Source organism: Pseudomonas gingeri (assembly GCF_013386115.1).
In the GTDB taxonomy this organism is placed as follows: Bacteria; Pseudomonadota; Gammaproteobacteria; order Pseudomonadales; family Pseudomonadaceae; genus Aquipseudomonas; species Aquipseudomonas gingeri.
The window spans coordinates 541,341-656,683 of sequence record NZ_JACAOR010000001.1 but is presented as its reverse complement, the minus strand read 5'-3'; the positions used below and the strand labels follow the sequence as shown (position 1 = coordinate 656,683).

At 65.4% G+C, this 115,343-nt stretch carries 77 protein-coding genes, 1 pseudogene and 1 riboswitch (2 of these 79 cut by a window edge); of the genes and pseudogenes, 52 read left to right on the top strand and 26 right to left on the bottom strand.

Features of this window, described 5'->3' with window-relative positions; translation table 11 throughout:
* On the top strand, positions 1 to 333 hold the final stretch of the coding sequence (cobF, locus tag HX881_RS02750; protein WP_177082633.1) for a precorrin-6A synthase (deacetylating). 426 nt of this gene lie to the left of the window's left edge; the window shows 333 of its 759 coding nt (coding positions 427-759); its start codon lies off the left edge, out of view; its stop codon occupies positions 331 to 333.
* Between the two features lie 127 nt (positions 334 to 460).
* Positions 461 to 2,776: a glycoside hydrolase gene (locus HX881_RS02745; RefSeq protein WP_177082631.1), complete on the top strand. Its 2,316-nt coding sequence runs from the start codon at positions 461 to 463 to the stop codon at positions 2,774 to 2,776.
* Positions 2,777 to 2,791: 15 nt separating this feature from the next.
* On the opposite strand, the gene HX881_RS02740 is transcribed toward HX881_RS02745, so the two are convergent.
* Positions 2,792 to 4,081 carry a glycosyltransferase gene (locus tag HX881_RS02740; RefSeq protein WP_177082629.1) on the bottom strand — a complete coding sequence of 430 codons (1,290 nt, stop codon included), beginning with the start codon at positions 4,079 to 4,081 and terminating at the stop codon, positions 2,792 to 2,794.
* Positions 4,082 to 4,171: 90 nt separating this feature from the next.
* Positions 4,172 to 4,377: riboswitch (cobalamin riboswitch) on the top strand.
* A 237-nt stretch (positions 4,378 to 4,614) separates the two neighbouring features.
* On the opposite strand from HX881_RS02740, the gene cobW reads away from it, so the two are divergent.
* The 4 genes from cobW to HX881_RS02720 are packed head-to-tail and all read left to right on the top strand — an operon-like array spanning position 4,615 to position 11,148.
* Positions 4,615 to 5,682, top strand: a complete 1,068-nt coding sequence (gene cobW / locus HX881_RS02735) for a cobalamin biosynthesis protein CobW (protein ID WP_017128449.1) — start codon at positions 4,615 to 4,617, stop codon at positions 5,680 to 5,682.
* A gap of 4 nt (positions 5,683 to 5,686) precedes the next feature.
* Positions 5,687 to 9,460: a cobaltochelatase subunit CobN gene (cobN, locus tag HX881_RS02730; protein ID WP_177082627.1), complete on the top strand. Its 3,774-nt coding sequence runs from the start codon at positions 5,687 to 5,689 to the stop codon at positions 9,458 to 9,460.
* Between the two features lie 12 nt (positions 9,461 to 9,472).
* The gene (locus tag HX881_RS02725) at positions 9,473 to 10,474 is read left to right on the top strand and encodes a magnesium chelatase ATPase subunit I (RefSeq protein ID WP_177082624.1); all 1,002 of its coding nucleotides are present in this window, start codon (positions 9,473 to 9,475) and stop codon (positions 10,472 to 10,474) included.
* Complete coding sequence (locus tag HX881_RS02720) at positions 10,399 to 11,148, top strand: vWA domain-containing protein (RefSeq protein ID WP_177082622.1); 750 nt, start codon at positions 10,399 to 10,401, stop codon at positions 11,146 to 11,148. The genes HX881_RS02725 and HX881_RS02720 overlap by 76 nt, the downstream gene beginning before the upstream one ends.
* Positions 11,149 to 11,182: 34 nt before the next feature.
* Here the strand turns inward: HX881_RS02720 and nirD are convergent, their stop codons facing one another.
* The 12 genes from nirD to argH all read right to left on the bottom strand — a co-directional run bounded on the left by nirD (position 11,183) and on the right by argH (position 28,357).
* Positions 11,183 to 11,557 (bottom strand): nitrite reductase small subunit NirD, encoded by a 375-nt coding sequence (gene nirD, locus HX881_RS02715; RefSeq protein ID WP_017128445.1) that lies wholly within the window; start codon positions 11,555 to 11,557, stop codon positions 11,183 to 11,185.
* Positions 11,557 to 14,115, bottom strand: coding sequence for a nitrite reductase large subunit NirB (nirB, locus tag HX881_RS02710; protein WP_177082619.1), 2,559 nt, complete (start codon positions 14,113 to 14,115; stop codon positions 11,557 to 11,559). Before nirB ends, nirD begins: the two co-directional genes overlap by 1 nt.
* A 378-nt stretch (positions 14,116 to 14,493) precedes the next feature.
* Complete coding sequence (locus HX881_RS02705) at positions 14,494 to 18,546, bottom strand: bifunctional nitrate reductase/sulfite reductase flavoprotein subunit alpha (RefSeq protein WP_177082617.1); 4,053 nt, start codon at positions 18,544 to 18,546, stop codon at positions 14,494 to 14,496.
* A 370-nt stretch (positions 18,547 to 18,916) separates the two neighbouring features.
* Entirely contained in the window at positions 18,917 to 19,636 is a 720-nt protein-coding gene (locus HX881_RS02700) for an HPP family protein (protein ID WP_177082615.1), read from the bottom strand.
* 157 nt (positions 19,637 to 19,793) lie between these two features.
* On the bottom strand, positions 19,794 to 20,966 hold the full coding sequence (locus tag HX881_RS02695) for an MFS transporter (RefSeq protein ID WP_177082613.1): 1,173 nt from the start codon (positions 20,964 to 20,966) through the stop codon (positions 19,794 to 19,796).
* A 143-nt stretch (positions 20,967 to 21,109) separates the two neighbouring features.
* Entirely contained in the window at positions 21,110 to 22,465 is a 1,356-nt protein-coding gene (locus HX881_RS02690; protein WP_177082611.1) for an MmgE/PrpD family protein, read from the bottom strand.
* Positions 22,458 to 23,396, bottom strand: coding sequence for a polysaccharide deacetylase family protein (locus HX881_RS02685; RefSeq protein ID WP_218171541.1), 939 nt, complete (start codon positions 23,394 to 23,396; stop codon positions 22,458 to 22,460). The genes HX881_RS02690 and HX881_RS02685 overlap by 8 nt, the downstream gene beginning before the upstream one ends.
* Entirely contained in the window at positions 23,389 to 24,231 is an 843-nt protein-coding gene (locus tag HX881_RS02680; RefSeq protein WP_017128439.1) for a polysaccharide deacetylase family protein, read from the bottom strand. Before HX881_RS02680 ends, HX881_RS02685 begins: the two co-directional genes overlap by 8 nt.
* Before the next feature lie 29 nt (positions 24,232 to 24,260).
* A complete protein-coding gene (locus tag HX881_RS02675; protein ID WP_042936456.1) occupies positions 24,261 to 25,079 on the bottom strand; it encodes an ABC transporter substrate-binding protein in 819 nt (272 codons plus the stop codon).
* 38 nt (positions 25,080 to 25,117) lie between these two features.
* Complete coding sequence (locus HX881_RS02670; RefSeq protein ID WP_017128437.1) at positions 25,118 to 25,882, bottom strand: amino acid ABC transporter ATP-binding protein; 765 nt, start codon at positions 25,880 to 25,882, stop codon at positions 25,118 to 25,120.
* Positions 25,883 to 25,902: 20 nt separating this feature from the next.
* Positions 25,903 to 26,781: an amino acid ABC transporter permease gene (locus HX881_RS02665; RefSeq protein WP_017128436.1), complete on the bottom strand. Its 879-nt coding sequence runs from the start codon at positions 26,779 to 26,781 to the stop codon at positions 25,903 to 25,905.
* A gap of 148 nt (positions 26,782 to 26,929) precedes the next feature.
* Complete coding sequence (gene argH, locus HX881_RS02660; RefSeq protein ID WP_177082609.1) at positions 26,930 to 28,357, bottom strand: argininosuccinate lyase; 1,428 nt, start codon at positions 28,355 to 28,357, stop codon at positions 26,930 to 26,932.
* A gap of 295 nt (positions 28,358 to 28,652) precedes the next feature.
* Between argH and HX881_RS02655 the strand changes: the two genes are divergently transcribed.
* Positions 28,653 to 29,618: a LysR family transcriptional regulator gene (locus HX881_RS02655; protein WP_042936453.1), complete on the top strand. Its 966-nt coding sequence runs from the start codon at positions 28,653 to 28,655 to the stop codon at positions 29,616 to 29,618.
* On the opposite strand, the gene HX881_RS02650 is transcribed toward HX881_RS02655, so the two are convergent.
* Together HX881_RS02650 and HX881_RS02645 are read right to left on the bottom strand one after the other, a co-directional pair.
* On the bottom strand, positions 29,523 to 29,897 hold the full coding sequence (locus HX881_RS02650) for a hypothetical protein (protein ID WP_177082086.1): 375 nt from the start codon (positions 29,895 to 29,897) through the stop codon (positions 29,523 to 29,525). The genes HX881_RS02655 and HX881_RS02650 overlap by 96 nt on opposite strands.
* A 425-nt stretch (positions 29,898 to 30,322) precedes the next feature.
* Complete coding sequence (locus tag HX881_RS02645; protein WP_017128432.1) at positions 30,323 to 31,237, bottom strand: MurR/RpiR family transcriptional regulator; 915 nt, start codon at positions 31,235 to 31,237, stop codon at positions 30,323 to 30,325.
* A 312-nt stretch (positions 31,238 to 31,549) separates the two neighbouring features.
* Here HX881_RS02645 and HX881_RS02640 point away from each other — a divergent pair, with 312 nt between their 5' ends.
* From HX881_RS02640 to HX881_RS02610, 7 genes are all read left to right on the top strand, one after another.
* Positions 31,550 to 33,490 carry a bifunctional 5-dehydro-2-deoxygluconokinase/5-dehydro-2-deoxyphosphogluconate aldolase gene (locus tag HX881_RS02640; protein ID WP_177082607.1) on the top strand — a complete coding sequence of 647 codons (1,941 nt, stop codon included), beginning with the start codon at positions 31,550 to 31,552 and terminating at the stop codon, positions 33,488 to 33,490.
* Between the two features lie 193 nt (positions 33,491 to 33,683).
* The gene (gene iolE / locus HX881_RS02635; RefSeq protein WP_177082605.1) at positions 33,684 to 34,577 is read left to right on the top strand and encodes a myo-inosose-2 dehydratase; all 894 of its coding nucleotides are present in this window, start codon (positions 33,684 to 33,686) and stop codon (positions 34,575 to 34,577) included.
* Positions 34,574 to 35,383, top strand: coding sequence for a 5-deoxy-glucuronate isomerase (gene iolB, locus HX881_RS02630; RefSeq protein WP_177082603.1), 810 nt, complete (start codon positions 34,574 to 34,576; stop codon positions 35,381 to 35,383). Before iolE ends, iolB begins: the two co-directional genes overlap by 4 nt.
* A 35-nt stretch (positions 35,384 to 35,418) precedes the next feature.
* A complete protein-coding gene (locus tag HX881_RS02625; RefSeq protein WP_177082601.1) occupies positions 35,419 to 36,243 on the top strand; it encodes a TIM barrel protein in 825 nt (274 codons plus the stop codon).
* Positions 36,240 to 38,177 (top strand): 3D-(3,5/4)-trihydroxycyclohexane-1,2-dione acylhydrolase (decyclizing), encoded by a 1,938-nt coding sequence (gene iolD / locus HX881_RS02620; protein WP_017128427.1) that lies wholly within the window; start codon positions 36,240 to 36,242, stop codon positions 38,175 to 38,177. The genes HX881_RS02625 and iolD overlap by 4 nt, the downstream gene beginning before the upstream one ends.
* Positions 38,178 to 38,216: 39 nt before the next feature.
* Positions 38,217 to 39,230 carry a bifunctional inositol 2-dehydrogenase/D-chiro-inositol 1-dehydrogenase gene (gene iolG, locus HX881_RS02615; protein ID WP_177082599.1) on the top strand — a complete coding sequence of 338 codons (1,014 nt, stop codon included), beginning with the start codon at positions 38,217 to 38,219 and terminating at the stop codon, positions 39,228 to 39,230.
* Between the two features lie 163 nt (positions 39,231 to 39,393).
* Positions 39,394 to 40,416: a Gfo/Idh/MocA family protein gene (locus HX881_RS02610; protein WP_177082597.1), complete on the top strand. Its 1,023-nt coding sequence runs from the start codon at positions 39,394 to 39,396 to the stop codon at positions 40,414 to 40,416.
* 130 nt (positions 40,417 to 40,546) lie between these two features.
* On the opposite strand, the gene HX881_RS02605 is transcribed toward HX881_RS02610, so the two are convergent.
* Genes HX881_RS02605 through HX881_RS02590 form a run of 4 tightly spaced genes read right to left on the bottom strand, consistent with a single transcriptional unit; the run spans position 40,547 to position 45,200 of the window.
* Positions 40,547 to 41,827, bottom strand: a complete 1,281-nt coding sequence (locus HX881_RS02605) for an efflux RND transporter periplasmic adaptor subunit (RefSeq protein WP_177082595.1) — start codon at positions 41,825 to 41,827, stop codon at positions 40,547 to 40,549.
* A complete protein-coding gene (locus tag HX881_RS02600; RefSeq protein WP_177082593.1) occupies positions 41,817 to 43,307 on the bottom strand; it encodes a TolC family protein in 1,491 nt (496 codons plus the stop codon). The genes HX881_RS02605 and HX881_RS02600 overlap by 11 nt, the downstream gene beginning before the upstream one ends.
* On the bottom strand, positions 43,300 to 44,499 hold the full coding sequence (locus tag HX881_RS02595) for an ABC transporter permease (RefSeq protein WP_177082591.1): 1,200 nt from the start codon (positions 44,497 to 44,499) through the stop codon (positions 43,300 to 43,302). The genes HX881_RS02600 and HX881_RS02595 overlap by 8 nt, the downstream gene beginning before the upstream one ends.
* Positions 44,496 to 45,200 (bottom strand): ABC transporter ATP-binding protein, encoded by a 705-nt coding sequence (locus HX881_RS02590; protein WP_103032893.1) that lies wholly within the window; start codon positions 45,198 to 45,200, stop codon positions 44,496 to 44,498. The genes HX881_RS02595 and HX881_RS02590 overlap by 4 nt, the downstream gene beginning before the upstream one ends.
* Positions 45,201 to 45,584: 384 nt before the next feature.
* On the opposite strand from HX881_RS02590, the gene HX881_RS02585 reads away from it, so the two are divergent.
* The 8 genes from HX881_RS02585 to HX881_RS02550 all read left to right on the top strand — a co-directional run bounded on the left by HX881_RS02585 (position 45,585) and on the right by HX881_RS02550 (position 52,667).
* The gene (locus HX881_RS02585; protein ID WP_017128420.1) at positions 45,585 to 46,337 is read left to right on the top strand and encodes a TetR/AcrR family transcriptional regulator; all 753 of its coding nucleotides are present in this window, start codon (positions 45,585 to 45,587) and stop codon (positions 46,335 to 46,337) included.
* Between the two features lie 427 nt (positions 46,338 to 46,764).
* Positions 46,765 to 46,926 (top strand): hypothetical protein, encoded by a 162-nt coding sequence (locus HX881_RS02580; protein ID WP_017128419.1) that lies wholly within the window; start codon positions 46,765 to 46,767, stop codon positions 46,924 to 46,926.
* Between the two features lie 198 nt (positions 46,927 to 47,124).
* Entirely contained in the window at positions 47,125 to 48,075 is a 951-nt protein-coding gene (locus HX881_RS02575) for a SctD/MshK family protein (RefSeq protein WP_177082589.1), read from the top strand.
* A gap of 28 nt (positions 48,076 to 48,103) precedes the next feature.
* Entirely contained in the window at positions 48,104 to 48,463 is a 360-nt protein-coding gene (locus HX881_RS02570) for a hypothetical protein (protein WP_177082587.1), read from the top strand.
* Positions 48,460 to 48,795, top strand: coding sequence for a tetratricopeptide repeat protein (locus HX881_RS02565; protein WP_017128417.1), 336 nt, complete (start codon positions 48,460 to 48,462; stop codon positions 48,793 to 48,795). Before HX881_RS02570 ends, HX881_RS02565 begins: the two co-directional genes overlap by 4 nt.
* Positions 48,792 to 50,933, top strand: a complete 2,142-nt coding sequence (sctV, locus tag HX881_RS02560) for a type III secretion system export apparatus subunit SctV (RefSeq protein ID WP_177082585.1) — start codon at positions 48,792 to 48,794, stop codon at positions 50,931 to 50,933. The genes HX881_RS02565 and sctV overlap by 4 nt, the downstream gene beginning before the upstream one ends.
* Entirely contained in the window at positions 50,930 to 52,237 is a 1,308-nt protein-coding gene (locus tag HX881_RS02555; protein WP_177082583.1) for a type II and III secretion system protein family protein, read from the top strand. Before sctV ends, HX881_RS02555 begins: the two co-directional genes overlap by 4 nt.
* Positions 52,238 to 52,253: 16 nt before the next feature.
* Positions 52,254 to 52,667 (top strand): hypothetical protein, encoded by a 414-nt coding sequence (locus HX881_RS02550; RefSeq protein ID WP_177082581.1) that lies wholly within the window; start codon positions 52,254 to 52,256, stop codon positions 52,665 to 52,667.
* Positions 52,668 to 52,693: 26 nt separating this feature from the next.
* Here the strand turns inward: HX881_RS02550 and HX881_RS02545 are convergent, their stop codons facing one another.
* Complete coding sequence (locus HX881_RS02545; RefSeq protein WP_177082579.1) at positions 52,694 to 53,491, bottom strand: tetratricopeptide repeat protein; 798 nt, start codon at positions 53,489 to 53,491, stop codon at positions 52,694 to 52,696.
* A 142-nt stretch (positions 53,492 to 53,633) separates the two neighbouring features.
* Between HX881_RS02545 and HX881_RS02540 the strand changes: the two genes are divergently transcribed.
* Genes HX881_RS02540 through HX881_RS02480 form a run of 13 tightly spaced genes read left to right on the top strand, consistent with a single transcriptional unit; the run spans position 53,634 to position 62,642 of the window.
* On the top strand, positions 53,634 to 54,215 hold the full coding sequence (locus tag HX881_RS02540; RefSeq protein ID WP_425503435.1) for a type III secretion protein: 582 nt from the start codon (positions 53,634 to 53,636) through the stop codon (positions 54,213 to 54,215).
* Between the two features lie 49 nt (positions 54,216 to 54,264).
* Positions 54,265 to 54,486: a hypothetical protein gene (locus HX881_RS02535; RefSeq protein ID WP_017128413.1), complete on the top strand. Its 222-nt coding sequence runs from the start codon at positions 54,265 to 54,267 to the stop codon at positions 54,484 to 54,486.
* A 37-nt stretch (positions 54,487 to 54,523) separates the two neighbouring features.
* The gene (locus tag HX881_RS02530) at positions 54,524 to 54,988 is read left to right on the top strand and encodes a hypothetical protein (RefSeq protein WP_177082577.1); all 465 of its coding nucleotides are present in this window, start codon (positions 54,524 to 54,526) and stop codon (positions 54,986 to 54,988) included.
* A 4-nt stretch (positions 54,989 to 54,992) separates the two neighbouring features.
* Positions 54,993 to 55,775: a type III secretion system inner membrane ring lipoprotein SctJ gene (gene sctJ / locus HX881_RS02525; RefSeq protein WP_177082575.1), complete on the top strand. Its 783-nt coding sequence runs from the start codon at positions 54,993 to 54,995 to the stop codon at positions 55,773 to 55,775.
* Positions 55,772 to 56,416 (top strand): type III secretion protein, encoded by a 645-nt coding sequence (locus tag HX881_RS02520; RefSeq protein ID WP_177082573.1) that lies wholly within the window; start codon positions 55,772 to 55,774, stop codon positions 56,414 to 56,416. Before sctJ ends, HX881_RS02520 begins: the two co-directional genes overlap by 4 nt.
* A complete protein-coding gene (locus tag HX881_RS02515) occupies positions 56,409 to 57,002 on the top strand; it encodes a FliH/SctL family protein (protein WP_177082571.1) in 594 nt (197 codons plus the stop codon). Before HX881_RS02520 ends, HX881_RS02515 begins: the two co-directional genes overlap by 8 nt.
* Positions 56,999 to 58,336 (top strand): FliI/YscN family ATPase, encoded by a 1,338-nt coding sequence (locus HX881_RS02510; RefSeq protein ID WP_177082569.1) that lies wholly within the window; start codon positions 56,999 to 57,001, stop codon positions 58,334 to 58,336. The genes HX881_RS02515 and HX881_RS02510 overlap by 4 nt, the downstream gene beginning before the upstream one ends.
* Positions 58,333 to 58,803: a type III secretion system stalk subunit SctO gene (gene sctO, locus HX881_RS02505; RefSeq protein ID WP_177082567.1), complete on the top strand. Its 471-nt coding sequence runs from the start codon at positions 58,333 to 58,335 to the stop codon at positions 58,801 to 58,803. Before HX881_RS02510 ends, sctO begins: the two co-directional genes overlap by 4 nt.
* A complete protein-coding gene (gene sctQ, locus HX881_RS02500) occupies positions 58,800 to 59,852 on the top strand; it encodes a type III secretion system cytoplasmic ring protein SctQ (protein ID WP_177082565.1) in 1,053 nt (350 codons plus the stop codon). Before sctO ends, sctQ begins: the two co-directional genes overlap by 4 nt.
* Complete coding sequence (sctR, locus tag HX881_RS02495) at positions 59,849 to 60,505, top strand: type III secretion system export apparatus subunit SctR (RefSeq protein WP_017128407.1); 657 nt, start codon at positions 59,849 to 59,851, stop codon at positions 60,503 to 60,505. The genes sctQ and sctR overlap by 4 nt, the downstream gene beginning before the upstream one ends.
* Positions 60,506 to 60,508: 3 nt before the next feature.
* Positions 60,509 to 60,778 carry a type III secretion system export apparatus subunit SctS gene (sctS, locus tag HX881_RS02490; RefSeq protein ID WP_017128406.1) on the top strand — a complete coding sequence of 90 codons (270 nt, stop codon included), beginning with the start codon at positions 60,509 to 60,511 and terminating at the stop codon, positions 60,776 to 60,778.
* A gap of 5 nt (positions 60,779 to 60,783) precedes the next feature.
* Positions 60,784 to 61,599 (top strand): type III secretion system export apparatus subunit SctT, encoded by an 816-nt coding sequence (gene sctT / locus HX881_RS02485; protein WP_017128405.1) that lies wholly within the window; start codon positions 60,784 to 60,786, stop codon positions 61,597 to 61,599.
* Positions 61,596 to 62,642 (top strand): EscU/YscU/HrcU family type III secretion system export apparatus switch protein, encoded by a 1,047-nt coding sequence (locus HX881_RS02480; RefSeq protein ID WP_017128404.1) that lies wholly within the window; start codon positions 61,596 to 61,598, stop codon positions 62,640 to 62,642. Before sctT ends, HX881_RS02480 begins: the two co-directional genes overlap by 4 nt.
* A gap of 165 nt (positions 62,643 to 62,807) precedes the next feature.
* Here the strand turns inward: HX881_RS02480 and HX881_RS02475 are convergent, their stop codons facing one another.
* Together HX881_RS02475 and HX881_RS02470 are read right to left on the bottom strand one after the other, a co-directional pair.
* On the bottom strand, positions 62,808 to 66,374 hold the full coding sequence (locus HX881_RS02475) for a hypothetical protein (RefSeq protein ID WP_177082563.1): 3,567 nt from the start codon (positions 66,372 to 66,374) through the stop codon (positions 62,808 to 62,810).
* 299 nt (positions 66,375 to 66,673) lie between these two features.
* Positions 66,674 to 69,466, bottom strand: a complete 2,793-nt coding sequence (locus HX881_RS02470) for an ATP-binding protein (RefSeq protein ID WP_177082561.1) — start codon at positions 69,464 to 69,466, stop codon at positions 66,674 to 66,676.
* Between HX881_RS02470 and HX881_RS02465 the strand changes: the two genes are divergently transcribed.
* Positions 69,465 to 69,614 carry a hypothetical protein gene (locus tag HX881_RS02465; protein ID WP_158683262.1) on the top strand — a complete coding sequence of 50 codons (150 nt, stop codon included), beginning with the start codon at positions 69,465 to 69,467 and terminating at the stop codon, positions 69,612 to 69,614. The genes HX881_RS02470 and HX881_RS02465 overlap by 2 nt on opposite strands.
* A 702-nt stretch (positions 69,615 to 70,316) precedes the next feature.
* Here the strand turns inward: HX881_RS02465 and HX881_RS02460 are convergent.
* Both HX881_RS02460 and HX881_RS02455 read right to left on the bottom strand, forming a co-directional pair.
* The gene (locus HX881_RS02460) at positions 70,317 to 71,288 is read right to left on the bottom strand and encodes an alpha/beta hydrolase (RefSeq protein ID WP_017128402.1); all 972 of its coding nucleotides are present in this window, start codon (positions 71,286 to 71,288) and stop codon (positions 70,317 to 70,319) included.
* A gap of 325 nt (positions 71,289 to 71,613) precedes the next feature.
* Positions 71,614 to 73,398 carry an NAD(P)H dependent flavin oxidoreductase family protein gene (locus HX881_RS02455; protein WP_177083194.1) on the bottom strand — a complete coding sequence of 595 codons (1,785 nt, stop codon included), beginning with the start codon at positions 73,396 to 73,398 and terminating at the stop codon, positions 71,614 to 71,616.
* Between HX881_RS02455 and pdxR the strand changes: the two genes are divergently transcribed.
* Positions 73,399 to 74,886 (top strand): MocR-like pyridoxine biosynthesis transcription factor PdxR, encoded by a 1,488-nt coding sequence (gene pdxR / locus HX881_RS02450; RefSeq protein WP_177082559.1) that lies wholly within the window; start codon positions 73,399 to 73,401, stop codon positions 74,884 to 74,886. It abuts the gene before it with no gap.
* Between the two features lie 61 nt (positions 74,887 to 74,947).
* On the opposite strand, the gene HX881_RS02445 is transcribed toward pdxR, so the two are convergent.
* Positions 74,948 to 75,250 (bottom strand): DUF2388 domain-containing protein, encoded by a 303-nt coding sequence (locus HX881_RS02445; protein ID WP_103032922.1) that lies wholly within the window; start codon positions 75,248 to 75,250, stop codon positions 74,948 to 74,950.
* A gap of 92 nt (positions 75,251 to 75,342) precedes the next feature.
* Positions 75,343 to 75,957, bottom strand: a complete 615-nt coding sequence (locus tag HX881_RS02440; RefSeq protein WP_017128398.1) for a TetR/AcrR family transcriptional regulator — start codon at positions 75,955 to 75,957, stop codon at positions 75,343 to 75,345.
* 143 nt (positions 75,958 to 76,100) lie between these two features.
* Here HX881_RS02440 and HX881_RS02435 point away from each other — a divergent pair, with 143 nt between their 5' ends.
* From HX881_RS02435 to HX881_RS02365, 15 genes and pseudogenes are all read left to right on the top strand, one after another.
* On the top strand, positions 76,101 to 76,541 hold the full coding sequence (locus HX881_RS02435; protein ID WP_017128397.1) for a hotdog fold domain-containing protein: 441 nt from the start codon (positions 76,101 to 76,103) through the stop codon (positions 76,539 to 76,541).
* Between the two features lie 103 nt (positions 76,542 to 76,644).
* Positions 76,645 to 77,064, top strand: coding sequence for a DUF2946 domain-containing protein (locus HX881_RS02430; RefSeq protein WP_177082557.1), 420 nt, complete (start codon positions 76,645 to 76,647; stop codon positions 77,062 to 77,064).
* A 119-nt stretch (positions 77,065 to 77,183) separates the two neighbouring features.
* Positions 77,184 to 77,789 (top strand): SCO family protein, encoded by a 606-nt coding sequence (locus HX881_RS02425; RefSeq protein WP_042936414.1) that lies wholly within the window; start codon positions 77,184 to 77,186, stop codon positions 77,787 to 77,789.
* A 29-nt stretch (positions 77,790 to 77,818) separates the two neighbouring features.
* The gene (locus tag HX881_RS02420; protein WP_042936412.1) at positions 77,819 to 78,283 is read left to right on the top strand and encodes a copper chaperone PCu(A)C; all 465 of its coding nucleotides are present in this window, start codon (positions 77,819 to 77,821) and stop codon (positions 78,281 to 78,283) included.
* Between the two features lie 273 nt (positions 78,284 to 78,556).
* On the top strand, positions 78,557 to 78,757 hold the full coding sequence (locus HX881_RS02415) for a YbdD/YjiX family protein (protein ID WP_017128393.1): 201 nt from the start codon (positions 78,557 to 78,559) through the stop codon (positions 78,755 to 78,757).
* A gap of 42 nt (positions 78,758 to 78,799) precedes the next feature.
* Positions 78,800 to 79,318, top strand: coding sequence for a cytochrome P460 family protein (locus tag HX881_RS02410; protein WP_177082555.1), 519 nt, complete (start codon positions 78,800 to 78,802; stop codon positions 79,316 to 79,318).
* 500 nt (positions 79,319 to 79,818) lie between these two features.
* Positions 79,819 to 81,363 (top strand): sugar ABC transporter ATP-binding protein, encoded by a 1,545-nt coding sequence (locus HX881_RS02405; protein WP_246356430.1) that lies wholly within the window; start codon positions 79,819 to 79,821, stop codon positions 81,361 to 81,363.
* Between the two features lie 55 nt (positions 81,364 to 81,418).
* Entirely contained in the window at positions 81,419 to 82,405 is a 987-nt protein-coding gene (locus tag HX881_RS02400) for an ABC transporter permease subunit (RefSeq protein ID WP_017128390.1), read from the top strand.
* A 57-nt stretch (positions 82,406 to 82,462) separates the two neighbouring features.
* Positions 82,463 to 83,404, top strand: a complete 942-nt coding sequence (locus HX881_RS02395) for an ABC transporter substrate-binding protein (RefSeq protein WP_177082553.1) — start codon at positions 82,463 to 82,465, stop codon at positions 83,402 to 83,404.
* 26 nt (positions 83,405 to 83,430) lie between these two features.
* Complete coding sequence (locus HX881_RS02390; protein WP_177082551.1) at positions 83,431 to 84,429, top strand: substrate-binding domain-containing protein; 999 nt, start codon at positions 83,431 to 83,433, stop codon at positions 84,427 to 84,429.
* A 28-nt stretch (positions 84,430 to 84,457) separates the two neighbouring features.
* The gene (xylB, locus tag HX881_RS02385; RefSeq protein ID WP_177082549.1) at positions 84,458 to 85,948 is read left to right on the top strand and encodes a xylulokinase; all 1,491 of its coding nucleotides are present in this window, start codon (positions 84,458 to 84,460) and stop codon (positions 85,946 to 85,948) included.
* A 231-nt stretch (positions 85,949 to 86,179) separates the two neighbouring features.
* Positions 86,180 to 94,477 (top strand): annotated as a pseudogene (locus HX881_RS02380) (non-ribosomal peptide synthetase); the annotation flags it as partial.
* Positions 94,478 to 94,577: 100 nt separating this feature from the next.
* The gene (locus HX881_RS02375; protein ID WP_177082545.1) at positions 94,578 to 105,038 is read left to right on the top strand and encodes a non-ribosomal peptide synthetase; all 10,461 of its coding nucleotides are present in this window, start codon (positions 94,578 to 94,580) and stop codon (positions 105,036 to 105,038) included.
* Entirely contained in the window at positions 105,035 to 109,195 is a 4,161-nt protein-coding gene (locus HX881_RS02370; RefSeq protein WP_177082543.1) for a non-ribosomal peptide synthetase, read from the top strand. The genes HX881_RS02375 and HX881_RS02370 overlap by 4 nt, the downstream gene beginning before the upstream one ends.
* Positions 109,195 to 115,343, top strand: partial view of a hybrid non-ribosomal peptide synthetase/type I polyketide synthase gene (locus tag HX881_RS02365; RefSeq protein WP_177082541.1) — the 5' portion only. Its footprint extends 3,010 nt past the window's final position; 6,149 of the gene's 9,159 nt are visible here — the first part of the coding sequence; the start codon lies at positions 109,195 to 109,197; the stop codon falls past the right edge of the window. The genes HX881_RS02370 and HX881_RS02365 overlap by 1 nt, the downstream gene beginning before the upstream one ends.

The window sequence follows — 115,343 nt, the reverse complement described above, 5'->3', positions numbered from 1 at the left end:
ATCAGCAGCGTCCAGGCCCTGGCGGCGCGCCATCGGATTCCCCTGAACCGCATCGGCGAACCGATCCGCATCACCACGGGACGACGCCTGGAAGCCGCCGACCTGGACAACGTGGTGGTGATGCTCGATGCGCATTGCGCTTTCGCTCAGTTCGCCGACCAGGCGCTGGAGATCTATTGGGGGGCGTACCTGGGGACCGAGGATGAACTGCTGGTAAGCGGCAAGCTGCATGAGGTGCAGGGGCGGATTCGCGAACTGCGCGAGGCCGCCCGGCTGCGCAAGGGCTGGATCATGGACACTTATCTGCTGCGACGGCCCCTGAATCCGGGCTAGTAAGTACTCCGGCATTGATCGGGCGGTTTTCCTGTATCTCTACGAGACGGTTCTTACAGAGGAAGGCAAGCGGTGTCGTTTAGTGTCCGCTGCATTCGAAAATCGCCCGTGAGACCCCTATAACGCCATGAGCACCGTACTCGGTATTGAACGATTTCAATGGCTGCCCCTGATGCTTGTCCTGGGGTTGGTCAGCTTGCCTGCGCTCGGGCAACCGCAGGTTGCGTTGTCCTACAGCGGCGGGGTGTTCAACATCGACCCGGCCACCCTGGAAACGACCTTGCTCCGGGACAATGGCGAAGTCTCGACCCTCAGTGCCCCGGCATTCCCCGAAACCGCCAGGGCCAGCGACCTGGCGGGCCGGCGCTGGCGTATTCGCAACGGCCGCGAGCGGTTCCAGGTCGAGGTCGGGATCGAGCAGGACGCCCTGCGCCTGTCGATACGTGCCGAGCAGCCGGGCCGGCTGGATTGGCCCAGACCCATGGAAGCGAGGGCCATCGAAGCCCATGCCATACCGTTCGGCGAAGGCAGCTATATTCCTGGCGACGACCGGCAATGGCTGGACTGGCTGGTACGGCGCTATGAGCCCGATGCGCTGAACGGGCGGCTGTCGATGCCGTTCTGGACCGAACTGCGCGCGGATCATTCGGTGACCTGGCTGGTGCAAACCCCGTTCGATACCCGCTTCAGCGTGATCGAGCAGGATGAACGGCCGCTGCCCCGACTCAGCCATCAGTTCAACCGGCTGGCCGAGGGCGCGGCGTATACCGTCAACGTGGCGATCGGTCCACGGGATCCGCTGTACGGTGCGCGTTTCTATCGCCAGTGGCTGCTGGAGCACGACCGCTTCGTTTCGTTGAAACGGAAAATCGAGCGCCAGCCCCAGGTCGCCAGGCTGGGCGGCGCCCCGCATATCTACCTGTGGGGCGCCGGCCCCTTGAAAGCCGGAGATATCGCCGACTGGCCGGCGTTCCTCAAGTTCTTTGCCGCGCGCCGGGCCGATCCCCGGCATCTGGCCTCGCGGTTGTGGGAAGCCTTCGATCCGCAGGCGCGGGAAAGTTTTGTCGCGGCGCTGCTGGAGGCCGAGGCGGGGGACGCCGGCGTGTCGACCTTCGGCAGGATCGAGGTGACCCGGGCACTGAACAGCGCGTTGCAGCATGCGCTGCCGTCGGTACCGATCGAGCCGCTGCCGGGCAACCACGATCCGGCGGCCAGCGTCGCCTGGGGCCATACGGTCCGCGAGCAACTGGTCGAAGCCTTCGGCCCGTGGCTGGTGGCGCCGCGCCGCTGGGGTGGCGGGCTGTCGCTCGACACCGTGGCCGCGCTGCAGCAAGCCGGCCTGACCAAGGCCTGGCTCGGCGCGGATGACTGGCGTGACGCCATGTGGCATCCCGAAGCGGTGGAAGCGGCGAAGGCCTCGGGTTATCTGGTGGCCGTCTACGACAGCTATGGCAGCGCGCACCCTTCGAACCTACGGGCGACCTGGGCCACGGCACAAATGGGCGATGAGCTGGCGGCAGCTGGTTATCGCGACAGCAAGGGCGACAAGGTGCGCGGCTTCAGTGGCCGGGGCGTCTATGTCAACGCCAGGCTGGTCGAACCCTACGCACAACGGCGGATCTCCGCGGTGGCGCGGGCGGCACGTCTCAACAGCTATTTCCTCGATGTCGATGCGGCCGGCCCCGAACTCAAGGACTACACCCCCGGTCGGGAAACCAGTGAACGCGAAGACGCCGAAGCCCGGACCCGCCGGCTGTTGTATCCAGCCCGGGCGCTGGACCTGGTCACGGGTAGCGAAGGCGGGCTGGCATCCTACGCGGCAAATATTGCCTACAGCCATGGCATCGCGACCCAGCCGTTTGCCTGGATGGACCCGGATATCGGCAAGAACAAGCAGTCGGCCTATTACCGCGGCGGCTACTGGCCGCCGGAAACGCCGGCCCTCTACTTCAAGCCCGTGCCCCTCAAGCCCTCGCTTGCCCGTTTCGTGACTTCCGCGCAGTTCCGGCTGCCGCTGTATCAGCTGGTGCTCCACGACAGCCTGGTCAGCACGCACCATTGGGAATACAGCTCGTTGAAGTTTTCCAGCGAGCGCGAGCACACGGCATTGCTGCAACTGCTGTACATGGTGCCGCCGCTGTATCACCTCAATGATCGGGTGCTGGCGCGCGACTTGCCGTTCATCAGCGCCTATGATCGGGTATTCCGGCCCTTGCACGAACGCCTGTTCGTCGAACGCATGAGCGATTTCCAGGTGTTGTCGGCCGATCGCCAGTTGCAACGTTCGGTGTTCGCCGACGGCACCCTGATCACTGTGAACTTCAGCCAGAAAAGCCTGCGTTCGCCGGAAGGACGGCGACTGCCGCCACGTTCGGCGCTGATCCTGGTGCCGGACCAGGAACCGCAATTGATCGAGATCGCCCGGCTCTTCGCCGAGACGTGATGACGGATATGGCCTTCAGATCGTGCGGTTTTTCGCTTCGATCCACTGGGCCATGTACTGGGTGCTCTTGTGGTGATGATGACGCAGCATCGCGCCGGTGAAATTATCGCGGCGATGCCGGACCAGTTGTTGCCGGCACTGTTCGATACGCGCCACCAGGGCCGGACCGTGGACGCGCCGGTCGTAACGGGCGGCCAGCAGGGCCTTGCCGTCGGCCTGGGCCTGCTGCCATGAAGACGGATCCTGGTACAACCGGACCGCTGCCTGTGCCAGGGCCTCGGCGCTGGTCGCGACAGCGCCGGGCCAGGGCAGGTCACCGTGCATCGCCTCGGCGCCAATCGGCGTGGTGACGTTCGGCGTGCCGCAGAGCATGGCATCGGCGAGCTTGCCCTTGATGCCGGCGCCAAAGCGCAACGGCGCCAGGCAGATGCGCGCGGCACTCATCACCTGCAGGGCATCCTCGGCCCAGTTCATCACATGAAAGCCTTGGGCGGGGTTGTGCAGCGCCGTTGCCTTGGGCGGCGTGTAGGCACCGTAGACATGCAACTGCGCGCCGGGCAATTGCTGGCGGATCAACGGCCAGAGGGTGGTTTTCATCCAGAGCACCGCGTCCCAGTTCGGCGCATGGCGGAAGTTGCCGATGCTGAGAAAATGCGCTCGATCCTCGAAGGGGGTGAACGCCACGGGTTGCTCGACCATCAGCGGGCACCAGTGCAGCAGGGCCGCTGGCAACCTGAACTGCTCGGTCAGCAGCCTGATCTCGACATCGGAAATCATCAGGCTCAGGTCCGAGCGGTAGATCGCGGCGATCTCCCGTTGGGCCAGGTCGGTATCGCTCATCTGCCGGAACACTTCGTCCAGGTCGGGGGCGAACAGCGCCGTGAAATCGTTCGGGTCCGGATCGGCCTTCAGGCGTTCCCTGAGCTGCTGCTGGCGGGCATCGCGCAGGCTTTGCAGGTCCGAAGTCTCCAGCACGCGCAGGGCGCCGGGGCAATGTTTCTCGACCCGCCAGCCGAACTGCTCTTCCATCATGAAGCGGTCGAACAGCACCACATCCGGCTGCAACTCGCGGATAAAACCGTCGAAACTGCTGTTGTTGAGTTCGATGGCCTGTTCGGCGATGCCCAGGCCTTGCAGGTCGGCCTTGTGTTCGCCGACGCTGGCGGGGCTGGCGAAGGTGATACGCCAGCCGGCTTCGAGGAAGCTTTCGAGGATCTGCATCATGTGCCCACCGGCGGCCGAGGAACGGGGTTCGGGCCAGACATAACCGATAACCAGGACGTGGGTGGTGTCGGTGGCACTCATGGGCAGCAATTCCTTGAAGCGGGCAGGGCAGGAGAAGGGGCGCAATTAAACCACAGCGGCTGCCGAGATTGACCTGTTCCCATGCACTGCGTAGCCTTGCACGTTCGAGGTTCTTCGGCATCCGGCCGAAGCTAAGAAGGGAACGCGGTATGCCGCGGCTGCCCCCGCAACTGTGAACGGCTCGATAATCCTGCAAAGCCACTGCCTAGGGCGGGAAGGCGCGGGAATCGGCGTATCGGATTCATTCCGCCCGCCCGGCCGTAAGCCAGGAGACCTGCCTCGTGACAGATTCTGACAGGGACTATACGAAACTGGCCGAGCGGCGATCAGGCAAGGCAGAAACAGGCGAGCAAGCGGAGTGTAGGGGCCTACATGAGCATTGCGAGCCTGTTTTTAACGCAGCATGATCGTCGCGCAGGCAGTTGCAGATAGTCCCGTAACCGGGCGGGGTGATCCGGAGACGAACTTTCCCGTGCCCTTCAGGGCGGCGGCTTTCGTCCCGTATGCCCGCTACTTTTGCCAAAGGGCATCCGATGAAAACACTGGCCAAACTTCCCGTCACCATCGTTACCGGCTTTCTCGGCTCGGGCAAGACCACCTTGCTGCGCCATATGCTGGACAACGCCCAGGGTCGCCGTATCGCGGTGATCGTCAACGAGTTCGGCGAACTCGGTATCGATGGTGAGATCCTCAAGCAGTGCTCCATCGGCTGCACCGAGGAGGAAGCCAACGGCCGTGTCTATGAACTGGCCAACGGCTGCCTGTGCTGCACCGTGCAGGAAGAGTTCTTCCCGGTGATGCGCGAGTTGGTGGCACGTCGCGGCGACCTCGACCATATCCTCATCGAAACCTCCGGCCTGGCACTGCCCAAGCCGCTGGTCCAGGCGTTCCAGTGGCCGGAAATCCGCAGTGCCTGCACCGTCGACGCGGTGATCACCGTGGTCGACAGCCCGGCCGTGGCCGCCGGTACCTTTGCCGCGTTCCCGGACCAGGTGGATGCCCAGCGCAAGCTTGACCCGAACCTGGACCATGAGTCGCCGCTGCACGAACTGTTCGCCGACCAACTGTCCAGCGCCGACCTGGTGATCCTCAACAAGGCCGACCTGATCAGCCCCGAAGACCTGGCCAAGGTCCGCCTGGAAGTGGCCGAAGAGCTGCCGCCGGCGGTGAAGGTCATCGAAGCCAGCAGCGGTCGCCTGCCACTGGACGTGTTGCTGGGGCTGGGCGCCGGCTCCGAGGAACATATCGACGGCCGCCACAGTCACCACGATCATCACCACGACGGTGACGACCACGATGACCACGACCACGATGCCTTTGACTCGATCTCCATCGAGCTGCCGCAAGCCGACGAAAGCCTGCTGCTCGATGCCCTGACCCAGTTGGTGGTGCAACATGGCATCCTGCGCATCAAGGGCTTCGCCGCGATCCCGAACAAGCCGATGCGCCTGTTGATCCAGGGCGTGGGCACGCGCTTCGACAAACACTTCGATCGCGCCTGGGGCGCCGACGAGCCGCGGGTCACCCGCCTGGTGCTGATCGGCCAGGAACTGGATGCCGCGCTGCTCGAATCGACCCTGCGCGCCGCACTGACGGCCTGACCCCATGCATCTGCTCAGGACCCAGCCCGGCGGCTTCGTGTCGGACGACAATATCGCCGACCTTGGACAAACCCCCGCCGAGCTGGTGATCCTGTGCAGCGGCGATTCCAGCCTGGCGTTGCTCGCCGAAGCGGCGCGGCAATTGCCGGACGACTACCCCAGCCTGCGTCTGGCCAACCCGATGCAGGTACAGAATCATGCCTCGGTCGACCTCTATGTCGACCAGGTCTTGCAGCACGCCAGGGTCATCCTGCTGTCACTGCACGGCGGCATCGGCTATTGGCGTTATGGCATCGAGCGCCTGGTGCAACTGGCCGAGCGCGGCGTGACGCTGATCCTGGTACCGGGCGACGACCGCCCCGACCCGGAACTGAGCGACCTGAGCAACGTCCCGGCGGTACAGGGTGAACGCCTCTGGCACTTCCTGCGCCAGGGCGGCCTGGGCAACGCCTTGCAGTTGTACCGTTGCCTGGCCAGCACCTGGCTGGGGCGCGACTACCCCTGGCAGGAACCGCGGACATTGCCGCGCACGGCGATCTACCACCCGCGGGTGGGCGACGCGCAACTGGCGGACTGGCGCGCCGATTGGCAGGCCGGTCTGCCGGTGGCGGCAGTGTTGTTCTATCGCTCGCATCTGCAGGCGGCCAACACCGCCTTTATCGATGTGTTCTGCCAGCGCTTGCAGAACGCCGGCCTGAACCCGTTGCCGATTGCCGTGGCGAGTCTCAAGGAGCCCGCTTGCCTGGCCGTGGTCGAGGACTGGCTGGACGAGGTCGCGGCGGCGGTGATCCTCAATACCACCGGATTCGCCCAGTCGAGCCCCGAAGCTCCGCACCTGCGTCCGTTTCGCCGCGATATCCCGGTGATCCAGGCGATCTGCGCCCAGGACAACGAGCCCGGCTGGCAGGCCAGCGAGCAAGGGCTGGGACCACGGGACCTGGCGATGCATATCGCCTTGCCGGAGCTGGACGGACGGATCATCAGCCGGCCCATCAGCTTCAAGGACCTGGCCTGGCGCAGCGAGCGCAGCCAGAGCGATGTGGTCTGCTACCGGCCGCAGCCCGAACGCATGGACTTTGTCGCCGAACTGGCGCGCCGCTGGGTCGAACTGGCGCAAGTCGCCAATGGCGACAAGCGCATCGCGCTGATCCTGGCCAACTATCCGACCCGCGACGGGCGCATCGGTAACGGCGTCGGTCTCGATACGCCGGCGGCGGCGCTGAATATCCTGCGGGCGTTGCAGACCCAGGGCTATCCGTTGAGCGATGAGTTGCCCGCCAGCGGCACCGGGCTGATCCAGGCCTTGCTCGGCGGGGTCAGCAACGACCTCGATAGCCTCGACCTGCGGCCCTGTCACCAGAGCCTGGCGCTGGCGGACTACCAGGCGCTGTTCGAGCGCCTGCCCGAAGCCAATCGCCAGGCCGTGCTGGACCGCTGGGGGGACGCGCAAAGCGATCCGATGTTTCGCGGCGGGCGGATGATGGTGGCCGGGCTGCGTTTCGGCCTGACCTTTGTCGGCATCCAGCCGGCCCGGGGTTACCAGGTCGATGCCAGTGCGGTGTACCACGACCCCGACCTGGTGCCGCCCCACGGTTACCTGGCGTTCTATTTCTGGTTGCGTCACGTCTACGGTGCCCATGGCGTGATCCATGTCGGCAAGCACGGCAACCTGGAATGGTTGCCGGGCAAGGGCGTCGGCCTGTCGGAAAACTGCTGGCCGGATGCGCTGCTGGGGCCGTTGCCGAATATCTACCCGTTTATCGTCAACGATCCGGGCGAGGGCGCCCAGGCCAAGCGTCGCACCCAGGCAGTGATCATCGACCACCTGATGCCGCCGTTGACCCGGGCCGAAACCTACGGGCCGTTGCGTGACCTGGAACTGCTGGCCGACGAGTACTACGAAGCGCAGTTGCTCGATCCACGCCGCGCCCGGGAGTTGCAGCGGGATATTCTCAGACTGGTCCGCGAGACCCGCATCGACCGCGAACTGCAACTGGATGCCGGGCTCGACAGCGAAGCCGACGCGGCGATCTGGCTGCCGCGCCTGGACACCTACCTCTGCGACTTGAAGGAGTCGCAGATTCGCGATGGCCTGCACGTCTTCGGCGAATCGCCGGACGGGCGCCTGCGCATCGATACCCTGCTGGCGCTGCTGCGGATTCCCCGTGGCGATGGCCGGGGCGCCCAATCGAGCCTGCTGCGGGCCCTGGCCAAGGCCTTCGAGCTGGGCTTTGACCCGCTTGATTGTGCCCTGGCCGAGCCCTGGACCGGCAGCCGTCCCCAGGCCTTGCAGGCGCTCAGCGAGCAAGCCTGGCGTACGGCCGGCGACAGCCGCGAGCGCCTGGAGCTGTATGCCGCGCAACTGATCGAGCAGTCCCTGGAAGGATCGGCCGCCGTGCCGGATACGCCACCCTGGGCCGATGTACGCAGCATTATCGAGGGCTTGTCGAGCACCGTCGCGCCGCGCCTGGATGCTTGCGGTCCGGCCGAGATGCAAGGACTGCTGGCGGCCCTGCAGGGGCGCTTCGTGCCGGCCGGGCCCAGCGGCGCGCCGAGTCGCGGGCGCCTCGACGTACTGCCCACCGGGCGTAATTTCTTTTCCGTGGATGTGCGCAACCTGCCGACCACCACGGCCTGGCGGATCGGCTTCCAATCGGCCAACCTGATTCTCGAACGGCACCTGCAGGACCACGGCGATCACCTGCGCCAGCTCGGCCTGTCGGTCTGGGGCACGGCGACCATGCGCACCGGTGGCGACGATATCGCCCAGGCAATGGCGTTGATGGGCGTGCGTCCGGTCTGGGCCACGGGCAGCCAGCGGGTCGATGACTTCGAGATCCTGCCGCTGAGCCTGCTGGACCGCCCGCGGGTGGACGTCACCCTGCGGGTCTCGGGGTTCTTCCGCGATGCCTTCGCCAACCTGATCCGCCTGTTCGACGCGGCGGTACAGGCCGTGGCGGCACTGGACGAGCCCGCGGGCATGAACCCGCTGGCGGCCAAGGTGCGCCACGAACGCGAGCAACTGCAGGCCGAGGGGCTCGATGCGCAGCAGGCTGCGCGCCAGGCCGGCTGGCGGATCTTCGGCGCCAAGCCGGGGGCCTATGGCGCCGGTGTGCAGAACGCCATCGATGGGCGCTTGTGGCAAAGCCGCGACGACCTCGCCGAGGTCTACCTGAACTGGGGGGGCTACGCCTACGGCGGCACCGACGAAGGCACGGCCGCCAGGGACCTGTTTGCCCGCCGCCTGAGCCAGGTGCAGGCGGTGCTGCAGAATCAGGACAACCGCGAGCACGACCTGCTCGATTCCAACGATTACTACCAGTTCCAGGGTGGCATGCTGGCGGCCGTGGAAAGCCTCAGTGGCGAAAGCGCGGCCAGTTACCATGGCGACCACAGCCAGCCGGACCTGCCGAAGGTGCGCACCCTCAAGGAAGAGCTGAACCGGGTGATCCGTTCCCGGGCAGCCAATCCGAAGTGGATTGACGGGGTCAAGCGCCACGGTTACAAGGGCGCCTTCGAGCTGGCGGCGACGGTCGACAACCTGTTTGCCTTCGATGCCACGACGCATTTGATCGACGACCACCAGTACGCCTTGCTGGCCGATGCCTATCTGCTCGACGCCGATACCCGCGAGTTTGTCCGTGAGCACAATCCCCATGCCTTGCGGGATATGACCGAGCGCATGCTGGAGGCCCAGCAGCGTGGCTTGTGGAGTGAGCCGGGGGACTATCGCGAGGCCCTGGAAAACCTGCTGCTGGATATAGAAGAAGATTCCTGAGGTATATGGACAATGAGTGACTCCCCGCATTTCCCGCTGTCGGCGGTGGTCGGTGCCGATGCGCTGAAACTGGCGCTGTGCCTGACCGCCATCGATCCGAAGATCGGTGGCGTGCTGATCGAGGGCCCGCGCGGCATGGCCAAGTCGACCCTGGCCCGGGGGCTGGCGGATCTGCTCGCCAGCGGGCAGTTCGTCACCCTGCCGCTCGGCGCCACCGAGGAGCGCCTGGTCGGCACCCTTGACCTGGATGCGGCCCTGGGCGAAGGCCGGGCGCAGTTTTCCCCGGGCGTGCTGGCCAAGGCCGATGGCGGTGTGTTGTACGTCGACGAGGTCAACCTGCTGGCCGACCACCTGGTGGACCTGCTGCTCGATGTGGCGGCCAGCGGTACCAACCTGGTCGAGCGCGACGGTATTTCCCATAGGCACGCGGCGCGTTTCGTGCTGATCGGCACCATGAACCCGGAAGAAGGCGAGTTGCGTCCACAACTGCTCGATCGCTTCGGCCTGAACGTGGCGCTGAGCGGCCAGCCGCTGCCCGGCGAGCGCGGGCAGATCATTCGGCGCCGGCTGGACTTCGACAACGATCCCCAGGCGTTCTGCGAGCAGTGGGAACAACAGCAGCAAGTGCTGCGCCAGCGTTGCGAACAGGCGCGGGCCTTGTTGCCGGCCATTGCCCTGGATGACCAGGCCCTGGCCGAGATCACCGAGCGCTGTTTTGCCGCCGGGGTCGATGGCCTGCGGGCCGATCTGGTCTGGCTGCGGGCGGCGCGCGCCCACGCCGCCTGGCGCGGTGGGCAACGGATTGCCGAAGAGGATATCGAAGCGGTCGCCGAGTTTGCCCTGCGTCATCGGCGCCGGGAAAGCCCACCGTCGGCACCGGCATCGAACCCCGCCGGCGCTGCGCAAGGCGAATCGAGCCCGGCCAAGGGCCAGGGTCAATGGGGCGAGTTGCCCGCCCAGGTATTGCCGGTGGGGGCTCGTCGGGAAATCCCGAGCTGGCCAAAAAAGCCTTAGGCATTCGCCCTCGACCGACGCCGGGGGCGAATGCCAGGGCTGGTGCGGGCCGGGTGCCGAAAGGACGCCAGGGCGCGGCAAGGGCCGGGGAAGACGGGGCGATCAGTTGGGTCGAGACCTTGCTGGGCGGCCGGCCGCGAGTGCGACGTGACTTGCGTTTCCGTCCGCGCAGCAGTTCGCCCCATGAATTGTGGCTGGTGATTGTCGATGCCTCGGCGTCCATCCGCCGACATCAGGCCCTGAGCGATGCCAAGGGCCTGCTGGCGCAACTGTTCGACGATGCCTATCGCCAGCGCGCGCGCCTGGCGTTATTGACCGCCAGCGGTCAGCGACCGCACTGGCAGATCCAGGGCCTGAAGGCGTCCAGTGGCTTGCGCGGCTGGCTGGAGGCCCTGGGAGCGGGTGGCGGCACACCCTTGCTGGCGGCCTTGCAGGAGGCGGGCGAGTGGTTGGCACTGCGGCAAAAGCGCTTTGCCCTGGAGCAGCAACGGGTGCTGGTGCTGACCGACGGCCGCCTCAAGGCCTGGACGGCCCCGGCGCCGTTCAACTGCCCGACCCTGCTGATCGACCTGGAAAAAGCACCGATCCGCCTGGGCCGGGCGCGGCAGCTGGCCAGTGAACTCGCGGCCGAGTACCGGCATATCGAGTCCCTGGGCCTGCCATCGAACAGCTGAAACGCCACTTCAGGATGCCCGTCGCCGGGGACGATCAGACTACCGCGATCTCCACCGCATCGCCGACCCAGCGCACCGGCCACACCCGTAGCTGCTGCTCCGGGTACTCCAGGCACATGCCATCCTCGAGATTGAAATGCTGCTTGTACAACGGCGAGGCGATCACCGGCTGGCCCTTGATATTGCCGACGATGCCGCGACCGATCACATTCGCCCCGGACAGCGGGTCGCGGTTGTCGATGGCATACAGGGTGCGGCCCTGCGCCTCGTCGGGCAGGTAGAACAGGGCCACCTGGGCGCAATGGAACCAGACCACCACGCCGGAGTTTTCCACCAGGTCCTCGCGGCGGCAGACCGCCTGCCACTGGAAGTCGTTGGCAAAGCTGTGTTGTGCTGTCGGCTGGCCCATCAGACCACCTCCTCATGAGCGGGAATCAGGTTGAGTTCGTGTGCGCGCACCGGCCGGCGCTGCTCGCGTTCCTTGACAAAGTGGATGTCCGGATCGCCGCGCTGGTCGTTGACGAAGGTGCGGAAGCGCTTGAGTTTTTCCGGGTCGCTGACCGCGTTGGCCCACTCGCATTCGTAGCGGTCGACCACCAGTTGCAGCTGGCTTTCCAGCTCGGCGGCCAGTCCCAGGCTGTCGTCGATGATCACCGCCTTGAGGAAATCGAGGCCGCCTTCCAGGTTTTCGCGCCAGACCGAGGTCCGTTGCAGGCGGTCGGCAGTGCGGATGTAGAACATCAGGAAACGGTCGACGTAGCGGATCAGGGTCTCGTCATCGAGGTCGGTGGCGAACAGTTCGGCGTGGCGCGGGCGCATGCCGCCGTTTCCGCAGACGTACAGGTTCCAGCCTTTCTCGGTGGCGATCACGCCGATGTCCTTGCTCTGGGCCTCGGCGCATTCGCGGGTGCAGCCGGACACCGCCAGTTTGAACTTGTGCGGCGCGCGCAGGCCCTTGTAGCGATTTTCCAGGAGCAGGGCCATGGCCACGCTGTCCTGCACGCCATAGCGGCACCAGGTGCTGCCGACACAGGATTTCACCGTGCGCAGGGATTTGCCGTAACCGTGGCCGGTTTCGAAGCCGGCGTCGATCAGTTCGCCCCAGATCTGCGGCAGCTCATGCAACTGGGCGCCGAACAGGTCGATGCGCTGGCCGCCGGTAATCTTGGTGTAGAGGTCGTATTTTTTCGCCACGGCGCCGAGGGCGATCAGTTTGTCCGGGGTGATTTCGCCGGCGGCGATGCGCGGGATGATCGAATAGGTGCCGTTCTTCTGCATGTTGGCCATGAAGGTGTCGTTGGTGTCCTGCAGCGGCACCAGCGCCTTGTCCATGATCGGCCGGTTCCAGCACGACGCGAGGATCGAGCCCACCGCCGGCTTGCAGATATCGCAACCGGTGTGGCCCTTGCCATGCTGGGCGAGCAGTGCTTCGAAGGTTTCGATCCGGCCCACCCGCACCAGGGCATAGAGTTCCTGGCGGGTGTAGGCGAAGTGTTCGCAGAGGCTCTTGTCCACCGCCACGCCACGGGCGATCAGCTCATGCTCGAAGACCTGCTTGAGCAAGGCGCTGCAACCGCCGCAGCCGGTGGCCGCCCGGGTCTGCGCCTTGAGGGCCGACAGATCGCTGCAACCGGCGTCCACCGCGCAGCAGATCGCACCCTTGGTGACGTTGTGGCAGGAACAGATGGTCGCGGTCTCGGGCAGTGCGTCGGCACCCAGGGCCGGCGCGCCTTCGCCCACGGGCAGGATCAGGCCGGCGGGGTCCTGGGGCAGGGCAATGGCGTTCTGCACGTACTGCAACAGGGTGTCGTAGTAACTGTTGTCACCCACCAGTACCGCACCGATGACTTTCTTGCCCTCGGCATCGACCACCAGGCGCCGGTAACTGGCATTGGCCTCGTCGATAAAGCGATAGCTGCGTGCACCGGGCGTCGCACCGTGGGCATCGCCGATGGAGCCGACATCGACACCGAGCAGCTTGAGCTTGGTCGACATGTCGGCACCGGTGAAGGTGTCGAAAGCTTCTCCGGCCAGGCGTGCGGCGACATTGCGCGCCATGCTGTAGCCCGGCGCCACGAGGCCGAAAACGCTGCCGTTCCACGAGGCGCATTCACCGATGGCAGAGATGGCCGGATCGCTGGTCTGGCAGTGCGAGTCGACGACGATGCCGCCCCGCGGGGCGATCTCCAGGCCGCTGTTGCGTCCCAGCAGGTCCTGCGGGCGAATCCCCGCGGAGAACACGATCAGATCGGTTTCGAGAAATTCACCACCGTCGAAATTCATCCGATAGCGATAGTCCTCGCCAGCCACGATTTCCTGGGTCGCGCGGGATAGATGGACGCCGACGCCCAGGCCTTCGATCCGGGCCTTGAGCGCGGCGCCGCCGTCATGGTCCAGTTGCACCGGCATCAGCCGGGTGGCGAACTCCACCACATGGGCTTCGAGGCCGAGGGACTTGAGGGCGTTGGCCGCCTCCAGTCCCAGCAGGCCGCCGCCGACCACCACGCCACGACGGGCATCGCTGGCCGCGGCACGGATCGCATCGAGATCGTCGAGGGTCCGGTAGACCAGGCGGGCCGCACCTTCGGAGCCGGGAATCGGCGGCACGAAGGGGTAGGAACCGGTGGCGAGAATCAGTTGGTCGTAGGCCTGGCGTCCGGAGCGGGTGACGATCTCCTGGTGCTCCCGGTCGATTTCGAGGACTTCGGCTCCCAGGTGCAGGTTGACCCCGTGGCGCTCGTACAACCCCGGTTCGCCCAGGGCGAGGGCATGGGCATCCTTGCCGGCAAAATACTCGGAGAGGTGCACGCGGTCATAGGCCGCTTGCCATTCCTCGCCATAGACATGCAGCTCGAAGTGCATCAGGGCACCGCGTTCGATCAGTTGTTCGACGCAGTGATGCCCGACCATGCCATTGCCAACGATCACCAGTTTCTTGCGGCGTTCGACATTCACGATAGCGTTCATGGAAGTTCCTCGGATCACGGCCAATCACGGCTGGCCCAGCAGAAAAAATGCAAAAAAAAACGCCTGGAGCCGAAGCTCCAGGCGCCTTTGCCTGGTGTTTGTTCCTGTTCTGTGAGTGATCGCCGTTGACCACCTGAACGGTCTGCCTGGTCATTCATGGCAGAGAGTAACGGGATAAAAGCAGGGAGCGTGCCAAGTGCCGGTTTGCCGGGTTATTTCAGTACTGGCGCCGGGCTCGGGTTGAAAAGTGAACCTTGTTGGTGCGTATTTCGCTCGGGTCGCCAGTTATGGGGCGCCCTTGCGGCCGTTTTCGCGGGCAAGCCCGCTCCCACAGGGTTGGCGTCGTACACAACATTCAGTTTCAACGCGAGCAAGCATTCAATACACATCCCGCACATAACGCTTGTCCGCCGCCAGGGCGCTGACATAGGCCACCGCCTCGTCGGCATCCAAACCGCCATGAGTGCGCACCACCTGCTTGAGTGCCGCGTCGACATCCCGCGCCATGCGGCTGGCATCGCCGCAGACATAAAAGCCCGCGCCTTCCTCCAGCCAGGCCCAGAGCTGCGCGCCTTGCTCGATCATGCGTTGCTGCACGTAGATCTTCTGCGCCTGGTCCCGGGAGAACGCGGTATCGAGCCGTTGCAGATGGCCTTGCTCAAGCCATGCTTCCAGTTCCTCGCGGTAATAGAAGTCGCTGGCGGCATGCTGTTCGCCGAATAACAGCCAGTTCTTGCCCGTGGCACCGATGGCCTGGCGCTCCTGCAGAAAGGCGCGGAACGGTGCCACGCCAGTGCCCGGACCGACCATGATCATCGGTGCCCGGGGATCGGCGGGCGTGCGGAAGTTGGCCGACTTCTGGACGAAGATCGGCACCTCCAGGCCTTCGGCGCGGTCGGCGAGAAACCCCGAGCAACTGCCGGAGCGCGACTGTCCGGCATGTTCGTAGCGTACGGTGGAAACCGTGAGATGGACTTCGCCGGGATGCACCTTGGGGCTCGATGAAATGGAGTACAGCCTGGGTTGCAGCGGTTTCAGGCAATCCACCAGTTCCTGCGGGCCGAGGCCGACCTGCAACTCGCGCAACAGGTCCGCCGGTTGCCGGCCCCAGAGCCAGTCCTTGAGTTCGGTCTTGTGTTCGTCGGCCAGCAGGCGCTTGAGTTGCGCACTGCCGGAACGCTGAAACACCAGTTGCAGCAACGCCGGGCTGATCCGGCCGATTTCCAGATGACGACTCAGGGCCTCTTCCAGTGGCATCGGGGTCTGGTCCTTGATGGTCACCACGGCGTCGACCCGGGCCGCCAGGCAGGTCATCAGCTGTTCCACCTGTCTCGGGCAATGGCTGGGCCAGACGCCCAGGGCATCGCCGGCCTGGTAGTCGAGGCCGCTGTCGCCAAGGTCGAAGATGAACTGGCGGGTCTCCTTGCCGGCCTCGGGGCCGCTGAGCAGGCGGTTGTGCTTCAAACGTGCGGCCAGGGGTTGCTGGCGACTGTAGCGAGTCGGGGCGGGAGCCGCCGCGGGTTTTTCGGACAGCGCCGAGTCGAGCTTCTCCAGCCAGGCGCCGGCCGGCTCCTGGTAGTCAGGCTCGCAATCGACCCGAGGGGCCAGGCGCTGCGCCCCGAGGCTGTGCAGACGTTCATCGAGCTTGCGACCGAAACCGCAGAACTGGTCATAACTGGAGTCACCGAAGGCCAGCACGGCAAAACGCAGGTTCGCCAGGCTCGGGGCGTTGTCCGCCGCCAGGGCCTGCCAGAAGGCATGGGCATTGTCCGGCGGATCGCCGTCGCCAAAGGTGCTGGTCAGCAGCAACGCACGACCGGTCTGGCTCAGCTCCTGGGCCTGGATACTGTCCATCGATGCCAGCCGGACCCGATGACCTTTCTGTTGCAGGCGCTCGGCGGCTGACTTGGCGAAGGCCTCGACCGTGCCGGTCTGGGATGACCAGAGCAACAGCAAGGGTGGCTCTTCGGCTGCTGGAGAACTCGCCGTGACCTGTTCCTGGGGCGGCTCATGACGGGCGAACAGGCCGGCGAGGATGCCTTCGAGGATCAGCCGATTGCCCGGCTGCAACGGCGCATTGGCCGGCAGCGCCGGCACGCCGGCGACGGCCTGACTGCTGCGCAGTCCCAACAGGAAGCCTTGCAGGTAGAGATTCTCGCTGGGAGCCAGTTGAATACTGGGCGGCGTGTCGAGCCCGAGGATCCGGGCCAGGGCTTGGGTCTGCATCGTGTGCGGGGCCTCCGTGCGCGAGGGCAAGGGCAGGGGATCAGGCTGGGGTGCCTCGACCCGGCTCAGGGTCACGGCGCTGAACTTGAATTCCGGTTGCAGGGAAATCGGGTCCACGGCATCGCTGGTGACGGCATTGATCGCCAGGTCCTCGCCGTAGACATCGTTCCAGTGGAAAGGCGCGAAGCAGTTGCCGGGCAACACCCGTTCGCTGACCTGTGCCGGCAATACCGCGCGGCCACGGGCCGAACGGATTTCGACAGCGTCCTTTGCCGCGATCCCCAGGCGTGCCGCATCGAGCGGGTTGAGCTCGACAAAGGGGCCGGGGTTGAGTTTGTTCAGGGTCGCGACCTTGCCGGTCTTGGTCAGGGTGTGCCATTGATGCTGCAAGCGCCCGGTGTTGAGGACCATCGGGAAGCGGTCGCCGGGCTGATCGGCCGCCGGCTGCCAGGGGCGGGCGAAAAACATCGCCTTGCCGCTCGCGGTGGGGAACAGCAGGCGCGGGAAACTGCCATCGGCGGCCGGCTGGCGGGCTTTGCCGAGGCCGTCGTTCAGATAGCGGATAGGGTTGCGGTCGTGTAGCTGATCCGGTCCGCAGGGCCACTGCAACGGGGTCTGCTCCAGTCGTTCGTAACTGACGCCCCGCAGGTCGTAGCCGGTCTTCGGGTTCCAGGCCCGCTTGATCTCCTCGAACACCTCGGCGGCGCTGGCGTAGCTGAACGCTTCGGCATAACCCATTTCACAGGCCACCCTGGCGATGATCTGCCAATCGGGCAGGGCCTGGCCCGGGGCGTCCACGGCCTTGCGCATCAGGGTCAGGTTGCGCTCGGAATTGATCATCACCCCCTGGGCCTCGGCCCATAAGGCCGCCGGCAACAGGATGTCGGCGTAGCCATTGGTCTCGGTATCGAGAAAGGCATCCTGGGCAATCACCAGCTCGGCGGCCTGGAGTCCGGCGATCACTTTCTGCCGATTGGGCAGCGAGGCCACCGGATTGGTGCAGATGATCCAGCAGGCCTTGACCTTGCCGGCCTGCATGTCCTCGAACAGCGCGACGCTGCCGCCGCCCACCGTCTGGCTCAGGCTGCCACGGGGGATCTGCCAGAGGTCTTCGATGAAATCGCGGTCGGCGGCCACCAGCGCCGAACGCTGGCCGGGCAAGCCAGGGCCCATGTAGCCCATTTCCCGGCCGCCCATGGCGTTCGGCTGGCCGGTCAGTGAGAACGGACCGCTGCCCGGGCGGCAGATCGCCCCGGTGGCCAGGTGCAGGTTGCACAGCGCATTGGTGTGCCAGGTGCCATGGGTGCTCTGGTTCAGGCCCATGGTCCAGCAACTCATCCACTCGGCGGCTTCGCCGATCCACTGCGCGGCCTGGCGGATCTGCGCCTCGGGCAGGCCGGTCAGCGTCGCGACCCGTGCCGGGCCGTAGTCCTCGAGAAAGTCCGGGAGGGCTTCCCAGCCCTCGGTAAAGGCCTCGATAAACGCCGGGTCGGTGTGGCCGTTTTTCAGCAGCAGGTGCAACAGGCCGTTGAGCAATGCCAGGTCGCTGCCCGGCCTGATCTGCAGGAACAGGTCGGCCTTGTCGGCGGTGGCGTTGCGCCGCGGGTCGACGACGATCAGGCGTGCCCCTGACTTGAGGCGATCCATCAGGCGCAGGAACAGGATCGGATGACAATCGGCCATGTTCGCGCCGATGACGAAGAACAGATTGGCCTTGTCGAAATCCTGGTAGGAGCCCGGTGGGCCATCGGCTCCCAGCGACAGTTTGTAGCCGGCCCCGGCGCTGGCCATGCACAGGCGCGAGTTGGACTCGATCATATTGGTCCGGACAAACCCCTTGGCCAGTTTGTTGGCCAGGTACTGGGCTTCCAGGGACATCTGCCCGGAGACGTAGAAGGACAACGCGTCGGGGCCGTGTTCCTCGAGGATGGCCTTGAGCCGGCGAGCGGTTTCGCTGATGGCCTGGTCCATGCCCACCTGGCCCGGGTCGCGCTTGCGTTCGTGGCGGACAAAGGCCTGCTCCATCCGCCCGGAATGGTTCAGCGGCTGGGCGCAGGTGCTGCCCTTGGTGCAAAGACGCCCGAAGTTGGTCGGATGTTGCTTGTCGCCGCTGACCTTGATCACCTGATTGTCGCGGACCTCCATGACGATGCCGCAGCCGACACCGCAATAAGGACACACGCTGCGCACGGTGGTATGGGTCATGGTTTCCCCCAGCAGTTCCCGGAAATGAAAAAGGCGCTGTGTCGCACTCCGTCGAAACGGGGCAACACGGCGCCTTTGTCGTGAAATCAGCCGTCAGCGTTGACGGTGGTTGTTCCGATGACTGCAAGGCTCGCGCCAAGTATTCTTCTGATCGTTCCCACGCTCTGCGTGGGACATGCAGCCCGTGACGCTCTGCGTCACAGAAGCGCACGCAGAGCGTCCAGGGAGGCGTGCCCACGCGGAGCATGGGCACGATCGGCGCAAGGGGTGGGAGCGGGCTTGCCCGCGAATGGCCGCCGCGCCGTCCGGCTCAAGTTGCACCGTGGACGACTGCGCAACTTGGTATTCGCCCCAGCTTGGGGCAGAAAACTCAGCGCCGGGCGGAAAACACCTCGCCGATGCTGCGGCGTTTCGCCTGGGCTTCACAGGTGATGATCAACTGCTCCAGGTCCTCGGGGGTGACATCGATGAACTCTTGCATCTGCGCCAGGGCGTGTTCCAGGTCGGCGCGGGTGATGCCCGGTGGCTCGCCCGGTACATGGCTGGCGATAAAGGTGCCCGGCGGCTCGACATGCACCTTGGGGTAACGCACCCGGGTCAGGTTGTTGTAGCCGATGGCAATCAGCAACAGGCACAGCGCCGAGAGCATCACCGGTTCCAGGACCTGCCAGCCCAGCGCCACGGTGTCCGGGTCGGCGATCACCATCAGCAGGGCCAAAGCCCCGGCCGGCGGATGCAGGCAACGCAGCAGGCACATCGCGAGCAAGGCGAGGCCCACCGCCAGGCTGGCGCTGCCCAGGCCGCGATCGAGGAAATGCACCACCAGTAGCGACACCAGCGTGGCGCAGCCGTAGCTGCCGATGATCGACCAGGGCTGGGCGAGGGCGCCCGAGGACACGGCGAACAACAACACTGCCGAGGCGCCCAGCGGGCCGATCAGGTGCAGGGCCACCGGCAGGCCGAACAGCTGGGCACAGGCCCAGACACTGAACAGCGTGCCGAGGGAGACGCCGATGGCGGCACGGCTCCATTCGCTGGGGCGGGTGTTGAGGGCGGCGGGCAACAGGCGGCGTGACCAGCGGGCAAACATGGCGAGAACGGTCCACTTCAGGTTCGACGGAAAAAAAGAAGGGCTTGTGCGCCTGGCGCAAAGCCCTTTCAAAGTTCCAACATTTGGGGGAGGAACCAGCACAGTGTGCCGCGCCGGCGAACCGCTGGCTAATTCATAATAATGCGCCTTAAGTGCATTATTTTTGCAGTAAAGGGATGCCGCGACCGGCGAGGAAGCACAGGCAGCCGCCCAGTGCCGTGAGGCCGCTGAGCACATAGAACATGGTGGTGGCCGGCGTGTTGATCAGCAGATAGCCGCAGATCACCGGGCTCAGGGCGCCGCCCAGGGCCGCCAGGTTCTGCGCGCCGAGGTAGCTGCCGCGCAGGTTTTCCGGGGCGATGGTATCGATGAACAGATACTCCGCCGGGTAGATGATCATTTCGCCGAGGGTGAAGATGAACATCGCGATGCACCAGGACACCAGGTTGGTGGCGTAGCTGAAACCGATCAGACCGACGATGAAGAAGGTGGTGCCGACGCCGATCCAGTAGCGCAATTGCTCGCGCTTGAGAAAGCGGCCGATCTGGTATTGCAGCAGGATCACGCTGATGGCGTTGCAGGCGAGGATCGCCGACATGGTGGTCAGGGCATCCTGGTTGCTGTGGGTCACCAGCAGGAACTGCGACAGGTACAGGGTGTAGCGCCCGTGGACGATAGTGTTGAGCAGGCTGCCACAGGTGAACATGATCAGCGTGCGGTCGCCGCGCAGGGTCGACAGGGTGCCGAGAAAGCTCGCCGGCTTGCCGATCAGGGCCTGGGCGTGGGGGGCGATGCCGAACATCAGGAACATGCTGGAGAAGGCGATCCCGGCGGCGATCAGGAACGGTGCCTGCGGCTGGACCCCGGCGATGACCACGCCGAGCATGGGGCCGGTGGCGTAGCCGACATTGGTCAGGGTGTAGCGCAACGAGAACACCTTGGCCCGCTGCCCCATGGGCAGGTTTTCGCTGATGATCGCCTTGGAACCGATCAGGAACAGCGCCGAGGCGGTTTCGGTGATGATCAGGGTCAGGGTGGTCAGGTACAGGTCCTGGGCAAAGGTCAGCAGGGTGAAGCCGATGGCGCTGGAGAGCATGGCCAGGATCAGCAGCCGGCGCTTCTCCAGGCGGTCGATGACATAACCGCCGTAGAGCGACATCAAGGTCGCGATAAAGACCGCGATGCCCAGCAGCAGGCCGACATCCTGCTGGTTCAGGCCCAGCTTGCGGCTGAGGAACAGGGTCAGCAGCGGGCTGGTGATCGCGCGGCTGACGACGATGGTCACGGAGCAGATCATCAGCCGGCGGATAACGAGGGAGTAGGTGGCCACGGTGGTGCTTATGTCCTTGTTTGATTGTGTCGTCTTGCACGGCCCTTGCAGGAGCCGGCGTGCCGGCGATGGCGACCGATCAGGCCATGCAAGGCTCACGGACCCATCGCCGGCACGCCGGCTCCCACAATGTCCGCGTTTCCTCAGGCCGCATCGTGCTCCATCAGGAGGCTGACCGACTCCAGTTCTTCCAGTCGCCCCACCTGTTCCAGCAGGGCTTCGGCCCGTGCCCTGGGCATCGTCCGGGTTGCCAGGCTGAAAAACTTGTCCTGCAAGCCGGCGTCGCTCAGCGGATTGCCCGGCGCGCCCAGGGGCACCTCGACACAGATCCGCGCTTCGCGCCCGTCGGTGGTGCGCAGCCGCACCCAGGGTTCGCCGGCGTCGGACAGTTGCGGGTCGACTTCCAGGTGGATCCGCGACATCCAGCGGGCGATGTCCGGCGAGCGGCGGTTTTCCTCGCTATAGGCTTCCAGGCGCACATGCCCGAATGCCAGGCGCGCCGCCAGGGCGTAGGGCAGGCTCATCTGCGCACCGGCCAGCGAACGGGCGTCGCGTGCGCCGCACATATTCTCCAGGAAGCCGCACAGCGACACCTCGACGCTCTCGACTTGCCGGACCTCGACCTGCAATTGATCCAGCAGCCGCCCGACCGCATCGATGGCCGAATGGGTACCCCGGCAGGAGGCATAAGGCTTGATCGAACAGCGCGCGAGTTTCCAGACCTGGCCCAGGCCGTCCTCCAGCGCCGCGGGCCGCGCCTGTTCCCCGGCCAGGGTCTGCAGGAAACCACCCCAGACATCGTCGAACACCTGGCCGGGTCCGCTGATGCCCTCGCGGGCGAAACGCGCCGCCAGCAACCCGCCTTCGGCGGCGCGTCCGCTGTGCAGGCGCTTGCTTTGCGAGCCGTCGTGGATAAACGCCCAGAGTCCGCCGCTGAAACTGGCGGCGATGCCCAGCGCCGACGTCATCTGTGCGGCGTCCAGGCCGAAGAGCCGACCACAGGCCGCGGCCGCGCCGAACACCCCGCAGGTCGCGGTGGAGTGCCAGCCGGCACCGTTGTGCTGCTCGTAGCCGCCGCAGGCTTCCAGTACCCGGCGGCCGACTTCGTAGCCGATCACCACGGCACAGAGCAGTTCCTTGCCGCTGACGGGCTCGCTACAGCCACTGACGGCTGCCATCACCGCCGGCAACACCACGGCGCCGGAATGGTCGCAGCCACCGGTATCGTCCAGTTCCAGGGCATGGGCGGCGATGCCGTTGAGCAGCGCGGCCTGGCTGGCCTGGGTACGCAAGCCGGTGCCCCAGATTGGCGCGGGGCCATCAGGCGCCAGGTCCAGGGCGCGCCGGACGCCGAGCGCGACTTCGCTGTCGGCCCCGGCGAGGGCCGCGCCGAAGGTGTCGAGGATATGCCGTTTGGCTTGTTCGACCAGGGCGGCGGGCAGGTCTTCGAAACGGCTTTCAACACAAAAGCGCACCAGGCGCTGCAAGCGTTCACTCATGGTGGGAGGTCCTGGGCGGGTAGGTTCGGTAGTGCCGCTCGTAGACCGCGGCCGGGTGGTCCTCTGTCATCGGTGCGGCGCTCCCGGCCCACCATTGGGCGACCTCTTCGGCACTGGCAATCCACACATCTTCGTGCCGTTGGATGCTCTGGAGCAGTTCGCGCAGCACCCCGATACGACCCGGGGTGGCGATGATTTCCGGGTGCAGGCGCAGCACGTAGCACAGGCCGAAACGGTGGAAACCGGCAAAGTCCATCTGCATGTTGCCCAGGGTATGGCTGTAGGAGGCGATCCGTGATTGCGCTGGCGGCACGGCGGGACTGAGGTTGAAGGCGAAGTAGGGTTCGTCTTCCAGCTCATAGTGCAACGGCAGTTCGATCAACCGGGGGGCGGTGGGGTGGGCGAACGGCAGATCGTCGCCGCGCCATGACGACGACCAGCGGATCCCCTGTTCCTGCAGGGCCTCGGTAAAACCCGGGAGCCAGTTGCCGGCGGGAATCCGGAAGCCTCGCGGCCGTTGGCCGGTCAATGTCGCCAGGGTCTCGCAACCCCGGACCAGCGCCGCCTTCTGCTGGTCCAGGCTGAGCAGGTCGTAGTTCTGGTGGCGATAGCCGGCGCAGGCGATCTCATGGCCGCCGGCGAGGATCGCCTGAATATGCGCCGGGTTTTCCTCGGCAACGATACCGGGAATGCACCAGCTGCTGCGTACCTGCAACTCGTCGAACAGCCCGAGCAGACGCTCGACCCCGCGCTGGCTGCCATAGCGCCAGACCGACAGGGTCTTGTCGCGCCCGGCCACCTGCGGGGCCTGGGTGAGGATGCCGTGGATATCGTTGTAGTCGACGGTGATCACCACCGCACTGCGATACGGCGCGGGCCAGGGGCTCTTGAACGCGGGCCCTGGCACTGGCGTGCGTTGGAACTCAGCCATGATGATGCTCCTTGAGCCACCACTGGGCGACCTCGCGGCAGGTGGCGAACCAGACGTCATCGCGCTGGCGCATATGTTCGAACAGCCGCTCGAGCAACAACAGGCGCCCCGGCTTGCCGGTGATCTTGGGGTGGAACAGGGTGGTCAGGCACAGGCCCTCGTCCGCGGCGCCGTCGAACTCGCGGCACCAGTTGTCGAGGGTCAGCTCGTAGCTGGCGGTGCGATCCAGCCCGGACGGGAAGTCCGGCCCGCGGGTGTAGGCGATGGAGGCGTAGTCATCCATCTCCCAGCGACCGGGGATCTCCACCAGCGGCTGGCGGTGGCCGGGGACATTGACCAGGTACGGCCGATCATCCCCACGCATGCTGCTGGAGTAGGTCACGCCGGCTTCCACCAGCATCGCCGGGGTTTCGGCATGCCAGTCGCCGGACGGCGTGCGAAAGCCCTCGGCGCGGATATTCAGGTGTTGCCAGAACACCTCGCGGCATTTCTTCATCACGTCCTTCTGCTGGTCCAGCGAAAGGGCGTAAAAGGATTCGTGTTTGTAGCCGTGGTAGGCCACCTCATGTCCGCGCTCGATGATCGCCTGGCACTGGCGCGGCCAGTTTTCCACGACCCAGGCCGGGACGAAGAAAGTGGTCGGCAGGCGAAACTCTTCCAGCAGGTCCAGCAGCCGCGGCAGGGCCCGGTACGGGCCGTAGCCGCCAAAGCCGAAGTACTCGGGCTTGTGCCAGATCGAGTCGTCGAGCATGGCATCGCCGGTGGGCCCGTCGAGGTCGAAGGCCAGGGCCAGGCAGGCTTTATGCCCGCCCGGCCAGGTCGGTGTCGGGGACATGGGTGGCTATTCCTTCTCTACACCAGCGGTTACTGGCCTTTGTTGATGGAAACGGTGTCGATCGCGCCCACCGTCAGTTCCCATTTCTTCAGGATGGCCTGGTAGCTGCCGTCGGCGATCATGCTCTGCAGGGCGGCCTGGATGGCGTCACGCAGTTCCTGGTTTTCCTTGCTCACGCCGATTCCGGTGAATTGCACGGTCATCGGTGTGCCGATGATCTTGAAGGTGTTCTTTTCCTGGGTGGCCAGGTACGGCAGGGTCTCGCTGCCTTGCACGGCGGCGTTGATGCGGCTCTGGCGCAGTTGCGCGCGGGCGTCGGCCGAACCTTCGGTGCCGATGACCTTGATCTGCTTGTCAGCCGGGCAGTGGGCGCTGCTCCAGGCGGCGATTTCCGCCGGGAAGGTGGTACGCCGACTGGTACCGACGGTCTTGCCGCAGATATCGGTCATCTGGTTGATGTCCTTGTTCTTCTCCAGGGTGTAGAACTGCGAACCGCTGGTGAAGTAGTCGACGAAATCCACGGCCTTCTGGCGCTCGGCGGTGTCGGTCATGCCCGACAGCACGATGTCCACGCGCTTGGTGGTCAGGGCGTTGACCATCTGCTCGAAGGAGGTTTCCTGCCATTGCATCTTCACGCCCAGGCGCTCGGCCAGGGCGTTGCCCAGTTCGTAGTCGACGCCGGTGAGTTCGTTGGTGGCCGGGTCCTTGAAGTCCATCGGCGGATAGTTGGGCATGATCGCCGCGGTGATAAAGCCCTTGGCCTTGATGCTGGCGGGCAACTCGGCGGCCCAGGTGAAGCTGGAAGCCATCAGGCCGGCGAGTACTGCTGGGATTACGTAATTCTTCATGGTCGTTCTCTTATGAGTGTTGTGAGGTCCAGGTGAACCTAGGTTCGAACGGCAGAAATGAAGCTTTGGGTGCGAGGGTTCTGTGGGTTTATTAGTATTTCTTCGGGGCTTCCTTCCTCCACGATCTGCCCGCCGTCCATGAACACCATGCGGTTCGAGACTTCGCGTGCGAAGCCCAGCTCATGGGTGACGACGATCATGGTCATGCCGGTGCGCGCCAGATCGCGCATCACCGACAGCACCTCACCGACCAGTTCCGGGTCGAGTGCCGAAGTGGGTTCATCGAACAGCATCAGCTTGGGCCGCATCGCCAGGGCCCGGGCGATAGCCACCCGTTGCTGCTGGCCGCCGGACAGCTCGATGGGGTAGCTGTTGCGCTTGTCGGCCAGGCCGACCCGGGCCAGCAGCTCCAGGGCTTCCTCGACGGACTCCTTGGGCGAACGCTTGAGGACCTGGACCGGGCCTTCGATGATGTTTTCCAGCACAGTCATGTGCGGGAACAGGTTGAAGCGCTGGAACACCATGCCGGTGGCCAGGCGCTGGCGGGCGATCTGCGCTTCGTTGAGCTCGTGCAGCTTGTTGCCGGCAATGCGGTAGCCGACCAGCTCGCCGTCGACCCAGAGGCCACCCTTGTCGATCTTCTCCAACTGGTTGACGCAGCGCAGCAGGGTGCTCTTGCCGGAGCCGGACGGGCCGATGATGCACAGCACTTCGCCTTGTTCGACTTCGATGCTGACGTCCTTGAGGGCGTGGAACGAGTCGTAGTATTTGTTCAGGCTCACGGCCTTGACGATGCTTCTCATGTTCGAATTCTCCAGGACGCTTACGAACGCTTGCCGGCGCCGCGGGCGAATCGGCGTTCCAGACGGCTTTGACCAAAGGACAGGACGGTGATGGCGAGCAGGTACCAGATACCGGCGACCATCAGCAGCTCCATCACGCGGGCGTTGGCGTAGTAGATGTTCTGGGCGTTGTAGAGCAGTTCCGAATACTGGATCACGCTCGCCAGGCTGGTCGCCTTGACCATGCTGATGAATTCGTTGCCCACCGGCGGGATGATGATGCGCATGGCCTGGGGCAGGATGATCCGGCGCAGGGCCTGCAGGCGTGGCATGCCGATGGACTTGGCCGCTTCATACTGGCCGGTGTCCACCGACAGCAGGCCGGCACGCACCACTTCGGCGGTATAGGCGCCCTGGTTGATGCTCAGGCCCAGGAGCGCCGCGACGAACGGGGTCATCAGGCTCACGGTGTCGAGCTGGAACAGTCCGGGAATCCCGACGGTGGGGAAGATCAGCGCCAGGTTGAACCACAGCAGCAACTGGAGGATCAGCGGGGTGCCGCGGAACAGCCAGGTGTAGGTGATCGCCACGTAGCGCAGGATCGGGTTGCTCGACATGCGCATGATCGCGGTGATCACGCCGAAGACAATGCCCAGGATCATCGCGAGGACGGCCATGATCAGCGTATTCAGCAGGCCGGTCAGGATTGACTTGGCAGTGAAGAACTGACCGATATAGGCCCATTCGATCTGGCCATTGGCAAAGGCGCGGGCCAGTCCGACGAGGGCGATGACGATCACCGTGGCGAAGAATATCCGCCCGTAGTAACGCCGGGGCACGTGCTCGTACTGGGTAATGTCGAACTGGTTCTCGGCCTGCTTGCGCTCGGCGAGGAGGCGTTCTGCCTGGGTCTGGCTCATGGTGTTTCTCCATGTGGGAGCGGGCTTGCCCGTGAAGGCGATCTCGGGATCGCCAGAAGCTTCGCGGGCAAGCCCGCCCCCACAGTGTCATGTGTTTCTACAGTGTTGTCTGTGTTCCCACAGCGTTATAGGGCGCGGCTCAATGCATTCAGAGACGAAAACCGTTGTATTCGGCGGCCCATTGCTGCTGGGCCGCCAGGGCGCTTTTCAACCGGGCGATCTGCTCGCGAACCTGTTGCGGCGCGGTGCCGCCCCAGCCACTGCGGGCATTGATGGCGGCTTCGAGGGTCAGGCTGTCGCGTACCCCCGCGGTCAGGCGGCTGTCGACCTCGGCCAGCAGGGCCGGGCTGGCATCCCAGAGTTCGATGTCGCGGGCTTCGCAGGCCTTGACCAGCGCCCCGGTGATTTCATGGGCCTCCTTGAACGGTACGCCACGCACCGCCAGCCAGTCGGCGACCTCGGTGGCAAGGGTGAAGCCCAGGGGCGCCTGGCGCCGCAGTTCCTCGACATTGACGGTCATGGTCGCGACCATCCCGGCCATGGCCGGCAGCACCAGCAACAGGGTGTCGACGCTGTCGAGCACGCCGTTCTTGTCCTCGCTGAGGTCACGGTTGTAGGACAGCGGCAGGGACTTGAGGGTCGACAGCAGGCCGGTCAGGTTGCCGATCAGGCGACCGGCCTTGCCCCGCGCCAGCTCGGCGATATCCGGGTTCTTTTTCTGCGGCATGATCGAACTGCCGGTGGCATAGGCGTCGTCCAGGACGACCCAGCGGAACTGGCGCGACGACCACAGGCAGAATTCTTCGGCCAGGCGCGAGATGTTGATCCCGAGCATGCTGGCGACAAACAGGAATTCGGCGACGTGGTCACGGCTGGCGACGGCATCGATGGAGTTCTCGCACACGCCGCTGTAACCCATTTCCAGGGCCGACTGTTGCGGCTGGCGGGCGATGGCGGAACCGGCCATGGCGGCGGCGCCCAGGGGCGACAGTGCGGTGCGGGTATCCCAGTCCACCAGGCGCTGGACGTCGCGCAGCATGGCTTGCGCATGGGCCAGCAGGTGGTGGGCGAACACGATGGGTTGAGCCTGCTGCAGGTGGGTGAAACCCGGGCAGATGCTCTCGACATGCTGTTCGGCCTGTTCCACCAGGGCCTGTTGCAGCGCCAGGACTTCCACCGCCAGGGTGCGCACATGGTCGCGCAGGAACAGCCGCAGGTCGTTGGCGGTCTGGTCGTTGCGCGAGCGTCCGGCGCGCAGCTTGCCGCCGAGGGCGCCGAGGCGTTCGGTCAGCAGCCGTTCGATAAAGGTATGCACGTCTTCATCGTCGAGGGTCGGCGCGATGCGGCCGGCCTGGAAATCCTCGCCGATGACATTCAGCGCCTCGACCATGGTCCGGGTTTCCTGCTCGTCGAGCAGGCCGGCGCGTTGCAATTCATGGGCGTGGGCCCGGGAGCCGGCAAGGTCGTAGGGCGTCAGGCGGAAGTAGCGCTCCGGGCAACGCGACAGGGCGGCCAGGGCGGCGGACGGACCGCTTTTGAAGCGGGCTCCCCAGAGACGATCGGTGGCTTGGGTCATTGTTGTTTTCCTCACGCAGATTGATGTTCAAGGCAGGACCGCAACAGGCGTTCAGGCGGGGCGAGGCCAGCCGGAAGCGGGATGGGTCGTGCAGTTTTCAGGAGGGCAGTTGCAAGTGAAGGGAACTGATCGAAGTGTCAGTTTTTAAACGCGTACAATCAGCGAGTTGTCGCTGATTTGCAGAAATTGATTGTGGTTGCCAAGCCTTGTTTTCTGTGTTCATTATTATTGACCGGCTATGTTCTTGTTGTGGGACAAATCCTGGTGAATAGGCGGTTTGAGGTCAATAAGCATTATGGAAACCCAACTTTCCACTTCTGGAAACCCATCGGCAAAACCCGGCCAGAGAGCGCCGCTGGCCCTCAGCGGGCTGGATTTCAAATTGCTCAAGGTGTTCAAGGCCGTGGTCGAGGCCGGGGGCTTCAGTGCGGCCCAGAATGAGCTGAATGTGGGGCTCGCGGCCATTAGCAAGCAGATTTCCGACCTGGAGATCCGTATAGGCATGCGCCTCTGCACGCGTGGTCGGGAAGGTTTCTGCCTGACCGAAGAGGGTAGCCTGGTGTATCAGGCATCCATCGAGTTATTTGCGTCGGTGGACAAGTTTCGCGATCGGCTTAGTTCGGCGCAGAATGAACTGGTGGGTGATCTTAGTGTTGGCGTCGTGGATAACACTATTTCCGATCTTAATTCACCGTTAGTTGCCGCGCTGCGGATCATCAATGATGAATCTCCGAAAGTAAGGTTTCGCCTGCATGCGGCACAATTGGATGAAGTAGAGCGGGGCGTGGTTGAAGGGCGATTTGTCGCCGGCATCGTGCCGGTGTATCAGAAGAGAGAGGAGTTCGACTACTTCTCCCTATATGAAGAACTGTCCGAGGCGTACTGCGGTGTCGGCCATCCGTTGTTCGATCTTGACGACGCCTTGATCGACCGGGATGTACTGCGCAACCACGCGTTCGTCAATCATCGTTATGCCATTCACCGGGACAAGCTCGACTTTGTCGGCCACGACAGTTATTCGGCCTCCGCGTCCCAGGTCGAAGCCGTGGCAATGCTGATCCAGACCGGGCGTTTTGTCGGCTTCCTGCCACGGCACTACGCCGCTCCACTGGTCAGCCGTGGGCAGTTGCGGGCCCTGCGGCCGGAAACCATCCGTTTCAATACCTCATTCAACCTGATTCTGCGCCACAACACGGCGCGCGGCCCCTTGATCAAGGCTTTCGCCCAGGCCCTGGGCGTTGATCTCAAGGCGCCGGTCTAGCTGGCGCCATGGGCTGAACAGCGAGTTGCCGGGGCTTTCGCGAACCTGTTTGCCAAGGATGCGTTCATGGACTTCATTGTCGAACAGCAGTCCTTCGATGACGCGGCGGTAGCCCGGATCATCGGCCAGAGGGCCCTTGAATGCCACCAGCGCATCGCGCAGTTCCATCAGGCCGTTCAATACGGGTGGCGTGATGCCTGCTGAAAGCGGCAATCCGGCCGTTAGTTGCACTGGCGAGGTGGGACAGGCCGAGTCCCGCGGGTGGTTTTTCTTGCACATGGACGGTTCCTTGCCAACTGCGGCGGCATCGGGTCAAAGGGGGCGGGCGTGTCACGACGGAACGGGAAGTGGCGTGCGCCCGGCAGCGCAAACTCACGTTTCAAGTTCGAACAGTCGACGGATTTATTGTAAGTCAGCGGTCCGCCAGGGGTTGGCTGGGCGGGGCTTTTAGTGCCCGTCATATTTACGGGTTTATACGTAGGAACTTTCTAGTTTTTTGCTGGAGTGTAGGTTTAAGCCCGGCTGGAAAGTGGGAAACCGTGTAGTCGAAAAAAGAATGCTCTGTGGCGACGGAGTTTCGAGTCAGTACTCAAAACATGGACTGTCGGAATAATCCTCGATGGGCACTACCAATGCTGATATTTCCAACCGAAAGCCTCGGGTAATGCCTTGTTACCAGAGGCTTTTTTGCCGCTGGCGAGTCGTCAGTCCTCGAACCCGGCCTGTTCATGGATTTCATCCATTTTCAATTCCAGCCGGTAGGCCACGGCGATGAACAGCGCCTGGCACAGGCACAGCGTGGCGCTCAGGGAGCGGAAGGCGAAGGAGCTGCCCTCATTGACCAACAACACCGTATTGGCCCGCTTGGCCAGGGGCGACAGATTGCTGTCGGTGATGATCAGGGTCTTGGCCTGGTGGTGCTGGGCAATGCGCAGGCAGTGCTGGGTTTCCTTGCCGTAGGGCGTGAAGCTGATGGCGATCACCAGGTCGTTGGCCCGCACGCTGCGCATCTGCTCGCGATAGCTGCCGCCCAGCCCGGATACCAGGTGGATGCGTTTGTTGGTGTGCTGCAGGTTGTAGACCAGGTAGTCGGCCACGGCGAACGAGCGGCGCACGCCGACCACATAGATATTGTCGGCGTTGACCACCAGGTCCACGGCCTTTTCGAAGGCTTCGTCATCGAGCTCCAGGCCCAGCCGCTCGATCCCCGACAGCGTGGCGTTGACGCACTCGCGCGCCAGGTCGCCGCCGCTGGCTTTCTGCGACTTGTTGGCGATCATGCTGCGGATGCGTTGCTGATAGTTCTGTACCGGCGTGGTCTTGTGGGTGTAGGCCTCGCGGAACAGCGTCTGCATCTCGCTGAAACCGCTGAAGCCGAAGCGCTGGGAGAAGCGCACGATGGCCGAGGGATGCACTTCGCATTCGCGGGCGATATCGCTGATCCGATCGACCATGATCCGATCGCTCTGCTGGCTCATGTAGCTGGCGATGCGCTTGAGCTGGCGGGGCAGGTCCTCGTATTCCTCGGTGATCAGCTGCAACAGGCGTTCGGCATTGATCGGGGGGCTGGGGAGGTCGCCGACAGGCGAGGTCGAAGCCGGCTGATCGGTGCGGGACATAGTGAATCCTTCTGGCTTGTTCTTTTAGGGCGCGGGCGATTGTCCGGCCGGCCCCTGACAATAGGTTGGCTTGCGCAGTCTACAGGGTAGGCGGAAAAAAAAGCGTCGCCATGGGGACCGGCGGCCGGGCTGAATCGATGCACCCTGCCTGGAGAGACTCTATCGGAGTTTATTGGAAAAAATATTCCACGTAAAAAATATATAGAAAAAATATTGATCGGCCTCGCCAGACGTTTTAGTCTGCATCCACCAAGCGTGTGCCTCGCCGCTCGGGCGAGGGGCGCCGACTGAATAAAAATAACAGGAGCCAGCATGGGCCAGACTCGTTTTGCCACTGGGCGTCAATTGGATCTGATCTGCCTCGGACGCCTGGGCGTCGACCTCTATGCTCAGCAGGTCGGTGCGCGACTGGAGGATGTGAGCAGCTTCGCCAAGTACCTCGGCGGCTCTTCCGCCAACATTGCCTTCGGTACCGCCCGCCTGGGACTCAAGTCGGCCATGTTGAGCCGGGTCGGTGACGATCACATGGGTCGCTTCCTCCTGGAATCCCTGGCCCGCGAGGGCTGCGATGTCAGTGGCATCACCGTCGATCCGCAACGCCTGACCGCCATGGTCCTGCTCGGTCTCAAGGACCGCGAAACCTTTCCCCTGGTGTTCTACCGGGAAAACTGCGCCGATATGGCGCTGCGTGCCGAAGACATTGATGAAGGCTTTATCGCTTCGAGCCGATCCCTGCTGATCACCGGCACGCATTTCTCCACCGAAGGTGTCTACCAGGCGAGCATCCGGGCCCTGGACCATGCCGAGAAGCATCAGGTCAGGCGCGTGCTCGATATCGACTACCGGCCGGTGCTCTGGGGCCTGGCCGGCAGGGCCGACGGCGAAACCCGCTTTGTCGCCGACCAGCAGGTCAGTGCCCATGTGCAGAAGATCCTGCCGCGCTTCGACCTGATCGTCGGGACCGAAGAGGAGTTCCTCATCGCCGGCGGCTCGACCGACTTGCTCGCGGCCCTGCGCCGGGTGCGCGAACTGACGGCCGCGACCCTGGTGGTCAAGCTCGGCCCGCAGGGTTGCACAGTGATTCACGGGGCGATCCCGCAGCGGCTGGAGGACGGTGCGATCCATCCGGGCGTGCGGGTTGAAGTGCTGAATGTGCTGGGCGCCGGCGATGCCTTCATGGCCGGCTTCCTCAGTGGCTGGCTGGACGGCGCCGACGATGAACACTGCTGCCGCTTGGCCAATGCCTGCGGGGGCCTGGTGGTTTCCCGGCACGCCTGTGCCCCGGCCATGCCGACCCGGGCCGAACTGGACTACCTGTTCAGCAGCCCGGTGCCGATCACCCGGCCCGACCAGGACGTGCTGCTGCAACGCCTGCATCAGGTCAGCGTGCCGCGCAAAGCCTGGAAGCAGTTGTTCATCTTCGCCTTCGATCATCGCGGACAACTGGTGGAACTGGCGCAGCAGGGCGGGCGCGATCCGGCCTGCATCAGCCACCTCAAGCTACTGTTCATCAAGGCCGTGGAACGGGTAGAGGCCGACCTGCAACGCCAGGGCGTGGCCGCGGATATCGGCCTGCTGGCGGACCAGCGCTTCGGCCAGGACGCCCTGAACGCCGCGACCGGCCGCGGCTGGTGGGTCGCGCGCCCGGTGGAAGTCCAGGGTTCGCGGCCGCTGGCGTTCGAACACGGGCGCTCCATTGGCAGCAACCTGATCGGCTGGCCCCAGGAACAGATCATCAAGTGCCTGGTGCAATACCATCCCGATGACGAACCGATGCTGCGCCTGGAACAGGAGGCGCAGATCCTCGGTCTGTACCAGGCGTCCCAGGTCAGTGGGCATGAGCTGCTGCTGGAGATCATTCCGCCCAAGGATCACCCTTCGCCCCATCCCGACGTGCTCTATCGTGCGCTCAAGCGCCTGTACAACCTGGGCATTTTCCCGGCCTGGTGGAAGATCGAGGCACAGAGCGCGCAAGAGTGGCAGCGCCTCGATGCCCTGATCCAGGAGCGTGACCCGTATTGTCGTGGCGTGGTCCTGCTCGGCCTCAATGCGCCGGCCGACGCCCTTGCCGAGGGCTTTCGCCAGGCCGGGCGCAGCAGCACCTGTCGCGGCTTCGCGGTCGGTCGTACGATCCACCATGAACCGAGTCGGGCCTGGTTGGCGGGGGAAATCGACGACGAAGGACTGATTCGCGCGGTGCAGGCGATTTTCGTGCAGTTGATCGATGCCTGGCGTGAGGCCAGGGCCAGTTGACTGCAGGAAAAACAGTCGTGATCGTTCCCACGCTTTGCGTGGCAATGTAGGTCGCGACGCTGGACGCGGAGCGTCCATGGCGGCATTCCCACGCGGAGCCTGGGAACGATCAACCGCCAACGGCTTCTCGGCGGTGCGGGTCCCGACAAGCCCGCTCCCACAGAGTGTTGAACAACAAGAAAAGGTGCAGTCCATGCCCACTATCCGTATTGGCATCAACCCGATTTCCTGGAGCAATGACGACTTGCCTTCCCTCGGCGGCGAAACGCCCCTGAGCACCGCCTTGAGCGAAGGCCAGGCCATCGGCTACGAGGGCTTCGAACTCAACGGCAAGTTTCCCAAGGATGCCAAGGGGGTCGGCGATGTCCTGCGTCCTTATGGCCTGGCCCTGGTCTCGGGCTGGTACTCCAGCCGCCTGGCCCGGCGTTCCGCCGCCGAGGAAATCGACGCCATCGCCAGCCATGTCGAGTTGCTGGCACAGAACGGCGCCAAGGTGCTGGTCTACGGTGAAGTCGCCGACTCGATCCAGGGCCAGCGCATCCGCCTGGTCGAACGGCCCCGCTTTCACACTGAACAGGCCTGGCAGGTCTACGCCGACAAACTCACCGAACTGGCGCGGTTCACCTTGTCCCGGGGCGTACGCCTGGCCTACCACCATCACATGGGCGCCTATGTCGAGTCGCCGACGGACATCGATACCCTGATGCGCCTGACCGGCCCGGAAGTCGGCCTGCTGTTCGATTCGGGGCACTGCTACATGGGCGGTGGCGAACCGCTGGATGTCCTGCGCAAGCATATCGGGCGCATCAGCCACGTGCATTTCAAGGATGTGCGCAAGCCGGTGGTGCAACTGGCGCGCAACCAACTCTGGAGTTTCCCGGACTGTATCATCAACGGCACCTTCACCGTGCCGGGCGACGGCGATATCGATTTTGCCGCGTTGCTCGATGTGTTGCTGGCCGCCGGTTACGAGGGCTGGCTGGTGGTCGAGGCGGAGCAGGACCCGGCGGTGGCGCCGAGCTACGTCTACGCGAAAAAAGGCTATGACACCCTGCGGGCACTGCTCAACGAGAGGATCGCGCCATGAACCTGCTGGTCAAGAGTTCACCCCGTGGCCAGCAGATGGTCGCATTGCCTGCCGGGACCCTGGAGTACGTGGGGTTTGCCGCCTACCGCCTGAGCCTGGGCGAGAGCCTGCCGGTCAGTGCCGATGACCGCGAGCTGTGCCTGGTGCTGCTGGCCGGCCGGGTCGATATCAAGGGCGAGACACCGGGGCAGGGCGCCTTTCACTGGGACAATATCGGTGAGCGACACTCGGTCTTCGAGGACAAGTCGCCCTATGCCGTGTACCTGCCGCCCCACAGTCAGGCGCGGGTCACGGCCCTGAGCGATGTGCAGATCGCCGTCTGCGCGGCACCGGGCGCCGCGTCCGCGACACTGCCGGCCCGCCTGATCCGTCCCGAAGGGATGAAGCGCAGCGTGCGCGGCAAGGGCGCCAATACCCGGTATGTCTGCGACATCCTGCCGGACAGCGAGCCGGCCCATTCGCTGCTGGTGGTTGAGGTGCGCACGCCGTCGGGGCATTCCTCCAGCTACCCGCCGCACAAGCACGACACCGACGACCTGCCGCACCAGAGTTTCCTGGAGGAAACCTACTACCACCAGATCAACCCGCCCCAGGGGTTTGTCTTCCAGCGGGTCTACACCGACGACCGCAGTCTCGACCAGGCCATGGCCGTGGAAAACAGCGACCTGGTGGTGGTGCCCAAGGGCTATCACCCGGTCAGCGTGCCGTACGGCTACGAGTCCTACTACCTGAACGTGATGGCCGGGCCCAAGCGGGTCTGGCAGTTCCACAACGATCCGCAACACGCCTGGCTGATGGACCTCTGACGAATTCCAGCCCTTGCCCACGGAGAACGACAATAATGCGCCAGCCCCTGCGTTTCGCCCTGAATCGTATGGTTGCCCCACGTCTTGCCCTGGCGGACTTCATTGCCCTGGCAGTGAGCCTCCAGGCGGATGCTATCGAGATCCGCAACGATCTCGCTGGCATCGAGATCGAGGACGGCAGTTCGCCCCGTGACATTCGCCGCCTGTGCGCCGCCGGCGGGCTGCGGGTGCTGTCAATCAATGCCCTGTATCCCTTTGACGTATGGAATGACCAGCGCCGCGAACAGGCCGTCCGGCTGGCGAGTTATGCCCGCGACTGCGGCGCCGAGGCGCTGGTGATGTGTCCGTTGAACGACCGCGCCGACCCCCGCGGCGGCGCCGAACGCACCACGGGCTTGCGCACGGCCCTGAGTGAACTGGCGCCGATCCTGCGCGAACACGGCATTCTCGGTTTTATCGAGCCCCTGGGGTTCGAGGAATGCTCGCTGCGGCGCAAACGCCAGGCCGTGGATGCCATCAAGGCCGTTGGCGGGCTGGACGTGTTCCGCCTGGTGCACGACACCTTTCATCACCATCTGGCGGGTGAGGAGGAGTTTTTTCCCGAATTGACCGGCCTGGTGCATATCTCTGGCGTGGAAGACGCCCAGGCGCCGCTGGCGACCATTCGCGATGGCCATCGGGTCCTGGTGGGCGAGGCGGATATCCTCGGCAACGCCGCGCAGATCCGCCATCTGCTCGCCCATGGCTACAGCGGGCACCTGTCCTTCGAACCGTTCGCCGAGAGCGTCCACGGCCTGGAGGATATCCGCCAGGCCCTGGGCGCGAGCATGGATCATCTGAACAGCAAGGTGGCTGCATGAGCACGACACGACTGACCATGGCCCAGGCCCTGGTGAAATTCCTCGATAACCAGTATGTCGAGGTCGACGGGGTGCAGAGCAAGTTCGTCGCCGGGGTCTTCACCATTTTCGGCCACGGCAATGTCCTCGGCCTGGGCCAGGCGCTGGAACAGGACAGCGGCGAACTGCTGGTGCACCAGGGCCGCAACGAGCAGGGCATGGCCCACGCCGCCATCGGTTTCGCCAAGCAGCATCTGCGGCGCCGGATCTACGCCTGCACGTCCTCCGTCGGCCCGGGGGCGGCGAACATGCTGACCGCGGCCGCCACGGCCACCGCCAACCGTATTCCGCTGTTGCTGCTGCCGGGGGACGTCTATGCCAGCCGCCAGCCCGACCCGGTGTTGCAGCAGATCGAACAGTTCCACGACCTGAGCATCAGCACCAACGATGCCTTCAAGGCAGTGAGCAAGTACTGGGACCGCATCAACCGTCCCGAACAACTGATGAGCGCGGCGATCCAGGCCATGCGGGTGCTGACCGATCCGGCCGAAACCGGCGCGGTGACCCTGGCCTTGCCCCAGGATGTACAGGCCGAGGCCTATGACTACCCGGACTATTTCCTGCGCAAGCGCGTGCATCGCATCGATCGTCGGCCCGCCACCGACGCCATGCTCGACGACGCCGTGGCGCTGCTCAAGGGCAAGCGCACACCGTTGATCATCTGCGGCGGTGGGGTTCGTTATTCCGGCGCCGGTGCGGCCTTGCAGGCCTTTGCCGAGCGCTTCGACATTCCCTTCGCCGAAACCCAGGCCGGCAAGAGCGCGATCGTCTCGGCGCATCCGCTGAATGTCGGCGGCATCGGCGAGACCGGTTGCCTGGCGGCCAACCTGCTGGCCCGGGACGCCGATCTGATCATCGGCATCGGGACCCGCTACAGCGACTTCACCACTTCGTCGAAATGGCTGTTCCAGCACCCGCAGGTGGAATTCCTCAACCTCAATATCAGCCCGTGCGATGCCGTGAAACTCGATGGCGTGCAACTGCTGGCCGATGCCCGCTGCGGCTTGCAGGCACTCACCGCGGCCCTGGCCGACTCGGGCTACCGCTCCGCCTGGGGCGATCGGCCGCAGCAGGCCAGGGCCCGGCTCGACGAGGAAATCGAACGGGTCTACCAGATCGACTACCAGGCCGCGGACTTTGTCCCGGAAGTCAACGACCACACGGATCCGGCGGTGCTGCGCGAGTTCATCGAGCTGACCGGCTCCTGCCTGACCCAGAGCCGGGTGCTCGGTGTCCTCAACGAAACCCTGGCCGACGACGCGGTGATCGTCGCCGCGGCCGGCAGCCTGCCGGGCGACCTGCAACGAGCGTGGCGCAGCAAGGGGGTCGATACCTACCACGTCGAATACGGCTATTCGTGCATGGGCTACGAGATCAATGCCGCACTGGGGGTGAAGCTCGCCGAGCCGGCACGCGAGGTCTACGCTCTGGTCGGTGACGGCTCCTACCTCATGCTGCATTCGGAGCTGGCGACCTCGATCCAGGAACGACGCAAGATCAATGTGATCCTGCTCGACAACATGAGTTTCGGTTGCATCAACAACCTGCAGATGGGCAACGGCATGGACAGCTTCGGCACCGAGTTCCGCTACCGCAACCCGCAGACCGGACGGCTCGACGGTGGTTTCGTGCCGGTGGACTTCGCCATGAGCGCCGCGGCCTATGGCTGCAAGAGCTACAAGGTCAGCACCCTCGAGCAGTTGCACGCGGCCCTGGCCGATGCACGATTGCAGACGGTATCGACGCTGATCGATATCAAGGTCCTGCCCAAGACCATGATCCATTCGTACTTGTCCTGGTGGCGGGTCGGCGTGGCGCAGGTGTCGACCGGCGAACGCACCGCCGCCGTCGTGGAAAAGCTCAATGCCCAGCTGGCGAAAGCCCGGCAGTACTGATTGCAGACCCTCAACAAGACTATAAACGGGAGTACTTCTATGTCGTCCTTGAAGCTTGGCGTGATCGGTACCGGCGCCATCGGCCGTGATCATATCCGTCGCTGCAGCCAGGCCTTGCTGGGCAGCCAGGTGGTGGCGGTCACCGATATCAACCTGGAACAGGCGGCCAGGGTGGTGGCCGAGCTCGACCTGGTCGCCGAGGTCTATCCCGATGGTCACGCACTGATCCAGGCCGCGGAGGTCGAGGCGGTGCTGGTGACTTCCTGGGGGCCGAGCCACGAGGAATTTGTCCTGGCGGCGATTGCCGCCGGCAAGCCGGTGTTCTGCGAAAAACCCCTGGCGGTGACCGCCGCCGGCTGCCGCAGGATCGTCGAAGCCGAGGTGGCCCATGGCAAGCGCCTGGTCCAGGTCGGTTTCATGCGCCCCTACGACCAGGGCTACCAGGCCCTCAAGGCGGTGATCGACAGCGGCCAGATCGGCGAACCGCTGATGCTGCACTGCGCCCACCGCAACCCGACCGTGGGTGAGAACTACAAGACCGACATGGCGATCACCGACACCCTGATCCATGAGCTGGATGTGCTGCGCTGGCTGCTGGCCGATGACTATGTCTCGGTGCAGGTGGTGTTCCCGCGCAAGTCGCCCAAGGCCTTCCCTCATCTCAAGGATCCACAGATCGTCCTGCTGGAGACGGCGCGTGGTACGCGGATCGATGTCGAGGTCTTCGTCAACTGCCAGTACGGCTATGACATCCAGTGCGAAGTGGTCGGGGAAACCGGTATCGCCCGGTTGCCGGAGCCGTCCCAGGTGCAGTTGCGCAGCCAGGCCAAGCTGTCCAACGCCATCCTGATGGACTGGAAGGATCGTTTTATCGCCGCCTATGACGTCGAGTTGCAGGCGTTCATCGATGGTGTGCGGGCCGGGCAGGTCGGCGGGCCGTCGGCCTGGGACGGTTTTGCCGCGGCGGTGGCGGCGGATGCCTGTATCGAGGCGCAGAACAGCGGTGCGATCGTGCGGATCGGTTTGCCGCCACGGCCGGCGTTCTATCACTGATTTGCCTCAGCGGGGCCGGCCTCTTCGCGGGCAAGCCCGCTCCCACAAGGTGTGCGTGGATTCGACCAGACCACGGTGGGAGCGGGCTTGCCCGCGAAGAGCTCGTCACAGTCACCCTGGAAACGGGAGCCATCCGCGTCCCTTCATGCAAAGGAGCCAGGTCATGCGCATAGGATTGGTCGGCTACGGCCATGGCGGCCGTTATTTCCATGGACCGCTGCTGGCCAGCCTGGCGGGGGCGACCTTTGTCGGCGTGGTCAGTCGCGATGCCGGGCGGCGCCGTCAGCTGGCCGCCGATCATCCCGGCCTGCCGGCGTTCGACAGCCTGGCGCAGTTGGTCGAGGCCGGCGTCGACATCGCGGTGATCTGCACGCCACTCGCCGGTCGCCGGGAGCTGATCCTCGAAGCCATCGCGCGCGGCATCGGTGTGGTCAGCGACAAGCCTTTCGCGGTCGATGCCCGCGAGGCCGAGGAACTGATCCGGGCGGCACGGGACAAGGGCGTACTGCTCAGCGTCTACCAGAACCGCCGTTGGGACTCCGATTTCCTGACCGTGCGCAAACTGATCGCCGCCAACGCCCTGGGCCGGATCAGCCGTTTCGAATCGCGCATGGAGCGTTATGCCCCGGCTACCGTGGGCGACCCGGGCGGCGGGGGGATCCTTCGAGATTTCGGCAGTCACCTGGTGGACCAGGCGCTGCAACTGTTCGGCCCGGTGGCGCGGGTCTACGCCGAGGTGGATTTTCTCGCGGCCCACGCAGGACTCGACGATGATTTTTTCCTTTCGCTGACCCATCGCAACGGCGTGGTTTCGCATCTGTGGGGCAATGCCGTGCAGAACCTGCCGGGGCCGCGTTTCCGGGTCACCGGCGATTCCGGCAGCTACAGCGTCGACGGCCTGGATGTGCAGAGCGAGGCGGTGCTGGGCGGGCGTTCGCCGAAGACCGAGGGCGAACGCTGGGGTGTGGAGGAGCACCGCAACTGGGGCTGGTTCGAGCGGGGCAGTGAGCGCGAGAAGGTGCCGTCGGAGCGGGGCAACTGGCCGCAGTTCTACCGTCAGCTCCAGGAGGCGGTGGCCGGGCGCGGGCCGGTGCCGGTGTTGCCGCGGGAGGCGCTGGAAACCACCCGTGTACTGGATGCCGCGCGGCTCAGCGCGCAAGAGGCGAGGGTGGTGTGGTTGGATTAGCTGTGCCTGTACTGGCGTCTTCGCGGGCGAGCCCGCTCCCACAAAGGTGTGTGTGTTCGACAAGCCCCCGTGGGAGCGGGCTTGCCCGCGAAGAGGCCGGACCTGCCAGCCCTTTACTGCCGGCTTCGACTCACTCCACCAGCCGCACAAACCCCGGCTGCAGGCCAAACACCTCGACACCTTCCTGGGTTGCCTGTCCGGTGGTGATCGGCAGGCGCTTGACCGGCTGGTCCACCGCCTCGCGATAATCCACCAGCAGCCCCTTGTCGGTGCGCTGGATCGCCGCCGCCGGGAGGATGATCGCCTGGTCGTTGCGGTAGGTGATGATGGTCAGGCGCGCACTCATTCCCAGGCGCACCCGCTGCAATTGCTCGCGGGTCAGTTTGGGCACCGACAGGGTCACCGGGAACTGCGCGCTGCCCCCCGGCGAGTCGTTGGGCAGGGCCAGGCTGCTGACGATATCGACCGAACCGTTGAGCCGTTCGCCATCGAAACCGTCACCGAGGATCTCCACGCTCTGGCCCTGGTGCAACTGGTTGATGTCCAGCTCCGAGACCTTGCTGACGATCTTCAGCTGTTCGATATTCGCCAGGCCGAACAGCACCTGCCCCTGGCTGACCCGGCTGCCGGCCTGGACCGGCCCGGCGTTGTTGGCCGTGGAGTTCTGCGTACTGTTGGCACCCGGTGGCGGCACGACGATGCCGGCAAACGGCGCCAGCACGTTCTTGCCTTCGAGGAGCTTCTGCAACGCCTCGTATTTCACCGTGGCATTGGTCAGTTCCATATCGGCGATCTGTCGGTATTCGCCCTTGCCCTGGTCCAGCGCCTGCTGCAGATCGCCCTCGGCGGCCACCAGGTCGAGGCGCTGGGTCTGCAACTGCTGTTGCAGATCGTCGAGTTCGTTGCGCGGGATGATGCCGCGCTGGAACAGGTTCTGGCTTTCGCGCAGCTTGCGTTCCGAATTGCTCACCGCCATCTGCGAGGTCCGCAGCGAACGCCGGGCCCGGGCTACCTGCTGGCCGTTGTTCCAGTCCTGCAGTTCCTGCACCGCGCGCCGGGCCTTGAGCTGGGCCGAAAGGGCGTCGCGCAGCTGGATTTCCAGGAGTCCCGGGTCCATCTGCAACAGGCTCTGCCCGGCGTCCACCCGCTGCCCCTGTTCCACCAGGACGGTACGCACATTGCCCTCGAACGGCGCGGTCAGGGTGATGGTCTTCTGCGGTTCGATCTTGCCCACCAGGCCGATCTGGTGCACCAGCGGCGAAGCCTGCACCGCGATCCAGCGGCCATCCTTGGGCTGGTCGGCGGCCGGCGCGCGCAAGGTGGTCACGACGACCCCGGCCACCGCCAGCACGAGCAGCAGCCCGGCGCCTTGCAACCAGCGCTTGCGCCGGACCTGCTTGTCAGTAGTCATTGAGTGCAATGTCCCAGCTCTCCAGAGTCATGCCCAGGGTCAGATCCAGTTGGGTCTGGGCGTTCAGATAGGCGATCAGCGCATTGAGGCGGGCGTTCTCGGCGTTGCGCAAATCGCCTTCGTAGCTCAGCACCTGGAAGTTGCTCGACCGTCCGGCACTGAGTTTTTCCCGCTCGATGTCCAGCTTGCGCCTGGACAGTTCCTCGGCGCGCTGGGCGATCTCGTACTGGCGCCAGCGGGTGCCGAGGTCGCGCACCACGTCGCTGACGCTGCGTTCCAGGGCCTGGCGGGCATCGGCGAGGATGATTTCCTGGTTCTCCACATCGACCCGCGCATGCACTTCGGCCTGGCGGGTGCTGAGGTCGCCGATGGGAATTTGTACCTGGACCCCGGCATAACTGTCCCAGCGTCGCGAACCGCCGTTGCTGGTGTCGTTGTCAAAGCGGTCGCGGATCTGGTTGGCCCCGGCCACCAGCGAGACGTCCCAGCGGCCCTGGTCCTTGGCGATCACCAGGTTGAGGTCGGCCTGCTGGCTGCCGAGCAGGGTGGCCAGGTACTCCGGCTGCTGGACCTGGGCCACCCGCAGGGCATCGCGTTTGTCGATATTGACCCGCGAGGCTTCCAGCGCCTCGGTGGCCCGGATCGGTGTCGACAGGTCCAGGGCGAGCAGGCGCAGCAGCGTCAGGCGATTGATGTCCACCTGGTTGCGGGCTTCCTCCACCCCCAGTTCCTGGGAGGCGATATCGGCTTCGGTCTGGACGATTTCGAACTCGGCCATGCGTCCGGCCGCGATCAGCGCCTTGTTTACCTCGAGCAGGGTATTGGCGCGCTTGAGGGCTTCCTGGGTGATGGTCAGTTGTTCCTGGGACCGGAGCATTTCCCGGTAGGCCGTGATGATATCGCTGATGGTCTGGGCCACGTTGGTCTTGAGGTTGAGCCGGTTGACCTGCTCCGAGATGCGCGCCAGGCGGAGCGGGGCGGTGGTCACGTCCCAGCCCGCGCCACGCAGCAACGGCTGGATGATCGCCAGGTTGAGGCCGTCGCTGCGGTAGCGCCCGGCGACATCGGCATTGCTCAGCTGCTGGGTCCAGGCCATGCTCAGGCGGGTCCCGTACTCGCCCAGCAGGCTGGTGGTCGGTGCCAGGGAGGCATTGCGCGTGTTGTCCTGGGAACCCTTGTTCACCCGGTATTCGCTGGCGAGCAGCAGCTTGGGGTTGAAGGCATCCTCGGAGACCCGCAGGTCGAACTTCTGCGCAACCCGCTGCAGATAGGCGCTGCGGATACCCCGGTTGTTGCGCAGGCCCAGGTAGACCGCATCGCCCAGGGTCAGGTTGGTCATCTGTTCGCTCAGCAGCACGCTGCGCGGCTGCTCATTGCGCAGGGTCGGCGCCGAGGGGCGGCCGACCAGTTCGCCGGCGGCGGCGAACTGGCAACTGAGCAGGCAAAGCAGGGTGGCCATCCATGGCTGCGGTCTATTCATCGCGCAGGGCCTCCACCGGTTGCAGGCGCGAGGCGGAGATGGCCGGGTAGAGGCCGAAGAACAATCCCACCAGCAGGGTACTGCCAACCCCCAGGGGCAGCGAGGCGGCGGACAGCGAGAACTGCCAGTCGGACATCCGCGCATACAGGTACGCGGCACTCACCCCCAGCACCGCGCCGGACACCGCGCCCACCGCCGTCAGGGTCACGGCTTCGAGCAGGAACAGGTTCCGGATATCCCGGCGCCGGGCGCCCAGGGCCATGCGGATACCGATCTCGCGGCGACGTTCGGAAACGTTCATCAACATGACATTCATCACCCCCACACCCCCTCCCACCAGCGAAATCCCCCCCAGGGCCAGCAACAGGTAACCGAAGGTGCGGCTCTGCCGGGTCATGCCATCGATCATCTGTTGCGGTATCTGCACTTCGACTTCACGTCCACGCAGGCTGCTTTTCAGCGCCTGGGTCAGGTCCCTGGCGACGGTTTCCATCTCCTGGTCGGGCGCGGCCCGGGCGATCACGCTGCTGATCTGCGGCGAGGCGGTGATCCGGCGCATGCCGGTCAGCGGCACGAACAACGAGTCATCGGTCTGTACCGGAATCAGGATCGCCGGCGGCTGGCTCTGCAGGATGCCGATCACCTGGAACAGGTAGTCGTTGATGCGGATGCGGTCGCCGGGACGCAATGGCGCGGCGGCGCTGCCCAGGGCACGGGCGACCTTGTCGCCGACCACCACATAGGTTTCGCCCTGGTCGAAGTCGGAGATAAAGCGGCCTTCGCGCAGCTTCAGGCGCATGGCCCCGGCCAACTGCTCGGTACTGCCGACCCAGCTGGCATTGGTGTTGCGGCCCTGGAACAGCACCGGGCCGCTGGAAATCGCGATCGGCGCCAGGTACAGCACCGCCGGCAGCAGCGCCTGCAGGCGCGCGGTGTCGAGGGTCGCCGGCATCGGTTCACGGACCGTGGCGTCGCCGGGGAACTGCACCGTCATGGTGTCGGTGCCCATGTCCTTGAAGATCGCCGCGGCTTCCTGCGCGGCGTTGTGGCCGATATTGATCAGCGCGACCACCGACGAACTGCCGATGACGATGCCCAGCAACGCCAGCATCGAACGCTTGCCCAGGGTCCGCAGGCTGACAAAGGCTTCGTGCAGCAGCTGGCTGGCACTCTGCTCGACCCGCAGGTTCATGCCGGGCAGGCCTCGTGCACCACACCGTTGTGGACCCGGATCTGGCGGTGCAGGCGTTCGGCGATATGCGGGTCGTGGGTGACGATGATCAGCGTCACCTGGCGGACACGATTGAGCTCCAGCAGCAGGTCCATGATCTCCCGGGCGGTACTGCTGTCGAGGTTGCCGGTGGGTTCGTCGGCGAGGATCACCGAGGGTTCGCCGACCAGCGCCCGGGCAATGGCGACCCGCTGGCGCTGGCCGCCGGAGAGATCGGCGGGACGGTGGTGGGCACGGTCGCCGAGGCCGACCTGGGCAAGCATCTTGCGCGCCCTTTCCAGTGATTCGCCCCGGGGTACGCCGCGATAGCTCAAGGGCAGGGCGACGTTATCGAGGGCGTCCAGGCGTGGCAGCAGGTTGAAGCTCTGGAACACGAAGCCGATCTGCTGGTTGCGGATGGCCGCCAGCTGGTCCGGGCTGGCCTTGAAGATATCGTGTCCGGCGAAATGGTAGTGACCGCTGTTGGGCAGGTCGAGCAGGCCGAGGATATTGAGCAGGGTGCTTTTACCGGAGCCAGAGGCCCCGAGGATGGCGCAGCTTTCGCCGACCTCGATGGACAGCGAGACATCCTTGAGAATGGTCAGCGGTTGCTCGGCGAGGCGATAGCTCTTGCCGATGCCTTGCAGGGAAATGAAACCTTTGTGAACAATCGATTCAGTCATCGCTGATAGCGCCGGCAGGCTCGTCCATGATCCGGCCACGACCCTGGTGCGCTTCAGGCATCCAGGCGTGTTGCGGGGCAGGGGTAGGCACAGGTTTTGTTTTCTTATTTTAAAAAATTGTTTGAATAGTAACCGTGATCCCTATCCTACGCCAGCCGTCTAGCGCAGGGAATACGCAGAGTTTTGCCGGCGATCTTGTGACAAGAAGAAACATATTCGCCTCGCCCCCGATCGGAAAAATCGTGAGTCTTCAACTAGCTTGCGCGAGGGTGACACCGCCTTGAGAGGCTTGCTTTCAGCGGCTTTCGCAGGTATAAAAAATCAAATTTATTTTTAAAACGCTGTTCGTTCGGTCAGATTTCTTCTCGCAAAGGCTCCTCACTTATGGTCGCAAAGAAACTCAGCGCTCCCAATGTCACCAAGACTCGCTTGCTGGATGCCACGGAGGCACTGTTTACCAAGTACGGCTATGACGCCGTGCTCTTGCGCCAGATCACCGAACGAGCCCAGGTCAACCTGGCCGCCGTGAACTACCACTTCGGGGACAAGGACTCCCTGATGACCGCACTGCTGATGCAACGCCTGGGTCCCCTCAACGAACAGCGCCTGGAACTGCTCGCCAAATGCGAGGAGCAGAGCGACGGCCCGCTGGACTGCGAAACCCTGCTCGGCGTGCTGTTCGCCCCGGCCATGGGCCTGGAGCGCGCCGGTTCCGGCGAGGAAGGCCGGTCCTTCGTGCGTTTCCTCGGGCGGGTCTACAGCGACACGTCGCCGTTTATCCAGGAATACCTGAAGGAACATTACCAGCCGGTGTTCGAGCGCTTCTTCAATGCCTTCGCCCTGGCCTTGCCGGATATGCCGCGCAATGAAGTGGGGGTGCGCCTGCAATTTGCCCTCAAGGCCATCTCCGGGGTGATCGCCGGGACCGAGCTGCGTTTCCTGATGCAGGCGATGAGCCTCGGCAGGCCGGCCACCGATGCCGAAGTCATGGCCAAGCTGATCAGTCTGGTGTCGGCCGCGATTCATGCGCCGATGCAGGATCACAAGGCCGCCAGTGCCCTGGAGCGGGTACTGGAAACCCAGCACGAGATTCGCCAGGGCAATAACCAGGCGAATGCAAAGTTGGCGATCAAGTAACTAACGGCTTTCCGGCAAAACCGATGACACAGCCAACAGTTTTGTTGGCTGTGTCACAAAAGCCGGAATGTGTGGATTGACATCAAACAAGTCTTTTTAAACCGGTGCTTGCCGGTTTATTCCCTCCGCTGCAAATCAGTCCTGCCTCGAATGATTATTTCCGATAATGAGTAGTCTCGCCGGTTGCATATCAGGATATGCACTTGTGCGCTGCCACTAGTTGTCTGTGAAGTATTGGCTTCCCACAAGTTTTCACAAGCTTTCACAGCCGCTGGCAATTTCACCTGAGTAGTATGCAACGCATGCAGACCAACGGGGCCAGGTTCAGGAGAAGGCCATCCTCGTTCGTGATTACCGGCAGTTTGCATAGCTTTCAGTTTGCAATCGTGCAGCTGAAGAACTTCTGATCGAGACTAGGAGATATCAAATGAGCGACGTCCCACCAGTAAGCTCCGGCAACGCAGACGCAGCAATCGCCAAGATGCAAGCAACTTTCGATATGGCAATCGAGAAGTCTGCAAAGATCACTGAATTGTCCACTGCCAAAAAAGCAGAACTCGACGCCACCAAACAGCGTCCGTCCAACTGAGTTGGCTCGCGAGCGGCGCCCGGCGCCGCTCGCCTGTTCAAAGCAACAGTCACAACAGTACTTAACTTACACCTTATCTGATGTGAATGGTCCTCGGCGCCGACCCCAGGTCGACCTCGGACGGTTCACTGTTCCTGATCGGTGCATTCGCTACATGGCCCGCTGCGGTTGGCGGAGTTGATGGTGGTAAGTCCAGTCATGACAGCCCTGATATCCCGACCTTCGAGCGCTGCCAGCGGTTTGCCGCTTCTGAGCATCACCCAAGGGGTGCATCAGGGGGTATCGCTGGTCCTGGAAGCACCGACCTACCTGATCGGATGCGCCGTGCCGGCCGACCTGATCCTGCGCGATCCGGGGATTGCCGCCGAGCATCTTCGCCTGCGTTTCGACGGTGTCCATGTCGCCATCGAGGCTCTGGGCGGTGACATAAAGATCATCGGCGATAGCGCCCGCAGCGTGACGGTCCCCCGCGGCAATGGCCACCGTACGCGGCTGCCGCTGCGAATCCTCCTTGAAACCGTCGAGTTGCGGCTGGCCGTCGATGGCGATCCCCTGCCGGCGCCGACGGCACGCGCACCGATTGCCGGCGCGGCGACCAGGGGCAGGGGCGGGGGCAGCGGCTGGCGCTGGGCCGCCCTGGGCTTCCTGGCAGCGTGCGCCACCACGGCCTTTGCCCTGCGCAACGAGCCGCAACCGGTTGTCGATTCGATCAGCGTGGTCGATCCCGTGGCTCTCGCCGTCGGCCAGCCCGCGGCGACCCTGGCCGAGGCCAGGGGTTATCTCGACAACGGCCTGCGCGCAGCCCGCCTGAACGGTATCACCGTGCAGCTCAAGGATGACCAGTTGCTGGTCCAGGGATCGTACGACGCTTCGCAGAAAGCGCAATGGCTCGCATTACAGAAGGGCTTCGACAGCCGTTATGGCCGTACCTTCGTCCTGCACCAGAACGTCAGCGTGCGCGACAGCGTGGCGACACCGCGGGTGCGTTTCCAGGCCGTCTGGTTCGGCGCCAATCCCTATGTGGTCAACGATTCCGGAAAACGCCTCTATCCCGGTGCGGCGCTAGCGGACAACTGGGTGATCGAGCGGATTGAAAACAACGAGGTTGTCCTCGCCCGTGGCGAAGAACGCTTCACCTTCACCTTATGACCTGCGCCACCCGAAGGAAGCGTGAACGATGAGAGTTGTCGATCGTCCGTCAGTGCCACTGACCGACAAAACCGCCCCGATCCAGAGCGTCAACGCGGTCAGCCAGCGGCAGGCGGCGAGCTTCGAAGCGGTCCTGCGCAAGCGCGAGGTGCGTGCCCGCCAGGCCCTGCGCGGGCAGACCAGCGAAGCGGACGCGGCGTCGAGCGTCAGCCCCGAGCTGTTCGGCAACGGTCGCTCGCTGGAAATTCTCGAGCGGGTGCTCGAACAGATTCTCCCGGCCCTGGATTTCGAACCGCAGGTGCGGGAGATGGCCGAGGACTTTATCCGCGAGGAAATCGAAACCCGCCAGCAACTCGAACAACAGCGCGCCGAGGTGCAGGTGTCATGAGCCGCGAAGACGAAGACCTGGCCGCGCTGCTCAAGAGCATGGGCGAGTTGTACCGACGCAACGGCCAGACCCAGCGTGCCCTGGTGATGCTGCTGATCGCGGTGCAGGTCACACCGGGTGACAGCGAATTGCTGCGCAATCTGGCCATGGCCTTCACCGACAGCGGCGATGGCGTGCGGGCCCTGGCGGCGCTGGACCGTCTGCGCGACCTCGAAGGCGAGTCCCGCGGCGAATTGCTGCTGCGCAGCCGGGCGCTCTGGGTGGTCGGCAACGAAGACGATGCGCGCCTGTGTTTCAAACGTTACCTGGCGGCGCGGAGGGCCGAACAATGAACTTCAGCCAGCAACTCAACAACCTGGCCCGGCGCGCTTCCCAGCGCAGCGACGTGATCATTGTCGCGTTCATGCTGATGGCAATTGTGATGATGATCATCCCGCTGCCCACTTACATGGTGGACATGCTGATCGCGCTGAACATCGCCCTGAGCATCCTGATCCTGATCGTCGCGTTCTACATTTCCCATTCGGTGGAATTTTCCGCGTTGCCGCCGCTGATCCTGCTCAGCACGCTGTTCCGCCTGTCGCTGTCGATCACCACCACGCGCCTGATCCTGCTGGACGGCAACGCCGGGCATATCGTCAAGGCTTTCGGCGACTTCGTGATCGCCGGGCAGGTGGTGGTCGGCCTGGTGGTGTTCCTGATCATCACCGTGGCGCAGTTTGTCGTCATCACCAAGGGTGCCGAACGGGTGGCCGAGGTGGCGGCGCGTTTTACCCTGGACGCGATGCCCGGCAAGCAGATGAGCATCGACAACGACCTGCGCAACGGCGATATCGACCAGGCCGAGGCACGCCGCCGGCGCTCGCGCCTGGAGCGGGAAAGCCAGATGTTCGGCGCGATGGACGGCGCGATGAAATTCGTCAAGGGCGATGCCATTGCCGGCCTGGTGATTCTCCTGGTCAACCTGCTGGGCGGGATGCTCATCGGCATGCTCGAACGCGGCATGAGCTTCGCCAGCGCCGTGCACACCTATTCCTTGCTGACCGTGGGCGACGGCCTGATCGCGCAGATCCCGGCGCTGTTGATCTCCGTAGCCGCCGGCACCGTGGTGACCCGGGTCAACAGCGATGGCGTGCAGGGCGACCTCGGCACCGAGATTCTCCGGCAACTGGGCGCCAGCCAGCGGGCGCTGATCCTGACCGCGTTGATCCTGGCCGGGGTCAGCCTGTTGCCGGGCTTCCCCTCGGCGATCTTTATCGGCCTGGCGCTGATCATCGGCGGCGTGGTGCTCGGCCTGCATCGCCGTGAACGCGCGGGAGCTGCCCAGCCGGTCGAGGAACCGGTCGAAACCATCAGCGAGGAACACGTCGAAACGTCACTGGAGCCCGTGCCTGAAGCGGTGCCCGACAGCCGCGTCCTGCTGGTGCTGGGATCGGCCCTGGCCGAAGTCTCGTCGCTGCATTCGTTGCGCCAGAAGATCGAAGCCCTGTGCCATGAGATTCGCGCCGACCTGGGCGTGGAGATCCCGCTCCCCGGGGTGTATGTCGACAGAGCCTTGGGCGCCGAGCACTTCCGCATCGAATTCGAAGGCGTCCCGGTCAGCGAGGGCGCGATTCCCGCCGGGCGCTTGCTGCTACAGGACGATTCGGTCCACCTGAACCTCCTGGAAATTCCCGGCCTGGAAGCCGATTCGCCGCTGTCCCAGCGTCCGGCGCAGTGGGTCGAAGCGAGCCACGAAGAGAGCCTGCGCAGCTCCGGCAGCGCTTTCCTGTTTCCCGACGAAATCCTGCGCGCGGTACTCGAACGCAGCCTGCGGCGTTATGCCGGGGATTTCCTCGGCATCCAGGAAACCCGCCAACTGCTCGGGCGCCTGGAGTCCGGCTACGGCGAACTGGTCAAGGAGGCCTTGCGCGTGGTGCCGTTGCAGCGCATGGCCGAAACCCTGCGCCACGTGGTCGCCGAAGGTGTCTCGATCCGCAACCAGCGGGCGCTGATGGAAGCCATGGTGGAGTGGGGCGCCCGTGAAAACGACGCCGCCCGGCTGGGCGAGCACATGCGCGCGGCCCTGGCCCGGCAGATCTGTCACCAGTACGCCGACCGCAACCGGGTCATCAGTGCCTTTGTCCTCTCGCCGCAGCTGGAAGAACAGCTGCGCGCCGCCCTGCGACGGCCGGAGCCGGCGCGGGAACTGGTGCCGGAAGAGGTCAATCGTGCGCTGATCAGCCAGCTGCGCCAGGCCTGCGACAAGCTCCCTGCCAACAACCGCACGGTGTTGCTGGTCCACGCCGACCTGCGCCGGGGCATGCGCCGCCTGGTTCAACGGGCGGAAGTCGAACTGCCGGTGCTGTCGTTCCGCGAACTGACCACCGAATACAACCTGCAGGCCCTGGTCACCCTGGGCCTGCCCGATGCCGCTTATCGCCGGACCACCGCCGGCGCCTCGGTCACTTCTTTGGCGAACGCTTCATGAGACGATTCCCCCAGCTCTGGTTTCTCCTTCTGATCCTGCTTGCCCCCGGCCTGCAAGCGGCACAGGACATCGCCACCGGCAGCCGTGGCAACCTCGACCTGGCGGCCGGGGAAGGACGCATCCTGCATTTCAGCGCGCCGGTGGATTCGGTGATGGTCGCCGACCCGGCGGTGGCCGACGTACAGGTGGTGTCGCCCGGGCAGATCTACGTGTTCGGCAAGGCCGTCGGCCAGACCAGCCTGATCACCCTGGACGGCGCCGGCAAGGAACTGGCGTCGCTGAACCTGGCGATCAGCGCCGGCAGCCAGGCCGTCGCGCAACCCTTGCGCGAGCTGCACCCCGCCAGTAGCGCGCGGATCAGCGGCAGCGGCAACCGGATGCTGGCCCAGGGCAGTGTCGGCAGCGTTGCCGAGGCCGCCGACCTGAACGCCTTGCTCGATCCCCACGGACAGAGCTTCCAGAGCAGCGTCAACGGCGCCACTTATCCGGGCTCGGCCCAGGTCAATATACGCGTGCGTTTCGCCGAGGTCTCGCGCTCCGAACTGCTGAGCTACGGGGTCAACTGGAATGCGCTGTTCAACAACGGCACCTTTTCCTTCGGCCTGATTACCGGCGGTTCGCTGGCGGCCAATGCGGTAGCCGGTTCGAGCAATGTGATCAGCGCCGGCCTGAACTCCGGCAACGTGAACATCGACGCGATGCTCGAAGCCCTGCAAAGCAACGGCATCCTGGAAATCCTCGCCGAACCGAATATCACCGCCATGACCGGCCAGACCGCCAGCTTCCTCGCCGGTGGCGAAGTACCGGTGCCGGTGCCGGTCAGCCGCGACCTGGTGGGGATCGAATACAAATCGTTCGGTGTGTCGCTGCAGTTCAACCCGACGCTGCTGCCCAACGGCCGGATCGCCCTGCAGGTGCGTCCCGAGGTCAGCAGCCTGATGGACAGCAACCCGGTCACCATTTCCGGGATCCAGGTGCCGTCCTTCCGGGTTCGCCGTGCCGATACCCGGGTCGAGGTCGGCAGCGGCCAGACCTTCGCCATCGCCGGCCTGTTCCAGCGCGAGACCAGCCAGAACGTCGACAAGCTGCCAATGCTTGGCGAACTGCCAGTGCTGGGCAACCTGTTCCGTTCCAAGCGTTTCCAGCGCAACGAAACCGAACTGGTGATCCTGATCACCCCGTATCTGGTGGAACCGGTGCGCGGCCGCACCCTGGCGACGCCCCTGGACGGCATGCCGGGCAGTACCACCACGGCCTCCGCCGGACCGCGCAGCGGTGGCGCGTTCGGCTTCTACATGAACTGATCCGGGAGCCGAGACCATGAAAGGCCTGTCGTTGATTTCCGCCCTGACATCACTGGTGCTGCTGAGCGCCTGCAAGACCCATCTCGAACCGGTGGCCTATTCCCCGGATTACCTCAGTGCCCGCGATGCCAGCGGGCGCGCCGGGCTGATCCCGGTGGAGTGCCAGAAACCGCCACTGACCAATCGCGAAGTGGTGGGCGACGAGCCGGACCTGAGCTCGACCTTGCCCCTGGGCTGCGCCAATAACCTGAACCTGTTGCAGATGGTCGAGCAGCGCCAGGATCTGGTCCGGGGCCGCGACACCGGTCCGACCATGGCCGCGCCGGTAGGCCGGGCGGCACGGATCTATATCGACGGACAGGACCGGCAGAAGCAGGAACGCCGCGAAGCGGCGCAGGAAGCCCAGACCAGCACGGGGGCCGCTCGATGAGCAAGAGCGTAACCCAGGGGGACGGATCAGTGACTGTCCACCAACCCCAGTTCCCGCGCCTGGGCGGCTGGATCGGCGATGGCCTTGATGCGTCGGGCTTCGACCAGCAGCCGTTGCTGCTCGGCCGGCGCGATATCGTCCAGCGCCAGCGTGCTCAACTGCGCCTCATGCCCAGCCAGTACCAGGATCAGCAGTTCGTTGCGCTGGTGCCGGGGCTGCGCCCGGGGCGACTGGCTGACCTGACGAATACTGCCCAGGGCCTGATCGGCCTCGCCACCCAGGGCATAGGCCAGGGCCAGGTTGCACTGGGTATCCAGATCGGTGGGGGCCAGGCCCAGGCTCTTGCTGAAAGCCGCCTGGGCGTCGCCGGTCTGGCCGCGCAGTACCTGGGCGATACCCAGCCGGTTGTAGGCCTGCGGCGTGTTCAGCGCGCTCGCCGCCTGAGTCAGGGAAACCGCTGCACGGTCGAGCTTGCCTTCGCGCAGTTGCGCAGTCCCCAGGCCCAGCAGCGCCGTGGGGTCGTCACGCTTGAGCTCCAGGCCCTGCTGGAACGCGCGTTCGGCACCCCGGGCGTCGCCGCTGTCGAGGCGCGCCTGACCGAGCTTCTGCCAGGCCTCGATACCGGCCCCCGGTTGCGCCGCGGCCTTTTCATACAGCGCCGCCGCCGTGCCCGGATCGCCGCGCCCGTTGACGTCATTGGCCAGGCGCATGAACCGCTGGTAGCTGTCGCCGCCGCTGCCGCTCGCTCCGTCGGGGGCGCCGGCACAGGACACCAGCAACAGACTGCTCAACAGCAACAGGGCGGACGGGAAGGGCTTGGGCAAGACTGGAACTCCTCAGGCAAGGGGGAACACATGACAGCTTGGACAGCGAGTGTGACACCCGAAAGTCATTTTATCGACCCTGAAATGCGGCCCGGCTGCTTTATGTCCAGGCTGCCGGAAAATGTCTTCGGGAGTCCGTGCCATGACTGATTCGCTGCGGTTCCTGATGACCGTGCTGGTGCTGCTGGGCAGCTTGTCCTGCGGGCTTGCCCGGGCGGCGGACGAGCCGGTCTGGTACGCCCGGCCCTATGCCTATGTCTTGATCGAGCAGGACGTACGCGGCGCGCTGGAAGAGTTCGGGCACAACCTCGACCTTGTGGTGGTGATGTCCGACAAGGTCCGCGGCAAGGCCCGCAACCATGTGCGGGCCAGGACCGCCGGCGAGTTTCTCGACCTGGTCACCGACGCCAACGGCCTGACCTGGTTCTTCGACGGCAACGTGCTCTCTATCAGCACCGACGAAGAAACCGCCACCCGCCTGTTCAAGACCCGTGGCGTGGGCCGCGAGCAACTGCAGGCCTACCTGGACGATCTCGATGTGTTCGGCGAACACCTGTCGACGCACGCCGGGCCGGTGGACGACGAACTGTTCGTCTCCGGCCCCCCGGCCTATCTCGCCCTGATCCAGCAACACCTTGACCTGCAGCGTCCCGCCGCCGTGCCCGTGGTGGCCCGGGAGCGAGGCGTGCGGGTCTTTCGTGGCAACACGGTCAGCACCGAGTGACCCTGCAATCCCTGAACCCCCAGGCAATCCCACTTGAAGGAGATACATCATGGCAGTCAATCCAATCGAAGGCGGCGGCACCCCTCCAGTCGATGCCAAGAGCAAGTTCGACGCGGCGGTCGACAAGGCCGCCGACAGCAGCAGCGACGACCAGAAGATCACCGATTTCATGGTCCAGGGCGCCATCCAGATCGGCGGGCAATTCATCATCATGCCGCGCCTCAACGAGCTGCTCAACGACGCCATGGCGGACGACGACGGCGACGAATGATCCAGGCTCCGGCTTCCAACCCACCTGAGGTGACACCATGACAGTGAGTCTAGCGGCGACAACAGCGACAGCGGCGGCGCCGCCTGCCGGAGGGCAGGGTGGCCTCGAGGCTTCGCAGAACCTGTTCGAGCATATGGCCAACAGCGCCAGGAGCGGCATGCCCGAAGGGGCGAGCCCGCACCAGATCGGTAGCAACCTGATGGAGCGCCTGAACGGTTTCATCGACCGCTCGCGGACCTTTGCCGAACGGGCCGATGCCCTGGGCAACGGTCCGCCGGCGAGCAACCCGCCGGTGGCCGGGCCCGGTGCCGCCAGTCCCAACGCCGCCAGCGGCAGTACGGCCAGCGGCGGCGAACCGCCGAAAAAGGTCACCGACCAGCACCTGGATCAGGTCGTGCACTCCCTCAGCCGGATGTTCGACTACTCCATCGAAACCCAAATGGTGGTTCGTGGCGCCACGCAGATCTCCGGCGCCGCCAATACCCTGTTGCGAGGGCAATAAACCGATGTCCAGAGCCCAGCGCATGTCGCGCTTCGTCATCGTCCTGGTCACCGCCTGCCTGCTCCAGGCCTGTGACATGGACCTCTACAGCAACCTCGGCGAGCGCGAGGCCAACGCGATGGTCGCGGTGCTGCTGCGCGACGGCGTCCCGGCCAGCCGCAAGGTCCAGGATGACGGCCGCCTCACCGTGGTGGTGGCCAAGGATCGCTTCGCCCAGGCCATGGCGCTGCTCGATGCCGCCGGCCTGCCGCAGCAGAACTTCTCCAACATGGGCGAGGTGTTCAAGGGCAACGGCCTGGTGTCGTCGCCGGTCCAGGAGCGGGCGCAGATGGTCTATGCCCTGAGCGAGGAACTGTCGCACTCGGTGTCGCAGATCGACGGCATTCTTTCGGCCCGGGTGCATGTGGTGCTGCCGGACAACGACCTGCTCAAACGGGTGATTTCACCTTCATCGGCCTCGGTGCTGGTGCGTTACGACCCCGGCGTGGCTATCGATCCGCTGATTCCGCAGATCAAGACCCTGGTGGCGAACGGCATTTCCGGGCTGAGCTATGACGGTGTCTCGGTAACCGCGATCAAGGCTGCCGCCGTGCCCGGCAAGGGCCAGGGACAGCCGCCACTGGCGCGTTTCATGGGCCTGTGGATCGTCGCCGACAACCTTGCCTGGGCCTGGCTGCTGTTCGGCGGATTGCTGCTGGCGATTGCCGGGCTGGCCGCCGTGCTGTTGTGGCGTCTGCGTCAGCAACGCGGCGCGGTCGCCTTGTACCCGCTGAAGGAAAACCCATGAATTCGTCTTCGGATCTGCTCGAACGCTGGCAGCGATTGACGGCGCGCCCGCTGACCTTCATCGGCCCTGACAGCCTGGCCGAGTGTTTCTCAGGTGCGGTTCCGGCCGGGCAACTGGAGGCCCTGCGCAACCTCTCGCGTTTCGAGGGCCGGCTGCTGCGCCTGCTGCGCGAGCGTTTCGAATTGTCGCCCTGGGCCGAAGTGCCGGAGCCCGACCCTGCGGACCTGCCGGTATTGCTCCTGAGTCCCCTGGCGTTTTCCCGCCTGAGCAGGCTCTGCGGGGCGATCTGGCATGGCGCGACCCTGCGCCGGGAAATTCGCGGCGAAGTGCTCGGCGAATTGCACCAGCGCCTCGGCGCCGAAGTGTTCGCCCAGGCCCTGAGCCTGCCGGCCCTGGCCGGTGCCGCCGACCTGCTGCGCGACCCCGCCGAGCTGGTGGCAGCCATCGAGCGTGACGGCCAGACCTGCGTCGCCGCCTGGCTGCACCTGCAACCCGAATCGCTCAAGGGCTGGTTGAGCCTGCGCCTGGACAGCCCGCGGTTCGACCAGGCACGCCTGAGCCGGGATATCGAAATCGTGCGCGGCGCGGCCGCACTGCTGTCCGCCGAAGAAGACCCCGACAAGGAGAGCCGCGATGAGTGAACTGCCGAGCCGCCCGGGCGGGCGCATCCTGCGAGCCAGCGAAGCCGATGCCTGGCGCGATGGCTTCGCCTTTCTCGAAGCCGCCCGCGAGGAAGCCCTGGCGATCCGCAACGACAGCCAGCAGTGGCTGGCCGAAGCCCGGGCCGAAGGCTTCGCCAGCGCCGAGCGGGAAGGGGCGCAACAGGCGGCGCTTCTGCTTCAGGACACCGCCCGACAGGTCGATGCCTACCTCAACGGATTGGAAAGCGCATTGGCCGACCTGGCGTTGAACATTGCCCGTGAAGTGATGGACGAAATGGACGCTGGCGAACGCATCCTGCGCTGTACCCGCAAGGCCATGGGCGCCTTTCGCCAGGACCAGGCGCTGACCCTGTACGTGCCGCGCGTCCATCTCGACGGAGTGCGCCAGGCCCTGGCGGCCGACCCGCTGCCGACGCCGGGCGTGACCGTGGAGGCCGATGAGCAACTGGCGGCCCATCAGGCGCGGCTGAGCAGTCCGGTCGGCTCGGTGGAACTGGACCTTGACGCGCAACTGGCCGGCTTGCGCCGGGGCCTGTTGCCCCAGGCCGAAGAGGTCCGCTCATGAGCAGCCCGGGCGTGGCCCTCGACAACCTGTTGCCGCGTCTGCAATCGCGCCTGCCCGCTGCCCGTCCACGACCGGTCAAGGGCACCATCCGCAGTATTCGCGGGGTGCTGCTGCGGGCCAGTGTCGCCGGGGTGCGCATCGGTGAACTGTGTCGACTGCGCGATCCCGGCAGCGGCCGCAGCCTGGCGGCGGAAGTCATCGGTTTCGATGATGACGAAGCGATCCTGTCGCCGATCGGCTCGATGGAAGGCCTGTCGACCCATACCGAAATCACCGCCACCGGCGAATCCCTCGGCGTGGTGGTCGGCGATGGCCAACTGGGCCGGGTCATCAGTCCCATGGGCGACTTCCTCGATGCCGAGGGCGAGTTGCCCGGCGGCCTGTTCGAGACCTACCCGTTGCACGCCGAGCCGCCTGCGCCGTTTACCCGGCAACTGATCGTGCGGCCGATGTTCCTTGGCGTGCGCTCGATCGATGGTTTGCTGACCCTGGCCCAGGGCCAGCGCATCGGCATTTTCGGCGAGCCGGGAGTGGGCAAGTCCTCGCTGCTGGCCAGCATCATTCGCAACAGCGAGGCCGATGTGATCGTGATCGGCCTGATCGGCGAACGCGGTCGCGAGGTCCGCGAGTTGCTCGACGTGCAACTCGATGCCAAGGCCCGGGCGCGGACCGTGGCGGTGGTGGCGACGTCCGACCGGCCGGCGGCCGAACGGGTCCGCGCGGCGTTCGTCGCCACGGCCCTGGCCGAGTATCACCGTGACCAGGGGCGCAATGTCCTGTTGCTGATGGACAGCCTGACCCGTTTTGCCCGGGCCCAGCGCGAAATCGGCCTGGCGGTGGGCGAACCGCCGACCCGCCGGGGCTATCCGCCATCGTTCTTTTCCACCTTGCCGCGCCTGCTCGAGCGCGCCGGACCGGCGCCGCGCGGCAGCATCACGGCGCTGTACACGGTGCTCACCGAAGGCGATGCGGCCACCGACCCGGTGGCCGAAGAGGCCCGCTCGATCCTCGACGGCCACATTGTCCTGAGTGCCGAGCTGGCGCAACGCAACTACTTCCCGGCGGTGGATGTACTGCGCAGCCGCAGCCGCCTGATGGAGCAGGTGGCGAGTGAAGAACACCGTCGCCTGGCGATGCGGGTCCGCGAACTGATGGCCCGTCATGCCGAAATCGAAATGTTGATCCGCATCGGCGAATACGCCAGCGGCAGCGACCCCCTGGCGGATGAAGCGATTGCCCGGCACGCGGACATCGAGGACTTCCTGCGTCAGGGCCCCCACGAACCCAGCAGTCAGGCCGAAACCCTTCATCGCCTGCACCAGGTACTGTCATGAAAACCAAAACCTTGCAGAGTCTGCAGAGCCTTCGGGTCCTGCGTGAACAACGCGCCGCCACCGCCCTGGTGGCCCAGCAGCAACGGGTCCGGGAAACCGGCAGCGAACGCGACCAGGCCAGGGAACGCTTGCGCGAGCACCGCGAATCCATCGCCCGCGAAGCCGAAGCGATCTATGCCTCGCTCGAAGGTGGCCTGTCGGTGGCCAGCTGGCAGGCCGCCCAGGCCCGGCTGCAGGATCTGGCCGAGGGCCAGGATGTGCTGGAAGAGCAGGTCGGCGAGGTGTCGCAGAAGCTGCAGGTCGAAGAACTGCAGCGCGATGCCTGCCAGCGCGAGCGCCTGATGCGCCAGCGTCAGTCCGAGGCCTGGCAGAGCCTGGTGGAACGTCGCGAACGGGTCGAGCGCGGTACCCGCGAAACCCGTGAAGAGTCGGATCTGGCGCGGCCTGCCGTGGGCTCCGGTTCATGACTTGCAAGGAGCCCGGACCCTGGCCCGAGGCCCGTCCGGTCAAACCCCTGGTCGACAGCCTGGAAGCGGTCGACCCGGTGCTGGTCAAGCTCAACAATCGCCTGCATCAGCGGCGTCGGCCCTGGGTTGGTGAGCTGGCCGGCCAGGCGCTGGCGGTGGAGTGGGCCAGCCCCGGCGGCGCCCTGCAGGGCAGCAGGGAAGTGCTGTTGACCCTGGGGCAGGAGCCGCTGCGCCTGCTGGTGCCGGCCCAGCCCCTCGACAGCCTGCTCGGCGATCTGCTGGGCCAGGCCCCGACCAGCAGCCTCGACCCGCTGGCCCTGACCCTGTTGACGGAAATGGCCCTGCTGGAGCTGATCGAGCCGCTCGAGGCACGGCTGCGCAAGACGCTTCAGGTCGCCGTGCGCTCGCGTTTGCCGCAGCACCCGAATTTTGTCGTGAGCCTGACGGTTAGCATTCGCCTGGGCGATGCCCCGGCTTTTCCGGTGGTCCTGGAAATGACCCCGATTTCCGCGCACTGGGTCGCCTCGCTGCTGGAGGAACACCTGCCGAAGCAGGCCGACCCGCTGCCCCAACTGCGCCTGGACGGCCGTATCGAAGCCGGCCATGCGCCCTTGAGCCTGAGTGATCTGCGCAGCCTGCGTCCGGGCGACGTGGTGATGCTCGACTACCTCCCGGCCGACCAGTTGCGCCTGACCCTGGCCGAACGCCTGCAAGCCCGTGGCCGCAGTGACGGCAGCCATTTCTGTTTGATCGAAGCGCCGCAACCGGTGCCCCCTGACATGGAGAATGCAATGAGTGATGTCGACAGCAATGCCAGCCTGGACAGTCAACTGGACGACCTGCCCCTGAAACTGGTGTGCCAGGCCGGCAGCGTCGAGGTGTCGCTGGCGCAGTTGCGCGAACTGGGTGCCGGCAGCCTGCTGTTGCTGACCCCGCAATTGCAGGACGGCGTCGAACTGCTGGTCAACGGCCGCAAGCTGGGCCAGGGGCAACTGGTGCGCATCGGCGACGGCCTGGGCGTGCGGGTCCTGAGTTTTGCCACGCCATGACCGGCTACCAGCCCAATCTGATCGAGATCATCCTGGTCGTCGCTACCATCGGGCTGATCCCGCTGGCGGTGGTGACCCTGACCGGCTTCATGAAGATCTCGGTGGTACTGTTCCTGATCCGCAACGCCCTCGGTGTGCAGCAGACGCCGCCGAACCTGGTGCTGTACGGCATCGCCCTGATTCTCTCGGTGTACGTCACCACGCCGCTGATCGGCGACATGTACCGCCAGGTCGAAGGGCACAGCATCAACCTGGAGCACGTCGAGGACGTCAAGGCCCTCGGCGATGCCCTGCGGCCGCCGCTACAGGCGCACCTGGCGCGGTTCGCCAATGTCCAGGAACGCGGTTTCTTCGTCCAGGCCACCGAGACCATATGGTCGCCGGAGGCCCGTGAGCAATTGCGCGACGACGACCTGGTGGTGCTGATTCCGGCCTTTGTCAGCTCCGAGCTGACCCGCGCCTTCGAGATCGGCTTCCTGTTGTATATCCCGTTCCTGGTGGTGGACCTGCTGGTGGCCAATGTGCTGATGGCCATGGGCATGTCGATGGTTTCGCCAACGCTGATCTCGATTCCGCTGAAAATCTTCCTGTTCGTCGCATTGAGCGGTTGGTCACGCCTGATGCACGGCCTGATCCTCAGTTACGGGAGCTGACCCATGGGCCAGGACGTATTTCTCGGCCTGATGAAACAGGCATTGATGACCGTGTTGCTGCTGTCGGCACCGGCACTCGGGGTGGCGATCATCATCGGCCTGAGTGTCGGGCTGTTCCAGGCACTGACCCAGATCCAGGACCAGACCTTGCCCCAGGTGGTCAAGCTGGTGGCGGTGTTGCTGGTGATCGTGTTTGTCGGGCCGTTGCTGGCCGGGCAGGTGATGGAGCTGGGCAACCAGGTGTTGGACAACTTCCCGCTCTGGACCCGGTGAGCGGCATGGAAGCCAACCTTGCCAGTGCCTTTGTCGAAGTCGCTTACCCGGTGATCACCTCGGCGGCCCTGGCGGTATGCCGGGCCACCGGACTGGTGCTGATCACCCCGGCGTTCAACCGCCTGGGCCTGACGGGCATGATCCGTGGCTGTGTCGCCGTGGCGATCTCGATCCCGATGTTCCTGCCGGCGTTCGAGGCCCTGACCTCCATGGGCGAACATGGCAGCCTGTTCCTGGTGGGCCTGATGCTCAAGGAATTGCTGATCGGCCTGACCATCGGCCTGCTGTTCGGTATCCCGTTCTGGGCCGCCGAGGTCGCCGGCGAGCTGATCGACCTGCAGCGCGGCTCGACCATGGCCCAGTTGGTGGACCCGCTCTCGGTGGGCGAGGCCAGCGTGATGGCGACCTTGCTGACGGTGATGATGATCACCCTGTTCTTCATGTCCGGCGGCTTTATTCTGATGGTCGACGGTTACTACCACAGCTATCAGTTGTGGCCGGTGACCGCCTTCACGCCGCTGTTCGCCAGTCAGGCGCTGCTGGCGGTGCTGTCGATCCTCGACCAGGTGATGCGGATCGGCGTGATGATGATCTCGCCGCTGGTGATTTCCCTGCTGGTGGCCGACATGATGCTGGCGTTCCTTTCGCGGATGGCGCCGAACCTGCATATCTTCGACCTGGCGTTGTCGGTGAAGAACCTGGTGTTCTCGGTGCTGATGGTCATCTACATCAGCTTCCTGATTCCGCTGATGCTCGATCAGCTGGCGGAGTTCCGGGGGGCTTTCGAGGTACTCAAGACCTTGAGCGGAGTGACGCCATGAGCGAGACCAGCGAGGAGAAGTCGCAACCGGCCTCGGACAAGAAACTCCAGGACGCGCGCAAGAAAGGCCAGGTCGCCAAGAGTCAGGACCTGGTCTCGGCGATGGTGATTCTCTGCGCCTCGCTGTATATCTCGGCGACCATTGCCCGGGTCCAGGGCCAGGTCACCGCGTTGATCGACCTGACCACCCAGGTCTACATCGAACCGTTCAATACCGTCTGGCCGCGCCTGCTCGATACCGCGCAACAGCTGTGGCTGTCGGTGACCCTGCCGCTGGTGGCGGTGACGGTGGGGGCGGTGGTGCTGACCAACGTGGTGACCATGCGCGGCTTCATCTTCTCGGTCGAGCCGTTGAAGCCGGATTTCAAGCGCATCAACCCGGCGGAGGGTTTCAAGCGGGTGTTCGCGGTGCGCAACCTGGTGGAGTTCCTCAAGGCGCTGGTCAAGGTCGGCCTGCTGGGGCTGGCGTTCTACGTGGTCGGGCGGCATGCCTTGCAGGCGCTGATGGATTCCTCGCGCTGTGGCGCCGGCTGTATCGAGGCCACGTTCTACCTGATGCTCAAGCCGCTGGTGTTCACCGTGGTCGCCACCTACCTGGTGATGGGCGCGGTAGACGTGATGATGCAGCGCTGGTTGTTCGGTCGCGACATGAAGATGACCAAGAGCGAAAGCAAGCGCGAGCGCAAGGATGTCGACGGCGACCCGCTGATCAAGGGCGAGCGGCGGCGCCAGCGCCAGGAAATGCAGGCCATGGCCGGCAAGCTGGGGCTGGGGCAGGCGTCATTGATGATCGGCACCGGCGATGGCTGGCTGGTGGGCGTGCGTTATGTCCGCGGCGAGACGCCGGTACCGGTGGTGGTGGCACGGGCCGCGCCGGAGGAGGCGGCACAGATGCTGGAGGAGGCGAGCCTGTTGAATATTCCCCAGGCCGTGGATGTGGAGTTGGCTGCAGCGATTGCCCGGCGCTCGGTGGTCGGCGAGCCGATTCCGGAGAACACCTTCCAGGCCGTGGCGCTGTTGCTGGTGAATGCACGTCTGATCTGAGAGGTCGGCGGGGGAGCTGATGCCGCCTTCGCTGGCAAGCCAGCTCCCACAGAGGCCGTGTCGAACAGGATTTTTGCGTACGACACACACCTTGTGGGAGCTGGCTTGCCAGCGAAGAGGCCATCAGCCTCACTGCAAATCACTACTACACATCACCGACCTGAATCAGCTCCCCAGCGGCTTGTCGACATCGTGATAGGTGCCATAGCCGTCGGTGGTCCGCCAGATCACCTTGTGATCGTCATCGATCCACTCCGAGTCGCGGGTCGAGTACTTGAAGTCCTCCGAGCGCCGGTTGTTGCCATCGCCGATATAGTCCGGGTGATAGGGCTTGTCCTTGATCGTCGAGTGATGGGCCCATTCTTCTCCACGGAAATCGAACACGCTCTGGTTGGTCGGCGCATCGCGCTGGCCCCAGTCCGACAGGTAAGTCTGCAACCAGACATAGGCATCGTCGCCGCCAGGCTTGAGCAGGCCGTCATCCTTGAAGTCCTTGATCTGGTCCCAGTTCTGCATCGACAGCTTGTGCAGCTTGTGTTCCTTGATCGAACCGAGGATCACCCCCACCAGCGACAGCGCGCCGCTGAACAGGAAACCGGCCGGCCCGAGCCCGCCGATCACCCGCCCGACCGTGCCGAACAGACCGGTCACCCCGGCAATCGAACCCACCAGGCCACTGACACCGCCGGCCACGCCGAGGGCGCCCTGGGCGATCTTGATATCGTCCTTCTCGCGCACGCCGTCGCGAATGGTCAGGGCCCCGCTGGTAATGCCGAGCACGCTGCCGACCACGTCCGCCGTGGCCCCGATGATCTTGATCGCGCTGCCGGCGATACGCTGCCAGCGTGCCGGCTCCTTGATATTGATGCCGCGCTTCTCCACGCCGCTGATAATGCCGTCCCTGACCTTGTCGATATTGTCGTCGCTGAACAGCCCAGCCCCCTTGTTCAGCGCCTTGCCGGCATTCTTGGCGTCGCCATCGAGCATCGAATTGTCGATGGTGTCGAAGATCTTCGACTGGATGTCCTCGCGCTTGAGGTGATCCTTGAGCTTCTCGGCCGCCGCGGCCTTCTGTTCCGGGGTCAGGGCACTGGTGGTGCCGTCGATGCCCGGAACATCGCTGGTCTTGGGTTTCCAGATATCCGGCAGGGACTTGTCCAGGCCGAGCATCTGGCTGGCTTCGGTGCCCGTGAGCTTGTCGTAGATGTTGCCGCCGAGCTTGGCGAAATGGCTGCCGGTACCGAGGAAACCGATGAAGTCACCGGCTATCGCCAGCCGCTGTTGCGGCGTGGCGCCCAGGGTATCGCCCTTGATCAGTTGGTAGACTGCGCGGGCGCCGCTGATGGTGCCGCCGATGGAGCCGAGGATGCCGGCACTGTTGAGGGTGCCCAGGTGTTCGCGAAAGGCCGACTTCTTCGTCGCGTCCATCGGCGAGTTGTCGACCACCTTGCTGATGTCCTCGGTGGTGATCTTGCCGTTCTTCTGCCAGATGTCCCCCAGCTCGGTGGCCGCCTTGCCGAAATCACGGGCCGAGTCCTTGTCCTTGAGCAGGACTTCCTGGACGAACTTCTCGTAGGTGTTGAGGCCGTTGCGCGGGATATCCACGCCGGTGGTCTTGAGCACGCCGATGGTGGTCAGCGCGACGTCGCGGGTCGCCTGTGCCGTGGCCTCGTCGGAAATCAGGCTGGGGTCCTTCATCAGCTTGTCGATTTCCAGGGTATAACTGTCGACCTGCAGGTCCTTGAGGAACTGATCGGCCCTGGCCGGATCGATGTCCGCCAGGCCCTGGTAGGCCGAACGGATTTCCTCGCCGGCCAGTTCCGTCTTGCCGTCCTTCTGCAGGTCGGCGATGTAGTTGATGAAGTTCTCCGACGAGGTGCTGTCGATCAGCTTCTGGCGGGTTTCGTCGACCTTGGCCTGGCCACCGTCGACCTTGCCCAGGGCCGCGTCGTGATGGGACTTGAGGTCGGCCTGGATGCCCTGGTCGGTGAGCAGGGTGGCGATCTGTTCGTCGATGGCCTTGACGTCGAAAATATTCTCGCGCACGTCGCGGGAGGTGACACCGATGGCGTCCTGGGCATTGCCGAAGTTGCCGAAGCCATGTTCGGGAATGATCGACATGCCGTTGTCGGCCATGTTCTTGGCATCCAGCGCACGGATGAACTTGGCGCGAGGGTCGTCCTTGCCGATGCTGCCGTCTTTCATGCCGGCCCGGTAGTCGTCCACCAGGCTCTTCATGGTCAGGTCCTGCACCGACAGCGGGTTGCCGTCGTCGCCTTTCTCGGTGGTTGCCAGGCCGTCGACGGTGACGTCCTTGAGCGGCGGCAGGCCATGGTCGGTGCGCAACTTGTCGATATCGGTGGTCTGTGCGGCGATATCGTCGCGATAGCCCGAGATCTGGTCGAACATCTGCGGGTTGCTTTCCTGGGATACGACGATCTTCTGCTCGTCGGCGCCGGGCTTGTGGTAGGTGAAGGCGATCAGCCCGGGACCGTAATCACCGGCACCGCCGACGCTCATGATGTCCTCGGTGGACGGCAGGTAGTCGTCGGGGCCGGCGAGGGTGTAGCCGTCGCCCCTGGCCTTCTCGATACCGGCCAGGGTCTGGCCTTTCTCGCTGTACTGGGTAAAGCGGGTGGGGGTGATGTCCTTGCTGACGGTGACGACCTTGTCATCGTTGAGGGTGACCTTGAGTACGCCGTCCGCCGGACTTTCCACTGTCTTGATATCGGTGAGCTTCGCGGCGTCGCCGTCTTCACGCACCAGCCCCTGGTTCGGATCGGCCAGCGCGCCCTTGATCAGGTCGCCGGCCGGCGTGCCTTCGGTGGCGGCCAGGCCGTGCAGCAGGTTGTAGTCGGCCGGGTTCGCCGCGCCGCTCATCATGTACTTGTGCCCGGCATCCTCGAAGAAGATCACGCCGGTCTCGGGGTCCTGGGAGTCGACCTTCAAGTGGTCGCCCTTGAAGTCGCCCGGCAGGCTGCTGATTTCCTCGTAGCCCTTGGCCTTGCCTTCGGCCAGGGTGTCCTTGACCTTGCCGATGGCGGTGTAGGTCTCGAAGGCATCGGGGGTGATGCCTTCGGCCACTACCTGCACCCGGCCGTCCTTGAGGGTGACCTCCAGGACGCCCTCGGCAGCGGGCTCCACCGCTTCGATCGCGTCGAAGCCGATCCCGGCCTCGTCCTTGCGCAGTAGTTGCTTGTCGGGATCGGAGAAGCTTTCGGCGATGGCCTTGTAGGCCGGTGTGCCCTGGGCGGCGTTGACGGTGTGCAGGAAGTCGTAGAGCTGGGTGCCGTGGTCCGGGCCCTGGCCGGGGCGTTCGGTGACGGCATGGCCGAAACGCAGGTTGTCGGTGATGTCGTAGCCGCCCTGGGCCTCTGCCGCGGCGGACTGGCTGATCCTGTACTTGTTGCCCTCATGTTCGAAGTAGATCACCCCGGCCGTGGCGTCCTCGGAAACGATCTTCAGTTTGCTGAAATCCAGGGGCTCGGGCAGGGCGGTAATGTCCGTGTACTGTTTGGCCTGTTCGTCACTGAGCTTTTCCGTGGCCGGTTTGCCCGGCGCCGGCTTGTGGTCGGCGGCGAGGACTTTGAAGTGCTTCTGCGGACCTTCGTCCGGGGCCTCGCCGGCGTTGCGTGCCAGGTTCTTGACCTTGTCGACCAGGCTGTCGAAGACACTGGGGGTTCTTGAGGAGGATTCGGCGGGAACCGTCGAGGGCTTGTCGAGTTTGATCATGGCGAAGTCCGTGCTAGAGAGGTCCGAGGCAGTTGGCGTTCCAGAAGGGGGCTTCTGGTCGGGGGCGCACAGTCGGCCCACGGCAGGGCCTGGCGGTAGTCCGCGGGGTTGCTGCTCCTGGGCGCAGGCGTGCTGCTTCGGCGATGGTAGGTGCTGGAGGGGCCGGCGGGCGGGTTTCTTGGCAACTTCTCACAACGTTTCACGGCTGTGAAATACGTCTGTCAAGAAACCCTGGGCGCAGGGCGGATGAAGGGAGATCCGTGGTGGCTTGCCCGCGAAAGGGCCCTTGAGGCCAGGCCTCAGTAATTGGCCAGGCGCAGACGCGGTTCGTCGAGTTGCGCCAGGTCGAGATTGATCCGCGCGATCCAGAACCGCGCGCCCTGCCGGGTCGCCTCGGCGAGCGCCTGGTACAGCAACGAATGGGCCAGGGCGTTGGCGGTGGCGCTGTTCTGCGCCGCGCACAGGCGGGCCTTGAGCCGCAGCAGTTCCGGCAGATACCAGCGCTCGTGACGACCCTGGGTCAGTTGCAGGGTTTCCTCCAGCACTTCGAGCCCGGCGTTGCCCAGGCCGATGGCAGCCAGGCCAAGGGCGTATTCGCCCTGGAAAAAGCTGAACAACGGGCTGTCCGCCTGCAGGCGCAGCAAGCGCAGTGCTTCGCCGAGCTGGCGCACACCGCGTTCCGGGTGGTCCTGGCGAATCAGCAGGACGCTTTCGAAACAGTCGCCGAACAGCCGCCAGATATGCAGGTCGTGCTGGGTCGTGCTGTCCTGCAGCAGGCTCAGGTAGCAGGCGGCGCTGGGCAGGTTGTCGGTCAGCAGGGCAATCGGCAGGGTGCTCATGCAGAGGGTGTACCAGAGCGTCGCCGGATGATTGAGTTTCAAGGCCTTTTCGACATTGCTGTCGATGGTGAACAACGCCTCGTCGACCTGGCCCTCGAGCAGCGAGACGTTGGCCTTCAGGCAATAAGCGGCGATGCGCTGGTCGAAGTGCGCTTCGATGACGTCCGAATGCGAGGCGCAGGGCGCACTGATCGCCTCGTCGATATTCTGCCGCGCACCGGGCAGGTCGGCCATGTAGAACAACGCCGTGGCGCGCATGCGCTTGCCCAGCAACGGATAGTCGACGACCCGCTCCTGTTCCGCCAGCAGGTTGTAGCGTTCCGCCAGTTCCAGCGCCTCGCGGTACTGGTTGGCGGCGCAGCGATCGGACCACAATCCCCACAGGGCCTTGAGCTTGTGCTCGGTGTCGCCGAGGACCAGGGCGTCCTCGCGGACCCGCCGCCAGGCCTCGCGCACCGGTTCGCCGGCGCCGTAGGTGAGCATCAGCACGGTGGCCAGCGCGGTCATCAGTTGCATCCGGCGACGAATCGCCAGGTCGTCGGCCCCGGCGTTTTCTGCCAGGCCGCGCTCGACCTGGACCCGACACTCATTGAGCAGGCCCAGGCGCAACCACAGGGGCACCGCCACCAGCGTGATTTCAACGGCCAGCAGGTGCTCGGCGGCGCCGTGGGCCCAATCGAGGGCACTGCGCAACGCGTTGATTTCCGGACCGTACAGGGCAATCCAGGCGGCGGGCGAAAGGCTATCGAGCTTCTGCCCGGCCTCGGCCAGCAGTTGCCGGGTAAAGAGCGCGTGGCGCTTGTGCACCTGCCCGGCCTCGTCATGTTCGGCAAGCTTCTCCAGCGCATAGACCCGGGTGGTTTCCAGCAGGCGGTAACGCTTGACGGCTTCATCTTCGCGAGCACTGAGCAGGGATTTGTCCATCAGGCTTTCCAGCAGCGGCAGGGCGTTGTGCGCTTCCAGTCCTTGCTGGCCGATCACCGCCCGCACCGCCGCGAGGGTGAAGGCGCCGGTAAACACGGCCAGTTGCCGCAACATGCCTTGTTCGGCCGCGCTGAGAATCGAATAGGTCCAGTCCAGCGCGGCACTGAGGCTGCGGTGGCGGGGCATGGCGGTGCGGCGGCCGGTCATCAGCAGGCGGAAACTGCCGTCGAGCAGGTTCACCAGGTCCGGGATGCCAAAGGCCCGGACCCGCGCGGCGGCGATCTCGATCGCCAGCGGGCTGCTGTCGAGTTTGCGGCAGATGGCGCACACCGCCGCGACGTCGGCATCGTTGAGGACGAAGCCGGGATCGTGGGCCTGGACCCGCTCGACAAACAGCTGGATCGCCGGGTAGGCCAGGGCCTGCGCGGCATCCAGGTCGCTGTCCGGCGCCGGCAGCGGCAGCGAGTCGAGAACCTGCACCGATTCCCCGGTAGCCCGCAGGGGCTCGCGGCTGGTGGTCAGCACGCAGCAGTGGGGCGCCTGACGCAACAGCAGTTCGATCAGCCCGGCAACGGTTTCCAGGACGTGCTCGCAGTTGTCGAAGACCAGCAACAGGCGACTGCTGTTCAGGGCACTGACCACGCCCTGCAGCGGGTCCTCGGCCATCGCGTTGAGGTGCAGGGCCGAGGCCAGCATGCCGGGAATCAGGTGCGGCGCGGTCACCGGCGCCAGGTCGATGAAGCAGCTGCCCTGGGGGAACTCGTCGGCCAGGGCATTGGCTACGGCCAGGGCGACGGTGGTCTTGCCGATGCCGCCGGGGCCGGTCAGGGTCACGAAACGCCGGCTGACCACCTGGGCGCAGAGCTCGCGGATCATCTCGTCGCGACCGATGACCGGCGTCATCAACCCGGGCAGTTCGGATTTCACTTCCGATTTCGCTTCGACCACTGCGGGACTGTCGTCGACGCCGGTGTGCCGGCTGCCGCCATATTGGGTAATGGGCGCGACAAACCGATACCCGCGGCCCGGCACCGTCGAGATATAGCCGAAGTTGCCGTCATCGCCGAGGGCGCGCCGCAGGGCGACGATCTGTGCTCGCAGGTTGCATTCCTCGACGACCATCTTCGGCCAGGCGAACGCGATCAGTTCGGTCTTCTCCAGCAACTCTCCCGCTCGCTCGACCATGGCGATCAGCAAGGCCAGGGCCCGGCTGCCCAGGGTGACCGGCTCGCCATCTTTCAACAGCAGATGCTGTCGCGCCAGCAAGGTGAAGGGACCGAAACAGATCGCTCCTTGCTGTTGCACGTGGCTGAGGGGAATGACGTCCATGTTTACAGGGCTGCTGTTGCTCAACTTCATGTGGGCACCGTTTATTGAGTTTTTCGGCAATCAGGCGCTTGCCTTTGTTGGTACTTGGCATGGTGTACAGGGCGCAGGACACGCCCAAGAGTCAGCTCAGCAGGCTTCATTTATATGAATGTGTTCATGCTACGCAGGCGCATGGAGCCGCTGAGGCGGATCGATCGGCTAGACGGGCGGACGGCCCGACGAGGGCGAATCGTTGCCGCAGGATCGGCGCGGCAGGCGGGGTGGAGAGGCCACAAACCTGCGAGAGGCGGGCGGCTGCAACAAGGAAACGGACAGGTGGCGTATTACTGGAATCAGTGTGCTCATCGTCTTACCCTCCATGGGCGGATCCAGTTCGTCGAGGCCGGTTTTCGACCTTTGCCGGGGCAGTGCCAGGGTGGCAACAACGGGATCGCCGTGAGATGTTGGACCATTAGGAGTCATGATCAACACCTTCGTTCCGCACAATCAATCGGCTTTTCCAGTTCTGCTGAAGCAGTCGGCCGAGGGCTTGCAACGGAGTTTTTTGTTTGGGTTGGAAGAAAGCAGGTTGTGTGCCATTGCGTAAAAACATGTATCAAAAAAGTAACAATATGAAATTTAAAGTAATAGTTTCACGGGTGTGAAGCGTTGAATATTTTTTCGTTCGGGAGTCCGAATCGAACAAATGATTCGTGTTCGGAAAACCGACTGCCTGATGGACAACAACCGTCGAAAACGGTTGCCAGGCCGCCCGGCGGCCCGCGGAACAAGATGTCGGGTTTGTGAGCCGTGTCTCATTCGGATTCGCGGGTCGCAGGCGGCAACCGATCAGGCGAGCGGTTTTTTCAGCTCAGGGGAACACCTTCAACTCCTGGAAATTGCGTCCGACAAAGGTCAGCATGTTTTCCGAACCACTGGTCCAGAAGTCGTAGTTGTGCTCACCGGGACGGGTCGAGAAGCGATTGGGCACCCCCAGCTTGTTCATTTCCGCATGCAGGACGCTGTTGCCGGTGAAGAACCGGTCGTCGGTGCCGCAGTCCAGGTAGTAGCGGGTCTTCCTGATGTCCTCGACCGGCAGGGTCTTGAGCAGGTTCAGCGCGTTGTAGGCCAGATAGTGCGGGTTGATGCGTGCCTGGCCTTGCAGACCGACACCCCAGCCATGGCCGTAGCGCCGTTCGTAACCGGCGGTGTCCATGTCGATGATCTGCTCGTCGGTGCGTAGCGCCGCACTCATCACGGCGACGGCGCCAAAGCTGTCGGGATGCTTGAAGGCATAGATCAGCGAGCCGAAGCCACCCATGGACAGGCCGCCGATGGCGCGGAAGCGTTTCTCCTTGAGCACTCGGTATTTCTTCTCGATATCGGGCATGAACTCGTTGAAGAACATGTCCTCCCAGCGAAACTGCCCGTCGGCGTCGTTCATGTAGAAGGTGGCGTACTGGTTGGCCTCGTTGCGCAAGGCATCCGGGGTGACCACGATCATTGCCGGGATCTTGCCCGCGCGGATCAGCCGATCCAGCAGGTTGCCCAGGTTGTCCTGCATGAACCAGTCGTTGTAGCGCCCGTCATCGCCGCCGTGCAGCAGGTAGAGGATCGGGTAGGAACGCGTCGACTGCTGGTAGTCCGGTGGCAGGTAGACGGTGTATTTGACGTCCTTGGAAAGGATCTTGCTCTTGATCGATGAGGTGTCATCGATGGTGCCCATGTCCGCCCGGGCCGGTGCGATGCCGCACAGCAGCAACAGGCTCAGGAGCAGGCCGGCCAGTACGGCCTTGGCCGGCGTCCGGGGGCGGGAGTTTTCGTCGAACCACGCAAGTTGCATAACACGCTCTCCGTTCAAGGGGATGATGGCAACGATGGGTTTCGTGCCGCTGGCAGGGGTCGCAGGTTCCACGCCAGTGTCGGATCGCGCTGTGGGGATAAACGATGTCGGTGCCGCGTTCGGTCAATCGGCGAAGCCCTCGGGCGGCCAGCGGGCGGCAGGGAGTGGGCGAAGGCTTGCCGGGCCGTTCCGGCATTCGGTCAGGTCGCCGGCCACGACAGGCCGGGCAGGGCACCGGCAATACGCCGGCGTTGCCCGGAGCTGCGCCATTGTGTAGCAAGGTAGCAGCTCTTGGCCTCGATGGCTCCGGGCCGCATCCCGTCGCTCAGGCCACGGCACGACCTGTGGTGGCGTCCCTGGCCGCACCGGGCTGGCCGATCAGCAGGTCTTCGAAGAAGCCGCCAACCGGTTCGGTGGGATGGCTCAGCTGGATTTCCAGGACCCAGACCATTTCGCTGGGGACGATCTCGATATCCGCCAGGTTGGCCGGGCCGTGCAAGGCATGGGGAAAGTCGGACAACCGATGGCCGGCGATATTGCGTTCCAGCACCCAGCCCCTGGCGGCCGCGCTGGCTTCGGCGAAGTCATACAGGCCGCGACCGCTGAGGCCATTGCACCAGGCCTCGCGGCTCTCCTCGAAGACCTCGTGCAAGGCTTGCACGCAGGCCTGGTGCAACGGGTGCTCACCGAAGACAAAGGTGTCGCCGTAGTCGCCTTCGTAACCGTCCCAGACCGGACCGAGGTCGACCACGGCGATATCGCTCGCTTGCAGGCGGCGTTGCAGGTCGACGCCCTTGCGCGGGACATGCACGGTGTCCGGACCAAAACGCACGTAGGTCGGGTGCCAGGTATGGGAAGCGCCCATGGCCTGCAGGTGCTGGTTGGCCATTTCCAGGGCTTCGGCGGTGGTCATGCCGACCCTGAGCTTGCTGGCGATCTGCGCCAGGGCCCGCATCGACTGTGCACGGGCGGCGAGCATACCGTCCAGCGAGTAACGCGGGCCGACCTTTTCCCAGACCGGGTCCAGCGGCTTGAGCCGCCGGACATTGCCCAGGCTGCCGCTGGGCACGAAGGCCTCGGCGACAAAACGCTGCTCCGGCAAGCCGGCGGCCAGGCACTGTGCGCGCACGTCGGCGATCATCCGGCTGTTGCCGCAGGCGTAGACCTGGGCGTCCGCCCAGCGATGGGGGTGCTGCAGGGCCGCTTCCTGCAAGCGGGCCTGCGTCGACAGTACCGGGAACCAGCGCAGCCGCGGCTGGGCGGCACAGGCGGCATCGAGGAATTCCCGATCATAGAAGTCCGCCACTTGGGCACCGCCCCAGTACAGGCTGACGTCGGCACCTTCGGCCAGGGCCATCAGCAGCAGTGGCTTGATCCCGGCGTAGCCGGTGCCGGTGGCGAACAGCAGCACCGGGCGTTCACCGTCGGGTTGCCAGGTACAGGCGCCGAACGGGCCTTCCAGGTTCAAGCGCTGGCCACCTTGCAGGGCCTCGAGGATGCCCTCGGAAAACACCCCGCCGGGCACCCGGCGAATATGGAAGACCAGTCGGCCCTGCTCCAGTTGCGGCAGGTTGGCCACGGAAAAGCAGCGGCTGTCGCCGTCGGCCAGGCGGAACTTGAAATACTGGCCGGCCCGTACCTGCAGATCGTCGGTTTCGGGCTGCAGCACCAATTCGACGATATCGTCGCTCAGTGCCCGCTTGCCGGCGACCACGGCACTGATTTCCAGGGTCGGCGTGTCCAGCGACCAGCCAGGGATCGCCAGGCGCATATCGGCACAGGCATGGCTCTGGCACAGCAGCATTTCATCCGCGGCCAGCGGGTAGGAGGGCGCCGGTTCGTTCGCACCGAGCATCTTGCCCCGGTGCTGGCCGTCGAGCACCTTGACCTTGCAGGAGCCGCAGGCACCACGGCGACAGGAGAACGGCACCGGCAAGCCGCTGGCGAGCATGGCATCGAGCAGCAACTCGTCGCCGGCACTGAAGGTTTTGCCCGAAGGCGACAGCTCGATGACATGGCGATGTTCGTTCATAAGGACCTCGGCGCGGATAAGGTCCTCATTGTTGCGATAGACTAGGACCATGAGAACCTCCAGTTTTGGATAATTCAGATGGTCCAGCTACGTAAATGGCGCCCCTTGCTCAACCTCGATGCCAGCCAGGGCCAGGCGTCCTACCGCAAGATTGTCGAAGGCCTGGTCACGGCAATCCGCGAGGGGCGGCTGGCCCCCGGCAGCCTCTTGCCGGGCACCCGGGAAATGGCGCAACTGCTCGACGTCAACCGCAAGACAGTGATCCTCGCCTATGAGGAGGCCATCACCAAGGGCTGGCTGGTCAGCGAGACGCGCCGGGGCACTTTCGTCAACACGCAGCTGGAAACCCCGCCGTCGAGTCGCGACGTGCCGCAGGATTTCGTCCCGCGCCTGCTCTCGGAGCCGACGGTGCCGTACCTGACCCCGGGCCCGCGGGACAGGGCGATGCAACGGTTGCCCGAGGCCCTGTTCTTCGACAATGGCGCCTCCGATCATCGATTGCTGCCCCAGGCGGTGCTACATCGCTATTATCGCAATTCTCTACGCGACACCTTTACCTCCAACACCGTACGCCATGGCAGCGAGGGCACCGGTTACCTGTTGCGCGCGGCATTGGCCGATATGCTGCGCAACAATCGCGGCCTGTCGGTGACGGCGGAGAATATCTGCCTGACCCAGGGTGTGCAGATGTCGCTGTACCTGGCGGCCAGTGCATTGATCAAGCCGGGTGACGTGGTAGTGGTGGAGCGCCTGAGTTATCCGCCGGCCTGGGCGATCTTCCGGGCCCTGGGGGCACGACTGGTTACCGTCGATATCGACGACGAAGGCTGCCAGGTCGAGCAGCTCGACGGCCTGTGCCAACTGCACCGGGTCCGGATGATCTACCTGACACCCCATCACCAGTTCCCGACCACGGTCAGCCTGCGCGCCGAGCGTCGACAGAAGCTGTTGGCCCTGGCCCAGCGCCACGATTTCTGTGTGATCGAGGAAGACTACGATCATGAGTACCATTTCGAGGGCCGGCCCTACCTGCCGCTCGCCAGCGATACCCGGCAACGCCATGTGATCTATATCGGTTCGCTGTCCAAGCCCCTGGGCTCGACCTTTCGCTGCAGCTACGTGGTGGCGCCGGTCAATGTGATCGAGGTGCTCAACCGCAGCGCCACCCTGATCCTGTCCCAGGGCGATGCGGTGATGCAGAAGATGCTCGCCGACCTGATCAATGACGGCGAACTGAAGAAGCACCTGCGGCGGGTCTCGAAGACCTATCGCCAGCGCCGCGAAACCTTGCAGGAATGCCTGGCGGCAGCGTTTGGCGAGCGTATCGCCATCCGTAAACCGGAAGGTGGGCTGGCGCTGTGGGTCGGTTTTGACAAGAGCCTTGATGTCGACCGGCTGGTGGTGGACGCCCTGGAACACAACCTGGTGGTGCGCAGCGGTCGCCTGTTTTCACCGATGGACCAGCCGGAGAATGCCTTGCGCCTGGGGTTCGCCTCGTTGGACCAGGATGAAATCCACCGGGCCGTGCAACGCCTGGCACAGGCTGGCAGGGGGGCGTCGGGATGACCGCGCCGAGACCAGGCCCTGGCCGCCGCTCCAAAGGAAGGGCGGCCAGATCACCTCAAGGTCAAGGTTGCAGCAGGATCGCTTCGGCCAGGTCCTGGTCACTGGCCCGCAGGCCCGGATGTTCCTGGCGGATCTGCTTCAGGGCCGCTTCCAGGTAGGCACCGCGAATCGCGCCGCCGCTGGCAATGAAGCTGGAGGCGTCATCGTGGGAAGGCGCCACCATCTTCTTGTCCTTCTTGAAGGTGGAATAGAGCGAGGCGGACACCCCGGCCGAGGTCGCCACATCGCCCGCATCGACCCCGGCCACGGCATAGCCGGCGGGGAGCAAGAGGGCAACGGAAAGAACCAGCACTGCGCTACGCATGATCCTGCACTCCTGAAAAGAGGGAGGTTTCCCTCAGTAGAGCGTAGTTGCTGGCCACTGGCGGGGGTTGCCCGCTTATCGGACACGGCCCGTCAGGGTTGCAGGGATTTCCAGGCGGCCTCGGCCAGTTCACTGCGGTAGGTTCGCGGGGAGCTCTGCACGCGCCCGGCCAGCCAGGCCCGGCAGTAGTTCTCCGCCGGGCCGACAATCAGCGACAGCAGCAGCTCCCTCGGCACGCCGCTGACCTCATCCGCGTCGCGGGTGGCGCCCAGCCAGTCGCGCAATTGCCGGTTGCGGGCCTTGTTACGGGTAGCCAGCTCCTCGGCGAAAGGGCCCTTGCTCACGACAAAGCGTGCCTGGAACTGAAAACGCGCCCACTGCGGCTGTTCGTCGACCCAGTCCACATAGCTGTAGACCAGTCCCTGCAGCACTTCCTTCAGTGTCCGGGCCTCGGCCAGGAAGGTTTCGCGCAGCCGCGCCTGGTCTTCCAGCGCGGTGAAGAACAGCGCGGCCACCAGTCCTTCCTTGTTGCCGAAATGGTGGTAGATCGCACCCACGCTGGTATCGCAGGCGGCACGGATGGTTTCGATGGTGCTGGCTTCGATGCCCTGTTCGTTGAAGCACGACAGGGCCTGGCGCAGGATCGCCCGTTTCAGTTCGGCCCTGCGGCCCGGGTAGCAGCGTTCCAGCAGATCGGGGTTTTCCATGGGCAATAACCTGACCGTTCGCAAAGGGGCCCCTGGGCCCGGTTCAAGAATGGCCTAGCTTGACAGTTTTTCCGCTAACAGAATATTGTTCTTTTACAGAATATTATTCTGTAAAGCCATTCACCCACCAAGAAGGTCACAAAATGAGCCAGTTCCTGAGCATGTTCACCGCTGCCGGTCCGGAAAAATTCAGCCAGATGGCCTGTCAGATGGCACCGTACTTCAGCACCATCAATCCCTTGATCAGCGAGTTGCGTGCCGGACATTCGGTGGTGCAGGTGCCGTTCCGCCGGGAAATCACCAACCACCTGGGCACGGTCCACGCCATTGCCCTGTGCAACGCCGCCGAACTGGCGGCTGGGGTGATGACCGATGTGTCGATTCCCGAAGGCGCGCGCTGGATTCCCAAGGGCATGAGCGTCGAATACCTGGCCAAGGCCAAGACCGACGTGCGCACTGTCGCCGACGGCAGCGCGGTGGACTGGCAAACGCCGGGGGACAAGGTGGTGGCCGTCGAGACGTTCGACGAGGCGGGCGTGAAGGTGTTTGCCGCGCAGATCACCATGAACGTCAAGCTGGCCTGAGCCTGTCGCGGTGTCGAAGGGTACATGGGCAGCGCCCGTGCTCATGTGCCATTTTGTCGCACCAACCGACGCAGGCCGGGTGACAGTGTTAAATTGCCTGCCCATGACCTCCTTTCTTCCCCATCGAACCTTCAGGCGCCACGCCGGAGCCTGGCTGAGCCTGCTCGCCATGCTGCTGGTGTTCGCCGGGCCGTTGATCGGGCAGGGGGCGGGCCAGGCCCATGGCCCGCAGGTGGACCTGAGCGATATCTGCGGCGATCTGCCAGAGGGCTACGTCGCCGGCGCCGACCTGGCGTCCCAACGCAGTACCGATCCGGCCCCCCACCATATCCAGCTCTGGGAAAAGTGCGGCTACTGCTCGCTGCTGTTCCAGCATCCGGCGCTGGCTGACTCCCATGCCACCCTGGGTTACCTGGGCATCCGACCGATCAGCTTCCCGGCCCTGACATTCACTGCGCAACAGGCCGCCGCGCCGATCTTTCCAGGCTCCCGCTCCCGGGCGCCACCGCAGTTGCGCGCCTGACCTTCATTGCCCATCGCTGTCGGCGCCCGACCTCGAACGCTCCTCGCCGGAGTTCCCGCGTCACGACAGCTTGCGTTGCATACCTGCGTTACAAAAAGGCTACCTAGAGGGCCCTTTACATGAATGAGTTACTGACTCGCCGCCAGGTCGTTGCCGGCCTCGGGCTCCTGAGTCTTGGATTGCTGGCCGGTTGCGACAGCTCGCCCAAACTGTCGTACAAGTACGGCAAGGACCTGAGCGACGAAATCCTCGGGCGCAAGTTCAAGCTCAAGGACACCCAGGGCAACGTCACCATGCTCGGCAGCTTCGGCGGGATGATGCCGATGATCTTCTTCGGCTTCACCCAGTGTCCCGCCGTGTGTCCCACGGCACTGGCCCGTGCCGCCCGCGCCAAAAAACTGATGGGCCCCGATGGCGACCGCTTGCAGGTGGTGTTCATCACCGTCGATCCGGAGCGCGACACCCCCCAGGTGCTCGACGCCTACGTCAAGGCCTTCGACCCGAGCTTCGTCGCCCTGTACGGCACCCTGGAGGAAACCGCGCAGACGGCCAAGGAGTTCAAGGTGTTCTACGAGAAGATCCCTGCGGGCTCGACCTACACCATGTCCCATACCGCTACCAGCTTTGTCTACGACACCCGCGGCCAACTGCGCCTGGGGCTGTCGCCGTCGTTGTCGGCCCAGCAATGCGCGGACGATCTGCTCACGGTCATGTCAGTCTGCTGACCGACTCTAGAATTATTCGAGATATTGAAATGAACTCTTTGAAATATATTGCTTTTTCCATTCTTGGAACGCTCAGCTTGCACGCTTCCGCGCAGACCCTGGTGGAAGATGCCTGGGTTCGTGCCACGGTGCCGGGACAACCTTCTACCGGTGCGTTCATGCGTATTACCTCGACCGAGGGCGGCAAGTTGCTCGAGGCCAGGTCGCCAGTGGCCAAGACCGTGCAGATCCATGAATCCAAGATGCAGAACGACATCATGAGCATGGAGCCGGTGGACTCGGTAGCGCTGCCGGCCGGCAAGGCGGTCAGCATCGACCCCGAGGGCTATCACGTGATGCTGATCGACCTGGTCGGGCAGGTGAAGGAGGGCGACAGTGTCCCACTGACCCTGGTGGTGGAGAACGCCAAGGGGGTCAAGGAGTCGGTCGAGGTCAAGGCCACCGCCCGTGCGCTCAACGAAATGCCCATGCATGATCATGGTGATATGCACTGAGGCTTTCTGCCCTGTGGGAGCCGGCTTGCCGGCGAAGAGGCCCTAGGGTCTTGCGGCGTCTATCCCGGCGCTTTCGCCGGCAAGCCGGCTCCCACAACTGAATCGCCCCTCGTCGCGTTCATGTTGTATCACAGTGTGTACAGATAACCCTTTGATACACCATGCAACTTATCGGGCGATCCGGGACACTTCCCGGATACATTCCCGCGCTTAACTGCTCCCGTTCAAGGCCCCGAGTTTCCTCGGGCTTTCCCGTCATGCGGAGTGCAGTCCATGTTCAAACAAGCCCAAGCCAGCCTGCGGACCCTGCGCCAGATCGCGCGCTCGATGGTCGGCGTGCCGGATTACGATGCCTATGTCGCCCTGATGGCGAGCCGACACCCGGAACAGCCGGTGATGAGCTACGAGGTGTTTTTCCGCGAGCGCCAGGAAGCGCGCTACAACAGCCGCAAGTGCACGACACGTTGCTGCTGAAACGGCGCACCAACCTTCGGCGGGCAAACGGGAAACGATGATATGAAATGGCTTTATGCAGGTTTGTTGGGCGCTGGCATGGCGTTGTCGGTGGGTATCGTGCTGGCGACGCCGGGTTCGTCCGGTGAGGCCGCCCAGGAAAATGCCTCGCCCATCTATGGCGTGACCATCCCTGACGGCTATCGCCAGTGGGAGCTGGTGGCACCGTCGCTGCAAGGTCCGCCGCTGAACGAACTGCGCGTGATACTCGGCAACCCCACGGCGCTCAAGGCCTACCGGGCGAACGATACCTTGCCGTTTCCGGACGGCACCGTGCTCGCCAAGCTGGCCTGGAAGCATATGCAATCGGCGGAAGCCGCGGCTGCCCTGGTGCCGGGAGAGGCGACCACCGTGCAATTCATGGTCAAGGACTCGAAGAAATATGCCAGCACCGGCGGCTGGGGTTTTGGCCGTTTCATCAACGGCAAGCCGGCGGACGTGACCCAGCATGAAACCTGCTTTGCCTGCCATCAGGCGCTGGTAAAGGACCGGGACTACGTCTTCACCCGACTGGCCCGGTAACGCTTCCGATCTTGTGACGCGGAGCGTCACTGGCTGCATTCCCACGCAGAGCGTGGGAACGATCAGCGCCTGCTCTCCATCGATCGCTCCCACGCTCCGCGTCCGCCTCCCTGACGAGGAGCCCCAGCCCGTCCAACGCCCCTCAGCAAAAATCCCTGATCGATCGTTCCCACGCTCCGCGTGGGAATGCCGCCCAGGACGCTCCGCGTCCGCTTCCCTGACACGGAGCCCCAGCCCGTGCGCAACGGTCTTCAGCAAAAAATCCCCTGATGAAACGTTTAACCTTTGATGAAATCGCCTGCGCAAGCGCTTGCGTAAACAATTTTATCTGATTACATTTTATTTCAATCAGGTCGGCCAGGGCATGTTCCCCGGTATGGCTCAGGTATAAAAATAAAAATTCCGGGTGTAAAAATGGATCTCTTGCTGGATCAGGTATTACGCTTTTTTTGCCGTTCTCCTCAGCCGCCCGCGCTGACCGTCGCCGCGAGGGCCTGTCCATGAGCCCTGCCGCAATCCCTGTTCCGCTGCTCGAAATGCACGGTATCTCCAAGACCTTCAACGGCCTGCGCGTACTGAAAAACGTCGGCCTGAAAGTCTATGCCGGGGAAATCCACGCGCTGATGGGGGAAAACGGTGCCGGCAAGTCGACGCTGATGAAGATTCTCTCCGGCGCCTACCAGGCCGATGCCGGCGGTGAAATCCGCATCGGCGGCCAGGCCATCGCCAGCTTCGACCCGAGCACGGCCAAGACCCATGGCATTGCCGTGATCTACCAGGAACTGAGCCTGTGCCCGAACCTGAGCGTGGCCGAGAACATCTATCTCGGCCGCGAGCTGCGCCACGGCTGGACCATCGACCGCAAGGCAATGGAAGCCGGTTGCGTCGAAGTGCTGGCGCGCCTCGGTGCCGAGTTCAAGGCCGCGACCCTGGTCAGCAGCTTGTCCATCGCCGAACGCCAACTGGTGGAAATCGCCCGGGCCCTGCATGCCCACGCCCGGATCCTGGTGATGGACGAACCGACCACGCCGCTGTCTTCCCGGGAAACCGACCGCCTGTTCGCGCTGATCAAGCAATTGCGCGAACAGGGCCTGGCAATCATCTATATCAGCCATCGCATGGCCGAGATCTACGAACTGTCGGACCGCGTCTCGGTGCTGCGTGACGGCGAGTACGTCGGCATGCTGGAGCGCGACGGGCTGTCGGCGGAAACCCTGGTCAAGATGATGGTCGGTCGCGACCTGTCGGGTTTCTACAAGAAGGAACATGCGGCCTACGCCCCCGGAGACGTGGTCATGCGGGTGCGCGACATGGCGGACGGCAAGCGCGTACAGCCATGCAGCTTCGACCTGCATGCCGGCGAGGTGCTGGGGATTGCCGGACTGGTGGGGGCAGGGCGCACCGAACTGGCCCGGCTGATCTTCGCCGCCGATCCGCGCCTTGCCGGCACCCTCGAAGTCGCGGGACGGCCGGTAACGCCCTTGCGCCACCCGACGGATGCGATCCGTGCCGGCGTGGTCTACCTCACCGAGGACCGCAAGGCCCAGGGCCTGTTCCTCGACATGAGCGTGAACGACAACATCAATGTCTGTGCCTGCGTCCCCGATGCCTATGCCGGTGGCGTGCTCGACCGCGCCAGCGCGGCACGGCGCGCGGTGGCCGCGATCAAGTCGCTGTCGATCCGGGTCGCCTCGGGCAAGGTCAGTGTCGGCGCCCTGTCCGGCGGCAACCAGCAGAAGGTACTGCTGGCGCGCCTGCTGGAGGTCAAGCCCCATGTGCTGATCCTCGACGAGCCCACCCGGGGCGTGGATATCGGCTCGAAATCGGAGATCTACCGGATCATCAACGAACTGGCCAAGGCCGGCGTCGGCATCCTGGTGATCTCCAGCGAACTGCCGGAAATCATCGGCACCTGTGACCGCGTGATGATCATGCGTGAAGGCCGGCTGGTGGCCGAAGTGGGCGGCACGTCGGGTCGGGAAATATCCCAGGAAGCCATTATCGAACTGGCCACCGGTGGCGAGCAGGTGGCCGCCCATGGCTGACTCCGGCAATCCGCAACGGCCCATCCCTCAACAGAAACCCGTGGAGACGAACACTATGGCGCTGACCGTAGGCAATCCGCTGCAAACGATCGGCAAGGGGGAACGCATGCGTGAACTGATGCGCACGGTGGGCATGCTGCCGGTACTGATCCTGCTGCTGGTGGGTTTCGCCCTGGCCAGCGAAAACTTCATGACCGTGCAGAACCTGTCGATCATCACCCAGCAGGCCTCGGTCAATGTGGTGCTGGCCGCCGGCATGACCTTTGTCATCCTCACCGCCGGCATCGACCTGTCGGTGGGCTCGATTCTCGCCGCTTCGGCGGTGGTGGCCCTGCAGGCCTCGTTGTCGCCGCAGTTCGGCATGCTCGGGATCCTCGCCGGGGTCGGCTGCGGCCTGTTGCTGGGGCTGGTCAACGGCGGGTTGATCGCCTTCATGCGTCTGCCGCCATTCATCGTCACCCTCGGTGCCCTGACCGCCATGCGTGGCCTGGCCCGGCTGCTGGCCGACGACAAGACCGTGTTCAACCCCGACCTGCCATTCGCCTTTATCGGCAACGACTCGATCCTCGGCGTGCCCTGGCTGGTGGTGATCGCGGTGTGCGTGGTCGGGCTGTCGTGGTTCATCCTGCGCCGCACCGTGATCGGCGTGCAGATCTATTCAGTCGGTGGCAACCCCGAAGCGGCCCGGCTGTCCGGGATCAAGGTGTGGAAAGTGCTGCTGTTCGTCTATGCACTCTCCGGCGCCCTGGCGGGACTGGGCGCGGTGATGAGCGCCTCGCGCCTGTTCGCCGCCAACGGCCTGCAACTGGGGCAATCCTACGAACTCGATGCGATTGCCGCGGTGATCCTCGGCGGCACCAGCTTTACCGGCGGCGTCGGCACCATCGGCGGCACCCTGATCGGTGCGCTGATCATCGCCGTGCTGACCAATGGCCTGGTGCTGCTCGGCGTCTCCGATATCTGGCAGTACATCATCAAGGGCATCGTCATCATCGGCGCGGTGGCCCTGGATCGCTATCGCCAGTCCGGAGCCCGTACCTGACGGGCCTCACGAATACCGACGTACAGACGCTTCAACAATAATCACAAGAGAGCAATCATGAACTTCAAACGCATGTTTCCCGCTGTCCTGTCCCTGAGCCTGGCCGCGTTGCTGTCCCAGGGCGCCTGTGCCCGTGAACTGAAATCGGTGGGCATCAGCCTCGGTTCGCTCGGCAACCCGTACTTCGTGACCCTGGCCGATGGCGCCAAGGCCCGGGCGCTGGAGCTGAACCCGAATGTCAAGGTCACCTCGGTCTCGGCCGACTATGACCTGAGCAAGCAATTCACCCAGATCGACAACTTCATCTCCGCCGGCGTCGACCTGATCCTGCTGAACGCGGTCGATCCGGCGGCCATCGAGTCGGCCATCAAGAAAGCCCGCAAGGCCGGGATAGTCGTGGTCGCCGTGGACGTCAACGCCCGGGGTGTGAATGCCACGGTGCAGACCGACAACGTCGAGGCCGGCAAGCTGGCCTGCCAGTTCATCGTCGACAAGCTGGCCGGCAAGGGCAATGTGATCATCCAGAACGGCCCGCAGGTAACGGCGGTCACCGACCGCGTCAGTGGCTGCAAGGCTGCGCTGGCCGCGGCACCGGGGATCAAGGTGCTGTCCGATGACCAGGACGGCAAGGGCTCCCGTGAAGGCGGCCTGAACGCCATGCAGGGCTACCTGACGCGCTTCCCGAAAATCGACGGTCTGTTCGCCATCAATGACCCGCAGGCCATCGGCAGCGACCTGGCCGCCAGGCAACTGAAGCGCAGCGGCATCATCATCACCTCGGTGGACGGCGCGCCGGATATCGAGAACGCGCTGAAGACCGAGACCTCGATCCAGGCCTCCGCCAGCCAGGATCCCTGGGCCATGGCCCAGACCGCGGTGACTATCGGCAACGACCTGCTCAATGACAAGCCACCGGCCCAGGAAGTGACCCAACTGACGCCGAAGCTGATCACCCGCGACAATGTCGGTGCCTACACCGGCTGGTCCAGCAAGCATTGAGTCGATAAGGGGAGGGAGGCAGCAACGTGGTGACCATGGATGACGTGGCGAAGATCGCCAGGGTCTCGACCTCGACCGTCTCGCATGTGCTCAACGGCACACGCAAGGTCAGCCCGGCGACGGTGCGGGCGGTCGAACTGGCGATCGAGCAACTGGGCTATATCCCGAACACGCTGGCCCGCTCGCTGGCGCGTTCGCGAACCCATACCATCGGCGTGGCGATCTCGGCGCTGTCCAACCATTACTTCAGCGAAACGGTGCACGCGATTGAAACCGAGTGCGCCAAGCACGGCATCATGATGCTGTTCGTCGATACCCATGACGATCCCGAACAGGAACTGCGGGTGGTCAAGGCGCTGCATCATCGACGGGTCGATGGCATCCTGCTGGCGCCGTCGAGCGGTTCACGGGCACTCGCTCTCGACTACCTGCTGGAAAACGAGATTCCGGCGGTCCTGGTCGACCGCCTGGTCACCGCGGGCTTCGACCAGGTCGGCGTGGAAAACCGGCGCTCGACCGAGGAACTGGTCAGGCACCTGATCGACCATGGACATCGACGCATCGGCTTCATTGCCGGTCGCCCGGGCTTCAGTACCACGGACGAGCGGGTCGAAGGCTATCAGGCGGCGCTGGACAAGGCCGGACTGTCCTTTGATCGCGCCTTGCTGGTCAACGGCGGTTCGAACAGCGAACCGGCGCGCCTGGCCACCGCGCAACTGCTGGCCCTGCAATCGCCACCGACGGCAATCATGGCCGCCAACAACCTGATGACCCTGGGTGCCATGCACGCCTTGCGTGATGCCCAGGTCGAAGTCCCCGGACAGATGGCCCTGGTCGGCTTCGACGATTTCGACTGGGCCGACTTCTTCGTCCCGCGCCTGACCCTGATCGCCCAACCGGTCAAGGCCCTCGGGGCCGAGGCTGTCAACCTGTTGCTCAAGCGCATTGAAACCCCCGAGGCGCAACGGCAGACCGTACACCTGGCCCCGACCCTGCGGATTCGCAACTCATGTGGCTGCCCATAGGCGGCCCGCTGGATGGAAGTGAATGTAGATGAGCAGTCCCGTCTCCCTCGGCATCGACCTCGGCACCTCGGAACTCAAGGCCATCCTGCTGGATGGCGACGGCAGCGTACTGGGCCATGCCGGTGTCCGCCTGACGGTGGCGCGCCGACAGGGCGGCTGGTCCGAGCAGGACCCGCGGGACTGGTGGCAGGCCTGCCTGGCGGCCCTGGCACAACTGCGCCAGGCCCAGCCCGACGCCTATGGCCGCGTCCGCTGCATCGGCCTGTCGGGACAGATGCATGGCGCGGTGCTGCTGGGCGACGACGACCGCGTGCTGTACCCGGCGATCCTCTGGGATGACTCGCGGGCCATGGCCCAGGCCGAAAGCCTGGGCCGCGACTACCCGGAGTTTGCCGAAGTCACCGGCAGCTTGCCGATGGCCGGCCTGACGGCGCCGAAACTGCTCTGGCTGCAACAACACGAGCCACGGGTATTCCAGGCGATCGATTGTGTCCTGTCGCCCAAGGACTACCTGCGCCTGTGCCTGAGCGGCGAACGCATCAGCGATGTCTCGGATGCCGCCGGCACCTTGTGGCTGGATGTCGCCCGCCGCGACTGGTACGCGCCGATGCTCCGCGCCACCGGGCTTGAACCGGGGCAGATGCCGCGACTGGTCGAGGGGCCGGCGGCCTGCACCGTACTGAACGCACCGGCGGCGTTGCAGATCGGCTTGCCGGCCGGGTTGGTGATCGCCGGAGGCGGCGGCGACAACCCGGTCTCGGCGGTCGGCATCGGCGCGGTCAACGCGGGCGATGCCTTTGTCACCCTCGGCACCAGCGCCGCCATCGTCGCGATCACCGACCACGCGGCGGGCAGTCCCGCCAGTGCGGTCCACAGTTTCTGCCATGCCCTGCCGCAACGCTGGTACACCATGGGCGCGATGCTCGCCGGGGCCAGTTGCCTGCGCTGGGTCACGCGCCTGCTGGGCTTTGCCGATGAGGCCGCGCTGTTGCAGCAGATCCAGGCAACCCTGCCCATGGATCGGCCGGTGCCGTCCGACAACCCGCTGTTCCTGCCTTACCTGGCCGGCGAACGCACACCCCATGACGACCCGTTGCTGCGCGGCGGTTTCATGGGCCTGGGGCATGACTGCGTGCCGGCGATGCTCGGCTATGCAGTGCTCGAAGGGGTCGGCTTTGGCTTGCTGGATGCCATGAACGCCGTACTGTCGGCCGGTGCGACCGTGGAGCGTTGCGCGCTGGTCGGGGGAGGGGCTCGCAGCGAGTACTGGGCACAGTTGCTGGCCAATATCCTCGAACGGGAAATATTCACCCTGCAGGGCAGTGAACTCAGCGCCTGCATCGGGGCCGCCAAACTCGGCTTCCTGGCCATGGGGCAGGGCGCCGAACTGTCGCAGGCGGGACTGCCGGTCAAGGCCCGCTACTTCCCCGACGCAGGTCAACGATCGGTCTTGCAGAGCCGTTATCGAAAATTCCGGGGGTTGCTCCCGGCGGCCAAAACACTGCGCGGGCAAATGTAACTTTATATTCCCAGGCAGTGAAAATCATGGTTATTATCCACCCGCGCCGAGGGCCACAATCCCTGCCGGCGTAAAGGACTGCCACAGGTCGCCACAGACCGGGCAGTCGCAGCCGATCGGGTCGACCCTAGCGCTGTCATCCCCGCGCAGGTTCGTCACCAATCGTTGATCCTCCAATGGAATGAGAGGCTTGAATTGGTCAGAGAACCGGACACCGCGCTTATCCAGCAACTGTTCGAATCCCAGGTACTGCGTGATCCCTCGGCCCCGGCGCTGGGTTTCATGGGCCAGGTCCTGAGCTACGACCAACTCAATACCCGGGCCAACCGCCTGGCGCACCATCTGCGCTCACTCGGCGTCGGGCCCGACACACGGGTCGCCTTGTGCCTGGAGCGCTCGCCGCAGATGCTGGTCGGCGTGCTGGCAGTGCTCAAGGCCGGCGGCGCCTACGTCCCCCTCGATCCCGCTTATCCCGCGCAACGCCTGGCGCACATGCTCGCCGATTGCGCGCCGCGACTGCTCTTGACCCACGCGACGACGCACGATGGCCTGGCGACGGCCCTGGAGTCCCTGGCGGCAGCACCCGCGGCCCTGGAACTGGCAGTGCTGGATCTGCGGGACGAATCCGCCTGGGCCGAGTGCCCGACGGACAACCCGCCTGCCGAAACTCTCGGCCTGCACGATCGCCACCTGGCCTATGTGATCTACACCTCCGGCTCGACCGGCACGCCCAAGGGCGTGATGGTCGAGCATCGCGGGCTGGTCAACCTGGCCCGGGTCCAGGGCCCGCTCTTCGCGGTCGGCCCCGGATCCCGCGTGCTGCAATTCGCCTCGTTCAGTTTCGATGCCTCGGTATTCGAATGGGTCATGGCCCTGACCCACGGCGCCTGCCTGGAAATCGCCGAACCCGGCACCTTGCTGCTGGGCGACAGCCTGGCGAGCCTGCTGCGCGAGCGCCATATCAGCCACGCGACCCTGCCACCGCTGGTACTCGCCGGGCTGGGCGAACCGGGCGCATTGCCGGCGCTGACCACGCTGGTATTGGCCGGCGAATCGCCGAACCCGGCACTGGCGGCGAGCTGGGCGGCAGGGCGGCGCCTGTTCAATGCCTACGGACCGACCGAAACAACCATCTGGGCCACGGTGTATCGTTGCAATGAACAGCACGACCCTGATTGCCCGGTGCCCATCGGCGAACCAATCGACCGGGCCAGTGTTGTCCTGCTGGACGAGTCGGGCGCTCCGGTGCGCATGGGCGAAGTCGGCGAGCTGTTTATCGGCGGCATCGGCGTGGCGCGGGGCTACCTGAACCGCGCCGAATTGAGCGCCGAGCGATTTGTCGACAGCCCCTTCGTGGCGGGTGAACGGCTGTACCGTACCGGCGACCTCGCCCGATTCGACGCCGACGGCCAATTGCTGTTTCTCGGGCGCTGCGATTTCCAGGTCAAGGTCCGCGGATTCCGCATCGAGCCCGGTGAGATCGAAGCTTGCCTGGAGCGTCTGCCGGGAGTCGAAGAAGCCCTGGTGATCGCCCGCGAGGACACACCCGGCGAACGCCGGCTGGTGGCCTACTACCTGGCGGACAGCGAGATCAGCCCACGCCGGTTGCGTGAGCACGCCCGCCTGACATTGCCCGCACATATGTTGCCGGCGGCCTGCGTGCGCCTGCCGCGGTGGCCGCTGAACAGCAACGGCAAGCTGGATCGCCAGGCTCTGCCGGTGCCGGATGCCGCGGCGTTGATCAGCAGCGCATACGTGCCACCGCGGAGCGAGCTGGAACAATGGCTGGCCGATATCTGGGCCGAGGTGCTGAAGGTCGAGCGGGTCGGGCGCGAGGACAATTTCCTCGCCCTCGGCGGTGATTCCCTCAGCGCCCTGCAGATCAGCGTGCGGGTTCGCGAGCAGGGCGGGCGCATCCTGCCGCTCAAGAGCCTGTTTCTCGAAAGCACGCTGCACCAGGTGGCACAGCGGCTGAGTGAGCCGATGACGGAGAGTGCGTCGCAAGCGCCGGCCACTGTCGGGGCCTCGCCGATCGCACCGTTGTCCTACCAGCAGAGTGGCGTCTGGTGGTTGAACAAGGTGTCCGATGCCCGTGCCTATCACGCCCAGAGCGTGATCAGTATCCAGGGCCATATCGAGGTGGCGCTGCTGCAGCGCTGCCTGGACGAGATCGTCGCCCGCCACGAGATTTTCCGCACCACCTTTCACGCCGATGGTGAAGGCGTGCCGTACCAGCGCATCCATGAGCAGGCCCGTGCCGCGCTGACCTGCATCGATATTCCCGCGGACGACGAGCCGGCCTTCAACGCCCGGGTCAGCGCAGAGGTACAGCGCGACATCGACGTGGCGAGCCTGCCGCTGGTGCGCTGGCTGTTGGTCCGGCGCGGCGTCGATTCCTACGCGCTGGTGCATATCGAACACCATTTCGTCCACGACGGCTGGAGCGCGAACCTTTTTCTCGAGGAACTGCTGCACCTCTATCAGTTTCATCACGGCGAGCGCCAGGACCCGTTGCCCCCACCGGGCGCGCAATACGGCGACTATGCTCGCTGGCAACAGAGCGCGGCGGCCGAGGCCGAGTACGACCGGCAGTTGCTGTTCTGGAAGGAGCAACTGCGCGACGCCCCCTTTACCCTGCCGTTGCCGACCGACTTTCCCCGACCGGCCCAACGCAGCGGCCGCGGCCGGCAACTGCGCTGCGAGCTGCCCGCCGCCCTGGCCGCGAAACTGCGCCAGTTCAGCGAGGCCGAAGGGGTCACGGTCTTCACCACCTTGTTCACAGTGTTCCAACTCTGGCTGGGACGGCGCTGCGGCATCGAGGACTTCCTGGTCGGCTCGGCGGTGGCCAACCGCAAATCGGTGGCTCATGAACGCTGCCTGGGGATGTTCGTCAACAGCGTGGTGATTCGCGCCGATCTCAGGGGCGCGCCGAGCTTTCGCCAACTGCTGCGGCGCACCGCCGAGCGTGCGCTGGATGTCTACGACCACGAAAGCCTGCCCTTCGAAAGGCTGGTGCGCGAGTTCCAGCCCAGCCGCTCGCTGTCGCGCAACCCGCTGTTCCAGGTGGCCTTCAGTTTCCACAACTCGCAGACCCCAGCGCTCAAGGGACCGGGATTCGATCTCTCGCTGTTCGAGGCCTACAGCAACCAGACCGCGAAGTTCGACCTGGAGGTGGTGCTGATTCCCCGGGGTACCCGGACCGGCAACTCCGACAATCCGGACACGCTGTCACTGCTGTGGAACTACTCGGTCGATCTGTTCAAGGAAGACACCATGACCCGTCTGCGCGACAACTACCTCGATCTGCTCGGACAGTGCCTGGAAGCACCCGAGCGTCATCTCGACAGTGACTCGGTGATCGGTGCCGAGGAACGCCATCGCCTGTTGGAAGAATGGAACAGGGTGACCCCGCCGAGTGAACCGCCGCGTTGCCTGCAGCAGTTGTTCGAAGAACAGGTGGCGCGCGATCCCTGGGCCCCGGCGGTCAGTTGCGAAGGCCAGACCCTCGGCTACCGCGAGTTGAATGCCCGGGCCAACCGACTGGCGCGGCATCTGCGTACCCTCGGCGTCGGTCCCGATGTGCTGGTGGGCCTGTGTGTCGAACGTTCCCTGGACATGCTGGTGGGACTGCTGGCGATCCTCAAGGCCGGCGGCGCCTATGTGCCGCTGGACCCGGTCTACCCGAGCGAGCGCCTGCACCTGTTGCTCGCCGACAGCACGCCGGCGGTGGTCCTGACCCATGCGCCAGCCCGGCCCAGCCTGACGGCCGCCTGCAAGGGGCTGGCGAACAAGCCACGGCTGCTGGACCTGGAGGCCGACGCCACGCGTTGGGCCGAGCGTCCCGACGACAATCTCGACCCGCGGGAAACCGGCGTGAGCGCGAACCACCTGGCCTATGTCATCTACACCTCCGGCTCCACCGGCACGCCCAAGGGCGTGATGATCGAGCATGCCCAGGTGGCCCGCCTGTTCACCAGCACTGCCGCGCAGTTCCATTTCGACAGCGACGATGTCTGGACCCTGTTCCATTCCTTCGCCTTCGACTTCTCGGTCTGGGAAATCTGGGGGGCGCTGCTCCATGGCGGACGCCTGGTGATTGTCCCGAGCCTGACCAGCCGGACCCCGGCGGACTTCTACCAACTGCTCTGCGAGCAAGGTGTGACGGTCCTCAACCAGACTCCGAGCGCCTTCCGCAGCCTGCTCGGCGCCCAGGCCCGCAGCGCGGCGGCTCACAGCCTGCGCTACGTGGTGTTCGGTGGCGAGGCGCTGGAAACCAGCGCGCTCAAGCCGTGGTTCGCCGACCCGCGCAACAGCGACACGCAACTGGTCAACATGTACGGCATCACCGAAATCACCGTGCACGCGACCTATCTGGCCCTGCGCGCCGAAGATGCCGAGCAGCCCGGTGCCAGCCCCATCGGCCGGCCGCTGGCGGACCTGCGTTGCTACCTGCTCGATCCTGCCGGGCAGTTGCTGCCGGTCGGTGCCGAAGGCGAGATCCATATCGGCGGGGCCGGGGTCGCCCGGGGCTACCTGAACCGCGAAGCCCTGACGGCCGAACGCTTTGTCGACAATCCCTTTGTCGCCGGCGATCGCCTGTACCGCACCGGCGACCTGGCCCGCTATCGGCCCGACGGCAGCCTGGAGTTCCTCGGACGCAACGATTTCCAGGTGAAGATCCGCGGTTTCCGTATCGAGCTGGGGGAGATCGAGGCCTGCCTGGGCCGCTGCGCCGGCGTGCGCGAAGCGGTGGTCATCGCCCGCGAGGACCAGCCGGGAGAGCCGCGCCTGGTGGCCTACTACACGGCCGCCGAAGGGGCCGTGCCCAGCGTCCGCGAACTGCGCGCGCAACTGGCGGCGGCGCTGCCGGAGCATATGGTGCCGGCCGCCTATGTCGGTCTGGAGGCATTGCCGCTGACCGCCAACGGCAAGCTCGATCGCCGGGCGTTGCCGGCGCCTGATGACAGCGCCTTCGGCACCCGGCCGTTCAGCCCCGCGCAGGGGCCGGTGGAAATCGCCCTGGCCGAGGCCTGGGCCCATGTGCTCGGGCGCGAACGGATCGGCCGCGACGACAACTTTTTTGCCCTCGGCGGCCATTCCCTGTCGGCCCTGCGGGTGCTCGAACGCCTGCGCCGCCAGGGCATCGAACTGGATGCGCGGCTGATGTTCAGTGCGCCGGTGCTGCGCGAGCTGGCCGCCGGGGTCGAAGTGGCCGAAGTCGCGGCGCCGATCCCGGCCAACGGCATTGTCCAGGGCCTGCCGATCACGCCCGAGCGCTTGCCGCTGGCGACACTGGACCAGGCGCAGATCGATGCGATTGTCGCCACGGTGCCCGGTGGTTCCGACAATGTGCAGGATATCTACCCGCTGTCGCCGCTGCAGGAGGGCATGCTGTTCCACCACCTGATGGCGCGCAATGGCGATCCCTATCTGCTCTGGAGCCTGATGAGCTTCAGCGACCGGGCGACCCTGGAGCGCTATGTCCAGGCCCTGGAAACGGTGATCGGGCGCCATGACATCCTGCGCACCTCGATCTTCTGGGACGACCTGGAACAGCCGGTACAGGTGGTCTGGCGCCAGGTCGGCACACTGGTCGAGGAACTGCGGCTGGATCCGGCCGGCGGCGATATCGCCGGACAACTGCGTCAGCGCTTCGACCCCCGGCATTATCGCCTGCCCCTGGACCGGGCACCACTGATGCGCATGATGGTCGCCCGGGACGACGCCAACGACCGCTGGCTGGGCCTGCGCCTGTTCCATCACATCATCGACGACAACACGTCGCTGAAACAGCTGAACGCCGAGGTCGAGGCGGTCCTGGGCGGTAACGCCGACAGCCTGTTGCCGGCCTTGCCTTATCGCAACTTCATTGCGCAACGGGTGAAGGGTGGCGACCAGGAGGCCCAGGAGCAGTTTTTCCGCGGCATGCTGGCCAGCGTCAGCGAGCCCTCCGCACCGTTCGGCCTGCTCGATATCCAGGGTGACGGCAGCGGCGTCGGCGAAGCCCGGCTGCAGTTGGCCGGCGATCTCGGCCAGCGCCTGCGCCAGGCCGCCCAGGCCTTGGGCGTGAGCCCGGCCAGCCTGTTCCATGTCGCCTGGGGGCAGGTGGTGGCCCATACCTCCGGACGCCACGACGTGGTGTTCGGCACGGTGCTGTTCGGGCGCCTGTACGGCGGCGAGGGGGCCGAACGCATTCTCGGCCCATTCATCAATACCTTGCCGATCCGCATCGATCTCGCCGCCGAAGGCGTGGCGGCCTGTGTCCGTCGCACCCATCGGCTGCTGACCCGACTGTTCGAGCACGAACACGCCTCGCTGGCGCTGGCCCAGCGCTGCAGTGGCATCGCCTCGCCAACACCGTTGTTCACCACCTTGCTCAACTACCGGCACAGCGAGCGGGCCACCGAAGGCGGCGACTCGACCTCCGGCGCCTGGAAGGGCATCGAGGTACTGGGCGGCGAAGAGCGCACCAACTATCCCCTGGTGCTGGCCGTGGACGACAGCGGCGAGGGCTTCCGGATCGGCGCCCAGGTCTGTGCGGCCCTGGATGCACAACGCACCTGCGCGATGATGCAGCGTGCCCTGGAAAGCCTGGTCGCCGCCCTGGAACAGGCACCGCAGGGCGCGGTCGAGCGCCTGGATATCCTGCCGGCGAACGAGCGCCGGTTGTTGCTGGAAGAGTGGAATCCACCAAGCCGCGTGGTCGCGGACCACCGCTGCCTGCACCAGGGTTTCGAGCGTCATGCCGCCGCCCAGCCCGAGGCCCCGGCGGTCAGCTTCGAGGGCGCGACCCTCGGCTATGGCGAGCTCAATGCCCGGGCCAACCGCCTGGCCCATTATCTGCGCGGGCGCGGCGTCGGGCCCGAGGTGCGGGTCGGCCTGTGTGTCGAACGCTCGCTGGACATGCTCGTGGGCCTGCTGGCGATCCTCAAGGCCGGCGGTGCCTATGTGCCGCTGGACCCGGCGTACCCCGGCGAACGGCTCAAGCACTTGCTGACCGACAGCGGCGTGCCGCTGGTGCTGCGGCACGAGGCGACCCGCAGCGTGCTGGAGGACGCCGTGCAAGGACTGGCGGCGGTCCCCGAGTGCATCGACCTGGACAACGCGCAGGCCTGGGCCGGGTGCCCGACGGATAACCTCGAGGCCCAAGAGATGGGCCTCAGTGCGAGCAGCCTGGCCTATGTCATCTATACCTCGGGTTCCACTGGCACACCGAAGGGGGTGATGATCGAGCACAGGCATGTCGCCCGCCTGTTTGCCAGCACCGCCGGGGCATTCGCCTTCAATCGCGACGATGTCTGGACATTGTTCCATTCCTTTGCCTTTGACTTCTCGGTCTGGGAAATCTGGGGCGCGTTGCTCCACGGTGGGCGCCTGGTGATCGTGCCGGGCCTGACCAGTCGCAATCCGCAGGACTTCTACCAGTTGCTCTGCGAACAGCGGGTGACCGTGCTCAACCAGACGCCCAGTGCCTTCCGTGGCCTGATCGCTGCCCAGGCCCGCGGCCCGGCCACCCACAGCCTGCGCTGCGTGGTGTTCGGCGGCGAAGCGCTGGAACCGACATCACTCAAGCCCTGGTATGCCGACCCGCGCAACAGCGATACGCAACTGGTCAACATGTACGGCATCACCGAAATCACCGTGCACGCCACCTACCTGGCGCTACGCCCCGAAGATGCCGAACGGTCCGGCGCCAGCCCCATCGGCCGACCGCTGGCGGACCTGCGCTGCTATCTGCTCGACACCCTGGGCCAACTGGTGCCGGTCGGCGTCGCCGGTGAAATCCATATCGGCGGGGCCGGGGTCGCCCGTGGCTACCTGAATCGCGCCGCCCTGACCGCCGAGCGCTTTATCGACAATCCCTTTGTCGCCGGCGAGCGCCTGTACCGTACCGGCGACCTGGCCCGCTACCGGGCCGACGGCAGCCTGGAGTTCCTCGGGCGCAACGACTTCCAGGTGAAGATCCGTGGCTTTCGCATCGAACCGGGTGAAATCGAAGCCTGCCTGCGACATTGCGCCGGCGTGCGCGAGGCCGTGGTCATCGCCCGCGAAGACCAGCCGGGTGAGGTACGCCTGGTGGCTTACTACAGCGAGGCGGAAAACACGCCGGTCGACGTCGCCGCGCTGCGTGAACATGTGGTGGCGCGCTTGCCCGGCCATCTGGTGCCGGCCGCCTACGTCCGCCTGGACATGCTGCCACTGACCGCCAACGGCAAGCTCGACCGCCAGGCCCTGCCGGTGCCGGGCGCAGGCGCGTTCACCGGGCAGGGGTTCGTCGCCCCGAGCACACCGATCGAAGCGGCGCTGGCCCGGATCTGGTGCGAGGTGCTGCGCTGCGAACGGGTCGGCCTGACTGACAACTTCTTCCATCTCGGCGGCCATTCGCTGCTGGCGACCCGCATCGTGGCGCGGATCGAAGACCTGCTGGGCATCGACTTGCCGATGCGGGTGCTGTTCGACCATCCGACGATCGAAGCGGTGCTCGACCACCTCTTCACCCAGGCGCAGGAAACCCGCGCCTCACCCTGAAAGCCGGCGACCGGCCCGGCCCTGGTGGCCGGGCACCGATGCCCGGGGCAGACGCCCCGCAGCCCTACAAAAATAATGCAGTCATGGACGGTAGCCCTCAATGTTCGACAAGACCTCGTTGCGTGAAATGACGCCGGCGCAGTTCGCCGCCTTGCACAAACGTCCGAAAATCACCCCGATGGAGCGCTCGGGCGTGCCGCCGGCGGCGTCCTTCGCGCAACGCCGGCTGTGGTTTCTCGCCCAGTTGGCCGGTGGCGGCGACGCCTATCACATCCCCCTCGGCCTGCAACTGCGGGGTCCCCTGGACCGCACGGCACTGAAGCGGGCGCTGGATCGGCTGGTGGCCCGTCACGAATCGCTGCGCACCACCTTCGCCGCCCACGATGACGAGGTGGTGCAGGTGATCGCCGAGGCCGGACGGGGTTTCGACTGGCAGGTCCACGAACTCGCCGGCCATCCCGAGACCGGGGCCCGGGTCGCGGCATTGGCTCGTGAAGAGGCGGATGCGCCTTTCGATCTGAAGCAGGGGCCGTTGTTTCGCGGGCGCCTGCTGGTGGTTGGCGAGCAGGAACACGTGTTGCTGCTGACCTTGCACCACATTATCTGCGATGGCTGGTCGATGGCGGTCCTGACCCGGGAACTGGGCGCACTGTACGACGCCTTCCGCCAGGACCTCGACGATCCGCTGCCGGCCCCGGCCCTACAATACGCCGACTACGCCGAATGGCAGCGCCGCTGGCTCGCCGAGAGCCCCCAGGCCGACCACGGCGCCTACTGGCGCGACACCCTGGCCGGGGCACCCACCTTGCTGGAACTGCCCGCCGACCGGCCACGCCCGGCATTGCAGGCGTATCAGGGCGGTTTCGAACCGCTGGTGCTGGACGCCACCCTGACCACACAACTCAAGGCCCTGAGCCTGCACCATGGCAGCACGTTGTTCATGACTCTGCTGGCCGGCTGGGCCGTGGTGCTGGCACGTCTCTCCGGACAGGACGAGGTGCTGATCGGCACGCCGACCGCCAACCGCACGCGCCGGGAAACCGAGGACCTGATCGGCTTCTTCGTCAATACCCTGGTGTTGCGCCTGTCGGTGGCCGATTCTCCGACGGTGAGCCAGTTGCTGGAACACAGTCGCGCGGTGACCCTCGGCGCCCAGGAACATCAGGAACTGCCGTTCGAACAGGTGGTGGAGCAGCTCAACCCGACCCGCAGCCAGGCCTACAGCCCGTTGTTCCAGGTGATGTTCGCCTGGGAAAACACCGAGCCGGGCGCGCTGCGACTGGGCGGGCTGGAAACCCGCCCACTGCGCAGCGGTCATCAGGCGGCCAAGTTCGACCTGACCCTGGTCCTGGCCGAGCAGGATGGCGTGATCAGCGGCGGCCTGGAATACGCCAGCGCGCTGTTCGATGCGGCGACCGTGACGCGTTTCGCCGGTTACCTGCGCCGGGTACTGGTCGGCATGCTGGTGAACCCGCAGCGGCCGGTGGCGGAGCTGGAGCTGCTGGATGGCCAGGAGCGCGACAGCCTGGTGCTGGACTGGAACCGTACCGAACGGGCCTTCGACGGCAATCGTTGCGTGCATGAGCTGTTCGAGGCCCAGGTGCGTCGCGATCCCCGGGCCGTGGCCGTGCGTTGCGGCGACGACAGCCTCGATTATGGCGAACTGAATGCCCGGGCCAATCGCCTGGCCCATGAACTGCGTGCCCTGGGCGTCGGCCCTGACGTGCGCGTCGGCCTGTGCCTGGAGCGCACCCCGGACATGCCGCTCGCCGTGCTGGCGGTACTCAAGGCCGGGGGTGCCTATGTGCCGCTGGACCCGGGCTACCCGCTGCCGCGCCTGGCGCATATGTTGAGCGACAGCGCACCTGCCGTGGTCCTGACCCATGGCCCGGCCCGCACAGCGTTGCTCGCCGCCCTCGACGGGATGGCGAGCAAGCCGGCGCTGCTCGATCTGCAACAGGACGCGCCGCGCTGGGCCGGTCGCCCGGAACACGATCCCGAGCCGCGGGCGCTGCAACTGACTTCGCGACACCTGGCCTACGTGATCTACACCTCGGGCTCCACCGGCCAGCCCAAGGGCGTGATGGTCGAACACCGCGGCTTGCTGGCGGTCAGCGCCGCCTGGGAAGGCCTGTACCGGCTGAGGCCGGGGCTGCGACACCTGCAGATGGCAGGGTTTTCCTTCGATGTGTTCAGTGCCGACCTGATCCGCGCCCTGGGTTTCGGCGGCGAACTGGTGCTGTGCCCGCGCCAGGCATTGATGGACCCGCCGGCCCTGTACCGGCTGCTGCGGGACAGCCAGATCGATTTCGCCGACTTCGTCCCGGCGGTGCTCAATCCATTGCTGGCCTGGGCCGAGGACAGCGGCCAGGGTTTGTCCTTCCTCGACACCGTGGTCTGCGGCTCGGATACCTGGACCGCCCACAGCGCCCGCCAACTGCGCCAGTGCTGCGGCGAGCGGGTGCGAATCGTCCATGCCTACGGCGTGACCGAAGCCAGCATCGACAGTACCTGCTTCGAACTGGCGGCCCAGCCGCCGCTCGACAGCAGCCTGCCGATCGGCCGGCCGCTGGCCAATACCCGCGTCTACCTGCTGGACGCCGCCGGCGCCCCGGTGCCGATCGGTGTTGCCGGCGAACTGTATATCGGTGGCGCCGGCATTGCCCGTGGCTACTTGAACCAGGCGCAACTGAGCGCCGAACGCTTTGTCGACAATCCCTTCGTTGCCGGCGAACGTCTGTACCGTACCGGCGACCTGGCCCGCTATCGGGCCGATGGCAACCTGGAATTTATCGGCCGCAACGATTCCCAGGCCAAACTGCGCGGCCTGCGCCTGGAACTGGGCGAAATCGAAACGCGCCTGACCCAGGTCGCGGGCGTGCGCGACAGCCTGGTCCTGCTGCGCAGCGACAGCCCTGGTGAGCCGCGGCTGGTAGCCTATTACCGCGAGGTCGGCGAACGGCGCCTCGGCCCTGGCGAGTTGCGCGCGCAATTGGCCCTGAGCCTGCCGGACTACATGGTGCCGAGCGCCTTCGTGCGCCTCGACGCCTTGCCGTTGACCGCCAACGGCAAACTGGACCGCAGCGCGTTGCCAGCACCGGATGCCATGGCCTTCGACCAGCAACACTATGCCGCGCCGCAAGGAGCGCTGGAAACCGAGCTGGCGCGGATCTGGAGCGAAGTCCTGGGTATCGAGCGGGTAGGGCGTGACGACGGCTTCTTTGCCCTGGGCGGCCATTCCCTGCTGGTCATCCAGGTCATTGCGCGGATCCGCCGCAACCTCGACCTGGAAATCGCCGCCTCGGTCCTGTTCGCCACCCCGCAACTGAAACACTTCGCCCTGCGCCTGGGCGATGCCCGGGAGGCTGCGCACACGCCGATCGAGCGGGTCGAACGCGGCGCCACGCAAACGTTGTCGTTCGCCCAGCAGCGCCTGTGGTTCCTGGCGCAGATGGACGGTGGCAGCGCCGCCTACCATATGCCGCTGAACCTGCGCCTGCGCGGCCGCCTGCAGGTGCCGGCGCTGGAACGCAGCCTCAATCAACTGGTGGCGCGCCATGAAGCGCTGCGCACCACCTTTATCAGCGTCGAGGGCGAGCCACGCCAGGTGATTGCCCCTCCCGGACAGGGCCTGAAGCTTGAGCGACTGACGCTCGACGGTGCCGATCCTGCCGGGGAACGCCTGGCCCGCCTGGTGGACGAGGAGGGTGCCCGGGCGTTCGACCTGGAGCGCGGGCCGCTGATGCGCGCCTGCCTGGTGCGCCTGGACGAGGACGACCAGCTGTTGCTGCTGACCCTGCACCATATCGTCTCGGACGGCTGGTCGATGGGGGTGCTGACCCGCGAGCTGGAGCAGTTGTACACGGCGGCACTGCAGGACCGCGACGACCCGTTGCCGGAACTGGCCCTGCAATACGCCGATTACTCGGCCTGGCAACGTCGCTGGCTGACCGGCGAGGTGCTGGAGCGGCAAAGCCGCTACTGGCGTGAAACCCTGGCGGGTGCCCCGGTACTGCTGGAGCTGCCGGCGGATCACCCGCGTCCGGCGGTACAGGATTATCGTGGCGGTGTGGTGCCGCTGGTACTCGACGAAGAACTGACCCGAGGCCTCAAAGCCCTGAGCCGGCAGCAGGGCACGACCCTGTTCATGACCCTGCTGGCCGGCTGGGCGCTGGTGCTGGCACGCCTGTCGGGACAGGCCGAAGTGGTAATCGGCGTGCCTTCGGCGAACCGCCCGAACAGCGAGCTGGAGGCGTTGATCGGTTTCTTCGTCAACACCCTGGCCCTGCGCCTGAACGTGTCCGACAACCCCAGCGTCGGCCAGTGGCTGCAACAGGCGCGCACGGTGGCGTTGCAGGCCCAGGAACATCAGGACCTGCCGTTCGAGCAGGTGGTCGAATTGCTCAATCCACCGCGCAGCCTGGCCCACAGCCCGCTGTTCCAGGTGCTGTTCGCCTGGGAGCAGGTACAGTGCGAGGACCTGATGCTACCCGGACTCGCCGTCGAGCATGTGGAAAGTCAACGGCATATCGCCAAGTTTGACCTGCAATTGGCGCTGAGCGAGTGCAACGGACAGATCGTCGGTGGCCTGGAGTACGCCTCGGGGTTGTTCGACGCGGCCACGGTCGCCGGTTTTGGCGAATACCTGCGTCGGATCCTGGCGCAGATGGTCGCCGACAGCGCACAAGCGGTCGCCAGCCTCGATCTGCTGAGCCCGGAGCAACACCGGCAACTGCGCGAACAATGGCAGCGCAGCGACTCCGCGCGGGTCCCGCAAAGTGGTTTCCTCGCCCGTTTCGAGGCCCGGGTGGCGGCGACGCCGCAGGCCGCGGCGCTGTATTGGAACGCGGCGGAGCAGAGCTACGCCGAGCTGAACGCGGCGGCCAACCGCCTGGCGCATTTCCTGCGCGGGCAGGGCATCGGTCCCGAGGATCGGGTCGGCCTGAGCCTGGAGCGCTCGCCACAGATGATCATCGGCCTGCTGGCGATCCTCAAGGCGGGGGCCGCCTATGTGCCGTTCGACCCGGCCTATCCGGTCGAACGGCTGGCCTATATGTTCAGCGACGCGGCGCCCAGCCTGCTGCTGACCAGCGCGCAACAGCGGGACAAACTGCCGGCCAGCGCCGCGGCTTTGCCGTTGTATTGCCTGGACAGCGACCAGGCGCGCTGGGCGAGCCAGCCGAGCGACAACCCCGTCGTCGCGATCAAGCCGACCCACCTGGCCTATGTGCTCTACACCTCCGGTTCCAGCGGTCGGCCCAAGGGCGTGGCGCATACCCACCAGGCCCTGGATAACCTGATCGACTGGCAACTGAGCGAGGCCACGGGCGAAGCGCCGGTCCCGCAACGGGTACTGCAATTCGCCTCGCTGAACTTCGATGTGTCGTTCCAGGAAATCTTCAGCACCCTGTGCCAGGGCGGTTGCCTGGTGCTGCTGAGCGAAGAGCAGCGCAAGGACCTCGCCACCCTGCGTCCGACCCTGGTGGCGGCCGGCGTGCAACGGGCCTTCCTGCCGTTCGCGGTGTTGCAGCAGGTCGCCAGCCTGACGCCGGCCGACGCGCCGATGCCGCCGGGCGGCTGCGATATCATCACCGCCGGCGAAGCCCTGCGCATCAACGACGAGTTGCGCGCCTTCGTCCTGGGCCTTGGCGGCACGCACCTGTACAACCAGTACGGGCCGACCGAGACCCATGTGGTCAGCCAGTTCCGCCTGGCCTGCGCCGAGGCCGACGACTGGCCCGAGGCGCCGCCCATCGGCCGGCCGATCAACAATGCCCGGCTGTACGTCCTGGACGAGGCGCTGAACCCGGTGCCGGTCGGCGTGGCGGGCGAGCTGTACATTGCCGGCGCCTGCCTGGCGCGGGGCTACCTGAACCAGCCGGGACTGACTGCCGAGCGCTTCCTGCCCGATCCGTTCAGCCGCGAGCCGGGGGCGCGCATGTACCGCAGCGGCGACCAGGCGCGACTGCTGGCCGATGGCAATGTGCAGTATCTGGGACGCATCGACCAGCAGGTCAAGCTGCGCGGTTTCCGCGTCGAACTCGGGGAAATCGACAGCCTGCTGCACCAGCAGCCGGGCGTGCTGGAAGCCGCGGTGCTGCTGCGCGAGGATGCACCGGGAGACCCACGCCTGGTGGCCTACATCGTCGGCCCGGCGAATGTCGAGACAGTGCGCGACGCACTGCGCCGGCATCTGCCCGAGTATATGATCCCGAGCGCCTGGGTGACCTTGGCGCAACTGCCGCTGACCGGCAACGGCAAGCTCGACCGCCGTGCCTTGCCGGCGCCGGAACGGCTGTCCGGCAGCGACTATGTGGCACCGCTGGCGGAGGATGAAATCCAGCTGACGGCGATCTGGGCCGAAGTCCTGCGCTGCGAGCGGGTCGGCCTGCGGGACAACTTCTTCGACCTCGGCGGGCATTCGCTGCTGGCCACCCGGCTGGTCTACGCGATCAACCAGCGGATGGCGGCGCAACTGTCCCTGAGCAGCCTGTTCAAGACACCGACGCCGGGTGAGCTGATCGCCGCGGTCCGCGCCAGCCGTGACGAGCGCATAGAGGCCGAGCCGGCCTTCAGCGTGATCGAGCCGGACTTCGCCGCCCGCCATCAGCCGTTTCCCCTCACCGATATCCAGCAGGCCTACTGGTTCGGCCGCGAGGCCACGGTCAGCCTGGGCGGCGTCAGCGCCCACGGCTACGAGGAACTGCGCATCCGCGATTTCGATAGCGCCCGCTTCGAGCAGGCGCTGAACCGGATGATCGAACGCCATGACATGTTGCGTGCGGTGTTTCTCAGCGACGGCACCCAGCAGGTACTGGCGCAGGTGCCGGTCTACCGCCTGCCCAGCCTCGACCTGCGCGGCCTGGAGGCCGAGGTGGCGCTCCGGGCCCTGGCGGACAACCGCCAGCGCCTGTCCCACCAGGTACTGGACGCCAGTCGCTGGCCGCTGTTCGAGTTCAGCCTGACCTTGCTCGACGATGGCATCAGCCACCTGCATATCAGCCTCGATGCGCTGATCGTCGATGCCGCCAGCAGCCAGATCCTCGCCCGCGAACTGATGGCCTGCTACATCGAGCCGCAACGGGCGCTGCCGGTGCCGGGCCTGGGCTTTCGCGACTATGTGCTGGCCGAACACCAACTGCGTGGCGGCGTGCGTTATGAACGAGCGCTGGCGTACTGGCGCGAACGCGTCGGCGACCTCGCGCCGGCCCCGGACCTGCCGCTGGTGCGCCAGCCGGAAAGTCTTGCGGCGCCGCACTTCACCCGGCGTGACCGGCAATTGCCGGCCGAGCACTGGGCAGGACTGAAGGCCCTGGCCAAGCAGTTTGCCGTGACGCCTTCGGTGGTATTGCTGACCGCCTTCTGCGAGGTCCTGGCGCTGTGGAGTCGCCAGCCGCGCTTCACCCTCAGCCTGCCATTGTTCAATCGCCTGCCACTGCACCCGGATGTCGACGGCATCATCGGCGACTTCACCTCGCTGGTGCTGCTGGAAGTACGCATCGACGGCAACCAGGGCTTCACCGACAAGGCCCGGGCGATCCAGCAACAACTCTGGCAGGACATCGACCACGCGGTGGTCAGTGGCGTGCGGGTCCTGCGCGAACTGTCCCAGGCCCGTGGCGTCCAGCAGACGGCGATTCCCATCGTGTTCAACAGCACCCTGTCGGAAGGTGCCGCGCAACAGGCCGAATACAACCTGGCGGATGCCCTGCAAGCCGAGAACGTGCACAGTATCACCCAGACCCCGCAAGTGTGGATCGACCATACCTTGCTGGAGCTGGAGGGGCGCCTGCTGTTCAACTGGGACAGCATCGACGAACTGTTTCCCGAAGGCCTGATCGGACAGATGTTCGACGCCTACAATGAACTGCTCGATCGCCTGCTCGATCCCCGGGCCTGGACCGCGAGCACCCCGCAGTTGCTGCCTCGGGCCTGCCTGCCGGCACCGCTGCCGGCCCCGGCCGCGGCGCCGCTGATGCATGAGCTGTTCGAGCGCCAGGCGCTGGCGACACCGACCGCGACGGCGCTGATCGCGCCAGGGCGGCAGATGAGCTACGGACAGTTGCGGCAACAGGCGCGCCAGCTCGGTGCCCGTTTGCAGGCGCGCGGCGTGGTGCCCAACCAACTGGTCGCGGTGATGATGGAGCGGGGCTGGGAGCAGGTGGTGGCGACCCTGGCGATTCTGTATGCCGGCGGCGCCTACCTGCCCATCGACCCGGCGCTGCCGGAACAGCGGGTGCGGCATATCCTCGAACGGGCCGAAGCCCGCTGGGTGCTGACCCAGCCCGGCCTGGAGGTGGGCGGCGAATGGTCGGCGCAAGTGGCGATCATCACCGTGAGCGACATCGACGAAAGCAGCACTGACGAGAGCGACACTGACAAGAGCATCGGCCCCGAGCTGCAAGCGGTGGCGACGGGGCCCGGCGACCTGGCCTATGTCATCTACACCTCGGGCTCCACCGGCGTGCCCAAGGGCGTGGTCATCGATCACGCCGGAGCGGTGAACACCCTGCTGGATATCAACCGGCGCTTTGCCGTGGGCCCGCGGGACCGGGTCCTGGCGGTGTCTTCATTGAGTTTCGACCTGTCGGTGTATGACTTCTTCGGCACCCTGGCGGCGGGCGCGGCGGTGGTGCTGCTGGATCACCGCCAGGCCCTCGATCCGCTGCATTGGCGCGAACTGATCGAACGCCACCGGGTCAGCCTGTGGAACTCGGTGCCGGCCTTGCTCGGGCTGTTGCTGGAATCGGTGGAAAACCAGGGCGGCACGCTGCCGGCCAGCCTGCGCCTGGCGATGCTGTCCGGCGACTGGATTGCCCTGAACCTGGCCGACCGTGCGCGGGCGTTGCAGCCGGCCATCGAAGTGATCAGCCTGGGTGGCGCCACCGAGGCGTCGATCTGGTCGATCTGCTACCCGATCGGCGAGGTCGACCCCGACTGGCGCAGCATTCCCTATGGCAAGGCCCTGGATCACCAGCGTTTCCATGTCCTCGACGAGGCGCTGCAACAGCGCCCGACCTGGGTGCCTGGGCAGTTGTATATCGGTGGTGTCGGCCTGGCAAAAGGCTACTGGCGCGACGAGGTACAGAGCGCCGCCAGCTTCTTCGCCCATCCGCTGACCGGCGAACGCCTGTATCGCACCGGCGACCTCGGGCGCCTGCTACCGGACGGGAATATCGAATTCCTCGGGCGCGAGGACAATCAGGTCAAGGTCCAGGGCTATCGCATCGAACTGGGCGAAATCGAAGCCGTGCTCAACCGCCATCCCGGCGTGCACAGCGCGGTGGTGCGCATCCTCGGCCAGCAGCACGGCGAAAAGCGCCTGGCGGCCTATCTGATCAAGAGCGATACCCAGCTGCAGGTCGGGGATTTCTCCCTCTACCTGGCGGACAAGCTGCCGGCCTACATGGTGCCGACATCCTTCACTTTCCTGGAAAACTGGCCGCTTTCGGCCAACGGCAAGGTCGACAAGAGCCGCCTGCCGGAACCCCGGGTAAACGAGGACAGCGGCCCCGTGCTGGAGCCGCGAGGTCCGCGGGAAGAGCGCCTGGTGGCGATCGTCGAGGCACTGCTCAAGCACGACGGGATTGGAGGCCACGCCAATCTGCTGAGCCTGGGCGCCACCTCCATCGATATCGTCAGGATCAGCAACGCCTTGTCCGCCGAGTTGCAGTTCCGCCCGCACCTGGCGCAACTGCTGGCCCAGCCGACCCTGGCCAACCTGCTGGAACTGTACCGGCGCAGCCTGGAGCACCAGGCACTGGTCAGTCGTGTCCAGCCACCGCTCGCGCAGACCGTCGAGGTGATCGAAGACCCGCAACTGCGCCAGCAGTTCAAGGCCGACGAGCATGGCCGGCGGCGCTTTTCCCGGCCGTTGCCGGCGGTGGCCCTGGCGTTGCCCGAGGACAGCGGATTCAGCCGACGCTTCAGCGACTGCCGTTCGGTGCGCCGCTACGACCCGCAACCGATCCCGACCGCGGCATTCGCCCACTGGCTGGCCGGACTGTCGCGTGGGCAACTGGACGGCGAAGTGAAGTACCAGTTCCCCTCGGCCGGCGGGCTCTATCCGCTGCAGGCCTATCTGTATATCAAGCCGACGCGGATCCACGGTGTGCCCGGCGGCGCCTTCTACTACGACCCGGTACGGCACCAGTTGCAAGCGCTCGGCGAAGCTTCGCGGCTGGACCCCGACACCTACGACTACTTCGTCAACCGCCCGGTGTATGAAGACGCCGCGTTCGCACTGTTCCTGATCGCCGACCTGGCGGCCATCCGCCCGCTCTACGGCGAGCGCAGCCGGGATTTCTGCCATATCGAGGCCGGCGCCATGGCGCAGCTGCTGACCATGACGGCGGCAGAGCAGGGCCTGGGCCTGTGCGGCATGGGCTCGATCGACGAACAGTCGCTGCCGGCGCTGTTCGACCTGGGGCCAAGTCATCAGTTGGTCTATTCGATGGTCGGCGGCCTGCGGGCTGCCGGCGAGCAACGCAACAGCCGGGTGGAGGCCTTCGCCACAGCCCGCACGGATGACGACAGCGACATGGAGGAGATCGAAGTATGAATGCCCATCAGTTGCTGGACCTGTTCAGTCGTCATGGCGTGAGCCTGGAGGTCGATGGCGACAAGCTGCGCTGCAAGGCGCCCAAGGGGTTCCTCGGCGAGGACCTGCTGCAGGCACTCAAGCAGCACAAGCAGGCGCTGATCGCGTTGCTGGGCGCAGGCGACAGCATTGCCCCGCGGGCAGAGGGCCTGACGCCGCTGCCGCTGTCGTTTTCCCAGCGACAGCTGTGGTTTCTCGACCAGCTGGAGCCGGGCAATCCGTTCTACAACATCCCCAACGCGGTAATGCTCCGGGGCCGGCTCGAGGTCGCCGTGCTGGAGCGGGCGCTGAACGAGCTGGTACGGCGCCACGAGGTCTTGCGTACAACCTTTGCCCATGTCGACGGCGAGCCGTGCCAGGTGGTGCATCCGCACCAGCCCGTGGCGCTACCGGTCAGCGACCTGCGCGGCCTGTCGCCCGAGGAGCGCGAAGCGCAGGTGCGGGAACGGCTGGCCGGGGATGCCCGTGGCGCCTTCGACCTGGCCCGCGGGCCACTGCTGCGGGCCTCGCTGCTGCAACTGGCGGACGAGGAATACCTGTGGCTGTACAACCTGCACCACATCATCGCCGATGGCTGGTCGATGGCTATCGTGCTGCGCGAAGTGGTGACCCTCTACGGCGATTACCTCAAGGGCCGGTCGTCGAGCCTGGCACCCTTGCCGGTGCAGTACGCCGATTACGCCTGCTGGCAACAACGGCAACTCGGTGGCGAGGCCTTGCAGGAGCAACTGGACTACTGGCGCCGGACCCTGGCCGATGCGCCGCCGTTGCTGACCCTGCCCACCGATCGGCCGCGGCCACGGGTGCAGGGCTATGCCGGCGCGACCTGCCACAGCCGCCTCGACGGCGCCACCCTGCGCGGATTGCAGGACCTGGCGCGACAGACCCGGGGCTCGCTGTTCAACGTCCTGATGGCGACCCTGGCGGTATTGCTGTGGCGCCACAGCGGCCAGCAGGACGTGTCCATCGGTACGCCGTTCGCCAACCGCGGGCGGGCGGAAATCGAGCCGCTGATCGGCCATTTCGTCAATACCCTGGTGATTCGCAACCGCCTGGAACCGGGGCAGACCTTTGCCGAACTGCTGCGCGAAACCCGTGTGCGCATGCTTGAAGTCCACGCCCATCAGGACGTGCCATTCGAGCGGGTGGTCGAGGCGGTCAACCCGCAACGCGATACCGCCTATTCGCCGCTGTTCCAGGTGATGCTGGTGTTGCAGAACACGCCGGGCGCGGCCGTCGAGATGCCGGGATTGAGCCTGGCGCCCCATGGCACCAGCAGCGCCACGGCCAAGTTCGACCTGGCGTTCGAGCTGGTGGAGCAGGGCAACGGCCTGCAATTGACGGTGGAGTACAACACCGACCTGTTCGATGCCGCCACCGTGGAGCGCCTGGCGGGTCACTACCGGCGTCTGCTCGAACAGGTCGCCGAGGATGCCAAGCAACCGATTGGCGCCCTGGACCTGCTGAGCGAGGCCGAGCGCCAGCAGATCGTCGTTGACTGGAACCGCAGTGCGCCCCTGGACCAGGTCCCCGGTTGCGTCCATCACCTGATCGAGGCCCGGGCGGCGAGTGCGCCACGGGATGGCGCGGTGCTGTTCGAGTCCACCACCCTCGACCATGGCGAACTCAACAGCCGGGCCAACCGCCTGGCCCATCATCTGCGCGGCCTCGGCGTGGGGCCGGACGTGCGCGTCGCGGTCTGCCTGGAACGCTCGCTGGAACTGCCGGTGGCGATTCTCGCCGTGTTCAAGGCCGGGGGCGCCTATGTGCCGCTGGATCCGACCTATCCGGTCGGGCGCCTGGGCCACATGCTGGCGGACAGCGCGCCGCTGGTGGCGCTGGTCCACGGCTCGACCCGTGACCTGCTGCGTGCCGCCTTCGCCGAGGCGGGCCGCGAACTACCGGTGTTCGACCTCGACAGCGACGCGCCGATCTGGGCCGGGCAGCCCGCGCACAATCCCGATCCAGGCGCGGTCGGCCTGACCCCCGAGCACCTGGCCTACGTGATCTACACCTCCGGCACCACCGGCCTGCCCAAGGGCGCCATGGTGGCCCATCGCGGCTTGAGCAACCTGTTGCTGTGGTGTTCGCAGGTCTGTGGCGAGGGGGCGGATTCGGCGATGCTGCAGAAGATCCCGTTCGGTTTCGACGCCTCGGCCTGGGAACTGCTCTGGCCGCTGGCCGCGGGTGGGCGGCTGGTGCTGGCGCGCCCCGGCGGGCATCTCGAGCCGGCCTACCTGGTCCGGCTGGCGCGGGAGCAGCGGATCAGCGCGCTGGTGTTCGTGCCGGCGATGCTGCAACTGTTCCTCGATGTCGATGAGGTCGGCGATTGTGTCGAGCTGCGCGATGTGTTCTGCGGCGGCGGCGAGCTGACCCCGTCGATTGCCCGGCGTTTCCAGCAGGTCTTGCCTCACGCGCGGCTGCACAATGTCTACGGTCCCACCGAAACCACGGTGATCAACAGCCTCTGGACCCTGGAGCCCGGTGCCGAGGTGCCGGCACGGCAACTGCCCATCGGGCGGCCCATTGCCCAGGCCCGCCTGTATGTGCTCGACGACCACGATGCACCGTTGCCGGTGGGCGTCAGCGGCCACCTGCACATTGGCGGGGTAGGCGTGGCGCGGGGTTACCTGGGACTGGAGTCGTTGACGAAGGAGCGTTTTATCGCCAGCCCGTTCGTGCCCGGCGAACGCCTGTACCGCAGCGGCGACCTGGCGCGTTATCGCCCGGACGGCCAGCTGGAATTCCTCGGCCGTAATGATTTCCAGGTCAAGCTGCGTGGCGTGAGGCTGGAACTTGGCGAGATCGAGGCACGACTCGAAGCCTTTCCCGGCCTGCGCCGCGCGGTGGTGCTGATGGTCGGCGACACCGCGCAGAACCAGCGACTGGTGGCCTGTTGCAGCGTGTCGATGAGCGCGCGGCCTGAAGAAGCAGCGGTGCATGCGCACCTGGCCAGCACCTTGCCCAGCCAGGTCCTGCCTGCCGCCTACCTGTGGCTGGAAGAACTGCCGTTGACCGCCAATGCCAAGATCGACCGCGACGCGCTGCGGGCCCTGGCCGACCAGGACCTGGCCAGCCGCCAGGTCAACCTGTCCAGCCCGCGCGACCATATCGAACTCAAGCTCTATCAGATCTGGAAGGGCCTGCTGCTGGCCCCGCAGATCGGCATCCGCGACAACTTCTTCAATGTCGGCGGCACCTCCATCGCGGCGATCAAGATGGCCCACCAGGTCGGCCAGGCCTTCGGTATCGAGTTGCCGATCCGCGTGGTGATCGGCCATCCGAGCATCGAGGCACTGGGTGGCTGGATCCGCTCGGGAGCCAATCCGGCAGCGGCCCGGAGCAATCTGATCGAGTTCCGCCGGGGTGACGGCCAACGCAATGTGGTGTGCATCCATCCCGCCGGCGGCACGGCGTTCTGCTACCTGTCGCTGGCCAAGGTCCTCGCCGAATCGGTGGGGGTCTATGGCGTGCAGTCGCCGGGGCTCAATCCCGGCGAGGCCACCGAACCGACGGTCGAGGCCATGGCCGCGGCCTATCTGCGCCTGATCGAACCGCTGGTCACGCAACCCCTGGTTCTCACCGGGCTGTCGTTCGGCGGGCTGGTGGCCTACGAAATGGCCCGGCGCCTGACAGCGGCGGGACATCGGCAGGTCACCGTGGTGCTGCTCGATACCCAGGGCTCGGACAATGCCGCCTACCGGCAGCAGATGGCCCCGGTGGACATGGCCGAGTTCCGCGACAAGCTGGTGCGCTTCAACGGCATGTACCCCGGCATCGAAGACGCCCAGGTCGAACGCTATTTCCATATCTACAACCACAACCGCATGGCCGTGGCGGACTACGTCTGCCAACCCAGGGCCGGGCGGGTGGTGCTGATCCAGGCACGCGAGGGTTTCAGCCGTGCCCAGCTCCATGGACTGCGCGGTTTCTGGCGCCGCCGGGCTGGCGATGGCTACCTGGCGAAGCTGGTCAACGGCGGTCACTGGGACATGCTGGAGACCGTGGAAATGCGCCGTGTCGCCAGGACCCTCGAACAGGAACTGAAGCGGTTCGATGGCCCGGGGCGGGCATCCGCGGCGACCTTGCCGGCTGAATCTTTGACGCAGGAGGCGTAATGGACATTCTTCAGCAAGAGAGTGCTCGGCCAGGCAGGGTGCAGCACACTGCCCCGGCGACCTTGCTCGGGCGTTTTGCCCAACAGGTGGCGGCATCGCCCCAGGCCCTGGCGGTGATCGACCGGCAGATACAATTAAGCTACAGCGAACTGGCTGCCGCCAGCGAACGGATCGCCCAGGGTTTGCTGGCGCGTGGCGTGCGCCCCGGACAGACCCTGGCGCTGTGCATGCCGAGGTCCTGGCGCTGGCTGGCGGCGCTGCTCGGTGCCTTGAAGGCCGGGGCCGTGGTGGTGCCGCTGGACCGTGCCAGTCCAGCGCCACGGCGGGTACGGATGCTGGAGGACGGCGCCTGCGTCGGGCTCCTGGTGGACGAGCCTTTCGCCGATCTGCCGGCCAGCCCGTGGCAAGCCGAAGTGGCGGCCTTGCTGGACACTCCGGCGCTGGGCGCACTGCCACTCGCCAGGACGCCTGCCGAGGTGAGTTTCCTGTTCTACACCTCGGGCTCCACCGGGACGCCCAAGGCGGTGGAAGTCGGTGAGCGCGGGATCTTGCGCCTGGTGCAGCCCGGCGGCTACATCGAGATCGGACCTGGCGAGCGCTTTGCCTGCCTGTCCAACCCGGCCTTCGATGCCATCAGCTTCGAACTCTGGGCACCGCTGCTCAATGGCGGCACCTGCGTGATGATCGCCGATGACGAACTGCTCGATGCGCGGCGCCTGGCCCAGGTGCTGGAGACGCAGGCGGTGGCGACACTGTTCATGACGGTGTCGTTGTTCAACACCCTGAGCCAGGAATATCCGCGCTGTTTTGCCAGCCTGCGCCAGGTGCTGATCGGCGGCGAGCAGATCAGCGCCGTGGCGGTTCGCGACTGGTACCGGGCCAACCCGCACAGCGCCTGCCGCATCTTCAATGTCTATGGGCCGACCGAGTGCACCACGTTCGCCTTGTGCCAGCCGATCGCCCGCGACTTCGAAGGGACCTCGGTGCCGATCGGTCGCCCCTTGCCCGACACCGGGGTACGGATTCTCGACGAGCAGCAACGGCCGGTCGCCCCGGGAACGGTGGGCGAGCTGTACCTGACGGGCAGCGGCGTGGCCCGCGGCTACCGCCAGCGGCCCGAGGAGACGGCGCGCTGTTTTGTCACCTTGCCCGGCGCCGATGGCCAGCCATTGCTGCATTACCGCAGCGGCGACCGGGTCCGCGAGAACGAAGCGGGCCTGATCGAGTACATCGGCCGCGTCGACCGTCAGGTCAAGGTGCGTGGTTTCCGTATCGAACCCGGTGAGGTCGAACAACGCATCCTCGAATATCCCGGCGTGGCCCAGGCCTATGTCTGCACCCGTCGCCAGGCCGCCGAGGACCACCAGTTGCTGGCATTTATCGTGCCCCGCGACGAACTGGACCCTGCCGGGTTCGACGCCCACCTGCGGGCGCAACTTCCGACCTACATGCGTCCGCAGCAGCTGTTTCTGCTCGAACGCCTGCCGCTGACCGCCAATGGCAAGGTCGACCGTGCGCGTTTGCTGGAGCAGGGTGGTCAGCCATGGCGGGCGTCACAGGCCACAGCGGGCGAGGAAACACCAGCGCTGTCATGGTTGCTGGAGCAGGCGCGGGCACTGTTGGGCCAGCCACGATTGGGCGGCGAGGACGATTGGTTGCGCAGCGGCGGCGACTCGCTCAAGGCCCTGCGCCTGCGTTCGGCGGTACGCCGCCGGTGGCAGGTGGAACTGAGCATGGCGCAGTTGCTGGAGGAAAACTTCACCGGCCTGGCCGAGCTCCTGGTCAGTTCGCGGGCGCATCCCGCGCTGTATCCGCCGGCACCGCCGCCGAGCGCGTCGCGACGCCTGCCGGCGACCGCCGAACAACGCCGGTTGTGGTTGTTGCAGCAGCGCGAGCCGACGTCCACCGCCTATAACGTGCCACTGGTGCTATGGCTGCCGGCCGGCATCGAACTGGCGGCCCTGGGCACGGCCCTGGAGCAACTGGCGGCGCGTCACCCGGCATTGCGCACGGCATTCGAGTCCGGACCGGACGGGCTCGACCAGGTGGTCGCCGCACAGGGAGCGAACTGCCGGACCTTTGCCCGCGGCCAGTTCACCGAAGACAACTGGCAGGCGTTCGCCGCGCTGGTATTTGCCACGCCGTTCGACCTGGGCAGCCCCACGCTGTTCCAGTCCTGGCTGTTGCCATTCGCCGATGGCAGCGCGCGACTGCTTCTGCATCTGCACCACAGCGTGGTCGATGGCTGGTCGCTGAACCTGCTGTTCGACGATCTGCAGATGCTCTACACCGACATTCTCCAGGGGCGCACCACGGGCGACCGGGGCAATCGCCTGACACCGCTGGAATTCGGCCAGTGGCAGGGCCAATGGAGCGTTGCGCCGCACTACCGCCAGCAACGTCGCACCCTGGCACAGTTCCATCGCGAACAGCCGGAACCATCGCCTGGGTTGCTGCCACAGCGCAACGGCGGCGGGGCCGGGGCCCGGCAATATCGCCAGGCGCTGGAAGCGACGCAATGCCTGGCGCTCGAACGCTTCTGCGGGCAACAACGACTGACGCGCTTCGAAGTGTTGTTCAGTGTATTCGCCTGGAGCCTGCACGCCCTGACCGGTCTGTCGCGTCCACGCATCGCCAGCCCGGTGTCCAACCGGCCGCTGGCCGAGTTCGAAGAGGCGGTGGGCATGTTCGCCAACACCGTGCTGATCCCGACGGCCGTCGACGGCGCCCGCGCCCTGGACGAACTGTTGCGTGAACAGACCGATATCGTGCGACAGGTCCTGGCGCATCAGGATGTGGCGCTGGCGGATGTGGTGGAAGACCTGCGCCTCTCGGGCAGCCAGACGCTGTTCGACTTCATGTTCGTGCTGGAGAACACCGATTTTTCGAAACTCGAGGGTTTCCAGGCCCGCCTGGAATTCACCGGGCCGTTGCAGGCCAAGTGCCCGCTGACCCTGTCGCTGGTGGACAGTGCAGAAGGCCTGGCGGGCTGGTGGGAATACCAGTGCGATTATTTCACCGAGGCGCAGATGCAGACGGCCGCCGGGCTGTTCCGTGGCGCACTGGATCGGCTGTTGCAGGCACCGACCGAGCCCCTCGATTCGCTGCTGTTGCCCTATCGCCGCAGTTTGCCGGCGGCCAGCCAGGGTGGAGCGGGGCAGCCGCCTTTCGCCACCCTGGCGGACTGGTTCGAGTACCAGGTGCGATGCACGCCCGACGCCACGGCACTGGTGGCGGGTGAACAACGGCTTAGCTATGGGCACCTGAACGAACGGGCCGACACCCTGGCAGCCACCCTGCGCGAGGATCCGGCACTGCCTGCGCTGGGCCTCGCGCCCGGGCCGGTGGTGCTGTTCCTCGATACTTCGGTGGAACATATCGTTGCCTTGCTGGCCCTGGCCAAGCTCAACCTCACCGCGGTGCCGCTCGACCCCGGCTACCCCCAGGCGGTATTGCGCCAGGTGCTGGGGCAGTGTGGCGCCCACTGCCTGTTGTTCAGCCGTGCGACCGAAGCGGCCCTCGAGCGCCTCGGCGAACACGGCATCGCCCGCCACCGGGTGCGGCTCGATGCACCGACACGTCCCTTTGCCCGCACGCCACATCGGGGCGAACGGCCGTTGTACATGCTGTTCACTTCCGGTTCGACCGGCACGCCGAAGGGCGTCCAGGTCGCGGACCGTACGCTGTGCAACCTCTTGCAGTGGCAACGCGACGAGGGCGGGCTGGCGGCCCGGGCACGGACCCTGCAGTTCTCCATGCTGTCGTTCGACGTCTCGTTCCAGGAGATTTTCAGCACCCTGTGCGGTGGCGGTTGCTACCACCTGATCAGCCCCGGCTGGCGCCAGGATGCACCGGCATTGCTGGACTACCTGCTGGACGCCGGCATCGAGCGCCTGTTCCTGCCCTGCGTGGCCCTGCAGCACCTGGCAGAAACCGCCGTGAGCCGGGGGCTCTATCCGAGCCGCCTGCGCGAAGTGGTCACGGCGGGGGAACAACTGCTGTGCACCGAGGCGCTGCGACAATGGTTCGCCGGCATGCCCCAGGCGAGCCTGTTCAATCACTACGGACCAACCGAGACCCATGTGGTGAGCGGCCTGCTCCTGGCGGGAGCGCCACGGGAGTGGCCACTGCGCGCGCCCATTGGTCGGGCGGTGAGCAATGCCTGCCTGCTGCTGGTGGATGAACACGATCGGCCGTTGCCAGCGGGCGCGACGGGCCACCTGCTGGTGGCGGGGCCGATGGTTGCCCGCTGCTACCTGGGCGATCCGCGGTTGAACGTCAGCCGTTTCGTCGAACTGCCCGATGCCACGGGAGCCCAGCGCCTGTTCTACCGCACCGGTGACCTGGCCCGGGTCGATGCCTCGGGGTGCCTGCATTACCTGGGGCGCGACGACCAGCAGATCAAATTGAGCGGTCATCGCCTGGAGCTCGGGCAGATCGAAGCGGCACTGATGCAAGTCCCCGAGGTGACGGGCGCCATCGTCACCCTCCAAGCCGAACCGCTGCGCCTGGTCGCCTACCTGCAAGTGGACGGTATGGCACCCGCTGCCGAGGCGCTGGACCGTCGGCTGGCCCGTGAACTGCCGGCCCATGTGCGTATCGACAGCTATCGACGCCTCGACCAATGGCCGCGCACGCCCAGCGGCAAGATCGACCGCAAGGCCCTGCAAGGCCTCGGCGAGCGGCTGGAACGCCAGGCCATGATCGCAGCCGAAGCCTCGTCGAACCCGCTGGAGCAGCGTCTCGGCGAGCTGTTCGAAGCGGTGATCGGTCGGCCGATCAGCCCGGACCAGACATTCTTCGAGGCCGGTGCCACCAGCCTCGGGCTGATGCGCCTGCATGCCCGCTATAACCAGGAACCGGAGCTGCAAGTGACCATGGCCGAGCTGTTCGAGCAGGTCACCCCGCGTCGACTGGCGGCCCATCTGGCGACAGCACCGGCCAGCAGGGTCGAACCCCTGCGCGGGCGCGACAACGGCCATTCGCCCATGGCGGTGATCGGCATGGCGGTCAATGTCGCCGGGGCCGTGGATCTGCGGGCCTTCTGGTCGATGGTCGAGACGGGCGCCTCGGGCATCGAGCGCTTCGACGCCGAAGACGGACGGGTCGGCGCCCGCAGCCAACTGGCGGGGATGTTCGATTTCGATCCCGAGTACTTCGGCATCAGCCGCCAGGAAGCACGGCTGATGGACCCGCAACAGCGCCACCTGCTGATGGCCTGCGTACAGGCCCTGGAGCATGCGGCGATCGTTCCGGCGGCGGACGGACCACGGATCGGCCTGATCGCCAGTTGTGGCGAAACCACCTACTTCCAGCAACTGCTGCGCCAGGCCGATGCGAGCGAACTGCCGGATACCTTCCAGATGGCCCTGCATCACGACAAGGATTTCCTCGCGACCAAGGCCGCCTATCACCTGGATCTCGGCGGCCCGGCCATGAGTGTGCAGGCCGCCTGCGGCAGTTCGCTGATCGCCGTGCACCTGGCGGCGGCGCTGCTCAGGCAGGGCGACGCCGACGTGATGCTGGCCGCCGGGGTGCTGGTGGACCCGACCCTGACGCAAGGCTATCGCTACCGGCCGCAACATATCTTCTCCCGCGATGGCCTGTGCCGTCCCTTCAGCGACGATGCCAGCGGCACCCTCGGCGCCAGTGGCTACGGCGTGGTGGTACTCAAGCCCCTGGACCGGGCACAACGGGACGGCGACCGGATCTACGGGGTCATCGAGGCTTCGGCGCTGAACAACGATGGGCACGACAAGATGAGCTATACCGCGCCATCGGTGGCGGGCCAGAGCGCGGTGATTCGCGAGGCCCTGGACAAGGCCGGGCTGCGCGGCGCCGATATCGGCTATGTCGAGGCCCACGGCACCGGTACGCTGCTGGGCGATCCGATCGAGGTCGCGGCGCTGGGCAAGGCCTTCGGCGAGGCACCGGCGAACAGTTGCGCCCTGGCCTCGGTGAAAAGCCAGATCGGCCACCTGGGCGCCGCGGCCGGCGTGGTAGGCCTGATCCGCGCGACACTGGCGGTGTACCACGGCGTGTTGCCGGCAAACCTGGGGTTCAACCGGATCAACCCGCAGATCGACCTGCAACACACGCCGTTCCATATTCCCACCGAGCCGCGGCCCTGGCCCGAGGGTCGGCGCCG

Coding starts and splice junctions, on each gene's coding strand:
- sctO (WP_177082567.1), top strand. CDS start 58,333: ATGAAAACCAAAACCTTGCAGAGTCTGCAGAGCCTTCGGGTCCTGCGT.
- HX881_RS02600 (WP_177082593.1), bottom strand. CDS start 43,307: ATGAATAGACCGCAGCCATGGATGGCCACCCTGCTTTGCCTGCTCAGT.
- HX881_RS02605 (WP_177082595.1), bottom strand. CDS start 41,827: ATGACTACTGACAAGCAGGTCCGGCGCAAGCGCTGGTTGCAAGGCGCC.
- HX881_RS02410 (WP_177082555.1), top strand. CDS start 78,800: ATGAAATGGCTTTATGCAGGTTTGTTGGGCGCTGGCATGGCGTTGTCG.
- sctQ (WP_177082565.1), top strand. CDS start 58,800: ATGACTTGCAAGGAGCCCGGACCCTGGCCCGAGGCCCGTCCGGTCAAA.
- HX881_RS02555 (WP_177082583.1), top strand. CDS start 50,930: ATGAGACGATTCCCCCAGCTCTGGTTTCTCCTTCTGATCCTGCTTGCC.
- iolB (WP_177082603.1), top strand. CDS start 34,574: ATGAACCTGCTGGTCAAGAGTTCACCCCGTGGCCAGCAGATGGTCGCA.
- HX881_RS02590 (WP_103032893.1), bottom strand. CDS start 45,200: ATGACTGAATCGATTGTTCACAAAGGTTTCATTTCCCTGCAAGGCATC.
- HX881_RS02685 (WP_218171541.1), bottom strand. CDS start 23,396: ATGGCTGAGTTCCAACGCACGCCAGTGCCAGGGCCCGCGTTCAAGAGC.
- HX881_RS02610 (WP_177082597.1), top strand. CDS start 39,394: ATGCGCATAGGATTGGTCGGCTACGGCCATGGCGGCCGTTATTTCCAT.
- HX881_RS02680 (WP_017128439.1), bottom strand. CDS start 24,231: ATGTCCCCGACACCGACCTGGCCGGGCGGGCATAAAGCCTGCCTGGCC.
- HX881_RS02650 (WP_177082086.1), bottom strand. CDS start 29,897: ATGTGCAAGAAAAACCACCCGCGGGACTCGGCCTGTCCCACCTCGCCA.
- HX881_RS02470 (WP_177082561.1), bottom strand. CDS start 69,466: ATGGACGTCATTCCCCTCAGCCACGTGCAACAGCAAGGAGCGATCTGT.
- sctR (WP_017128407.1), top strand. CDS start 59,849: ATGACCGGCTACCAGCCCAATCTGATCGAGATCATCCTGGTCGTCGCT.
- HX881_RS02400 (WP_017128390.1), top strand. CDS start 81,419: ATGGCGCTGACCGTAGGCAATCCGCTGCAAACGATCGGCAAGGGGGAA.
- cobN (WP_177082627.1), top strand. CDS start 5,687: ATGCATCTGCTCAGGACCCAGCCCGGCGGCTTCGTGTCGGACGACAAT.
- HX881_RS02370 (WP_177082543.1), top strand. CDS start 105,035: ATGAATGCCCATCAGTTGCTGGACCTGTTCAGTCGTCATGGCGTGAGC.
- HX881_RS02570 (WP_177082587.1), top strand. CDS start 48,104: ATGAGAGTTGTCGATCGTCCGTCAGTGCCACTGACCGACAAAACCGCC.
- iolG (WP_177082599.1), top strand. CDS start 38,217: ATGTCGTCCTTGAAGCTTGGCGTGATCGGTACCGGCGCCATCGGCCGT.
- HX881_RS02740 (WP_177082629.1), bottom strand. CDS start 4,081: ATGAGTGCCACCGACACCACCCACGTCCTGGTTATCGGTTATGTCTGG.
- HX881_RS02510 (WP_177082569.1), top strand. CDS start 56,999: ATGAGCAGCCCGGGCGTGGCCCTCGACAACCTGTTGCCGCGTCTGCAA.
- HX881_RS02725 (WP_177082624.1), top strand. CDS start 9,473: ATGAGTGACTCCCCGCATTTCCCGCTGTCGGCGGTGGTCGGTGCCGAT.
- HX881_RS02670 (WP_017128437.1), bottom strand. CDS start 25,882: ATGAGAAGCATCGTCAAGGCCGTGAGCCTGAACAAATACTACGACTCG.
- HX881_RS02520 (WP_177082573.1), top strand. CDS start 55,772: ATGAATTCGTCTTCGGATCTGCTCGAACGCTGGCAGCGATTGACGGCG.
- HX881_RS02475 (WP_177082563.1), bottom strand. CDS start 66,374: ATGATCAAACTCGACAAGCCCTCGACGGTTCCCGCCGAATCCTCCTCA.
- HX881_RS02640 (WP_177082607.1), top strand. CDS start 31,550: ATGGGCCAGACTCGTTTTGCCACTGGGCGTCAATTGGATCTGATCTGC.
- HX881_RS02705 (WP_177082617.1), bottom strand. CDS start 18,546: ATGACCCATACCACCGTGCGCAGCGTGTGTCCTTATTGCGGTGTCGGC.
- HX881_RS02405 (WP_246356430.1), top strand. CDS start 79,819: ATGAGCCCTGCCGCAATCCCTGTTCCGCTGCTCGAAATGCACGGTATC.
- HX881_RS02690 (WP_177082611.1), bottom strand. CDS start 22,465: ATGAGTGAACGCTTGCAGCGCCTGGTGCGCTTTTGTGTTGAAAGCCGT.
- HX881_RS02535 (WP_017128413.1), top strand. CDS start 54,265: ATGGCAGTCAATCCAATCGAAGGCGGCGGCACCCCTCCAGTCGATGCC.
- HX881_RS02430 (WP_177082557.1), top strand. CDS start 76,645: ATGACCTCCTTTCTTCCCCATCGAACCTTCAGGCGCCACGCCGGAGCC.
- nirD (WP_017128445.1), bottom strand. CDS start 11,557: ATGGGCCAGCCGACAGCACAACACAGCTTTGCCAACGACTTCCAGTGG.
- sctT (WP_017128405.1), top strand. CDS start 60,784: ATGGAAGCCAACCTTGCCAGTGCCTTTGTCGAAGTCGCTTACCCGGTG.
- HX881_RS02530 (WP_177082577.1), top strand. CDS start 54,524: ATGACAGTGAGTCTAGCGGCGACAACAGCGACAGCGGCGGCGCCGCCT.
- HX881_RS02645 (WP_017128432.1), bottom strand. CDS start 31,237: ATGTCCCGCACCGATCAGCCGGCTTCGACCTCGCCTGTCGGCGACCTC.
- HX881_RS02540 (WP_425503435.1), top strand. CDS start 53,634: ATGACTGATTCGCTGCGGTTCCTGATGACCGTGCTGGTGCTGCTGGGC.
- HX881_RS02480 (WP_017128404.1), top strand. CDS start 61,596: ATGAGCGAGACCAGCGAGGAGAAGTCGCAACCGGCCTCGGACAAGAAA.
- HX881_RS02415 (WP_017128393.1), top strand. CDS start 78,557: ATGTTCAAACAAGCCCAAGCCAGCCTGCGGACCCTGCGCCAGATCGCG.
- HX881_RS02515 (WP_177082571.1), top strand. CDS start 56,409: ATGAGTGAACTGCCGAGCCGCCCGGGCGGGCGCATCCTGCGAGCCAGC.
- HX881_RS02465 (WP_158683262.1), top strand. CDS start 69,465: ATGTTTACAGGGCTGCTGTTGCTCAACTTCATGTGGGCACCGTTTATT.
- sctJ (WP_177082575.1), top strand. CDS start 54,993: ATGTCCAGAGCCCAGCGCATGTCGCGCTTCGTCATCGTCCTGGTCACC.
- argH (WP_177082609.1), bottom strand. CDS start 28,357: ATGACCCAAGCCACCGATCGTCTCTGGGGAGCCCGCTTCAAAAGCGGT.
- HX881_RS02435 (WP_017128397.1), top strand. CDS start 76,101: ATGAGCCAGTTCCTGAGCATGTTCACCGCTGCCGGTCCGGAAAAATTC.
- HX881_RS02675 (WP_042936456.1), bottom strand. CDS start 25,079: ATGAAGAATTACGTAATCCCAGCAGTACTCGCCGGCCTGATGGCTTCC.
- HX881_RS02700 (WP_177082615.1), bottom strand. CDS start 19,636: ATGTTTGCCCGCTGGTCACGCCGCCTGTTGCCCGCCGCCCTCAACACC.
- HX881_RS02375 (WP_177082545.1), top strand. CDS start 94,578: ATGTTCGACAAGACCTCGTTGCGTGAAATGACGCCGGCGCAGTTCGCC.
- pdxR (WP_177082559.1), top strand. CDS start 73,399: ATGGTCCAGCTACGTAAATGGCGCCCCTTGCTCAACCTCGATGCCAGC.
- HX881_RS02425 (WP_042936414.1), top strand. CDS start 77,184: ATGAATGAGTTACTGACTCGCCGCCAGGTCGTTGCCGGCCTCGGGCTC.
- HX881_RS02395 (WP_177082553.1), top strand. CDS start 82,463: ATGAACTTCAAACGCATGTTTCCCGCTGTCCTGTCCCTGAGCCTGGCC.
- xylB (WP_177082549.1), top strand. CDS start 84,458: ATGAGCAGTCCCGTCTCCCTCGGCATCGACCTCGGCACCTCGGAACTC.
- sctV (WP_177082585.1), top strand. CDS start 48,792: ATGAACTTCAGCCAGCAACTCAACAACCTGGCCCGGCGCGCTTCCCAG.
- iolE (WP_177082605.1), top strand. CDS start 33,684: ATGCCCACTATCCGTATTGGCATCAACCCGATTTCCTGGAGCAATGAC.
- HX881_RS02575 (WP_177082589.1), top strand. CDS start 47,125: ATGACAGCCCTGATATCCCGACCTTCGAGCGCTGCCAGCGGTTTGCCG.
- HX881_RS02625 (WP_177082601.1), top strand. CDS start 35,419: ATGCGCCAGCCCCTGCGTTTCGCCCTGAATCGTATGGTTGCCCCACGT.
- HX881_RS02420 (WP_042936412.1), top strand. CDS start 77,819: ATGAACTCTTTGAAATATATTGCTTTTTCCATTCTTGGAACGCTCAGC.
- HX881_RS02580 (WP_017128419.1), top strand. CDS start 46,765: ATGAGCGACGTCCCACCAGTAAGCTCCGGCAACGCAGACGCAGCAATC.
- HX881_RS02745 (WP_177082631.1), top strand. CDS start 461: ATGAGCACCGTACTCGGTATTGAACGATTTCAATGGCTGCCCCTGATG.
- HX881_RS02720 (WP_177082622.1), top strand. CDS start 10,399: ATGGGGCGAGTTGCCCGCCCAGGTATTGCCGGTGGGGGCTCGTCGGGA.
- HX881_RS02665 (WP_017128436.1), bottom strand. CDS start 26,781: ATGAGCCAGACCCAGGCAGAACGCCTCCTCGCCGAGCGCAAGCAGGCC.
- HX881_RS02460 (WP_017128402.1), bottom strand. CDS start 71,288: ATGCAACTTGCGTGGTTCGACGAAAACTCCCGCCCCCGGACGCCGGCC.
- cobW (WP_017128449.1), top strand. CDS start 4,615: ATGAAAACACTGGCCAAACTTCCCGTCACCATCGTTACCGGCTTTCTC.
- iolD (WP_017128427.1), top strand. CDS start 36,240: ATGAGCACGACACGACTGACCATGGCCCAGGCCCTGGTGAAATTCCTC.
- HX881_RS02565 (WP_017128417.1), top strand. CDS start 48,460: ATGAGCCGCGAAGACGAAGACCTGGCCGCGCTGCTCAAGAGCATGGGC.
- HX881_RS02445 (WP_103032922.1), bottom strand. CDS start 75,250: ATGCGTAGCGCAGTGCTGGTTCTTTCCGTTGCCCTCTTGCTCCCCGCC.
- HX881_RS02585 (WP_017128420.1), top strand. CDS start 45,585: ATGGTCGCAAAGAAACTCAGCGCTCCCAATGTCACCAAGACTCGCTTG.
- HX881_RS02440 (WP_017128398.1), bottom strand. CDS start 75,957: ATGGAAAACCCCGATCTGCTGGAACGCTGCTACCCGGGCCGCAGGGCC.
- sctS (WP_017128406.1), top strand. CDS start 60,509: ATGGGCCAGGACGTATTTCTCGGCCTGATGAAACAGGCATTGATGACC.
- HX881_RS02550 (WP_177082581.1), top strand. CDS start 52,254: ATGAAAGGCCTGTCGTTGATTTCCGCCCTGACATCACTGGTGCTGCTG.
- nirB (WP_177082619.1), bottom strand. CDS start 14,115: ATGAACGCTATCGTGAATGTCGAACGCCGCAAGAAACTGGTGATCGTT.
- HX881_RS02655 (WP_042936453.1), top strand. CDS start 28,653: ATGGAAACCCAACTTTCCACTTCTGGAAACCCATCGGCAAAACCCGGC.
- HX881_RS02595 (WP_177082591.1), bottom strand. CDS start 44,499: ATGAACCTGCGGGTCGAGCAGAGTGCCAGCCAGCTGCTGCACGAAGCC.